The following is a 115343-nucleotide window of genomic DNA, read 5'->3' on the forward strand; positions in this document are numbered from 1 at the left end:
CATACCCCACTCCGATGCCGCCCTGCGACGGGGCGAATGGCCAAGGGTTTCGCGCCCCTCCCTGGCGGGTAAGCGGCTGGGCGTGTTGGGCCTTGGCGCGGTGGGCATGGCGATCGCCAAACGGGCCGCCCTGGGCTTTGACATGAGTATCAGCTATCACAATCGCCGGGTGCGCAACGACGTGCCCTACACCTTCTGCGCCACTCCCACGGAACTGGCGCGGGTCTCGGACTTCCTGATCGTCGCCACGCCAGGCGGCCTGGATACCCGGCAATTGATCAACAAGCAGACCCTCGATGCGCTCGGCCCAAAAGGGTTTCTGGTGAACGTCGCCAGGGCCAGCGTGGTTGCCACCGCCGATCTGATCAGCGCCCTGGAGCACCGGCGAATCGCCGGAGCGGCCCTGGATGTGTTCGATCACGAGCCCGAGGTGCCACAGGCGCTGAAGAACCTGCCCAACGTCGTCCTCACCCCCCACGTGGCCGGCCTGTCGCCGGAAGCGACCCGCGCAATGGTAGAGCTGGTGGGCCAGAACCTGACCGCGTTCTTTTCCGGCAAACCGGTGTTGACACCAGTACCGTGGCCCGACGAGGAGCGTTAGAGAACGCCCAATAACGTCCACAAGCGTCGGGATTCGGCATCGGCACTGATCAGTTCACCCAACAGCTCGCTCAACGGCTTGTTGCCCCACTCCACGCCGCGTCGGATCAGGTAGGGCACCGGGCTGTGGGGTTCGGTACGAGCCAGGTAACCGGCGATGACCAGTAACTGTCGATAGGCCTCTTCACGATTGGCCGGTTCCTGGAAGACCTGGGCAGGTGCCGCCTGCGGCTGGGACGTCGACGTCGTGGACACCGGGGACGTTTGCACCGGCGCGACGGTGGGTTGCTGTGGGTGCATCGCGATGAACTCCTCTACCAGTGTCAGCAAGGCCTGCATCACGTCCTGCAGGGATTTGTAGCCCGGGGCCAGGTTGCCCAGGTAAGCGTCGCTCCAGGCTTCGAGCCGTTGCAGGTGTTGCAGGCTCAACATCAGGCTGCCTTGGCGATGCAACCAGAACGACAAGGGTGTGTTGCGAATCAGTTCGCCGAGTTTCTTTTGATCGTTGCGCGCCGCTTCGGCCGAGGCCTTGGCGTTCTTGCTGTCGTTGACCAACACTTGCTGGCGCTGCAAGCGTTGCCAGTCGTCCAGGCAGAAAGCGGCGAAGGCCTGTTCCCGGCCGTCGAACAACGGCACCCGCGTGAGCAGCACTTCGCTGTAGCGACGGGCCAGCCACTCCAGCGGGATCACCCGCCATGACTGGTCGCCTTCCTCGGCCTGGGGGTGCAACTGCTCCGGATAGCGCTCACACAGCCCCGCCACCAGCGCCAGGCTACCCGGCAACCCCTCCAGCCCGGCCATATGCAGCCAGGCCTCCCCCAGCCAGGCGCTGATCATCAGGTCCTTGCTGCGCTCCAGCAGCAACGTGGTCGCGAGCCGTTCCAGGTCCGGCCACAGGGCGCGCTTGATCGAAGACTGCCACACACCGGTGGGCAGGCTGGTATCGTCCTCCCGGCGCAATTCGCGCAACTGGTCATATTCCGGTTCGTAGCGCAGGTCCGGGCCGCAGGGCGATTCGCCGCTGATCGGCTCGAGCAACTGGCTGACCAGCTCAGGCAAAGGCGATATCGGCAAGCTCACAGGCCCTCCTCACGAGTGGCAATGGCGGGGCTTGATGCGCTCGCCATGAAAGGTGAACGGGGCGCCCGCGTCGGCAGCGGCGGGATCGACAACGGCAGCTTGGAGCCCTGGCTCATCAACGACAGGCGCACGAACATCAGTGTCTGCTCCGCCGTGCGGGCCTGGGTCTGGGCAATGACCGGCAGTTGCAGGGCCAGGGGGAAATCGGTGTAGTCGACATTCGGCTGGCGCTGACTCGCCACCTGCGAGCGCATCAGGCGCAGCAATGACCAAGGCCCCTGGTACTCCCAGCCGGCCTCCAGGTCGCGCACCACCAGATTCGGTTGCAGCGGGTCGTTGGCCGGACGCTGATAACCGTTGCGGGCCCAGCGCAAGGTCAGGCGCACGGGCTGGCCGACCATCCAGCGCAGGTTCTGCTGGCCGCCGCCGGGGTAGCTGATCTGTTGGTTGCCGGCGTCCAGGCTCCAGGCGATCACCTGGTCGGCGCCACGCTCTTCATCGCGATCGGTGCGCCAGCGCACGTCCATTTCCACCCCCAGGATGCCACTCTTGTCCCGTACGAACAGCGGCCCGAGCCAAGTACCGGCCTGTTTCAAACGGTTGAGGAAATCCTCGGCCGCCAGCCGCTCTGGCGTCTGGCTCAACGTCAGCCCGGCCTGGGCCAGGGGCAGGCGTGTGTCGATCAGTTCCAGCAAATGCTGGACCCGCGCCGGGTCGGCATCGCTGGCCCGCACATCCTGAGAAAACGGGAAGCGCCCGGCAAGGTACTGATTGAAATAGTTGGCGACGTCATTCCAGGCGGTCGCGGCCTGGTTCTGTTGCAGGTACAGGCACCGTTGCAGGGCGCCCTGCTGCAACGCGACCGTGCGCAGGGCCAGGTCACCGCGACCACCAGGCAGGCTGGAGGTCTGCAAGATCTGCGCGCAGGAGGTGGTGTCCATGGCGATAAAGTCCCGGCTGACCAATTGTTCCAGTTGGGCCGCCGAGCTGGCCGGGTTCTGATTCTTGTACTTGAGCAGCTCATCGTTGAGGGCCATGAAACGTGCCACCTGGTCGTGCTCCAGGGCCGACAGGTTGTCCTGCTGGACGATCAACCATTCCAGCGCGGGCATTCGCTGCTCGGCGATCTGCAACATCGCGCCGAATTGCTGGGCCAGGTTCAGCTTCAGGTCTTGTGGATCGCTGGCACCGTAGAGTTGCAAGCCGAAGTTTTTCGAACCGTCCCAACGCTGGACATCGGCCCGCTGGCTGAACAGCGGCTGGGCATCGATTTCGTCCAGGCCACTCTTGAGCTGCGCCAATGCCCGGCGATTGAGCAGACGTTGGAAACGCATCGCCAGGTCGCCACGGTGCACGTCCATGAAGGCTTTTTGCAGCGCAACGGCCTGGGTCGTTTGCACATTGAAGCCCATGCCGGGCAGCGCCTCGTCGCTTTCATCCAGGCTCAACCACATGGCCCGGGCCGCGGCGCCTTCAGCGGCCTGCATCAGCGCGTCACGGTAATCCGGCGGAATGCGCGGCATTTCTTCATTGGCATAGCTCTTGTAGCTGGCGAAGTAGTTCAGCGCGACGCTGAAATCATCGCTGCCATCGCCCTGGCCCATCGAATCGGGGTTGTTGCCCGACGGATCCTTCTGCATGGCCAGCGCCACGAAATCACGCTTGAACAGCGCCTGCACCGCACCATCCAGCGCCGTGACATGGTCTTGCAGGACCAACAGGCCACTGCCCTGTTGCACCAGCAGATTGTCCCGGGAGCCGGTCTGGACGATCCACTGGTCACGAAAGCTCTGCTGCAACTTCGCCGCCTGGCTCTCCAGGTCCTGCTCGATATCCGGCCCCAGCAAAGTGCTGTGGCTGACCTTGTCCAGCATCTGGCTGTAACCGGGCACCAGGTCCTGGCCCTTGCCCCGCCCCCAGGCCGAGTTGGTCAGGCTGACCAGCGTCTGCAAATCGTCGATCAGCGCCATCAGGTCTTCGAGTTCGCTCAACGAATTGCCACTGCCGGCCTCCAGCCGTTGCAGGTGCAGCTTGAGGTACCCGGCCTGGCGCACGAAGTTGTCCGCCAGGAAGTAATGGTCCAGCCAACGCTGCATCAGGCCGGTGAAGTTATCGGAGATCACCGGGCGCGCGGCGTTCAGGTCCAGCCCTTTCAAATCGCTGTTCTGGGCATCGAACAGCACCCGGTTATAGAACCGTGGCCGGCTCAAGGTGCCGGTATTGAGCCCCAGGGACAAGGCGGTGTTGCTCAGTTGCACCAGTTCGTCCAGCGGTGCCTTGGGATCGTTCACCACCTGGCTGAACATCTGGTTGTGCTGTTCAAGGCGTACCGCCAGGTCCACCAGCGCCTTGGCCTTCACGTAGCTCTGCCATTGCGCCGGGTCTTCGTTCTCCACATTGCCCCGCCGCTCGGTGTTGCGGATGGATTTGAGCTGCTCCAGGTCTGAATTGAGCAGGTCCCGCAGAGGCAATATCCAATGGCGCCGAGCAGTCAGGCGCAACCCATTCTCCAGCTGCGTGTCCACGCAAGAGAACCACGAAGTGGGAAAGACCACCGAGACAAAGCGCCAGCGCGGGGCCTTTTCCAACATGTTCCAGTAGTTCTGCACGTTGTGCCGGGTCGGTTCCAACTGCGGTTCGTCAGGGTCGACCACAAGGTGGTTCTTATGGGTGCTGAGGATCAAGCGCGACAGCCCTTCGGCTTCTTCCACCGAATCGTGCCAGACCCAGACCATGCCACCCAACCAGACCAGCCCCACCACCAACGCCACCGCTCCGACCAGCCGATGCCCGCGCTGGCGCAGGCGCAACAGCCGCGGCACAGGTTGGGCCAAGCCACGCTCAGCCACCAGCCGTCGTGACCACAACTGCCGGGCGAACACGCTTTGCCGCTGGACACTGTCGGCGGCGGTCAAACCATCACCGCTGACAGCCGGCGCCTGGCTGGCAGTGAAATACACCCCGCGACAACGCGGCGCTTCGCCCTGGGCATTGCCCTGGAACACCGGCTCCAGCAGGATCTGCAAGGCCCGTCGCAAGCCTTCGAAGCGCTCCGGCAACCCATAAAGATCGCTGCCCAATTGCCCCGACAGCGCACCGATCTCGATGATCGACTGCGACAGCGCCGCGTTGACCTGATCCAAGGCCTGGTCACTCCACTGCGACTGCCAGGCCGCATCCGGCAAATAGGGCGAGGACCAGCCCAGCATCGATTCACGCGCCTCGGCGGGCAGCGCGCTGACCAGTTCCTGGACCCCGGGCAGCTCTTCCATCCCGGTGATCACCACGTACACCGGCAGGCTGAGGCCGAACCGTTGCAACAAGTCGATAAAGCACCGCCGGACCTTGAGGCTCAGCTCGGTGGTGTGTTCGATGTCGTCGAGGGTGCTGAACGGCACCGTCCAGATCACCGCATCCAATGGTCGCTTGCTGCGCAAGCGCAACATCAGCCCCAACAGGCGCCACCAATTACCCCGTTGCCGGTTCATGCCTTCATCGGGCAGGAACAACGCCTGGGGCACCACCAGCACCGAGCCCTCGGCATCGGAAAACCAGCGCCCGAACCAAGCCGCCTTGTCGGTCGGTTGCAAGCGCCACTGGGCACACAGTTGGGCGCCGTCGCTTTCGTTGCCGAGCATCATCAGCCAAGGCATCTGATAGCGGTCCCGGGTGCCCTGCTCCTGTTCCATGCGGCGAACCGCCCCATAGAAACTGCGGATCGCCGCCCCGCCCTGGGTCCGCAGCCACCAGATCAGGGCCGCGATCAACAGCACCACGGCGATGGCGAGCACCACCAGGGCAACGATGCTCAGGGTGCTCATGAGTCCTGCTCCTGAACCACCGATTCATTCAGTTGCAGCACCGGCTCGAGCTCCAAACGAATGTCACGCCAGAACACCTGCCCCAAGCCGGTCAGCAACAACACCATCGCCAGGATCGCCAGCCCCAGGCGAAAGCCGTCCGGCAGCGATTGCTGCACCGGCATGCGCACTGGCGGCGTCGCCGAAGACAGCGCCAGGCGCTGGCTGACATCGACATAATCGGGTTCGTGCTGCCAGGCAAACGTGAACAACGCCAGGCGCCATTTCTCATGCTGGACCTGGCCCGGCTCACCACGCAATCGCCCCTGGAACCCGAGGATCAGGCATTGCAGGTAGACATTCGCCAGGTCCCGCGTGCCGGGCATCTGCTCGTCCAGCAGTTTCTTGATCGCCGCCGGCAAGCGCTCGCCAGCCTGGCGACTGGCATACATGCGTGATTCGAGGGGGTGCTGCTGCCAGGCCAGTTGTCCGGGCCAAGGGCTGAACAGCAAGGTTTCGTCCACCAGCGCCACGAAGGCATAGACCAGCGACTTGACCTGCTCGGTGGCGGCATCGCCGACGGTGGCGAAGGCCACCCGCCACAGACGCTGGGCGCTGCGCCCGGAAAACTCCACCACCCGATTGACCAATACCGCAGGGTCGCTGTCCTTGGGCAAGTCTTGCCATTCCTGGGACCACTTCAGCCAGGCCTGGCGAAAAGCGCTGCTCAGCGGCGCCTCATGCAGACTCCGAACCGCCCCGCCACTTCCATCAGGCATACGACTCCCCTTTTGCGATCAGGCACTTTCACTGGCTTGCGCCACGAACAACACCACTTGCCACGGGCTGCTGGCCTGGGCCGATGCCGGCGCCACGATGTGCAGCGGCAATTGCGCGTCGAACCATTGCCCGCTGGCGGCCACCACAAACAAACGGGTGTCGTCGCCCACGCTGTAGGCCACCTGTTCGTTGCGGCTCATGGCCTGGTGGGGCAGACCGCTCATGCGTTGTCGGCTGAGCAGCGGGATGTGCCGCGCCGACGCAATGATCGCCCCGCGCAACCACTCGCCCGCCGCCTGCTCGCTGGCGCCGTTGGGCATGCGCAGGCCGATCACCAGGCGTTGGTCCGGTTGGTCGTCAGGCAACTGGATCGAAAAGACCTGCTCGTTGCGCTCGAAAGCCAGGCTGCGATAGCCGGCACGAATCAGCTCCAGGGTGGTTTCCAGCCAGTCGAGCAACGGCTCGTAGCCGCGCTGCAATTCGAGGAAATCCAGCGGTGCGAAGGCCGGGACGCCCGCCAGCGGATCGAGGGCCGACCAGCTCCCGGCCAGCCCCAGCAGCAAACCGTAGAGCGCCTGGGGCGTTGCCACCCGGGTGTTCAGCGCGCCTTCGACTTCCGGCAAGCGCGCCCACAAGGCGGTCAATTGCCGGCGGATCTCCATGGCATCGTCCTGGTTGCCGGCTGCCTGGGCCTGGCGTAAGCGACCAGCGAGAAACATGCACTTTTCCCGGGCCCGGGCGCACACACCGGCAACCCGTCGACCGAGGGCCGACTCCGGCAACAGGATCGGCGTCGGTGGGGTGTAGGGCACGCGCCAGAAGCCACCGCCCTCCTTGCGGATGCGCAACAGCGGCAGGCAGATCGAATCAGCCTTGCTCAGTTGCGTGCACAGCCTCGGGTTGGGTCGCCAGACGGTGATCGACTCGGGAAATGCACCGCTGGTGAGGTCTGGCAACGCCTCGCCGACCACCGATTGCAGGCGCCCCTTGAGCGGCACCAATTGCCCGGCGCGCCACAGCGGGCTGACGGCCAGGTACACAGTCACGGTGGCATCGTCGGTCTTGTCGATCGCCTCACCGATGTCCAGCTCCAAGGTCGGCCCGACGCCGGCCTGCAGGTTGACCGGCAAACCGTCCGGCAAGGTGCCCTGCAATTGCAGCAGCCGCACCTGGCCGGCGCTGAGGGCCGAAGGATCGACTTCCAACTGGCTGACACCCCAGAACCAAGGGTTGCAGGCCCCGGCAAAATACGCAGCCAGGGCCTCGGCACGCAGCCCTTGCAATTGAAAATGCTGGGGCAGCAATTGCATGCCCTCATGCCAGCACACCGCGTCAGGTAACAGACTCATACGACTCCCTTCGACATCCCAATGTCGCCGCGCATGGCGGCCCGCGGTCACTCAAGGCTGGCTGTCATCGAGCCCCATCATTCACGAGGGTCATCTCGCGACTGTCGAACTTCAGCCAGGCCTGGCGCTGATCGTCCAACCGAAGCCGGTGGGCTCCGGGAGTGTTATAGCTGGCGAAGACCAAAAGTCCAGCGGCGCGCCGGCCCTCCAACGGGAACGGTTGGCGGTCGATAAATTGCCCCGGAACCAGCTCCAGCCCCCACACCGACATGAGTTGACGATAGTCGCGCTGGAACTGTTCGCGCTCGGCGAACCATTGGCTGGCGGTGATGCCCGACAGCTGCTTGAGCAGGTCCGGGTCGTTCACCGCGATGAAGTCCACGGCGATCGGCGTGTCGTCATTGGCCCGGGGCGCGACGTCCAGGGTCAGGCTGTCCAGGTCGACGCTGGGGGCAAAAAGCGAGCAACCGGTGAGCGCCAGGCTCAAAAAAAATCCGAAAAAAAACCCACGCAAAATGAATCTTCCTTTTCTCTGCGGTCAAAAATTGTTTTTGCTTGCTTTTTTATAGACCTGTTCTAGCGTCTTGGGTAGTTCGACCCACACGGTCGAATGCGCCAGGTTCGTCAAGGGAATGACAGGTTTTCTGCCGTCCATTTGCAACCTGTGGATCAGCAAGGGATTGCGATGAGCGGGACTCCCGATGCATTGCGCCCGCACATGCATCGGAGTCGGCCGCCATGGCAGAAAGTACCCAGCACAAGCTCGACAGAGTCCGCCCTCCCCGCGTCCAGATCACCTATGACGTGGAAATCGGCAACGCCATCGAGAAAAAAGAATTGCCACTGGTTGTCGGCATTCTGGCCGACCTCTCGGGCAAACCACTGGACCCGCTGCCCAAGCTCAACGAGCGGCGTTTTACCGAAATCGATCGGGATAATTTCAACGAGGTGCTCGCCTCCATCTCCCCCCGCGCCACGCTCCAGGTGAACAACACCCTCAGCGGCGACGACAGCAAGCTCAACATCGAACTCAACTTCCGTCACATCGACGACTTCGATCCGGTCAAGGTCGTGGAGCAGGTCACGCCGCTGCGCCGGTTGTTCGAAGCACGCCAACGCCTGCGGGACCTGTTGACCAAACTCGATGGCAACGACGACCTGGACAAGCTGCTGCGCGACGTGATCGCCAACACCGAAGGCCTGCAGGAAATCAAGTCGGCGCGCCCCCAGGACGCACCGCCAGAGCTGCCCGCCGTGGCCGCCAACGATGACCCTGCCCCGGCCGAACCACAGGCCTGATCGCGCGCATCATTAAGGGAGATAACACCATGCCTGCTTCATCCAGCGCTCAAACCAGCGAGAGCACGACCCAGACCCTGTCCCTGCTGGACAAGATCATCGCCGAAGGCCGCATGGCCCACGACGACAGCCAGCAAGACTACGCCCGCGACATGCTGGCCGAATTCGCCACCCAGGTCCTCGACGAAGGCATGGCCATCGACAAGGACACCGTGGCGATGATCAACGACCGCATCAGCCAGATCGACCAGTTGATCAGCGCCCAGCTCAACGAAGTGCTGCACCACCCTGACCTGCAGAAACTCGAAGCCTCCTGGCGCGGCCTGCACCTGCTGGTGCAGAACACCGAGACCAGCACCCGGCTCAAATTGCGCCTGCTCAACGTCACCCAGAAAGAACTGCAGAACGATCTGGAAAAAGCCGTCGAATTCGACCAGAGCGCGCTGTTCAAGAAAATCTACGAGGAAGAATACGGCACCTTCGGCGGGCACCCGTTCAGCCTGCTGGTGGGTGACTACACCTTTGGCCGGCATCCGCAGGACATCGGCCTGCTGGAAAAACTCTCGAACGTCGCCGCCGCCGCGCACGCTCCGTTCATTGCCGCCGCCAGCCCGCGGTTGTTCGACATGACCAGCTTCACCGAACTGGCGATCCCCAGGGACCTGTCGAAGATTTTCGAGAGCCAGGAACTGATCAAGTGGCGCGCCTTCCGTGAAAGCGAAGACTCGCGCTACGTGTCCCTGGTGCTGCCGCACTTCCTGCTGCGCCTGCCATACGGCCCGGACACGCTGCCGGTGGAAGGCATCAACTACGTCGAAGACGTCAACGGCACCGACCACAGCAAATACCTGTGGGGCAACGCCGCCTGGACCCTGGCGCAACGCATCACCGAAGCCTTCGCCAAATATGGCTGGTGCGCAGCCATTCGCGGAGCCGAGGGCGGTGGCGCGGTCGAAGGCCTGCCGGCCCATACGTTCCGCACCAGTTCCGGGGATCTGTCGCTCAAATGCCCGACCGAAGTGGCGATCACCGACCGTCGTGAAAAGGAACTCAACGACCTGGGCTTCATCTCCCTGTGCCACAAGAAAAACAGCGACGTGGCGGTGTTCTTCGGCGGCCAGACCACCAACAAGGCCAAGCTCTACAACACCAACGAGGCCAACGCCAACGCGCGGATCTCGGCGATGTTGCCGTACGTGCTCGCGGCCTCGCGCTTCGCCCATTACCTGAAGGTGATCATGCGCGACAAGGTCGGCAGTTTCATGACCCGCGACAACGTGCAGACCTACCTCAACAACTGGATCGCCGACTACGTGCTGATCAACGACAACGCGCCGCAAGAAATCAAGGCGCAGTACCCGTTGCGCGAAGCGCGAGTGGACGTGACGGAAGTGGCCGGCAAGCCAGGCGCCTACAAGGCCACGGTGTTCCTGCGCCCGCACTTCCAACTGGAGGAGCTGACCGCCTCGATCCGCCTGGTGGCGACCCTGCCGCCGCCGGTAGCTGCCTGACCACCCTTGGCAAGGGAGCAAGCTCTCACTGGGCTGCGTGTAGGAGCTGCCGAAGGCTGCGATCTTTTGATCTTGATCTTTCGCTCTCGACTCAATGGGTAGGGGAAAGATCGCAGCCTCGTTGCACTCGACAGCTCCTACACAGCTCCTACAGCGCAGTCCGCCGGGAGCAAGTTTCATCGCCACAGGTTAATTCATCGGTATCGGGCACTACCTCATTCGTCTTCTTCAGGAGTTCCACACAATGGATGCAATCATTCTCGACCTCGGCGGCGACATCAAGGGCGACAGCCTGCTGGAGGGTTTCACGGACAAGATCGAGGTCATGTCCTACAGCCACAACGTGGCGATGCAGGTCACCAACGACGTCAGCAACTCGGAGCGAACCTCTGGCCGGCCCCACATCGGCGAATTCACCCTGACTAAATTCATCGACAGCTCCACCCCCTCGCTCAACGAATATTGCTGCGCCGGCAAACCGATCCCGCAAGCCGTCATCACCATCGGCCGCAACGCCGCCGAGGGCAGCGGCAAACTCATGCCGTTCATCATCTACACCCTGACCAACGTCGTGCTGTCCAACGTCAGTGTCAGCGGCGGCACCGGCGGCAAACCGGTAGAAACCCTGTCGCTGAACTTCACCAAGATCAAATGGGAGCTCACCGCGCAGAAAGACGACGGCACCAAGGAAGGCACGGCGGGCACGACCTGGGACCTGGCCGCCAACAAAATGACCAAGTAAGGAAACCGCACCCATGGCTGGCTTCGGGCTGCGCCCGCCCCTGTTCGAACGCCTGGCCAGCCCGGCGAACGATACCGGGCGGGCGTTCGACCGGCAGGCGTTGCAAGACTCGGTGCATGCCGAACTGTCGCGCCTGTTCAATACCCGACGCGGCCCACGGGCGCTGACCGAACCGCCGAGCATCCTGGACTACGGCATCGCCGACTGGACCGCGCTGCAACAGCAGCGCAGCGATGACCGCCGCCAACTGACCCGGGAAATCCGCCAGGCCATCACCTGCTTCGAACCTCGCCTGCGCCTGGGCGAGGTCGAGGTCTGCCCGGTGCCGGGCCATCCGCAGCAACTGTGCATACGGCTGCTGGGCGAGCTGCGCGGCGACCTGCATGCCTGGCCCGTGGCCTTTGTCATCGAGCACGCCGGCGACGGCCTTGAGGTACGACATGAGCGACTCGATTGACCCGCAATTGTTGGACTATTACCAACGCGAACTGACCTGGTTGCGGCATGCCGGGAGCCTGTTCGCCGAGCGCTACCCCAAGGTCGCCCGGCGCCTGGAGTTGTCCCCCGGCGAATGCCCCGATCCGCATGTCGAGCGCCTGCTGGAAGGTTTCGCACTGTTGGCTGCACGCTTGCAACGCCGACTGGACGACGACTACGCCGAATTCAGCGACGCCCTGCTCGAACAGCTTTACCCGTTGGCCATGCGGCCCTTGCCGTCGTGCGCCATCGTGCAGTTCGAACCCGACCCCAGCAAAGGCAACTTGAACGAGGGCTACCCGCTGCCCCGCGATACACCGTTGTTCGTCACCACGGACAAAGGCCAGAGCATTCATTTTCGGACCACCGCCGCCGTGCATTTGTGGCCGGTGGAAATCAGCGAGGCATTGCTGCTGGGCAGCGACGAAACCCAGGCGTTGACCGGAGTGGTCCGGGCCCGCTCGGCCTTGCGCCTGGAGCTGCGATGCCTGGGCGAAAGCCAGTGGTCGACGCTGGGAATCGACTCGCTGCGGGTACACCTGGCAGCGTCACCGATCATCAACGCCGGGCTGTACGATTTGCTGGGCGCGCACGCCATCGAGGTCCTGGCCGGCGCGCCGGGCAGCGCGCCGGAGTCGCTGACAGGCTTGCCACAGATCGTCGGCTTCGCCAGTGACCAGGTCTTGCTGCCGGATGAAGACGGCGTGCACCCCGGCATGCGTCTGCTGGCCGAGTACTTTGCCTTCCCGGATAAATTCGGCTTCTTCGACCTGCCACTGGCCGGTGCCACCAGCGACGGCCCGTCGTTGTACCTGTACATCGTTTTCGACCGCCCTCCCACCAGCCGCCTGCCGCTCCAGGCCAGCGACATCGCCCTGGGCTGCACGCCGGTGATCAACCTGTTTCCCAGGACTTCCGAGCCGCTGCGCCCGGATGGCACCCGCAGCGAGTACCGGTTGGTGGCCGACAGTCATCGGGAAAACAGCGTCGAGATCCACAGCATCCGTGGCATGCGCGCCATGTCCAGCCAGGGCGTGCGCAAAGTGCCGGCCTATTACGGCAGCCAGCATGGCAGCGACCAAACCTGTTATTGGCATGCACGACGGGTCAGTGGCATGAGCCCGAACCGATTGGGCACCGACTTGATGGTCAGCCTGGTGGACACCCAGTTCGACCCGCTGGCCGAAACCCGCGACTACAGCCTCACCGCCGAACTGCTGTGCACCAATCGCCACCTGGCCCAGAGCCTGCCGGCTGGCACCCCGCTGGGTTTCGAGCGCCCGGGGCCGGTGGCCTGGGCGCGCCTGCGCAACCCACCCAGCCCGCAAAGCCTGCCGCGCCTGGATGGCGAATCGCGCTGGCGGCTGGTGTCGCAATTGACCCTCAACCATTTGTCGCTGGTCGAAGGTCCCCAGGCATTGGACGCACTGCGCGAGATTCTCCAATTGCACAACCTGCGGGACGAGGCCAGCGCCCATCGCCAGATCGAAGGGGTATCGGGGCTGAGTTGCGACCGGGTCATCGCCCATGTCGGCGAAGACGCCTGGCGCGGCTGGCGCAACGGCCTGGAGGTGCGCCTGCAACTGGATCCGCAACACTTCGTCGGTAGCAGCGCCGTGCTGTTCTCCGGGGTGCTGGCGCAATTCTTTTCCCTTTATGCCACCGCCAATCGTTTCGTGCGCACCGTGCTGGTCCAGTCCGACAAGGAGGTGAAGACATGGCTACCCCAAGCCGGCAAACCCCTGGTGCTCTGAACCTGAGCCAGCGCCTGCGGCGCGACCCGCAACGCTTCGAATGGCTCCAGGCCTTGCTGTTGCTCGAACGTGAACATCCCCAGGCCGAGCCCCTGGGCAGCGGCACCGCGCCGCACGCCGAAGCCTTGCGTCTGCGCGGGCCCTTGACGCCGCTGTTCGCCGCCAGTGAAGTCGAGAGCCTGGGCCAGGAACCCGGCCTGCCGCCCACCCTGACCACGCCGATCTTCGGCCTCGGCGGCCCCGACGGCCCGTTGCCCTACGCCTACCAGGAATGGCTGCAACAACGGGCACGGGCGAAGGACCATGCCCCGGCGGAATTCCTCGACCTGTTCCAGCATCGCCTGCTCAGCCTGCTTTACAAGGTGATGCGCAAACATCGCATCGCCTTGGGTTTCACTGCCCCGGGATCGTCCGCCGTACACGCCCAACTGCGGGCGTTGACCGGCCTGCTGCCCAAGGCCTTGCAGGAGCGCCAGGCCGCCCCCGACTCGGCGGTACTGGCCTGCACCGCGCTGTACGCCGATGGCCGGCGTTCCCTGGACGGGTTCGCGGCGATTGTCCGTGAACAGTTCGGGCTGCCCGTGGAGCTGTCGGCCTACGAAGGTGGCTGGCGTGAAATCCCGCCGGCCAGCCGCAGCCGCTTGCAACCGGGCGGGCGCAACCTGTGCCTGGGCCGCAACGCGGTGGCCGGCACCCACGTCTGGGACGAACATGCCGGTGTGCGCCTGACCCTCGGCCCGCTGACCACGGGCCAGGCCAGCGGACTGCTGCCCAACGGCGAAGCCCATCCGCTGCTCGCCAGTCTCTACGCCCTGTACTTCGGCCCCGACCTGGATTGCACCCTGGTGTTGCTGATCCGCGGCGCCGGCCCGCTGCAACTGGACCGCCAGGCAGCGCCACGGCTGAACTGGAACGGTGGCCTGCAACGCCAGCCAACCCTCGCCGTGCAACGGATCGAAACCCGCCTTCGTCAGCCGGAGATAGCCTGAAATGGAACTGGCCAGCCTGATCGGACGCCTCAACCCGGACAACCGCCGCGCCCTGGAGCGGGCCGCGCAACGTTGCATGCAGCGCAGCCATCATTACGTGGAAATCGAACACCTGCTGTTAGAGTTGCTCGACATCGAAGGCGGCGACTTTGCCTGCCTGCTGCCACGATTCGGTCTGGAGCGTGACGCGGTGGCGGCGCAAACCAACAAGGCCCTGGACCTGTTCAAATCCGGCAGCACCCGCACGCCCGCCCTGTCGGCGCAAACCATCGGCCTGTTGGAAGACGCCGTGGTCCAGGCCAGCGTGCTGGGCCTGGACAGCATCCGCTCCGGGCTGTTGCTGCTGGCACTGCTGGACCGTGATGAGCGCCGCAGCCTGCTGCTCAACAGCGCCTCGTCGTTGCTGCGCATTCCCCGCGACGCCCTGCGCACCCACCTATTGGAATGGACCGAAAGCTCCCGTGAGCATGTCGCTGGCGTGCGCCCGGCCAAACCCGGCGAGCCTCCCCAGAAACAGGACCCGGTGCTGGACCAGTACACCCAGGACCTGACCGCCGACGCCCGGGCCGGGCGCATCGACCCCATCGTCGGCCGCGACGGCGAGATCCGCCAGTGCATCGACATCCTGCTCCGGCGCCGGCAGAACAACCCGATCCTGGTGGGCGCACCAGGCGTCGGCAAGACTGCGGTGGTGGAAGGCCTGGCCCTGCGTATCGCCGCCGGGGATGTGCCGCCGTCGCTGCAGGAAGTCACCCTGCGTGTCCTCGACCTGGGCCTGTTGCAGGCCGGTGCCGGTGTCAAAGGTGAATTCGAACAGCGCCTCAAAGGCGTGATCGACGCGGTACGCAGTGCCGAAAAGCCGATCATCCTGTTCATCGACGAAGCCCATACGCTGATCGGCGCCGGCGGTGCGGAAGGCGGCAGCGACGCGGCCAACCTGCTCAAGCCCGCCTTGGCCCGGGGCGAACTGCGCACCCTGGCCGCCACCACCTGGCTGGAATACAAAAAATATTTCGAGAAAGACCCGGCCCTGGCCCGCCGCTTCCAACTGGTGCAGGTCGAAGAACCGGACGAACTTACCGCCGTGGAAATGCTCCGCGGCGTGGCGAGCAAACTGGAACAGCACCACGGCGTGCAGGTGCTGGACGCGGCCATCCACGAGGCGGTGAAGCTGTCCCACCGCTACATCTCCGGACGACAGTTGCCGGACAAAGCCATCAGCGTGCTCGACACCGCCTGCGCCCGGGTCGCCCTCGGCCAGCACGACGTGCCGCCACCGCTGGAAAGCCTGCGCCATCGGCAGAACAGCCTCAAGGACGAGGTCGAACGCCTGCGCCGGGAACAAGCGACCGGGCTCGATCACCGTGAACGCATCACCCTGCTCGAAGGCGAATCGACCAGCAACGTGCAAGCCATCCGCGAACTGGAAACCCGCTGGGGCGAAGAGCGCGAAGCCGTGCGCGAACTGCTCGACACCCGGCGCGAACTGCTTGCCCTGAGCGAACGCGCCGACAGTGAAAAAGCCGACACCGAGATCGATAACCGCATCGACCACCTGGCCGCCGAACTGCTGCGCCTGGAGGCGGGCCTGGATGCCATTCGCCAGGACGATCCGCTGGTGCCCGAACAGGTGGACAGCAAGACCGTCGCCGCCGTGATTGCTGGCTGGACCGGCATCCCGGTGGGCAAGATGCTCGCCGACGAAGCACACGCCGTGCGCACCCTCGGCCAGCGCATGGGCCAGCGGGTCATGGGCCAGAGCACCGCGTTGAACACCATCGCCCAACGCCTGCAAGCCTACCGCGCCGGCCTCACCGACCCACAGAAACCGGTCGGTGTGTTCCTGCTGGTGGGCCCGACCGGCGTGGGCAAGACCGAAACCGCCTATGCCCTGGCCGACGCCTTGTACGGCGGTGAACGCAACCTGATCAGCATCAACCTTTCGGAGTACCAGGAAGCCCACACCGTCAGCCAACTCAAAGGCGCCCCGCCCGGCTACGTTGGCTACGGCAGCGGCGGTGTGCTCACCGAAGCGGTACGGCGCAAACCCTATTCGGTGGTGCTGCTGGATGAAATCGAAAAGGCCCACCCGGATGTGCTCGAAGCCTTCTACAACGTCTTCGACAAAGGCCTGATGGAAGACGGCACCGGCCTGGTGGTGGACTTCAAGAACACCGTGATGCTCGCCACCAGCAACGTCGGCGCCGAACTGCTTTTGGACACGCCAGTGGCACAACTGGGCAGCGATGCCTTCAACGAAGCCTTGCACAAAGTGCTGCTGCAAGCGTTCCGCCCAGCGTTTTTGGCGCGCATGACGGTGGTGGCGTACCGGCCGCTGGATGAAGCGACGCTGGAAGGGATCGTGCTGGCGAAGCTGGAAAAATTGCGCGGACGCTACAAGGCCGCGACCGGCAAGCAGTTCGAGTTCGATGCCGGGATCGTCAAGGCCGTGTTGGCCAAGTGCAGCGCGGCGGGCGCGAGGGATGTCGAGAATGTGTTGATGACGCAGGTGACGGGGAAATTGGCGGAGTGGGTGTTGGAATGACTTGCCCTGGGCTTCAGGTGGTGAAGTGCCGTTTTTCACCTTGTATTTATTCATGACCAATGGAAGGACGTTGCCATGCTGAAGGCAAGACTTGAACTGGAAAAACGCCATCTTCGCCCCACCTTTGCCAATACCCACGCGGGCATCGTCAACTTTGACCTGAGCCTTGATGTCGATCGAGACTTGCTGGCGCTGGTCGACGGCAACGCCCATCGTGCCTACTACCTGCCGTGGGATATGGATTCGGGACTCTATGTAGACCTGCCCACGACCCCGACGGGCAACGACCCTCTGCTGTTCCTCACCGCCAACCTGACGGGCTGCTGTGTAGGAATCCAGAACTTCGGCGGGTTCATCAGGGTTCGACACTACAACCTGTTCACCACGGGCAATCAGAATCCGGTCTTCTCCCAGGATGACCTTTTCCGCTACGGCACCAACGTTTCCTGGCTGCTGCCGTCGGATAAATACAATGTTCCCGCCATCCAAAGGGCAGTCCCGTATACCCATGGAGGGCCTTGGGCCGAAGCCGTCCTGTGGGGCGAGTATGTCGCCACCTACTGGCCATTCACGTCGAAGTGGCACTTCTACTACCAGAATGGAAACGCCAACAAAGTTATCCATGAATTGAACTATCAGTAGCAGGCCATTCAATGCCCCGCTCCACCGACAGCAACACCACCCTCTCCCTCACCGCCACCTCGGTGTCGGCGCTGTATCCTGAATCGCTGTCCGGAGAAGAAAGCCTCAATGCACTGGGCTCGCACATTCTCAACGCAATCAACGACGGCGCCTCGTTGACACTCACCAGCGCCGTCGCCAGCCATGTCACCACGACGCTGCACAAGGACGCCTTGTTGCGCCCGCTGGATGGGCTGGTGGCCGAAATCCGCCAGCTTCCCGCCGACGCCACCGCCGAGCGCTATCAGCTTTTGCTCCGGCCGTGGCTCTGGTGGCTGAGCCTGGCCAGCAACAACCGCGTGTTCCAGAACCTCGCCACGTCGGACATCGTCACCACGATTTTCAAGGCCCATGGTTTCACCGACTTCCAACTCAAGCTCACCGGTAGCTACACCCCGCGCGAGTACTGCGTGCAGTACGGCGAAACCGACCTGGCCTTCATCTCGCGCCTGCTGGAAGAAGACGGGATTTTCTGGTTCTTCAGCCATGAAGACGGCAAGCACACGCTGGTACTGGCCGACAGCAACGACGCCTTCGCGCCGATTCCCAACGGGCCAACGGTAAACTATCTCGGGCAAAAAATGGGCGAGCGAGAGCTGCACGGCATCCGTTCAGGGCAGGTGTGCCTGCAAGCGGTGGCCGGGGTTTACCAGGCCACCGACTATGAATTCACCACGCCAACGACATCGCTCTACAGCCAGGCCGAAGCCGTGGCCGGGCCGAGCTTGGTGTACGAACACCCGGGCGGCTATACCGCCAAGGCCCAGGGCGATGCGCTGACCAAACAGCGGGTGGACGGCTTGCGCAGCCAGGAGAAACGCTTCGTCGGTGAAAGCGACTGCCGCTGGCTGGTGCCAGGGTATTGGTTCACCCTCGCCGGCCATGACGACACGACACTGAATATCGATTGGGTCGTGACGTCGGTCAGCCATGAAGCCAGCCACGACAGCTATCGCAACCGCTTCGAAGCGATCCCCAAGGCCACGGTCTATCGACCGCCCCGCCTCACCCCAAAACCGCGCATGCACACCCAGACGGCAGTGGTGGTGGGCAAGGCCGGCGAAGAAATCTGGACCGATGAATATGGCCGGATCAAATTGCAGTTCCCCTGGGACCGCACCGGCAAGAACGACGAGACCTCATCCTGCTGGGTCCGCGTGGTCTTGCCGTGGAGCGGCAAGGGCTTTGGCATGCAGTTCGTGCCGCGCATCGGCCAGGAAGTCATCGTGACCTTCATCGACGGCGACCCGGATCGGCCCTTGGTCACCGGTTGCGTCTACAACGGCGACAATGCCCTGCCCTACGCGCTGCCGGCGAACCAGACCCAGTCCGGGATCAAGACCAATTCGTCCAAGGGCGGCGGTGGTTTCAACGAGTTGCGTTTCGAAGACAAGAAGGACGCCGAAGAAGTGTTTCTCCAGGCCCAGAAAGACTTCAACATCAACGTGCTCAACGACACCACCGCCACCGTCGGTCACGACGAGACCCTCACGGTGCAGAACGCCCGCACCCGCACGGTAAAGGATGGCGACGAGACCGTTACCCTGGAGAAAGGCAAGCGCAGCGTGACCATCCAGACTGGCAGCGACAGCCTCGATGTGAAGGACACCCGCACCGTCACCGTGGGTTCGGACCAGAGCCACAGCACCGGCGGCAACTACGATCATAAGGTCACCGGCAATTACAGCCTGACGGTGGACGGCAACCTGACCATCAAAGTCAGCGGCACCCTGACCCTGCAAAGCGGCGGCAGCTTCGCGATCAAGAGCGGCGCCGACCTGGCCGCCCAGGCCAGCACGTCCATCAGCCAGAAAGCCGGCACGGCCCTGAGCAACCAGGCCGGTACCTCGCTGGAAAACAAGGCCGGCACCACCCTGACCAACGACGCCGGCATCAGCCTGGTGAACAAGGCGGCGGCCGAACAGACCGTGGACGGCGGCGGCATGCTGACCATCAAGGGCGGCCTGGTGAAGGTCAACTGACAGGAGCCACCGATGGCCTCGAAAAAACTCGACCTGGAGCGTGGTGACAGCCAACTGAGCGGGCAACTGGTCGATGGCCAGCTCGACGGCCCGCTGCAAATCGAAGAAGCCCAACGCCCGCAAGCAAAGCTCAACTACAGCCAAGGTGAACTGCAAGGCACCAGCACCCTGTATCACCCCAATGGCAAGGTCTCGGCGGTATTGCCGTTCGTGAAAGGCAAGTTGCAGGGTGTGGCGAGCTTCTATGCGGCCGAAGGCGGGTTGCAACGCCAGGCCACGTACCGCCGCGGGTTGCTGCACGGCGAGGCGAACAACTACTTCCCCGACGGGCAACTGGCCGAAGCCGAGGTCTATCGCGACGGCGTGCGCGACGGCCGCTATCGCCGCCTGCACCCCAACGGCAACCCGGCGGTCGAAGCCCGCTACCTCAACGGCCAACTGCTGGAACCAGCCCAGGCCTACGCCGAAGACGGCCGGCCACTGGACGCCGAAGGCAAACCGATCTCCCGGGTGCGCTGGTGGTTCAGGCGCTGGAATGATCCAGCGCAGGCATAACGATTGTCTTGCCTCTCCCCCTGTGGGAGATTCTATGGTGCGGGGCTACCCCTTAAATGCCTTTCGGTAAGTATTCGCTCTGGTTCTTCAGCAGGGCGAATACCACTCGAGCAAGCTTGCGGGCCAGTGCCACTAATGCTTCGGTTGTGCTGAGTCCCCGGGCCCTCAGTGCCTCATAAAAACCCTTCCATGCCGCTGTGCGCCTCGCCGACATTGCGGCGTTGTGCATCAGTCGACGTGCCTCTGGGTCACCTCGCTTAGACAGGCAGCGGCGGCCCTTCTTTTTCCCTGAATCCGATATACGCAGGTCTAGGCCCAGAAAAGCGATGAAGGCATCGGCGTTTCTGAAATCCCCACGCTGAAACGACGTGAGCAAACGAGCACCGTTCAACAGGCCAATGCCTTCGACTTTCATGCAACGCTTGAGTTGAGCACCCAAGCCCGCTGCTTCCAACTGCGTCTGGATTGTTTTTTCAAGCAAGACCTCCAGTCGTTGCATGGCCTTTATCTGGTTCTCAAAGGCACTTTTGAGCAACGGTTCGTTTGACCAGCTTTGCTTGAGGCTGACACGCGCCTGAACCAAGGCTGCCCGGCGCCGGAAAAGGCTTATAAGCCGGCAATACAGGGGCGATGGCGGGGTCCACGGGTGCAACTGGTGGCCTTCGTTGTTCAAGTAGCGAGCCAACAACCGAGCATCCAGCGCATCGGTTTTAGCGCGAACTTTCACACCTTTGCGGTAATGGCTGAGCTCGTAGCCGCCAATCATGTAGATCACACAACCTTGCGCATAAGCCAGGTCGGCGAATTCCTGGTGATAGATATTGGTGGCTTCGATGGCGACATCCACTGGCGCGGGCAGCTCCTTGAGCCACTTCTTGATCGCAGCTTTGGTGTTGGGGATCGCTTCCAGTCGATCTGTTTCTGCGTGATAAATCACCAACTCATCTTTGGCGACATCAACACCCACGATCGGCTTTGCGACAGAAACCGGCATTGCCATTGAAAATCCTCCGGGCTAAGGTTTGAACACTTGAAGGGTTCACCCAGAGGCGCAGGCTTGTTCCTATCGTCGGTCTAGGCCAGATGCATTCTTTATCGGCGCTTGGGTGAAAGGAGGAGGGGTGAAATCTCCCACGGTCTGTACTGCGCGAACAGTCAGAATCGAGCTTTGTCCCTCTTCCTCCCTTCAAGTCCTACCATACAAGCGAGCTTGCTCGCGATGACGCCAACACATCCAACATCACCACCCACTGACCCACCGCTATCGCGAGCAAGCTCGCTCCCACAGTGGGCGGTGCAATGCCTGCAAGATTGCCGATCAGGGGATGAGCATCTGCACCTGCCCTGGCACGACGATCTTGATCACCCCGGCCCAGGTACACATCAAGGTGCTGTTGGCATCGATGGCCGGCATGTTGCCCAGCAACAGGGTCGGGGCGCCGCCGGGGATCCATGGGGCCGCGGTGGCCGGGATGCAGGGCATGGGGGTCAGCACGCCGAGTGCCGCCGCGGTGGCGGCGGCCACGGTCGGGTTCGCCAGGCTCATGCACATGCCAAACGTGGTGATGTTCACCAGCGGGATGTGATCCATGATATTCGCCGCCGGCATCCCGCCGGTCAGCAGGCGATTGACCGGCAGCACATTGAGCACCGCCGGGGCTGCGCCGAAGCTGCATTGCAAGGTCGCGGTGCCACAGACTTGCGGGCATCCCATCGCGGTTGCTCCTTTGAAAGCGACAGACTCCAAAACCTTAGCTCGCCCCTACCCGACGCGCACGCCGCCATGCATCAAGCCCGCTGATTATCCTGCAACACGCTAACCTATAAGACCCTGGCGTGCTTGTGACGCCTCCCGCGCGCCATTAGATTAGCCAATGATCGATGGCCTCCAAAATAAGCAGAAGGGATAAGCATGGCGTTTACTGATCAGTCCACCCGCGTGCGCGACGGTGAAGAACTCGATGCCAACCTGATCGACCCGTACCTCAAGGCCCACATTCCCGGCCTGACCGGCGTGCCGCAGATCAGCCAGTTTCCCGGTGGCGCGTCGAACCTGACCTACCTGCTGGAATACCCCGAGCAGGAGTTCGTCCTGCGCCGTCCACCGTTCGGCCACAAGGCCAAGTCCGCCCACGACATGGGCCGTGAGTTCCGCATCCTCAATCAATTGCGCGAAGGTTTCCCGTACTGCCCCAAAGCCTACGTGCACTGCACCGACGAGTCGGTGATGGGCGCCGAGTTCTATGTGATGGAACGGGTCAAGGGCATCATCCTGCGCTCCGACCTGCCGCCGGAACTGGGTTTCGACGCCGCCCGCACCGAAGCGCTGTGCAAGAGCTTCATCGACCGACTCGTCGAGCTGCACCGTGTCGACTACAACGCTTGCGGCCTGGCCGACCTGGGCAAGCCCGAAGGCTACGTGGCCCGGCAGATCCGCGGCTGGAGCGACCGCTACGAAAAAGCCCTGACGCCCGATGCGCCGAAGTGGGAAGCGGTCAAGGCCTGGCTCAACGACAAGATGCCGGCCGACCACCCCACTTCGAGCATCGTCCACAACGACTACCGCTTCGACAACGTGATCCTCGACCCAGAGAACCCGATGCAGATCATCGGCGTACTGGACTGGGAACTCACCACGATCGGCGATCCGTTGATGGATCTGGGCAACAGCCTCGCCTACTGGATCGAAGCCGCAGACCCGGCCCCCGTCCAACTGATGCGCCGCCAGCCAAGCCATGCCCCCGGCATGCTGACCCGCCGTGAGTTCGTCGATTACTACGCCGAGCGCGCCGGGATCCGCATCGACAACTTCGACTTCTATTACACCTACGGGCTGTTCCGCCTGGCCGGCATCGTCCAGCAGATCTACTACCGCTTCTTCCACGGCCAGACCCAGGACAAACGCTTCGCGCAGTTCGTTCAGATGAACACACTGCTGGAGCAGATGAGCCTGCAGGTCATCAGCAAATCCGCGCTCTGAGCGCACCTATAACAAGGAAACAGCATGTCCAAGACCCAGTTGTTCGACCTCGACGGTAAAATCGCCTTCGTTTCCGGCGCCAGCCGCGGCATCGGCGAGGCCATCGCCAAACTGCTGGCCCAGCAAGGCGCCCATGTGATCGTTTCCAGCCGCAAGCTCGACGGTTGCCAGCACGTGGCCGACGCCATCATCGCCGCTGGCGGCAAGGCCACCGCCATCGCCTGCCACATCGGTGAAATGGAGCAGATCAGCCAGGTATTCGCCGGTATCCGCGAACAGTTCGGGCGCCTGGACATCCTGGTCAACAACGCCGCCACCAACCCGCAATTCTGCAATGTCCTGGACACCGACCTGGGTGCGTTCCAGAAAACCGTGGATGTGAACATCCGCGGCTACTTCTTCATGTCGGTGGAAGCCGGCAAGCTGATGCGCGAGAACGGCGGCGGCAGCATCATCAACGTGGCGTCGATCAACGGCATCTCGCCGGGGATCTTCCAGGGCATCTACTCGGTGACCAAGGCTGCGGTGATCAACATGACCAAAGTCTTCGCCAAGGAATGCGCGCAATTCGGCATCCGCTGCAACGCCCTGCTGCCAGGCCTGACCGACACCAAGTTCGCCTCGGCACTGGTCAAGAACGACGCCATCCTGAAGACCGCCCTGGCGCAGATCCCGCTCAAGCGCGTGGCCGACCCGAGCGAAATGGCCGGCGCGGTGTTGTACCTGGCCAGCGATGCGTCGAGCTACACCACGGGTGTGGCGTTGAATGTGGATGGTGGGTTCCTGTCCTGACAGTGAGCCCTGTGAGAGACTCTGTGGGAGCGAGCTTGCTCGCGATAGCGCTGCATCAGTCGCACTGGTACTGGCTGACCCACCGCTATCGCGAGCAAGCTCGCTCCCACAGGGGATCTTCAGTGCTCGCGCAATGAATATTTATTCCAATATTTGCAATTAGAGAATATTTATTCCATAAATAGCCCTCCTGAAAATAACAATTCAAAGGGCTCTTTCTCATGCATGAACTCGGCATCGGTCTGATTGGCACCGGCTTCATGGGCCGTGCCCATGCCTTGGCGTTCCACAATGCCAAGGCGGTGTTCGACCTCCCCCTGAACCTGAAACTGGCGGCCCTGGCCGACGCCGATCCGCAGCGTGCCCGGCAATGCGCCCACAGCTGGGGGTTCGAGACGGCACACAGTGACTGGCAACAACTGATCGACGACCCGAAGGTCAACCTGATCGCCATCACCACACCCAACCACCTGCACTTCCCCATGGCCATGGCGGCGTTGGCGGCGGGCAAGCCGGTCTATTGTGAAAAGCCCCTGGCGGTGTCCCTGGAACAGGCCGAGCAGATGCGCCAGGCGGCCAAGGCGGCCGGGGTGGTGACGCGGGTCGGCTACAACTATCAACACAACCCGATCATTCAACGGGCGCGGGACATGATCCAGCGCGGCGAACTGGGACAGATCATCAGTTTCCAGGGCGAATTCAGCGAAGACTTCATGGCCGACCCCGCCTCACCGTGGTCATGGCGCTGCGAAGCGGCCCACGCCGGCGGCGCACTGGCGGACCTGGGCAGCCACTTGCTGGCCATGGCCCGGCACTTGTTGGGCGATGTCGAAGCGGTGAGCGCCGACAGCCAGACCGTGCACAACCAACGCCCTGCCAGCGTAGGCAATGCCGAACAACGCGCCATTGCGGTCGATGACCAGGTCCACGCGCTGCTGCGTTTCGCCAACGGCGCCCGAGGCACGGTGAGCAGCAGTTGGCTCAAGCACGGCTACAAGAACCACCTGAGCTTCGAGATCAGCGGCACCCTCGGCACCCTGGCGTTCGATCAGGAACGGCTCAATGAACTGCGCCTGTGTCGCGTCGGCCAGGCGGGTTTCCAACGCCTGCTGGCCGGTCCGGATTTGCCCGGTTATGCCGCGTTCAGCCCGGCCGCCGGTCACCAGTTGGGGTACAACGAATTGAAGACCCTGGAAGTGCACGAACTGGTGATGACGCTTGCCGGCGAAGGCGGCAGCGGGACCGACTTCGAAGAGGCCTGGGAAGTGGAGCGGCTGGCGGCGGCGATTCGTGTGGCGGCGCGGGAGGAGCGTTGGGTGAAGGTCAGCGAGCTATAAGCGCTCATTTATGCCCATTTTGTGAATCCCTGTAGAAAGGGGATTTATCCCCATCTGTGGGAGCAAGGCTTGCCCGCGATGAAGATGACGCGGTCTCCCTGGGAACCGAGGCGCCTGCATCGCGAGCAAGCTTTGCTCCCACGCAGCGGGGATAAATCCCCTCGCCACAGGGGGTTCAATTTCAATCTTGGGTTTGCAGTTCAACCAACCGCCCCGCCAACGCCTTGGCCTGGCTCGCCACATCAGTCACCGCCGTGCTTTCCCACCACATCCCCCGCAACGGCGGGCCCATGGCGAACAGCCGGCTGGCGGGCTCGCCTCGGGCGTCCAGCACCGCGCCATCGACACGCGCGGCGATGCCCAGGGCCAGCGGCCCGGGCTGGATCAGCCTCCGGGCCAACAGCTGTTGCGGCAACGGTCGCGCAACCCGGCGCCAGTCATATTCGATACCGCTGGAGTTGATCAGCGCCGCGCCCTGCACCACCGTCAGCCCGGTCTCGCCCCGGCGGCGGATGCTAATACCCAGCGTGCCCTCGGCAGAGGACGCCAGCCCCTTGAACGACGCCGCCTGGATCCGCAACCGCCCTTCCCCATGCAAACGCGCCACCAGCTCCGCGCTCAGCGGTGGCGAACGATGGTGATGGCTCTCCCACCATGGCCGTACATGGCGGACGAACTGCCGGCGTTGCACATCGCTGGCCTGGTTCCACAAGCGCCCGATGTGCGCGCGCACCGTGTCCAACGGAGCCTGCCAATCGACACCCTGGGCCTGGGCCTGACGGCATTGCTCGCGCAGGGCTCGCATCAACTGGCGTGGCGACCGCAGGCTGTGATCGTCGGCGAGGAAATCCACCCAGGCGGGTGGCTGGCGGCGCACATGGGGCAACAAACCATGGCGGGAAAACACTTCGATCGGCCCACGGTGCCCGGCCTGCTCCAGGGACACGACGGCATCGACCATGGTCAGTCCCGAGCCGATGATCAGCACCGTGGACTGCGGATCAAGCTGGCGCATCGCAGCCACATCCCAGGGGTCCAGGGCCGCGGCATTCAAGCCGCTGGATTCGGTTTGCGGGGTTCGCGCCGCCGGGAACATGCCGGTGGCCAGTACCGCGAAACGGCCGCGCAAGACCTGGCCGTCATCCAGCTTCAGCATTACGGCATCGTCGGCAACCCGCAGGTCGACGGCCTCCCCGCGCACGTGCTCGGCGGTCGAACCGTTTTGCGCGCCTATCTCGCGAGCCTCGGCCAGCCGTTGTTGCACATAGAGGCCAAACATTCCCCGGGGCGGGAACAACTCGCTGATCGGCACGTGCTGCTGATCCGACTCGGGCCAGCCGCCAGCTTCGATGAACGCGGTGAGCCATTGGGTCAGGTCATCAGCGTTGTCCGGGTCGACGCTCATGCGCGCCGCGTTGCCGTTCAACGTGTGGCCCAGCTCCACGGCACTGTAGGCCTCGCCCCGGCCCAGTTCACTGCGCGGCTCGACAATCAACACCTCGCGCCGGCCCGGCAGGCGCAGCAACTGCGCGGCCAGCATGGCACCGCTCAGGCCGCCACCGATGATCAGGATATCGGCCTCCCGGGTGATGCCCTGCTCATGTCGCTCCAGCGCTGTTTCCATACCGCTCTCCAGGAATCAAATCACCACGTTGCGTACGAATCTCGCCGCCACCGGGCCATCGTTGCGATAGGCATGGGGCTGGTTGCTGGCGAACATGAAAAACTCACCGGCGCCAATCCGGCGCTCCTCGCTGCCCAATAGCAGGGTCAGGCAGCCTTCGAAGACATAGAGCTGCTCGCTCCACCCCTCGGCATCGGGCTCTGAAGGGTAATACTCGCCGGGCTCCAGGCGCCACTCCCAGAGTTCCACCTCGCGGCTGGCGGTGGCCTTGGCGAGCAACACGGCTTTGCTGCCAGCGATGGTGCCGGCCCAGGCCAGTTCGTTGATGCGGCTCGAATCGCGGGCGTCGGGGGCCTGGATCAAGTCGCTGAAGGCCACGTCGAGGGCTTCGGCGACCCGGTCCAGGGTGGTCAGGCTGACATTCTTTTCGCCCGCCTCGATGGCCACCAGCATCCGCCGGCTGACCCCCGACAACTCGGCCAACGCCGTCTGGCTGAGCTCGGCGGCATGCCGCAGACGACGGACATTCTGGCTGACGTGTTGCAGGACGGAGGCCCGCTGGCCGGATTCTTTGTGCACTATATTGCTCACATGGCAGGGTTGCGCATTATACTGCCCAACTTCGGGCGCATTGTGCGTCCGCCTCAAGTGGCGCGCAAGGTCATGGCATCGGTGAACTCCCCGCAAGCTTCCTCCCGTTTCTCAAGGTTCAGCAAGGCCGAATGCGTGCTGGTGCTGATTACCATGATCTGGGGTGGAACTTTCCTGCTGGTGCAACACGCCATGACGGTCAGTGGGCCGATGTTTTTCGTCGGTCTGCGCTTTGCCGCCGCGGCCGGGTTTGTCGCGCTGTTCTCCTGGCGGCATCTGCGGGACCTGACCCTCTTCGAACTCAAGGCCGGGTGCTTCATCGGTGTGGCGATCATGCTCGGCTACGGCCTGCAGACCGTCGGCCTGCAAACCATCCCCAGTAGCCAGTCGGCGTTCATTACCGCGCTTTACGTGCCATTCGTGCCCTTGCTGCAATGGTTGGTGCTGGGCCGTCGGCCTGGTTTGATGCCCAGCCTCGGCATCATGCTGGCGTTCACCGGGCTGATGCTGGTGTCGGGCCCGGCCGGGGCCTCGCTGAACTTCAGCCCCGGTGAAATCGCCACGTTGATCAGCGCCATCGCAATCGCCGCCGAGATCATCCTGATCAGCGCCTATGCCGGCCAGGTCGATGTGCGCCGGGTGACCGTGGTGCAACTGGCCAGCACCGCGGTGCTGGCCTTCCTGATGGTGGTGCCGACCCAGGAAAAGATCCCGGATTTTTCCATGTTGCTGCTGGTCAGCGCCGTGGGCCTGGGCGCCGCCAGCGCAGCGATCCAGGTGGCGATGAACTGGGCACAGAAAAGCGTCTCGCCGACCCGCGCCACGCTGATCTATGCCGGTGAGCCGGTGTGGGCCGGCATCGCCGGACGCCTGGCGGGCGAACGGCTGCCGGCGATTGCCTTGTTCGGCGCGGCGCTGATCGTGGCAGCGGTGATTGTCAGTGAGCTGAAGACTCGGAGCAAAGGGGTTGTCGAGGTGGATGAGGGGCTTGAGCGCGAGCAGTGAGGCCGGTGATTGAACCTGTGTAGGAGCTGTCGAGTGCAACGAGGCTGCGATCTTTCCCCAGACACTTGAGTCTCAAGCGAAAAATCAAAGATCAACAGATCGCAGCCTTCGGCAGCTCCTACACAAGCCCAGCGGGAGCAAGCTCCCTCGCCACGGGTGATGTGTAGGGCGCAAAGTCAGAAAACTCCCCCTACCTTGTAGGATTCTGCGACACCCTCGCGGTTGGTGATCGGGAATACGCCACGTATGATCCCTCACAACCTCCCGCCGAATAGAAGCCTATGTCACTGATAGTTCTATTGCTTTTGCCCTTCATCGGCAGCTGTGTCGCGGCGCTGCTGCCGCATAACGCCCGTAACGCCGAATCACTGCTGGCCGGCCTCGTCGCCCTGGTCGGCACGGTTCAGGTGGCCTTGCTGTATCCGCAGATCGCCGACGGCGGTGTGATCCGTGAGCACTACACCTGGTTGCCCAGCCTGGGCCTGGATTTCGTGCTGCGCCTGGACGGCTTTGCCTGGCTGTTTTCGTTGCTGGTGCTGGGCATCGGCACGCTGGTGTCGCTGTACGCCCGCTACTACATGTCGCCGGACGATCCGGTGCCGCGTTTCTTCGCATTTTTCCTGGCGTTCATGGGCGCCATGCTCGGGCTGGTGATCTCCGGCAACCTGATCCAGATGGTGTTTTTCTGGGAACTGACCAGCCTGTTCTCGTTCCTGCTGATCGGTTACTGGCACCACCGCGCCGACGCTCGACGCGGTGCCTACATGGCGTTGATGGTGACTGGGGCCGGCGGGCTTTGCCTGTTGGCCGGGGTAATGCTGCTCGGCCATGTGGTGGGCAGCTATGAGCTGGACAAGGTCCTGGCCGCCGGTGACCTGATCCGTGCCCATGCCCTCTACCCCATTCTGTTGTCGCTGATCCTGATCGGCGCCTTGAGCAAAAGCGCCCAGTTTCCATTCCACTTCTGGCTGCCCCATGCCATGGCCGCCCCCACGCCGGTGTCGGCGTATCTGCACTCGGCCACCATGGTCAAGGCCGGGGTGTTCCTGCTGGCGCGGTTATGGCCGTCGCTGTCGGGCAGCGAAGAGTGGTTCTACATCGTCGGCGGCGCGGGGGCTTGTACGTTGCTGCTGGGCGCCTACTGCGCGATGTTCCAGAACGACCTCAAGGGCCTGCTGGCCTACTCCACCATCAGCCACCTCGGGCTGATCACCCTGCTGCTGGGCCTGAACAGTCCACTGGCGGCCGTGGCGGCGGTATTTCATATCCTCAACCACGCCACCTTCAAGGCGTCGCTGTTCATGGCCGCCGGGATCATCGACCACGAAAGCGGCACCCGCGACATTCGCAAGCTCAGCGGCCTGGTGCGGCTGATTCCGTTCACCGCGACCCTGGCCATGGTCGCCAGCGCGGCGATGGCTGGGGTGCCGTTGCTCAATGGTTTCCTGTCCAAGGAAATGTTCTTCGCCGAGACCGTGTTTATTTCCGCCACGGCCTGGGTCGAACTGGCGCTGCCGATCATCGCCACCATCGCCGGGACCTTCAGCGTCGCCTACTCCTTGAGGTTCACCGTGGATGTGTTCTTCGGCCCCAGCGCCACCGACCTGCCCCATACCCCTCACGAACCACCGCGCTGGATGCGCGCACCGGTGGAACTGCTGGTGTTCACCTGCCTGGTGGTGGGGATTTTCCCCGCCCAAGTGGTCGGCTCGTTGCTGGCTGCCGCCGCGTTGCCGGTGGTGGGCGGGACGCTGCCGCAGTACAGCCTGGCGATCTGGCACGGCCTGAACGCACCGATGATCATGAGCCTGGTGGCCATGTCCGGCGGCATCGTCCTGTACCTGCTGCTGCGCAATCAGCTCCGGCAAGGGCACATCAAGCACCCGCCGTTCATTGGCCGGCTCAGTGGCAAGCGCTTGTTCGAGCGCTGCCTGGTGCTGATGATGCGCCAGGGTCGGCGGTTGGAGCGCAAGATCAGTACCCGGCGCCTGCAAGCCCAACTTTTTTTCCTGGTGCTGGCGGCGGTATTGGCCGGGCTGATCCCGATGCTGCACAGCACGCTGGTCTGGGGCGACCGGCCGAAGATCCCCGGTTCCATCGTCTTCGTCACCCTGTGGCTGCTGGCGATCGCCTGTGCCCTGGGCGCGGCCTGGCAGGCCAAGTACCACCGGCTCGCGGCCCTGACCATGGTCAGCGTCTGCGGCCTGATGACCTGCGTGACCTTCGTCTGGTTCTCCGCTCCCGACCTGGCCTTGACGCAACTGGTGGTGGAAGTGGTTACCACCGTGCTGATCCTGCTGGGCCTGCGCTGGCTGCCACGGCGGATCGAGGACGTCTCGCCGCTGCCCAACAGCGAGCGGCGCGCGCGCATCCGACGCCTGCGGGACTTGCTGCTGTCCGGCGCCGTCGGCGGCGGCATGGCGCTGTTGTCCTATGCGATGCTCACGCGCCAGACGCCCAACGACATTTCTTCGTTCTACTTGAGCCGTGCCCTGCCCGAAGGCGGCGGCAGCAATGTGGTGAACGTGATGCTGGTGGACTTCCGCGGCTTCGACACTCTCGGGGAAATCACCGTGCTGGTGGCGGTGGCCCTGGCGGTGTTCGCCCTCCTGCGGCGTTTCCGCCCACCGAAGGAAAGCATGCAGTTGCCAGCACAACAGCGCCTGCTGGCGCCGGACGTGGTCACCGACCTGGTCAACCCGCGCCATGCCAGCGATACCGCATTGGGCTTCATGATGGTGCCGTCGGTGCTGGTGCGCCTGCTGCTGCCGATCGCCCTGGTGGTGTCGTTCTACCTGTTCATGCGCGGCCACAATCAACCCGGTGGCGGCTTCGTGGCCGGTTTGGTGATGTCGGTGGCGTTCATCCTGCAATACATGGTGGCCGGCACCCAGTGGGTCGAGGCGCAAATGAGCCTGCGACCGCTGCGCTGGATGGGCACCGGGCTGTTGTTCGCCACCGCCACCGGCCTGGGGGCGATGGCCGTGGGTTATCCGTTCCTGACCACCCACACCTGGCATTTCGAATTACCGCTGCTGGGTGATCTCCATGTGGCCAGCGCGCTGTTTTTCGACATCGGCGTGTACGCCGTGGTGGTCGGTTCCACCCTGCTGATCCTCACCGCCCTGGCTCACCAGTCGGTGCGGGCCCATAAGCCGGGCCTGCAAGCCAAACCCGTCGCCCCCGTCAAAGGAGCCACCGCCTGATGGAAGAAGTCATCGCAATCGCAATCGGCGTACTCGCCGCCTCCGGTGTCTGGCTGGTGTTGCGGCCACGGACCTTCCAGGTGGTCATGGGCCTGTGCCTGCTGTCCTACGGCGTCAACCTGTTCATCTTCAGCATGGGCAGCCTGTTCATCGGCAAGGAGCCGATCATCAAGGATGGCGTGCCCCAGGACCTGCTGCACTACACCGACCCGCTGCCCCAGGCGCTGGTGCTGACGGCCATCGTGATCAGCTTCGCCATGACCGCGCTGTTCCTGGTGGTGCTGCTGGCGTCCCGGGGCCTGACCGGCACCGACCATGTGGACGGTCGGGAGCCCAAGGAATGATGTTGACGCCTCATCTGATCGCCGCGCCCATCCTGCTGCCGCTGCTGACCGCCGCGTTGATGCTGATGCTGGGCGAGAAACACCGCCCGCTCAAGGCACGGATCAATCTGCTTTCCAGCCTGCTGGGCCTGGGCATCGCCGTGCTGTTGCTGTACTGGACCCAGGACCAGGCCCTGCCCGCGTCCATTGGCGTGTACCTGCCGGGCAACTGGCAGGCGCCGTTCGGCATTGTGCTGGTGGTCGATCGCCTGTCGGCGCTGATGCTGGTACTGACCGGCATCATCGGCGTCAGCGCCCTGCTCTTCGCCATGGCCCGCTGGGACCGCGCTGGGGCGAGTTTCCATGCGCTGTTCCAGATCCAGTTGATGGGCCTTTACGGCGCCTTCCTGACGGCGGACCTGTTCAACCTGTTCGTGTTCTTCGAGGTGTTGCTGGCGGCCTCCTACGGCTTGATGCTGCACGGTTCGGGCCGGGCGCGGGTGTCGTCGGGCCTGCATTACATCTCTATCAATCTGCTGGCCTCGTCGTTGTTCCTGATCGGCGCAGCGCTGATCTATGGCGTCACCGGCACGTTGAACATGGCCGACCTGGCCCTGAAAATCCCGCTGGTGCCAGAGGCCGACCGCGGCTTGCTGCACGCCGGGGCAGGCATCCTTGCGGTGGCGTTCCTGGCCAAGGCCGGCATGTGGCCGCTGAACTTCTGGCTGGTGCCGGCCTACAGTGCCGCCAGCGCACCGGTGGCGGCGCTGTTTGCGATCATGACCAAGGTTGGCGTCTACACGATCCTGCGCCTGTGGACGTTGCTGTTCTCCGGCCAGGCCGGCGCCTCGGCGTATTTCGGCGCCGACTGGCTGGTCTATGGCGGCATGGCGACCATCGTCTGCGCCGCCATTGCCATTCTCGCGGCCCAACGCCTGGAGCGCATGGCGAGCCTGAGCATCCTGGTTTCGGCCGGGATCCTGTTGTCGGCCATCGGCTTCGCCCAACCCAACCTGGTGGGCGCGGCGCTGTTTTACCTGGTGAGTTCGACACTGGCGCTCTGCGCGCTGTTCTTGCTGGCCGAGCTGATCGAGCGTTCGCGCTCGGCCAATGAACTGGCCCTGGACGACGACTTCGACACCTTGCCGCGACCGCTGGAATCCTTGCAACCGCCCAAGGGAATCAACCTCGACGACGAGCAGAAAGCCGTGGTCGGGCAGGTGATTCCCTGGACCATGGCCTTCCTTGGCTTGAGCTTTATCTTCTGTGCGCTGTTGATTATCGGCATGCCGCCGCTGTCGGGGTTCATCGGCAAGCTGAGCCTGCTCAGCGCCCTGCTCAATCCCCAGGGGCTCGGCGCCAGTGCCGGGGCACCGCTGTCGAACCAGGCGTGGGGCTTGTTGGCGTTGCTGATCCTCTCGGGGCTGGCCTCGCTGATTGCCTTTTCACGCCTGGGCATCCAACGTTTCTGGACGCCCCAGGAACGCCCATCGCCGCTGCTGCGACCGTTCGAATGCCTGCCGATCATAGTGCTGCTGGGCCTGGGCATCGCCCTGACTTTCAAGGCCGAGCCGTTGCTGCGCTACACCCAATCCGCTGCCGATGCGCTGAACAACCCGGAACATTATGTGATGTCGGTGCTCGCCACCCGCGCCGTGCCCACCCCAGAGACCCGCGCCGCGTTGCAGGAGGTGCAGCCATGAAACGCCTGTTTCCCGCCCCGTGGTTGTCCCTGGCGTTGTGGTTGCTGTGGCTGGTGCTGAACGTGTCCGTCAGCGCCGGCCATCTGCTGCTCGGCGCCGCACTAGGTTTCCTGGCCCCGTTGATGATGCGCCCATTGCGCCCACGGCCCATCCGTATCCGCCGGCCGTGGGTGGTGTTGCGCTTGTTCCTGCTGGTGGGTCGTGATGTGCTGGTGTCCAACGTGGCGGTGGCCTGGGGTGTGCTGAACGCCGGGCGCCGTCCGCCCCGCTCGCGGTTCATCAAGGTGCCGCTGGACCTGCACGACGCCAACGGCCTGGCCGCGCTGTCGATGATCACCACGGTGATTCCGGGGACGGTCTGGTCGGAACTGGCCCTGGACCGCAGCATCCTGTTGATGCATGTGTTCGACCTGGAGGACGAGGCGTCATTCATCGCGCATTTCAAGGCCACCTACGAGCGCCCGTTGATGGAGATTTTCCAATGAGCCCCTTGCTGTCCAATGCGATCCTGTCGAGCCTGTTCCTGTTCACCCTGGCGATGGTGTTGACCCTGTGGCGGCTGTTCAAGGGCCCGTCGGCGCAGGACCGGGTATTGGCCCTGGACTATCTGTACATCGTGGCAATGCTGATGATGCTGGTGCTGGGCATTCGTTATGCCAGTGATACCTATTTCGAGGCGGCCCTGCTGATCGCCCTGTTCGGCTTTGTCGGCTCGTTTGCCCTGGCCAAGTTCCTGTTGCGTGGCGAGGTGATCGAATGACCGGCGAACTGTCGATGTGGGTCGAAATCCCGGTGGCGATCCTGCTGGTGCTCAGCAGCCTCTTTGCCCTGGCCGGAGCGATCGGCCTGGTGCGGCTGAAGGATTATTTCCAGCGCATGCACCCTCCGGCCCTGGCATCCACACTGGGCGCCTGGTGCGTGGCACTGGCTTCGATCGTGTATTTTTCGGCGCTCAAATCCGGGCCGGTGTTGCACGCCTGGCTGATCCCGATCCTGTTGTCCATCACCGTCCCGGTGACCACCCTGCTGCTGGCCCGGGCGGCGTTGTTCCGCAAGCGCATGGCTGGGGATGATGTGCCGGCGGAAGTGAGCAGTCGCCGAAACGACTGACCGATATCTCGAGCCGGTACAGCTTTTGTGGCGAGGGAGCTTGCTCCCGCTGGGCTTGTGTAGGAGCTGCCGAAGGCTGCGATCTTTTGATCTTTTGATCTTTTGATCTTTCGATCTTTCGCTTGAGACTCAAGTGTCTGGGGGAAAGATCGCAGCCTCGTTGCACTCGACAGCTCCTACACAGCTCCTACACAACTCTTACACCTCAGCGGGAGCAAGTTCCCTCGCCACAACGGCGTTCGCCGTTAGAGGCTCAGGCCCACGCCACCGCCAGCAACCCGGCCCCAAGCACCACGCACAACGGCGAATAGACCCAGGTGTCGAGCCTGGCGAATGTCGAGTCCTTGACCTCCTTGAAGAAACCCACCAGCTCCGACTCGCCAATGGCCCGGGCGAACATCAGCAAGGCAATCGCACTGATCAGCCACTGCAACGCCCGATGAGTGACCGGCTGCGCCAGCAGGCCGACCCGCAGGCACACCAGCAGCGCCACCATCAGCAGCGCCAGGGCCACCAGCAAGGTCAGCCAGCCCGAGGGATCGAACGCCGGTCGCAGCGCCTCCCCCTGCTTCACCGGCACCTGGGGCACCACTGCCTTGGTCGCCCACCGCCCACCCAGGGCCCAATACATATGAATCAAGCTGATGGTCGCAAACACTGCGACCAGCGACCGAGCCAATAAAAGCGTCATTCGCCAGCCTCCTGAAAAAGGTTGAACAATCATCCTAGCTCGAATTTGGCATTTCGCTGGACGGGCGTAGGTTGCCAGGTTCCAGTGAATGATTCATTGCCCAGGATCAAGAGTTCAACCTGCTGGCACGTTGGCGCCCTACAGGCCAGCTGACACCTTGTCCGCCACCTCCTTGGGCAGCCAGGCCTGCCAGACCTGTGGATGCGCCTTGAGGAACGCCTCGGCGGCCTCACGGGGCGGCGTGCGCTTCTCGCTCATGTCGGCCAGGGCCTTGTTCAACGGCTCGATGGGCAAATCGACCTTGCTGAAGAACTCGGCAATCTCCGGGTATTGCTTCTGGAACGGCGCAGAGACGCCAATCGACAGTTTCGAGGCCAGTGAGCGGGTCGGCTTCGGGTTGGGGTTATCGGCGTCGGTCAGGGTTTTCCAGGCCTCGGCATCGAACGGCGGCTCCTGCAACTGCACCAGCTTGAAGCGCCCGAGCAGCGGCGTGGGCGACCAGTAATAAAACAGGATCGGCTTGCCCCGGCGGATCGTCGAACTGATTTCCGCATCCAGCGCCGCCCCCGAACCGCTGCGAAAATTCACGTAGCTGTCAGACAGGCCATACGCCTTGAGCTTCTGTTTGTTGACTACCTCGGAAGTCCAGCCAATGGGGCTGTTGAGGAAGCGGCCCTTGTCAGGGCTCTCCGGATCCTTGAACACATGCTTGTAGCGCGCCAGGTCCTCGACACTGCGCAGGTCCGGCGCCAGGGGCTTGATGCCCTTGGCCGGGTCGCCCTTGATGACGTACTCGGGCACCCACCAACCTTCCGTCGCGCCTTTGACCGTATCACCCAAGGCGACCACCTTGCCTTCGGCCTCGGCCTTGACCCACACCGGGCTGCGGCCGGCCCATTCCTCGCCGATCACCTGGATGTCGTTATTGGCCAGGGCGGTTTCCAGGGTAATGGTGGTGCCCGGCAATGTGTCGGTCTGCAGCCCATAGCCTTTTTCGACGATGATCCGCAGGATATCGGTGATCAGGCTGCCGCTTTCCCAGTTCAAGTCGGCAAAGTGGATCGGCGCCGTGGCAGCCGAGGCCGGAAGGGGTGAAACCAACACCGCGAAGGTGGCCCAGGCAGCCAGCCACTGTCGAACTCGTTTCATGCTTTGCACCTCATGCCAGATACAGCAATAGCTGAACGGCCCTGCGTAACCGAACGCAAGCCCTGAATAGTTCAGTCAATTGACTGTAGCCGAGGTTCCAGCGAGATCTTGCGAAACGGTCAGCGGTTTGGGCGCACAGCCCCCCGCAAGCCCGATGCCTACGCGTTTTTCAGCGGTCTGAAGCGATCACTCACTGGCCTTGAAGGTCACCAGTTCGCCCTTGCGCCACTTGGCGGCCTTGGCGGTGACCGCTTTCAAGGTCTTGGTCAAGCCTTCTTGCAGTTGTTCGTTGGCCGCAAACACGGTCACCACGCTGTGGCCTTCCTTGAACAGGATTGCCTGACCACCGGGGGTCGTGACGAAGGCGTAATCGCCAAGCCCATAGACCGTCAGCTTGATTTCGCGAAAGCGGATTTCAAACTTGCCACCTTCGCGGCTGGGCAGCACCGCTGCGCGAAAATGATCACCGACCTTGAGTTCGAGCCTGGGCTTGTCATCGACCACCAGGGCCGACTCAGTGTCGATTTCGGCGACATAAATACCTTCGGCGGTCTGCTCGGTGATGTAGACGAAACGTGACTGGAAGAGTTTGACCAGTTTTGCCCGCAGGTCACCAAGTACGAATAACGCATGCATGTCGAGATTACTTACTGCCAAGGAAACATCCCCATCTTTGAAAAAGGCCCGCCCTCCGGAAAGGACGGACCACGAGAACCCGTGCCGACTGTAGTGTCGTAATGGACCTGTAACTGAAATTCGAAGTGAACGGCGCGCCCTGTCCCGGGCCGAAAGCAGACTAAAGGTTGCCGCTCTCGCCGTCTTTCCCGGGGGGTCGCCAGAGGCTGAAGGAAAAAGCCACTCTGAGCATCGGAAAAGATGGGACTACTAACTTTAGGGAAATTTCTCACTTAAAAAAGCATTTTTCTGACATCGAGCCCAAAAAAAATTGCTTTAGATAGGCGCAGCCGTCCACACGACACTGCCGATTCTAGAGCAGCCGAAGGCGTGGAGACTACTCGAAATACCCGGCAATTCGTCGGTAAACCATAGAAAAGGAATTCACATGGCCACTTTCACAACCCTGCTCCACCCCTTCCCACCTAGCATCGTTGATACAGCCGACACCTTTGACGGCGTCGATTGCCTGCCTATTTCGTTGATACAACCGCGTTATCGGGTCGTTTTGGCCGGCAAGTGTTTTTTTCACATTGAGGAAACATCGACCGGACGTGTAAGAGGATTCCGAACCGATCATAACGAAGCCTGCTACCTGGCCAGGCGTCTCGAACGCAGCGCCTGAACTCATCTATGCCCGTCCATGACTTAACTCAGCCGTCGACGGGCAACTGCTGCCATACTGCCCGCCCAGCGCAGCCGTCGCCCATCGACGGATCGCGCACCCATAGTATGACTTCGAGGAGAAGGCGCGACGTGACGGAATTTGATATCGGCGAATTTTTTATCCGGGGCGAAGCCAGAGAAGTCGAAGGCGAGTTCCAGGCCGTCATCGTTATGCGCGCCAAGCCACCCTTGACCACCGTCAGTTGCCACCAGGTGGAGAAGGATCGCTGGTTCAAGACTGCGGAGATCGCGGCCGAGGCTGCCAGGGAAGCGGCCAAGGCGTTGAAGGTCGCCGTGGATGAAGGGGCCTTGAAAGCCTGAGCCCGATCGAACTCCTGATGACCGCTTGCCTCAGATAAAGGGAAGCACCGAGGCGCCACGACGGCGCCCCGCCCAAAGGAGACTCCCATGGAACAACCTTCCCACGAACTCAAGACCCTGTTCGACCAACTGGGCCTGCCCTCCGACGGCAAGGCCATTGACGACTTCATCATCGCCCACCCGCTGGCTCCGGAAATCAAGCTGGTGGAGGCCGACTTCTGGTCGACCCAGCAAAAAGACCTGCTCCGGGAATGGCTGCTCGCCGACGGCGAAGAGGCGGTGCTGGTGGATCAGCTGAACGTGCGTCTGCACGATGGCAAGTAGCGGCAAGTCCCATTGGCGAGTGCACCACCGCTTTTGTGGCTATTGGGATTTACCTGTGGGAGCAAAGCTTGCTCGCGATGAAGACGACGCGGTTTTCCAGGGAACCGAGGCGCCTGCATCGCGAGCAAGCTTTGCTCCCACAGCCTAGCGCGGCTTCTCGGGTTTGTAGCCCAGGCGCAAGCCACCCCAGTGACGCCCCTTGAGCATGATCGGTACGGAAAGATCGTGCATCAACTCACCCGTGTCGCGGGTGTAGGTCTGGAGCAGCACGGGCTGCTGGTGGCTGCCGCAGCGGATCCCGGTGCGGTCGGAGAATTTGCGCTTGGTGCGGTTATTCAGCGTGTCTACCTGGGGATCGCCGGTCAGCGGCTGGCTGAAGACCTTGTTATGGGTCGGCACGTAGCCCTGCTGGGTGCAGGCAATCGCAAACACCAGGCCCTCATGCCGGGCAAGCAAGGGCTCTTGGATCGTCGGCAGTACCTGGTCGGTGTAGCGGTCGAAACGGGTCTGGAATTTGGCTGGCTGGGTATTGGGGATCGGCTGGTAGTTACGGTCGAACAGGTCCTCCAGGCTGACACGGCCCTGGTCGATATCGGCTTCGAACTGTGCAGCGATCTGGCTCGCCCCCTCCCGCGCCAGGTCGTAGACCCGTTGGTGATAATCGTCGAGGCCCACCTCGGCCAGGCGCTCGCTGATGGTTTCGGCCTGGCCTTCCATTTGCACCGCCGCCTCGGCCAGGCGCTGGGTCTGCTGGTCGCTGATGGACAGGTCGCCGCGCATCTGCTCGATGGCGTGGAACAGGCTGTCGAGTTGTTCGCGGTTGGTGTCGGTGCCTTCGGCGATGGCGCTGACCTGGGTTTCGACGCCGGCGGCGAGCCGAGCGATGTTTTCCAGATGCTGGCCGGTGTGCTCGACCTGCTGCACGCCGATGTCCAGGTCAGCGGCCAGTTGACGGATCTGCTCCACCACCTGGGCGGTGCGCTGCTGGATGTCGGCCACCATCACCCCGACCTCGCCGGTCGCCGCAGCCGTGCGCCCGGCCAGGCCTCGGACTTCATCGGCCACCACCGCGAACCCACGGCCATGCTCACCGGCCCGCGCCGCCTCGATGGCCGCGTTCAGGGCCAGCAGGTTGGTCTGGCTGGCGATCGACTGGATCACCAGGCTGACCCGCTGGATTTCATCGCTGCGCACACTCAAGGCCTCGATCAACTCACGGCTGTCGTTTGCGCGCTGGCTGAGCTGGTGCATGCGGCTGATGGACTCCACCAGCTCGCTGCGCCCGGCCAGGCTGCTGCGATGGGCTTCGCTGGCGGCGCTCAGGGCTTGCTGGCTGAGTTGCGAAGTGGCTTGCTCGGTGGCGATCATCGATTCGGCATTGCTGACGATCTGCGCCGCCGCGTCGAGTTGGGACTGGACCTTGCCGGCCAGTTGCTTGACCGAATAGGCGACACCGGCCGCTGACAGCGCGTTATGGCTGGTGGTGTAGGACAGGTCGCGGGTCAGCTCGGCCAGTGTGTCGGTCGCGGGTGCGGGCGCCGCCGTCACGCGCGAACGCAGGCGCGGCAACCAGACGATGAGCATGACCAGCGGCAGGCCCAGGTACAGCGACCAGCCGCCCAAGGCCATGCCGCACAACAGCAAGGCCAGGGCGAGGCTCTGCAAAGTCGGCGTCAGCCAGCGCGCCGTGCTTTTTGTCTCAGGTACCGAGGCCGGCACTGCACCTGTCAGCGTTCCGTCTGTCGCCATGTTCGTCACCCACACTCTCGTTGTTATGACCGCATTAAACGCCACTACAGAGCCATTATCCATGGTCCATTAGTCGTGTTCTTGCAGCAGATCAACGGGAGTAGACGAACGAGCACGGGCGAAAGCAAAAGATCGCGGCCTTCGTCAAAAGGTCGCGATCTTTTTTGGAAAACGCGAATCAGGCCTGACGCTGGTGCTTGTCGATCTGTTCGTGACGTTCCTGGGCTTCGATGCAGTACTTGGTGGTCGGGCTGATCAGCAGGCGCTTGAGGCCAATAGCCTCGCCGCTGTCGTCGCACCAGCCGAAGCTGTCGTCGTTGATACGGTCCAGGGCCTGCTCCAACTGAGGCAGCATGCGCTGGTCGCGATCGATGGCGTTGACCAGCCAGGTACGCTCTTCTTCTACGGAAGCAGCGTCCGCCGGGTCAGCCGGGGTGTCCAGGCTCTCAATGGCGATTCGGTTCTGTTCGATGCGCTCGTGGGTTTCGACCTTCATGTTCTGCAACAGCTTGGTGAAGAAAGCCAGCTGCTCGGCATTCATGTAGTCATCCGCCGGCATGGCCAGCAACTTTTCCTTTGTCATTGATATCTCTATAAAAAAACGTGCATTAAGGCGAATTATGGAGCGTCCCGCAGCGCAGCTGCCACGCTCATCAGGAAGGCGCCGTCTATTCCAAGCGCCACCCGGCACTCAATTTAAGAGGGGCGGCAGTCTAAGGCCGAGTCGAGGCCTCAGCAACTGAAAACATAGGGAAAATGTCCGACACCCCCTTCAAATGTTCTCTGACAGGCTTTTGGCAGTCATCGGAGTGCGTTTATAACAAGAAATTCGGTGCAATAGCTGTATTAAGAAGACAAATGGCAACGCCACGCGGGTCAGGCGTGGCGCTTTGTCGCAACTTCCCGGGTATCAGCGCTTGAGTTTGCGCTTGTTGCGGTACTGGTCGATGACCACCGCCACCACGATGATCAGCCCCTTGATGATGTCCTGGATGTAGGCATCGACACCGACGAAGGTGAAACCGCTGGCCATCACCCCAAGGATCAGCGCCCCGATCACGGTGCCGGTGATGCGCCCCACCCCGCCCGCCAGGCTGGTGCCGCCGATCACGGCCGCGGCAATCGCGTCCAGTTCATAGGACATGCCCATGCCCGCCTGCCCGGTCGCCGCCCGCGCCGAGGCCACCACGCCGGCCAACCCGGCCAGCAACCCGGCAATGCTGTAGACGATCACCAGGTGGCGCTTGACGTTGATGCCCGAGGTACGCGCCGCCTGCATGTTGCCGCCGATGGCATAGGTGTACTTGCCATACTTGGTGTAGCGCAGGGCGATGTGGAAGATCACTGCTACCACCAGGAAGATGATCACCGGCATCGCGCCATGCCCAATGGCGGTATAGGAATCGGACAGCATGCTCACCGGTTGGCCTTCGGTGTAGTAGCGCGCCAGGCCACGGGCCGAGACCATCATGCCGAGGGTCGCAATGAACGGCGGAATACCGGTAACGGCGATGATGCTGCCGTTGATCGCCCCGGCCAGCAGCCCTACCCCGAGCCCCGCCACCACTGGTATCCACACCGGCAAGTCCGTCAAGGAGGGAAACACCGCCCGGGCGAAGTCAGAAGTCTGGGCCAGGCTGGCGGCGATCATGGCCGACAGCGCCAGCACCGAGCCGGACGACAGGTCGATACCGGTGGTGATGATCACCTGGGTCACGCCGATGGCCAGCAGGCCGATGATCGACACTTGCAGGATCATCAACACCAGGCGCTGGGAGTTCATCAGGAAACTCTGGTCGCGCATGATCCAGCCGAACATTTCGAACACCAGGCCGATGCCGATCAGCACCAGGAAGATACTCAGCTCCGTCGGCAGTCGCCGGCGCGCCCTGGCCGGTGCGGCCGCGGGTTTGTTTTCCAGTATCGCGTTCATAACCATTCACCTTTTTTATCTGTGGCGAGGGAGCAAGCTCGCGCGGGGTTGTGTAGCAGCCCCAAAACAGGGACGCTTCGCGCCCAAGCGCGAGCTTGCTCCCTCGCCACGGGATTATTGCTCGACGTTATTGATCCGAACGACTGGCATCAGGACAGGCCTGAAGCCAATTGCATGACTCGTTCCTGGGTCGCTTCGCTGCGGTCGAGGGTGCCCATCAGGTCGCCTTCGTGCATCACCATGACCCGGTCGCTCATGCCCAGTACTTCCGGCAGCTCCGAGGAAATCATGATCACCGCCATGCCTTCGCTGGCGAGGTAGGAAATCAGTCGGTAGATCTCGGCCTTGGCACCGACATCGATGCCACGGGTCGGCTCGTCGAGGATCAGGATGCGCGGGTTGGTCATCAGCCAGCGGGCCAGCAGCGCTTTCTGCTGGTTGCCGCCAGACAACGTGTCGATGCACTGCTCCAGCGACGGGGTCTTGACCCGCAGCTTCTTGCACATGTCCTCACACAAGGCGCGCAGGGCTTTCTGCTGGATGAAGCCGTTGCCCACATAATGAGGCAGCACGGCCATCTCCATGTTTTCCAGCACCGACAGGCACGGGAACAGGCCACTGAGCTTGCGGTCCTCGGTCAACAGCGCGAAGCCTTTCTCGATGGCCATGTGCGGGTCGCTGATGCGCACCGGTTGGCCGTCCAGCAGGATTTCGCCGCCGGTACTCGGGGTCACGCCGAAAATCGCCTCGGCCACGTTGGTCCGGCCCGAGCCCATCAACCCGGCGATGCCCAGGATCTCCCCGGCATGCAGGTCGAAGGACACGCCTTTGAAGATGCCGTCCAGGCTCAGGTCGCGCACCGACAGCACCAAATCGCCGATGGGTTGCTCGCGCACCGGGAACAACTGGCTCAGTTCGCGCCCGACCATCATCGAAATCAGGCTGTCGCCGTCCATGCTGTCGGCCCGTTGCAGGCCGATGTAGGCACCGTCGCGAAACACCGCCACTTCATCGGCGATGGCAAACACCTCGTTCATTTTGTGGGTGATGTAGATGATGCCCTTACCTTGGGACTTGAGGTCGGCAATGATCGAGAACAGGTGGGCGACTTCGGTCTCGGTAATGGCCGAGGTCGGCTCGTCCATGATCAGGATGTCGGAGTCGTAGGACACGGCCTTGGCAATCTCTACCATCTGCCGCTCGGCGATGCTCAGGTTGCCGACCTGCTCCTCGGGGTCGAGCTTGATGCGCAGGCGCTCCAGCAGGCGCGCGGTGCAGCGATGCATCTCGCCATGGTCGACCATGTGCAGGCCATTGAGCTGCTCGCGACCGATCCAGATGTTTTCGGCGATGCTCATGTGGGGCATCAGGTTCAGTTCCTGATGGATCATCGCGATGCCGGCCTGCAAGGCCGCCAGCGGCGTGTCGAACGTCACCGGCTTGCCGCGCAGGCGCAGTTCGCCAGCGTCCGGCTGGTAGATACCGGCGATGATTTTCATCAAGGTGGATTTGCCCGCGCCATTCTCGCCCATCAGGGCCAGCACGGAACCGGGGCGTACCCGCAGTTGTACATCGGACAGGGCCACCACGCCGGGAAAGCCTTTGCTGACATTGACGACTTCCAGCAGATACGGTTCATCAGGTAATACGTCCGGCCGGAAAGTCATCGCCGGGGCGCTCGAAGCAGTCGCTGAAGCGAACATGATCAGGTACTCCCTCGGCAAGGTCGGCGTTGCAACCTTGCCTGTTTATTGTTGTGGTGGGACCGGTGCGTCAAACGTCACTTGAACTGATCGACGTTTTCCGGCGTGATCAGGCGATACGGCACCCAGACGGACTGTTCGACTGGTTGTTTCTTGACCATTTTCACCGCCGTATCGATCGAGCCGTCGGCCTGGCCCTTGGCGTCCTGGAACACCGAGACGGCCATCTCGCCCTTCTTGATCGCGTTCAAGCCGTCCGGCGTGCCATCGACCCCGGCAATCAATACGCTGCCCTTCTTGGTGCCCGCTTGCTTGAGGGCCATGGCGGCGCCGATGGCCATCTCGTCGTTGTTGGACACCACGGCCTGGAACTCGCGGCCCTGGGTCAGCCAGTCGTTGACCAGGGTCATGCCCTTGTCCCGGGACCAGGTACCGGTCTGTTCCTGCTCGATCTTGATGTTGGGGTATTTGGCCAGCACCTCTTTGACGCCCTTGGTGCGGTTGGCGGTGGAGTTGTTGGCCAGGTCGCCCAGCAGGATCACGATGTCGCCCTTGCCGCCCATCTTGTCGGCCAGGTATTGCATCTGCATGCGGCCGGCTTCCAGGTCATCGGAGGCCACGGTAACCACGCCTTCTGGCAACTTCGGATCGTCCGGGCGGCGGTTGACGTACACCAGTGGGATACCGGCGGCCACGGCGGCCTTGGTGATGCGCTGGGTCGCGGCGGTGTCCACCGGGTTGACGATGAGCGCATCGACCTTCTGGCTGATGAAGCTTTCCACCTGGCTCAGTTGCTTGACCACGTCACTGCGCGCGTCTTCGAACTGCAGGGTGACGCCGTCCGGCAGGGACTTGGCTTTCTTGTCCATGGATTCGCGCAGGTACGTCAACCAGGTGTCATCGAACTGGGACATGCTGACGCCGATCTTCAGGTCCGCCAGGGCAGCGCCGCTGGTGAGCATCAACGACAGGGCCAGCGAGGCGATACGGGTCTTGGTCTTCATGAACGGTCTTTCTCCACTTTTTTGTTGGTTTTATGGATAAGGCGTGACGGATCAGGAACGGGGCAAGCGCACGATGGGCGCGCCGGGCATGCAACACACCATGGCGCCGTTACGCTGGATACACAGGGATTCGAACAGGGGAAGGACTGCGGACAGGCGCAGCAGATGTAACAAGTGAAACGCAGAGCGGCTGAAGGTTTTCATCGACGGTACCTAGCTGTGTTTCTTGTTTTTGTTTCGTCTGGCATCCGTTCAAGGCTGGCTTGGCGGGAGACAGACAGGATTGTCGGTAACCTGGAATTGACTTTATTGGAAAATATTTTCCATATCAACTCATTTTAGAATTTTATTCGTCTTTTATTCCATGACCGACAGGCGTGGACAACCGCACCACTTCGCCCTGCTCGGCACTCTGCCTGGCAGCATCAAGGATGCGCGTGGTCGCCAGTGCATCACGGGCTTCCACCGGCAGCGGGCCAGCGCCCTGCAACGCGGTTTGCAGGTGTTGGTAGAACGCCAGCCAGCAGCCACGCTCCGAGGTCACCCGCTCGCGCTCGGTGCCGTGTTCGAACCAGCCCCAGCGCCGATGCTCTTCAGCGCCCCAGCGTTCGCCCTCGGTCGCCGGGCTCAACCCGGCCAGCGCCTGGGCCTCTTGTCCGTCCAAGCCTTCTACGGTGTAGCAGCCCTGGGTGCCGTTGACCCGAAAGCGCGGGCGCGCTGCGTTCTGCACACAGTTGCCGCTCAAGTGGGAAATCACGCCGCTGGCATGGGTCAAGGACATGAAGAAGCCGTTGTCGAACACCTGGTCGGGCTGGCGGTAGTCCAGCTCGGCGTAGACTCGCGCCACCGGCCCGAACAGTTGCAGCGCCTGGTCCACCAGGTGGCTGCCCAAATCGCGCAGGAACCCGCCACCGCTGCCTTTGCCGACCGAGGTCGGCGAATAGCGCTCGACGCTGGACTCAAAACGAATGACCTGCCCCAGGGCGCCGGAGGCCAGCAGTTTGCGCAGAGTCAGGAAATCCGAATCCCAGCGGCGGTTCTGGTACACGCTCAGTGGCACGTTGCGGCGTTCGGCGGCCAGCACCAGCGCCTCGGCCTGTGCGGCGTCAGGGGCGAACGGTTTGTCGCTGACCACCGCCACGCCGAGCTCGATGGCCCGCAGCACAATGGCCGGGCGACCGTCCAGCGGTGTGGACACCACCACCGCATCAACGCCCGCTGCGACCAGTTGTTCGAGGGAGTCAAAGGCCTGGGCATCCGGGTGATCGCTGGCCAGTTGTTGGCGGCGCTCGGCGGACCGGGTCACCACGCCGACGAACGTAGCCCCGGGCAGGCTGCTGATCAGCGGCGCGTGAAAGAACCGGCCGCCTTTGCCGTAGCCTACTAGTCCGATTCGCATGAAAACTCCTTAGATCACGGTTTGAATGCAGTCCCTGTGGGAGCGAGCTTGCTCGCGATGGCATCGGGTCAGCCAGCATTGTGTTGACTGCCCCACCGCTATCGCGAGCAAGCTCGGCTCCCACAATTTGACCGAGTACCTTCAGGGGAAACGCAGTCGACTGTGAGAGCGAGCTTGCTCGCGATGGCATCGGATCAGCCAGCATTGTGTTGACTGCCCCACCGCTATCGCGAGCAAGCTCGGCTCCCACATTTCTGGACGGTGTTAGCCGTAGAAACGCGGGCGCTCGGGCAGGTCGACCTTGACGATCTGCCCACTCTGCTGCGCTGCCACACAGGCATCCGCCGCCACCGCTGCGGCAAAACCATCCCAGGCCGACGGCCCGCCCACCTGCCCGGCGCGTACGCCGTCGATGAAGGCCTGCAGTTCAACGTCATAAGCTGCAATGAAACGGTCCTTCCAGTCCATCAGGATCGCATTCGACAGTTTGGCGCCGCTGCGCAGTTGCACCTGGGACGGTTCCGGGAGCTTGGCGATGCCGGTCTCCCCCACCACTTCGCACTGGATGTCGTAGCCGTACTGGCAGTTGACGAACACTTCGACGTCGATGCGCGTGCCCCGGGCGGTTTCCAGCAGGACGATCTGCGGGTCGCGCAAATGGGCCAGGGCCTTGCTGGTCTTGCGCGGGAACACCACCTGCACCGACACGTAGTCATCGGCCAGCAGCCAGCGCAACACATCCAGCTCATGGATCAAGGTGTCGGTGATCGCCATGTCGGTCTTGTAGTTTTCGCCCACGCTCGGGTTGCGGTGGGCACAGTGCAGCATCAGCGGTTCGCCAATCTGGCCGCTGTCGATCACCGCTTTCAGTGCCCGATAACCTTCATCGTACGGACGCATGAAACCGACCTGCACCAGGCGCTTGCCGTGGGCGATTTCAGCCTCGACGATCTTGCGGCAGCCTTCGGCCGTGACGGCCAGGGGCTTTTCACAGAACACCGGTTTGCCCGCCGCAATCGCCGCCAGCACGAACTCTTCGTGGCTCGGGCCCCAGGAGGTGACGAGGATCGCCTCCACGTCCGGCGCCTTGATCAATGCATGACCGTCGGGGTAGACCTCGGCGGTCAGCTTGAGATCGGCAACGACCTTGGCCGCTTGTTGCAAGTTGATGTCGGTCACCGCCACCACCTGGCTGTTGAGCAAGGTCTGGCTGCAACGACGGATATGGTCCTGGCCGATGGCCCCGGTGCCGATGACGCCCAGCTTCAAAGACATGTAGAGAACTCCTTTCGTAGTGTTGGGGCAATCAGTATTGACGGGCCTTGGCCAGTCGTTCATTGAGGGTCTTGGCGACCGCATCGGTGCGGGTGCTGGTGGAGACTTGCGCCACGCCAACCCGCCACCACGACAGGTATTTGTGGATCATGGTCTTGGGCAAGACCTTGATGTCGATCAGCGTCGAGACGCTCTGGCGCCGCGCATCAGCCAGGGCCGCGTGCAGTTCGTCGAGGGTCTTGACCTTGTAGGTCTTGCAACCGTAGGCCGCGGCGCTCATGGCGAAGTCCACCGGCACAAAACCGCCGTCGAGCTTGCCGGTGTCCGGGTTGCGGAAGCGGAACTCGGTGCCGAAGCTGTCCATGCCGTGTTCCATTTGCAGGTTGTTGATGCAACCGAAAGTCATGTTGTCCAGCAGCACCACATTGATCTTGCGGCGCTCCTGGATCGAGGTCGCCAATTCCGAGTGCAGCATCATGTAGGAGCCGTCACCCACCAGGGCGTAGACCTCTTTGTCGGGCTCGGCGAGTTTCACCCCCAACGCCGCATTCACCTCATAACCCATGCACGAATAACCGTACTCGACGTGATAGGTGTTCACGCCCTTGCTGCGCCAACTGCGCTGCAAGTCGCCGGGCAGGCTACCGGCGGCGGCGACGATGATGGCGTCATCCGCCAGGGTCTGGTTGAGGGTGCCGAGCACGCGGCTCTGGGTCAGGCAGGAACCGGTGAGCTCGATGAATTCGCGAAACACCGCCGGGTCCATGTGGTCGTTGATTTCCGGGACAAAATCCTCGGTCTGGAAATCCGCCTGATAGATCCGATCCACTTCCGCGTCGAGCTGGGCCTTGGCGTCGACGATCTGCCCGCCCCATTCGGCGCGATAGTCGCCCATCGCGGCAGACAGTGCCTCCAGGCCCGAACGGGCATCGGCCAGCAGTTGCACGCCATCGAGCTTCAACGCATCGCACGGGCTGATGTTGAGATTGAGGAACTGCACATCCGGGTGCTGGAACAGCCATTTCGATGCCGTGGTGAAATCGCTGTAGCGGGTGCCGATGCCGATGATCAGGTCGGCTTTCTTGGCCAGCAGGTTTGCCGCCAGGCAACCGGTTTCACCGACACCGCCGACGTTCAGCGGGTGACTGGACACCACCGCGCTCTTGCCCGCCTGGGTCTCGGCGAACGGAATGTCGAAGCGCTCGGCAAAGGCCTGCAACGCAGCGTTGGCACCGGCGTAGCGCACGCCGCCGCCACAGATGATCAACGGCTGGCGCTTGCCCTTGAGCAGCGCCAGGGCATCGCCGAGCATCGCCTCGGTGGCCGGGCGACGGTCAATGCGATGGACACGTTTTTGCAGGAAGTAATCCGGGTAATCGTAGGCTTCGGCCTGGACGTCCTGGGGCAAGGCCAGGGTCACCGCGCCGGTTTCGGCCGGGTCGGTCAGCACCCGCATCGCATGGATTGCGGCGGTCATCAGTTGCTCGGGGCGGTTGATGCGATCCCAGTATTTGCTCACGGCCTTGAAGGCATCGTTGGTGCTGATGCTCAGGTCATGGAACTGCTCGATCTGCTGCAGCACCGGGTCCGGCTGGCGACTGGCGTAGACATCACCGGGCAACAGCAGCAACGGAATGCGATTGGCCGTCGCGGTGGCCGCGGCGGTCAACATGTTCGCCGCACCGGGGCCGACCGACGAGCTGCAGGCGTAGATCTTGCGCCGCAGATGCTGCTTGGCAAACCCGATGGCGGCATGGGCCATGCCCTGCTCGTTGCGGCCCTGATGGACCACCAGGTCGCCGCTATCCTGCTCCAGCGCCTGGCCCAGGCCCAGCACGTTGCCGTGGCCAAAAATGGTAAACACCCCGGCGACGAACTTGCTCTGGACGCCATCGACTTCGATGTACTGGTTATCGAGGAATTTCACCAGGGCCTGGGCCATGGTCAGTCGTGTTGTGGTCATGCTTGCACCTTTTCAAACGCAACTCGGTCAAGTGTGGGAGCGAGCTTGCTCGCGATAACGGTGTGTCAGGCAGCTCAGATGTTGAGTGTGCCGCCGTCATCGCGAGCAAGCTCGCTCCCACAGGGGGTCTCCAGCGTTCAGGGAGTCGGCTCAGGCCTGTGAGCTCTGCAAGTGGTTCATGCTCGCCCCCAACGCCTGGCGGATGTCGGCCAGGTCATGGACGCTCTCGGCGAACGGTTCGAAGGACAGATAGCCCTCGTAGCCGCCGGCCCGCAGCGCCTCGATCTGCACGGCATTGCCGAGGATGTCAGCCGCGCCCACCAGCACCCGGTGGCCGTCACGGATTGTCGCCAGCGGCGCCTGGGCATCCTCGACGCCGGAGATGTGCACCAGCCCGGTCAGCTCGGGGAAGAACTCCTGTTCACCGGCCAAATGATGGTGAAAGGTGTCGTGCACCAGGCGGAACACATCCAGCCCACCAATGCTCTTGATCGCTTCCACCGCCGTGCGCTTGCGACGCAACGAGCACTCTTCGAAACCCAGGGGCTCGATGAACCCGTAGATGCCAAAGGCGCGCAGGATCGGCGCCAGTTCACTGAGGGCCGTACGCAGCCCCGCCGCGCGTTCAGCCTCGCTGCGCGTGTCGGCGCGATCATTGAGCGGGCACATCACCAGGCCCTCGGCGCCGCATTCGCGGGCGTAGTCGGCCAACCGCACGGCCTGGGCGCGGCGCTCTTCGTTCCACACGTCAAAGGGGTACAGGGCGTTGATCGACAGCACCTTGATGCCGCGCGCCTCGCACAACTCGCGCACCCGGGCCGGCGGCATGCCGTCTTCGATCTCGACGCCCTTCAGATCGTTGCGGATCTCGATGGCGTCGGTTTTCAACGCCAGGGCCAGGTCGATGAAAGCGGGCAGTGACAGGCGTGGCGCAACCATTCGGTTCAAGGCAAAACGCAGGGGCTTGTTCATTGTTGTTCTCCCTCCGGCAGTCATTCAAAAAAGAGTTATTGAGCAGTCGGCATGCTGAATTCAGGACCCTTGGCGATGCTGTCGGGCCAGCGCTGCATCACGCTTTTGTAGCGGCTGTAGAAGCGCAGGCCTTCTTCACCGTAGGCATGGTGATCGCCGAACAACGAACGCTTCCAGCCGCCAAAGGAATGCCAGGCCATGGGCACCGGAATCGGCACGTTGATGCCGACCATGCCGACCTTGATACTGCGGGCGAATGCCCGGGCAATGCCGCCGTCACGGGTGAAGCACGACACGCCGTTGCCGAACTCATGGGCGTTGATCAGCGCCACCGCCGTGGCGAAATCCGGTACGCGAACGATCCCCAGCACCGGGCCGAAGATTTCCTGCTGGTAGATGCTCATCTCGGCGGTGACCTGGTCAAACAGCGTCGCGCCGACAAAGAAGCCCTGCTCGGCCCCGGGCACCTTGAAACCACGGCCATCGACGATTAGGCGCGCGCCCTCGGCCACGCCGGCGTCGATGAAACCTTCGACCTTGGCCTTGTGCTCGGCGGTGACCAGCGGCCCCATGTCGGTGCCGGGCTGCTGGCCGTTACCGATCTTCAGTTGGTCGATGCGCGGCAACAGCTTGGCAATCAATTCATCGCCCACATCACCCACCGCCACGGCAATGGAAATCGCCATGCAGCGCTCGCCGGCCGAGCCGTAGGCGGCGCCGATCAAGGCATCCGCCGCCTGGTCGAGGTCGGCGTCAGGCATGACGATCATGTGGTTCTTGGCCCCACCCAGGGCCTGCACACGTTTGCCGCGTGCCGTGCCCTGCTGGTGGATGTACTCGGCAATCGGCGTGGAGCCGACAAAGGAAATCGCTTCGATGTCCGGGTGCTGCAACAGCGCATCCACCGCCACCTTGTCGCCCTGGACCACGTTGAACACACCGTCCGGCAAGCCGGCTTCGGTCAGCAACCGGGCCATCAGCAGGCTGGCGGACGGATCGCGCTCCGAAGGCTTGAGGATGAAGCAGTTACCGGCGACCAGCGCCAAGGGAATCATCCACAACGGCACCATCACCGGGAAGTTGAACGGCGTGACCCCGGCGCAAACGCCCAGCGGTTGGCGCAGGTTCCAGTTGTCGATGCCGCCGCCGATGTTGTCGCTGAAATCGGTCTTGAGCAGGTTTGGCGCACCGCAGGCATACTCGACGATCTCGATGCCGCGAGTGACTTCGCCGTGGGCATCGGACAGTACCTTGCCGTGTTCGCGGCTGATGATTTGCGCCAGTTCGTCGTGGTGCCGGTCCAGCAGTTCCTTGAACTTGAACATCACCCGCGAACGACGCAATGACGACTGCTCGGACCAGGCCGGGAACGCCGCCAGCGCCGAGGCCACGGCCGCGTCGACGGTGCCCGGCTCGGCCAGGGCCACCCGGGCCTGCACCGCACCGGTGGCCGGGTTGAAGACATTGCTGAACCGCGTGCTATCGCGGTCCTGCACGTGGCCGTTGAGGTAATGGCCTACTACCGGGGCGTCACTCATTGTTCTTGTTCTCCGTGGGAATGTTGGAAATCAGAGGTCCAGCAGCCAGCTGTGCTGCGGATCGTTATGGAACTGCCAGACCCGCTTCGGGCCGGCCATGACGTTCAGGTAATACGACTCGTACCCGTAGGGCACGCTGACCGGGTGGTAACCCTTGGGCACCACCACCAGGTCGCTGTTCTCCACGGCCATGGCCTGGTCAATGCTGCGGTCGTCGGTGTAGACCCGCTGGAACACGAAGCCTTGGGACGGGTTGACCTGGTGGTAATAGGTTTCTTCCAGGAAGCTCTGGTGCGGCAGGTCGTCGGTGTCGTGCTTGTGCGGCGGGTAGCTCGAGGAGTGCCCCGACGGCGTGCGCACTTCCACCACCAGCAGCGAATGGGCCGGTTCGCTGTCGGGCAGGATGTCGCAGACATAACGGGTGTTGGCGCCCTTGCCGCGCACACTGCGCTTCATGCTGTCCGGACGGATCAACCGTGGGCCATAACCGTTCTGCGCAGACCCCGGCGCGGCGCACACGGCAATCTGTACATCGCTCAACGCGGTGACCTGGGCCTGACTGCCCGGCGGCAGGTAAGCGGCATAAGGCGACTTGTCCTCGAACACCGACTGGCGATCACCGAGGTTGTCCCAATCGAAGGCCCCCTGCCCCGGCGCTTCGCCCTTGAGGCTGATGCGGCCGCTGAGCAGCACCAGGCACAATTCCTTGTCACCGGCGGCCACCGGCAGGGTTTCGCCCAGGCTCAGGCGGTAGGCGGCGAACCCGACGTATTCCAGCTCACCTGCCGGCAACTGGACCATGGTTCGACCGCTGGAATGGCTCTTGATCAACAGGCTCATGACGGACTCCTTTCTTGCAGCAAGGCACGAAGCGTGTCGTAGCCCTTCTTGGCGTAGGCATAACTCGGTGCTACGGCAGGGTCCTGCTCGGCTTCCACCACCAGCCAGCCTTGGTAATCGGCGGCCAGCAGGACGTCGAGCAACGCGGCGAAGTCGATGTCGCCGTCACCCGGCACGGTGAAGGTGCCGTTGATGATGCAGTCGGGGAAGCTCCAGAGATTATTGCGCGCCAGTTGCACCACCGGTTTGCGCACGTCCTTGAAGTGCACATGGCAGACCCGCTCGATGTGTTTGCGCAGCACCTGCAGCGGTTCGCCACCGCCCATGTAGCAGTGGCCCGAGTCGAACAGCAGGCCCACTTCGCTGCCGGTCAGGGCCATCAACTTGTCGATGTCCGACGGTGACTCGACGTAGGCGCCCATGTGGTGGTGATAGGCCAGGCGCACGCCCCGGGACAAGGTGAAGCGCGCCAGTTCGGTGAGTTTGTCGGCGTAGGCTTGCCAGGCTTCATCCGTATGGAAACGCGGGCGCTCGATCAGTGAAATGCGTTGGCCTTGAATGGAGTCGGCGACTTCACCATAGACCAGCACCTTGGCGCCGTTCTGTGCCAGCAGCTCGACGTGGCTGGCGATGGCGTCGATCTCCTCGGCCGCCGAACGCCGGGCCAGGCGGCTGGAATACCAGCCGGAGACCAGCGCCAGGTCATAAGGACGCAGCACATCGCCGACGCCCTTGGCGTCCTTGGGGAATTTGCCGTTGAGTTCAAAACCTTCATAGCCGATTTCCTTGCCCTCGCTCAGCGCCGTGCTCAACGGCGTCTCGCCGCCCAACGACGGCAAGTCATCGTTGCTCCAGGAAATCGGGTTGATGCCAATTCGAATAGCGGGCATGGCTGCACCTTTTATTGTTTTTCACAAATCAGTAAGAACGACGCTGAACACTTGTGGGAGCGAGCTTGCTCGCGATAACGGTGTACCAGTCAATATTGATGCTGGCTGACCGGACGCCATCGCGAGCAAGCTCGCTCCCACATTAAAACCCACCCCCCCTATCAAGCACGGGCACTGCGCCACGCCTCGATCAACTCCACAAACCTGCCCTGCACCTGCCGGATCAGCGTTTCATCATCGATTTCCCCGGCCAGCCAGGCCCGGCTCGGTTCCTGGAAGATCGTGCGGCCCACGGCGAAACCGCGGCAGGTGGTGCTCTGGCTGGCCTGGCGGAAGCCTTCGGCCAGGGTGGCGGCCGGGGCGTTGAGGCCCAGCAGGACCACGCCACGGCAATACGGGTCGCGTTGCTGGATCAGCTCATCAAGCTGCTTCCATTCATCCGCGCTCTGGGCTTCGATCTTCCACCACGCCGGAAAAATACCCAGGTTGTAGAGGCGCTTGAGGGCGCGATAGAGCACGTCCGGGTGGGGTGACGGATGATCCTTGGGCGGAATGACTTCCAGCAGCAATTCATGGCCGCTGACCTGGGAAGCCTTGTACAGCCCCATCAATTGCGCTTCCTGCTCCAGGCGCAGCAGCGGTTCGTCATCAGGGTGAAATTGCACCAGGCACTTGATGATCTGTTCCTGCGGCCAGGCGATCAGGTTGCTGCCAATGGAGCGTCCATGCTCGAACGCCAGCGGCCGCGAATTCTGTACTTCCACCGGCCGCGCTACCCACCAGCCGCGACCGGTGGCAGCGTTCAGCGAGTCCTGGCCGAAGCGTTGGTCGGCCAGCAGACCGACGTCGGCCTCGACGCCTTGGCGCCGCAGATCGGCTTCGACCCGCTCCACCGCCTGGATGAACAGTTGCTTGAGGTCACCAATGCAGCTCAGGTCGCGGCCGCCCTTCTGGGCCAGCTCCACCAGTTGCCAGCGATGGTCGAACGCAAAGATGAACAGTTGCTTCCAGGTCTTGCGCGGCACGCTGACCTGGTGCAGCCGTTGCAGCACGGCATCCTGGTCCGGCCGGGTAATCGGCACCGGGCTCTTGAATAAATAGTCGAGCTCGGCCCGGGTCGGCATCGCCGGGGCACAGGCATGGCGCGACACCACCAGGCCGCCGCAGGCATTGGCCAACTGACAGCAACGCTCATCGCTGGCGTCCTCCAGCCAACCGGCAAGGAACCCCGACATGAATGCATCACCGGCGCCCAGTACATTCAAGACTTCGACCCGGACACCAGGGTAAAGGGCGCCGTCTTCAAGGCGGGCAGGAATGGCGCCATGAATCACCGTGCAACCTTGCGGGCCAAGCTTGACCACCAAGGTCGCCGCCGTCAGCGAGCGCACGGTGCGCAGCGCGGTCAGCAGGTCTTCGCTGCCGCCAGCGATGAGGAATTCTTCTTCGGTGCCAACGATGAGATCGAAACGCGGCAGGATGCCTTGCACATGCTGGCTGACCTTCTGGTCGGCCACAAAACGGGTTTCCCCATCGGCCTTGCCCGCCAGGCCCCAGAGCACCGGCCGATAATCGATGTCCAACACGCATTTGACGTTGTGCTTCTCAGCGTAATCCAGCGCCTGGGTACTGGCCTTGTAGACGCCATCGGTAGAGAAATGCGTGCCGGTGATCAGCAGCGCCTTGCTGGAGGCAATGAAGGCTTCGTCGATGTCTTCGGCGCGCAACGCCATGTCGGCGCAATTTTCCCGGTAGAACACCAGGGGAAAGGTTTCCCGGTCCTTGATCCCCAGCAGGACCATGGCCGTCAGGCGTTCGGGATCGACCTTGATGCCACTGACGTCGCAGCCCTCACGTGCCAGGGACTCCACCAGGAAGCGGCCCATGTGGTCGTCCCCTACCCGGCTCAGCATCGCCGACCGGAGCCCCAGGCGTGCCGTGCCGAAAGCGATGTTGGCCGACGAACCGCCCAGGTACTTGGCGAAGCTTGCGACATCTTCCAGGCGCGCGCCGACTTGCTGCGCGTAAAGGTCGACGCCCAGGCGTCCCAGGCAGATCACATCCAATTGACGCCCACTGGCAAAACGAGTCTGGCCCATGCTGGCTCCTGTTATTTTTATCAGCCTGCGCTTGTCGCCAAAACCGACGCCAGCGCTGTTGGTGAATGCAGACTAAAACGAGCAGAGCGCAATAATCAATAATTATTCTATAAATTTTTTACGTGGAATATTTTTTCCAATACGCTATGACCAACGCGAACCAGGCGCAGTGCATCGTTTCAGCAGATGCCGCAACATTTGTACGCCCATGATTTTCCCTGCGCCTACGCTGTAGACTGCGACCAGCCAACCTATTGTCGAGGGCCGGCCTTTTTTCGGGCCGCCCTATAAGAACAAGCCAGAAGGATTTTCTATGACCCGCCCCGATGATCTGCCGGCGCCGTCCGAGAGCGCGTCCGAACCCGCCCTCTCGAGCCCACCGATCAATGCCGAGCGCCTGCTGCAACTGATCACCGATGAATACGAAAGCCTGCCGCGCCAGCTCAAACGCATTGCCAGCTACATGAGCCAGCAGAGCGACCGGATCATGGTCGACCGCATCAGCGACATCGCCCGGGAATGCGAAGTGCACCCCTCGGCCATCGTCAGGTTTTCCCAGCGTTTCGGTTTCAGCGGGTTCAGCGAAATGCAGGCGTTGTTCCGCGAGGCCTACACCCACAAGACCACCCCGGTGCAGAACTACCAGCAGCGCATCCGCAGCATGATCGCCAACAAGTCGCAGAAAGCCAGCGGCGGCGACCTGGCCCGTGAATGCGTCAACGCGACCCTGTCGGGCATCGAGCGCCTGGGGTTGGAGCTGGACGACCAAGCGTTCGAAAAGGCCGTGGACCTGGTGGTCAACGCCGACAACATCTACGTGGTAGGTGTGCGCCGCTCGTTCGCGGTGGCCGATTACCTGGTCTACAACCTGCAACACACCAATAAACGCATTCACCTGGTGTCCGGCCTGGGCGGCAGTTACCGCGAGCAGATGCGCAGCGTGCGCGCCAACGACCTGGTCATCGCCATCAGCTTCACGCCCTATGGCAAGGAAACCCAGCACTGCCTGCGCATTGCCCAGCACCATCAGGCCAAGACCCTGATCATCACCGACAGCAACCTGTCGCCCCTGGCCAAACGGGCCAACGCGGTGTTGCTGGTCAACGAAGGCAGTTCGTTCGCCTTCCGTTCGCTGAGTGCCACGCTGTGCCTGTGCCAGGCGTTGTTCATCGCCGTGGCTTACCGACTGGAACTCAAGGTCGATGAAATCCATGAACAGGTCGGGTTCGAGGATTAACGCCGCGCCCACCGATAAAACGCTGAAGGAGAAGCCATGAAATTGATCGGCATGCTGGACTCGCCCTATGTGCGACGCGTCGCCATTTCCGCCAAGTGCCTGGGGGTTACCCTGGAGCACGAGTCCGTTTCGGTGTTCAGGCATTTCGAACAGTTCCAGCGCATCAACCCGGTGGTCAAGGCCCCGACCCTGGTGCTGGACGATGGCACGGTGCTGATGGACTCCACGTTGATCATCGATTACCTGGAGGCCTTGGCCGCGCCGGGGAAAAGCTTGATGCCGGCCGACCTTGGGCAGCGGGTGCGCTCACTGCGCCTGATTGGATTGGCCTTGGCGGCCTGTGAGAAGTCGGTGCAGATCTACTACGAACGCAACCTGCGGCCAACGGAGATCCAGCACGCGCCTTGGGTTGAACGCGTGGAAGGCCAACTGGCGGCGGCTTATGGAATGCTGGAGCAGGAACTGGAGAAGCAGCCGCTGGGCACTGATGGCAAACTCGACCAGGCCGGCATCACCGTGGCAGTGGCCTGGAGCTTCACCAACCTGGTGGTGCCGGACCAGGTGCAAGGCAAGGCTTTTCCGTTGATCAGCGCGTTCACCGCCTATGCCGAAGGGTTGGAGGCGTTTGTCAGTACGCCGATGGAATAACTGGATGTGAACAAAAAAGCCTGGGGGTAACCAGAGTACCTGTGGGAGCAAAGCTTGCTCGCGATAGCGCTGGATCATCCAGCAACAATGTTGACTGGTAGACCGCTATCGCGAGCAAGCTTTGCTCCCACAGGCTCGCACACAGTTTGTTTTCGGGTGACTGCGAGATTTTTGTTCCTCACCGAGTTTCTTCAGGCCAGTTCCATTTCCTGGGGCTTTACTGTCGGCGCCACCTCGAAGCGATCTTCCAGGAACGGGGTGATGTCCAGCGGCAATGGCTCGTTGTTCACCAGCTTGTCCAGCAGCACCCCGGTGATGGCCGAGGTCAGGATGCCGGTGCGGAAATGCCCGCAGGCATTGAGATAGCCTTCCACCCCGCGCATCGGCCCCAGGATCGGTAATTCATCAGGAGACCCCGGGCGCAGGCCGGCCCAGGTTCGTTTCAGGTTGATGTCGACCAACTGCGGGATACACCGCACCGCGCCTTGCACCAACCCTTCGATCTCGGGATAGGTCGTGGTCACGTCGAAGCCTTTGTCTTCGGTGGTGCTGCCAATGAGGATCTCACCGTTGTCTTTCTGCGCCACGTAGCAGTCGCTGGTGGTCAGGCAGCCGTTGAGGATTTTCGGCATGCGCTCGGTCAGCAGGATCTGCCCCTTGACCGGCTTGACCGGAATCCGCACGCCAGTGGCCTGCTCACTCAGGTCCGCCGCCCAGGCACCGGCCGCGTTGATCAGGGTCCGGCAGTTGAACGTCCCCGCCTCGGCGGTTTTCACCCCTGTCACCCGCGTGCCGCTGCGCAGCACCTCGGTCACGCTGGTGTTGAAGAACAGGTCGACGCCGTTCTGCCGGGCGCCTTCGGTGTAGGCATCGGCCAGGCGGAACGGACTGACCTGGTGATCGCAGAGAAACTCCAGCGCACCCAAGGCTTCATGGCTGACACTCGGCTCCGCCTCACGCAGGGCAGCCTGGTCCAGCCAGCGCACCTGGTCCGCCAGGTGAGGAATGCAAGCGACGATGTGCTCGGCGTACAAACGGTCTTCGTCGTCGTAGATCACGAACTTGAGCCCGGTTTCCTCGAACTTGAAATCCATGCCATGGTTGTCGATCAACTCGCGGTGCAACTGCGGATACATCGCGTTGGACTGCAAGGCGAAATCAAAGAACGACTGGGGCAGGATGTGCGGCGTGCTGGCGTCCACCGCCACCGCGGCGCCCTGGGTCTGGCGCTTGCGGTTGGCCGACATCATGCGGAAGAAAATCACCCCGCAGCCCAGGCCCACCGACTCGCCAATGGCCCACAGGCCACCTGCCGACGCACGGGTCGCGTTGCCGGGGCGCTTGGCGTCGATCAGGGCGACTTTCAGGTGTTTGCGCTTGGACAGTTGATAGGCGCACGAGGCGCCGATCACACCGCCACCGGCAATGACCACGTCATAATTCTTAATCATGGGAAACGGCCTCCATGCCGACGTTCTGGAACGCTGAAAAGGGAATCGGATCGATGGGAAAACGCGGTCGCAGCCAGCCCACGTCGGCACGCCCGGTGGCCTCGCGCAAGCGGTCGCTGCAATAGCCGACGCACATCCGCCCCTGGCAATCGCCCATGCTCACGCGGGTGCGCATCTTCAGGCTGGCCATGTCTTGCACGCCTTGCTCCAGCGCCCGGTCGATGTCGGCGCGGGTGGCGTGCTCGCAGCGGCAGATCACCGTATCGGCGGCCGGCAATGCGGTTTGCCCGGCGCCACGCTGGGTGTAGCGATCCACAGCGGCGCGAAAGCGAATGATCCGCTCCAGTTGCGCCTGGTAGCGTTCGCGGTGCGCCAGGGCCGTGGACGGATCCAGCACATTGCGTTGCATCAGGATCGACAGGGCCGCGATGCGTCCACTCAGCATGGCCGCTTCACCGCCGCGAATCCCGCCCATGTCGCCGGCCAGGTGAATGTGCGCTTCGCTGCTTTGTTGCCAGGCATCGGACACGGCCCGCAAATAGCCGTCGTCACTGAAACCGTGCTCCAGGCCCATCTGCTGGCTCAATTGAGTCCGCGGGATAAACCCGTAGCCGACCGCCAGCGTCTGGGCCGGCACCTGTTCCGCGCGTTTGAGGTCGGGTTCCCAGGTCGTGGAATAAGGCGCCACGGTAACGACGCTCAACTCACCCTCGCCGTCAGCCTGCACCACGCCCCAGCCATAGCGCACGGGAATGCGTTTGAGCTTGAGGTAGGCTAGCATGCTCAGGCCGTCGAGGAACAGTTGCGGCTTGTTCAGCAACGCCAGGCTTTCCTTGGCGATCCGGCCGAACGCACAAGCCTCATACACACCCGCCACCGCCACGCCCGACGCGTGCAGTTGGCAAGCCACCAGTGGCAACAACGGACCGGTGCCCGCGATCACCACCGGGCTCGGCGGCTTGACCACACCGCTCTTGATCTGCAATTGCAGGCCGCCGAGCATCATCACGCCCGGCAGGGTCCAGCCAGGAAACGGCACGCTGCGTTCGTGACAACCGGCCGCCAGGACCAGATGGGAATAGGCGACCTCGCCCAGGCGCTCGTCGGCATCCAGCAGCATCAGCGCCCGAAAGCCTTCGGCACCGATGACCCGGCTGCTCAATCGCACGTCGATCAGGCCAGCGTGTTGCTGGAATTCACCGTGGAGTTTCTCCAGGGCTTCGCTGTAGCGCGGGCCCAGGTAATCCAGGCGCACGCCATCGCGCAACGGTCCGCGATACACCACGCCACCCAGGCGCGGCGCTTCTTCGAGCAAGGTGCAGCGCACGCCGTGGGAGGCCAGTTCAATGGCCGCGGCCATGCCCGCCGGCCCACCGCCGACAATCACCGGATCGAGGCTCATGGCGCCTCCGTTTCGGTGATGCGGTTGACCCGGGTTTCGATCTGCATGCCGGGGCGCACCAGGGTCTGGCAGGCGCGGCGCTTGTGGCGACCGTCGATCCTGACCAGGCAGCATTGGCACACGCCCATGCCGCAGTACGCGCCGCTGATCTGGTCGTGATCGTTGCGGGCCACCTGACGTTGCCCAAGGGACTGGATGACGGTGAGGACGGTTTCACCGTGGGCAGCGCTGACAGCCTGCCCGTCCAGGCGCACCGTCATGTCGGCCTCTGCCAGCGGCTGGATATCGAATTTTCGGCGTCGAAGGTCTGAAGGTTGCATCATACTGCTCTTCCTTGAAGATTCTGTGGGGGCTCGGCTCCTTGCGGCACACCATCACCGGTTCGCATCAGTACCCGGCAGCGGCAGTGCGCCAAAGCAGGGCAACGGACGCCACATGATAGTGCGCAGGGAATTTATGTTAGGGATTATTTGTGACCAAGTGTTGATCCAGGCCAGCGAATCGGCTCGTCGGCTCATGAACTTTTTTTCAGAAAGCCGACAGGTATTCTTTGGCAGAATGCTGCGCTATAGCACCAATTTCCCAACACGGTACCGCCCATGAACCGCATCTTGACCATCGAAGACGACGCCGTGACCGCCCGTGAAATCGTCGCCGAGCTGACCCGCAACGGCCTGGACGTCGATTGGGTCGACAACGGCCGCGAAGGCCTGGAGCGGGCGGTAAGCGGCGACTACGACCTGATCACCCTCGACCGCATGCTGCCCGAGCTCGACGGCCTGGTGATCGTCACCACGCTGCGCACCATGGGCGTGGCCACGCCGATCCTGATGATCAGTGCCCTCTCCGACGTGGACGAACGGGTCCGTGGCCTGCGGGCCGGTGGCGACGATTACCTGACCAAACCGTTCGCCACTGACGAAATGGCCGCCCGGGTCGAAGTGCTGCTGCGGCGCAACAATGGCGCCCGCGAGCCGGAAACTGTGCTGCGGGTAGCCGACCTGGAGCTGAACCTGATCAGCCGCGAAGCCAGCCGCAACGGGCAACTGCTCAGCCTGCTGCCCACTGAATACAAACTGCTCGAATTCCTGATGCGCAACAGCGGGCAGATCCTCTCGCGCATGATGATTTTCGAGGAAGTCTGGGGCTATCACTTCGACCCAGGCACCAATCTGATCGATGTCCACATCGGCCGCCTGCGCAAGAAAATCGACCCGCCGGGCCTGGAACCGCTGATTCGCACGGTACGGGGCTCCGGCTATGTCATTGCTGAACCCTGCTAAAGGCTGGCGCTCCTCCAGCAGCCGTCTGCTGGCGCTGTACAGTTCGCTGTTCGTGATCTGGAGCGCGATCCTGATGGGGGTCATGTATTACGAAGTGTTTGGCTACCTCGACAGCCTGGCCAAGCACTCCCTGATGCAGCGCCAGCACCTGTTCGCCCGCATCCATGGCGATCAACTGGAAGATGCGCTCATGGCCAGCCTGACGCTGGACGAGCGCGGCGTTGACGCCTACGGGTTGTTCGATCCGCAACTGCGCCACTTGAGCGGACCGATCGTGCGGATCCCGGCGGACCTGCCGTTGGATGGCAAGATCCACATGCTCGGCGGTTGCGTCGATTCCGACGACCCCAGCGTGCCTTCCGACAGTTGTGACGCGGTGGCGAGCCGGACCCAGGACGGCCGCTGGCTGGTCCTGGCGCGGGACAATGGCTCGTTGTTCGCCGTGACCCGCATCATCTTGCACGCACTGTTCTGGGGTGTATCGCTGACGATCCTGCCGGGTATCGCCGGCTGGCATCTGCTGCGCCGGCGACCGTTGCAGCGGATTCGCAAACTGCAGGCCAGTGCCGAAGCCATCGTTGCCGGCGACCTGACCCATCGGCTGCCGCTGTCGAGCCGGCGCGACGAACTGGACATGCTGGCGGCGATCGTCAATGCCATGCTCGAGCGCATCGAACGCCTGATGAATGAGGTCAAGGGCGTGTGCGATAACATCGCCCATGACCTGCGCACCCCCTTGACGCGTCTGCGCGCCCAACTTTATCGCATCCAGCAGCAAGCGCCGGACGGCTCGCCCGAGGCCTTGCAAATGGATCAGGTGATCGCCGAGACCGACACCCTGATGGCGCGGTTTCGGGGGTTGTTGCGGATCTCCGAGCTGGAAGACCAGCAGCGGCGCTCGGGTTTCGTGCGCCTTGACCCGTTGCAGTTATTGCAGGAGCTGCATGATTTTTACCTGCCGCTGGCCGAGGAAGGCGAGCTGACCTTCATCCTCGAGGTGCCTGATGCGCTGCCCCTGCTCAACGGCGACCGGGCATTATTGTTCGAGGCCGTGTCGAACCTGCTGAGCAACTCCATCAAGTTCACCCCACCGGGAGGCACAGTGATCCTGCGTGGGGTCGATCAGGGCGACAGCACCCGCATCGAAGTGCTCGATTCGGGCCCGGGTATCCCCGAGGCGGAGCGCAAGGCCGTGTTCCGCCGCTTCTACCGTGCCGAGGGCAGCAGCCAGCACGGCGGATTCGGCCTGGGCCTGTCGATCGTCGCGGCGATCGTCAATCTGCATGGGTTCACGCTGGAGGTGGGCAGCAGCGAACACGGCGGCGCGCGCCTGGTGCTCGATTGCCGGGGAACGTTGTTGTAGCCATAGGACTTGCTCCCAAAAGGCCCTGTAGAAGCCATGTAGGAGCTGTGTAGGAGCTGTGTAGGAGCTGTCGAGTGCAACGAGGCTGCGATCTTGCCCCAGACAATTGAGTCGAGAGCGAAAGATCAAGATCAAGATCAAGATCAAGATCAAAAGATCGCAGGCTTCGCCAGCTCCTACAGTGGGTGAGGTGCCTGGTCTTTATTTATGCCGGGTCACTGCGATGCAGCGGGATGTTTTCCAGCTCATAGCGCAGTTCGTCGATCAGCTTTGCGATGCTCTCTTCCGAGCGGACGCTGTCGACACTCATGCCGCTCACCACCAGGTCCACCTCACCGCTTTCACGGTGATACAAACGCACGGTGAGGGTGCCGTCGCCATTGAGGCTGCATTCGCAGGCCAGCGGCGTAAAGCTTTCTTCGAGACGGGCGCGCAAAGGGGCCAGATGGGTCATGCGATGCACCTCAGCCCCGGGGGCGCAAATGAACGGTGGACAGCGCCGACCTCCTGGTCCACCTAGGCATCCTGTCGCGCTCATACTGGTTTCGTTCGCTGCACATTGTGGCGTATTCCTTGACTGTTTCGTGGGGACGCGACATCACAGACGATGTCGCACACTGACAGCCTAAGGAACCGAACCCCCATGCAAAACCCGAATTTGCACCAGCATGCCCGGTGCATTTGCACTGGCTATCATGGTGCCTTCATTCGCCATTCGTTCGCGAACAAACCCCGCTCCCGCGCCCAGACAATCGCCTCGCTGCGGCTATGGACATCCAGTTTCGAATACAGCGTCGCCACGTGATTGCGCACGGTGTTGGGCGCCAGCTTCAGGCGCGCGGCGATTTCCTTGTCTGCCAGGCCTTCGCAAATCAGCCCCAGCACGTCACGCTCCCGGGCCGTCAGCTCAGTGAATGACACACTGGGCACCTGGGCGTTGATGCTCTTCACGTTAGCCAATTTTTCAATCAGGGTCCGACTGAACCAGGACGCGTCCTTCATCACCTCTTCGATAGCCGCCACCAGCTCCAGCTCCGAGCGTTTGCGCTCGGTGATGTTCATCAGCACCAGCAGATAGCAAGGCTTGTCCTGAATAAGCACCGTATCGGCGGCGACCTCACAGTCGATGAGTTCGCCGCCCTTCTTGTGTACCTTGACGTCGATACTCGAGACAGCGGCGGCCTTTTCCAGCCGCGCAAACAGCGCGGCGCTGGCGTCCTTGTCGAGGAAGCCGATCTCCTCCACGGTTTTGCCCAACAGCTCTTCGCTGGCGTAACCGGTGGTATGGAGAAACGCCTCGTTGATTTCCAACAACTGCTGTTCGGCGCTGCACACCAGGGTGGGTACGGGCGACAGGCGGAACGACTTGGCAAAGCGCTCCTCGCTCTGGCGCAGCGCCGTTTCTGCCTTGCGTCGCGGCTCCATGTCCATGAAGGAAAACAGCATGCAGTCTTCGTCGTGCAGGTCCAGCGGCTGGCCGGCGACGATCACCTGCTTGATGGTGCCGTCGGGCAATTTCAACTCGGCCTGCATTTGCGGAATGGTCGCGCCCTGCCCCAGGCGTTCGATGGCCAGGTCGCGCCTTTCGGCGGCTTCAAGCACGTCAAGCTCATACACCGAACGCCCGATCACCTGCTCGCGACTGTAGCCGGTCATCTCCAGGAACCCCGGATTGACCTTGATGTAACGCAGGTCACTGAGGCGACAGATCACCGCCGGTGCCGGGTTGGCCCCGAAGGTTTTCTCGAAACGCTGCTCGGCGCTGGCCCATTCGGTGGCATCGCTGAGGATCAGCACGAGCAGTTCCGGTTCGCCGTTGCGGTCGGCCAGCACCATGCTGCGGATCCGATGCACCCAGGTCCGATCCGGGTCGGCCTGGGGCGTGACTTCCACCAGCACATCACTGAACTCATCGCCACGGGCAACCCGGGCGATGGGGTAGTTGTCGTCGCTCAGCGGGTGGTTGTTGCGATAACGCAGATTGAAACGCCGGGCGTATTGCCTCGCCGTGGTGCCCAGCTCACTGAGGTCCTTGACCCCATGCATCGCCAAGGCCGCCGCGTTGGCCCAGGCAATGGTCTGGTCGACCTCGATCAACATCACCCCGTCGGACAGTCCGGCAATGATCTGCAGCAATTGACGACGGTTGGTATCGGTGGTCGGGACTTGCTGATTCATTGGGTCTCCATGTGGTCGGAAGCACATGGAGATTACGACCACCCGCAGAGACGACACGTTCCCCATGTGTAGGAGCTGTCGAGTGCAACGAGGCTACGATCTTTCCATAAACAATTGAGTCGAGAGCGAAAGATCAAGATCAAAAGATCGCAGGCTTCGCCAGCTCCTACAGAAACCTGCGCACGCTGAAATATTGCGCAATTGCTTTTTCAATCGCCCTTCGTCGCAACGACTAATTTTCGATGATCTACATATTTTTTTTGGAGACCAACGCAGCACATGGATGTCGTTTGCGTATAGGTCGAGTAAGTGAGCCCGACCGAATCTATCTATTGACCGCCGTTGTGTACCAGCGCCAGCCTATTTTTAGCGATTGGCGACTGGGCCGGCTGCTCGTCGATCAGTTGCGAAGCGCCGAAGAAGTCTCAATGGCGACCTCCCTCGCCTGGGTAGTGATGCCGGATCACGTACATTGGCTGGCACAATTGCATAGTGGCAATCTGGCCGAGCTGATGAGCCGCATCAAATCCCGCAGCAGCCGAGACGTCAATCTTGCCCGTTGCCAGCAAGGCCGATTATGGCAGCGAGGCTATTATGATCGGGCGCTACGCAAGGATGAGGATCTGAAAGACGCCGCGCGGTACATCATCACCAATCCCCTGCGCGCCGGATTAGTGAGGCGTGTTGGTGACTACCCTCTGTGGGATGCCATTTGGGTTTGAAAAGCAAAAAGATCGCAGGCCTTGCACGTTCCCTGTAGGAGCTGTCGAGTGCAACGAGGCTGCGATCTTGTCCCATACAATTGAGTCGAGAGCGAAAGATCAAGATCAAAAGATCGCAGGCTTCGCCAGCTCCTACATAGGCGTTCCCCTGTGGGAGCTACGATCTTCTAGCCTTCAAGCCTTCAAGCCGCCATGCGCCCCTCGGCAATCGCCTGTGAGGCGGCCAGCATCGCTCGCAGCAGCACCGCGCAACCGGCGGCGAGGTCGTCCGGGGCGGCGTTTTCGATTTCGTTGTGGCTGATGCCGCCTTCGCAGGGTACGAAAATCATCCCGGCCGGGCCCAGTTCGGCGAGGAAGATCGCGTCATGGCCGGCACCGCTGACGATGTCCAGATTGGACAGGCCCAGCCCCTGGGCAGCGCCGCGTACGGCGTCGACGCAGCCCTTGTCGAAATACAGCGGCGGGAAGTCGGCCGTGGGTTTCAAATCGAAGGTCAGGCCGTGCTGCCGGCAGGTCTCTTCGATCACCTGCTTGACCTCGGCGATCATCGAATCCAGCCGCGCCGGTTCCAGGTGACGAAAGTCCAGGGTCATGCGCACTTCGCCGGGGATGACATTGCGCGATCCCGGATAAGCTTGCAGGCAACCGACCGTGCCGCAGGCATGGGGTTGATGACCGAGGGCGGCACGGTTGACGGCGCCGACGATGATCGAGGCGCCCACCAGGGCGTCCTTGCGCAGGTGCATCGGGGTCGGGCCGGCGTGGGCTTCGACGCCGCGCAAGGTCAGGTCGAACCACTTCTGCCCCAGCGCGCCCATCACCACGCCGATGGTCTTGCCTTCGTCTTCGAGGATCGGCCCCTGTTCAATGTGCGCCTCGAAATACGCCCCCACCGGGTGCCCGCTGACCTGGCGCGGGCCGGCATAGCCGATGGCATTGAGCGCCTGGCCCACGGTGATGCCTTCGGCGTCGACCTTGGCGAGGGTTTCTTCAAGGGTGAATTTTTCCGCGAACACGCCGGAGCCCATCATGCACGGGGCGAAACGCGAGCCCTCTTCGTTGGTCCACACCACCACTTCCAACGGTGCTTCGGTTTCGATGTTCAGGTCATTGAGGGTGCGCAGCACCTCCAGCCCGGAGAGCACGCCAAAGCAACCGTCGAACTTGCCACCGGTGGGCTGGGTGTCGATGTGGCTGCCGGTCATCACTGGCGGCAGGTTCGGATTGCGCCCCGGGCGACGGGCGAAGATATTGCCCACCGCATCGATGCTGACGGTGCAGCCCGCCGCCTGGGTCCATTGCACGAACAGGTCGCGGGCCTGGCGGTCAAGGTCGGTCAGGGCCAGCCGGCACACCCCGCCCTTGACCGTGGCACCGAGTTGGGCCAGGTCCATGAGCGATTGCCACAGGCGATCGCGGTTGATGTGCTGATGGGTGGATTGCAGGACGTCGATGGCTGCGTTCATGGGGATCTCCATTTTTTCAGGCATTGTTTGGGTGTGTTCGAGGCCGCTATCGCGAGCAAGCTCGCTCCCACAGGGGATCTGCAGTGCACACAGGTTTTGCACCCACCCCAATCCAGTGTGGGAGCGAGCTTGCTCGCGATCTGGCCCTCCTTCACACCGCTGTTTTGGCAACGGACGGGCTCGCTCGCATACTGCACAACCCGTAATAAATCACCCCGCCCAGCGCCGAGCCGGTGAACCAGCCGTAGCTGTAGAACCAACTGAACGCGTCGCTGCCCAGGGACAGCAGCGTCAGCACCACCGGCACACCAAAGGCGATGAAGCCGTTCCAGTTCCACGCTGGGTAAACGTCGTCGCGGTACAACCCGGCCAGGTCCAGTTGCTGTTTCTTGATCAGGAAATAGTCCACCACCATGATCCCGGCAATCGGCCCCAACAGGCTCGAATAACCCAGCAGCCAATTGGAATAGACCGACTCCAGGCTGACCTCGGAGACGATCAGGCCGAGCTTCTTCAGCAGTTCGTGGGCCATCAGCGCCAGCCCCACCAACCCGGTGAGCATCACCGCCTTGGTGCGGCCGATCAGTTTCGGCGCCAGGTTCTGGAAGTCGTTGGTGGGCGAGACGATGTTGGCGGCGGTGTTGGTCGAGAGCGTGGCGACAATGATCAGCACCATCGCCAGGGCCACCCACACTGGGCTCTGGATGTGCCCGATCAAGGTCACCGGGTCGGAGACGGTCACCCCCACCAGTTTTTCCGAGGCAGCGGTCATGACCACGCCGAGGGAGGCGAACAGGAACATGGTCAATGGCAGGCCGATGATTTGCCCCACGATCTGGTCTTTCTGACTCCTGGCGTAACGGCTGAAGTCAGGAATGTTCAACGACAGCGTGGCCCAGAAACCGACCATGGCCGTCAGACCGGCAAGGAAGTAGCTGGTCACCCCGGCGCCTTCGGGACGCTTGGCCGGGACCGCCATCAGCTCAGTCAACGAGACATTGGGCAACGCCCATAGCAACAGCCCCGCCCCCACCAGCACCAGCAGTGGCGCAGACAAGGTTTCCAGCCACTTGATCGACTCGGCACCGCGCAGCACCACCCACAGGTTGATGACCCAGAACACCATGAAGCCGATCACTTCGCCGGTGCCACCCAGGCTCTTCCAGCCTTCGAACACCGAGCCGAGAAACAGGTGGATCGCCAGCCCGCCGAACATGGTCTGGATCCCGAACCAGCCACAGGCCACCAGGGCGCGAATCAGGCACGGCACGTTGGAACCAATCACGCCGAAGGATGAGCGCAACAGCACCGGAAACGGAATGCCGTACTTGGTCCCGGCAAAGGCATTCAGGGTCAGGGGGATCAGCACGATGATGTTGGCAAACAGAATCGCCAGCAGCGCCTCGCCCACCGTCAAGCCGAAATATGCGGTGAGCACGCCGCCGAGGGTGTAGGTCGGCACACAGATCGCCATGCCGACCCACAATGCGGTGATGTGCCATTTGTTCCAGGTTCGCTCATGCACCTTGGTCGGCGCGATGTCGTGGTTATAACGGGGGCTGTCGAGGACGTCGCTGCCGGCTTCAAGCTCGAACAACCCGTCGCGTTCAGTCACTGTTGATCTGGTCATGTCCGCTCCACTGTTTTCATTATTTTTGCTCATCGACTGGCGATGGCCGGAGTACTTGCACGCGTGCTACCGACCATTGCGCCAGATCACGACGGCACTCAATAACCGTGCCGAATAACGCGCCGAGCTGACCAGATGATCGATATAACCTTCTCAAACATTTGATATTTAAAGATTTAAAGCCAATTAACCGCCCTGCTTCACTTCGTGCTCATCAACTTGAGGCTAGATGAGCTGTACGTCCTGTCGAGTTCGAGATTCAAAGTGGTGCACCCCAAATCAAGGCGAGGTGTCTGGACCGCACTTCAAGCGCTTTCAAGCCGCTGATTTACCATGACAAATCTCGCTCAAATAATGATCCTGTCAAGTGCGTCAAAATGGTGAGCACGCTCACCATTTTGGTGATTTCTAAAATTAATCCTTTAATTTCAATTAGTTAATAATCGTATAAGCTAATAAAAAATAATCTTGCTCATTTCAACAACTCCAGCTAGCGTCTAATCCTGACAGTCGTGACAAGAATGAAAATCTGCACGACGTCGTCACTTAATAACCGTGATCGATAAAACATAAAGAACCAGCAACAGTCGGTCATGCCTGCGAGGAACTCGGAATGTCTCTGTTGATCCGTGGTGCCACCGTTATTACCCATGATGAAAGTTATCGCGCCGATGTGTTGTGTGCCGACGGTGTGATCAAGGCCATTGGTGAAAACCTGGATGTTCCGGCCGGCGTCGAAGTGCTCGATGGCAGCGGCCAATACCTGATGCCCGGCGGCATCGACCCCCATACGCACATGCAGTTGCCGTTCATGGGCACGGTCGCCAGTGAAGACTTCTTCAGCGGCACGGCGGCAGGCCTCGCCGGCGGCACCACCTCGATCATCGACTTCGTGATTCCCAACCCCCAGCAGTCGCTGATGGAAGCCTTTCATCAATGGCGTGGCTGGGCCGAGAAAAGCGCCAGCGACTACGGTTTTCACGTGGCAATCACCTGGTGGAGCGAGCAGGTCCGCGAGGAAATGGCCGAGCTGGTCAACCATCATGGCGTGAACAGCTTCAAGCATTTCATGGCCTACAAGAACGCAATCATGGCCGCCGACGACACCTTGGTGGCGAGCTTCGAGCGTTGTCTGGAACTGGGCGCGGTGCCCACCGTGCACGCCGAGAACGGCGAACTGGTCTACCACCTGCAACGCAAGTTGCTGGCCCAGGGCATCACAGGGCCCGAAGCCCATCCGTTGTCGCGTCCTTCGCAAGTGGAAGGCGAAGCCGCGAGCCGCGCCATCCGCATCGCCGAAACCTTGGGTACGCCGCTGTACCTGGTGCACGTGTCCACCAAGGAAGCACTGGACGAAATCACCTACGCCCGCAGCAAGGGCCAACCGGTCTACGGTGAAGTACTGGCCGGCCACTTGCTGCTGGACGACAGCGTCTATCGCGACCCGGACTGGCAGACCGCCGCCGGCTACGTGATGAGCCCGCCCTTCCGCCCGCGCGGGCACCAAGAGGCGCTCTGGCACGGCTTGCAGTCCGGCAACCTGCACACCACCGCCACCGACCACTGCTGCTTCTGCGCCGAACAGAAAGCCGCCGGCCGTGACGACTTCAGCAAGATCCCCAACGGCACCGCCGGTATCGAAGATCGCATGGCCGTGCTCTGGGACGAAGGGGTCAACAGCGGCAAATTGTCGATGCAGGACTTCGTCGCCCTCACCTCCACCAACACCGCGAAGATCTTCAACCTCTACCCACGCAAGGGAGCGATCCGCGTCGGCGCCGATGCCGACCTGGTGCTTTGGGACCCGCAAGGCAGTCGCACGATTTCCGCCAAGACCCACCATCAGCAAGTGGACTTCAACATCTTCGAAGGCAAAACCGTGCGCGGCGTGCCCAGCCATACCATCAGCCAGGGCCGGCTGGTCTGGGCCGATGGCGACTTGCGCGCCGAACGCAGCGCGGGGCGCTATATCGAACGGCCGGCGTATCCGGCGGTGTTCGATTTGCTGAGCAAGCGGGCTGAACTACAGCGTCCGACTGCTGTGAAGCGCTGAACCCAGGCCTTCGGCCTATCGCGAGCAAGCTCGCTCCCACAGGGATCTGCGGTGCACATAGATTCAGCACCCAGTGTGGGAGCGAGCTTGCTCGCGATGAGGCCAGCCCAGACACCGAAAAAACCACTGCCCACCAGAGGCAGCACCTCAAACACCGTGAGGCCCACTCCATGATCCAGCCCTTGAGTCACCTCCCCCATTCCCAGGAAGACCCGGCCACCCTCGCCGCCCGCTTCAGCGACCTGGCGCCGCCACTCAACGCGCGCCAGGCCCACCTGGAAGCGTCCCGGTGCCTGTACTGCTACGACGCGCCGTGTGTGAACGCCTGTCCAAGCGAAATCGACATTCCTTCGTTCATCCGCAACATCCATCAGGACAACGTCCAAGGCGCGGCGCAGAAGATTCTTTCGGCCAACATCCTCGGCGGCAGTTGCGCTCGGGTCTGCCCCACCGAGGTCCTGTGCCAGCAAGCCTGCGTGCGCAACAACGCCCATGAATGCGCGCCCGTGTTGATCGGCTCGTTGCAGCGCTACGCCGTGGACAACGCCCACTTCAGCGAACACCCGTTCCAGCGTGCCGCCGCCACCGGCAAGCGCATCGCCGTCGTCGGGGCCGGGCCGGCGGGCTTGTCGTGTGCACACCGCAGTGCGATGCACGGCCATGACGTGGTGATTTTCGAAGCCCGCGACAAAGCCGGCGGTCTCAACGAATACGGAATCGCCAAGTACAAACTGGTGGACGACTACGCCCAACGTGAACTGGACTTCCTGCTGGGCATCGGCGGCATCGAAATCCGCCATGGCCAGAAACTCGGCGACAACCTGAGCCTGAGCGACCTGCACCAGCAGTTCGACGCAGTGTTTCTCGGCCTCGGTTTGGCCGCCAGCAAACAACTGGGCCTGAGTGACGAACAAGCGCCAGGGCTACTGGCCGCCACCGAATACATCCGCGAACTGCGCCAGGCCGACGACTTGAGCCAGTTGCCCCTGGCCGACCGCTGCATCGTGCTCGGTGCCGGCAACACCGCCATCGACATGGCCGTGCAAATGGCTCGCCTCGGCGCCCGGGACGTCAACCTGGTCTACCGGCGCGGCCTTGAAGACATGGGCGCGACCTTGCACGAGCAAGACATCGCCAAGGCCAATCAGGTACGCCTGCTGACCTGGGCCCAACCGCAACAGGTGTTGCTCGACGACACGGGAAATGTGCGCGGCATGCGCTTCTCTCGCACGCATCTGGAGAACGGCCGGCTGGTCATCGGCACCGACACCTTCGACCTGCCCGCCGACGCCATTTTCAAAGCCATCGGCCAAGCCTTCGACGACAACGCGCTGGTGGACCCACTGGCCCGGGAGCTCAAGCGCCAGGACGGGCGGATCTTGGTGGACGAACACCTGCGCACCAGCATTCCCGGTGTCTACGCCGGCGGCGACTGCACCAGCCTGGACCAGGACCTCACCGTGCAGGCCGTGCAGCACGGCAAGCTCGCCGCCGAGGCGATCAACGCTCAACTGATGCTCAACGTGGAGGCTGCGTAAATGGCCGATCTATCGATTGTCTTCGCCGGCATCAAAGCGCCCAATCCGTTCTGGCTGGCTTCCGCGCCACCCACCGACAAGGCCTACAACGTCGTGCGTGCCTTCGAGGCCGGTTGGGGTGGCGTGGTCTGGAAAACCCTCGGTGAGGACCCAGCCGCGGTGAACGTGTCCTCGCGTTATTCGGCCCACTACGGTGCCAATCGCGAGATATTGGGCATCAACAACATCGAGCTGATCACCGACCGCTCGCTGGAGATCAACCTGCGGGAAATCACCCAGGTGAAAAAGGACTGGCCGGACCGGGCGCTGATCGTGTCGCTGATGGTGCCCTGCGTTGAAGAGTCCTGGAAGAACATCCTGCCGCTGGTGGAAGCCACCGGCGCCGACGGCATCGAGCTGAACTTTGGTTGCCCCCACGGCATGCCGGAACGGGGCATGGGCGCGGCGGTCGGCCAGGTGCCGGAGTACGTCGAGCAGGTGACCCGCTGGTGCAAGACCTATTGCTCGCTGCCGGTAATCGTCAAACTCACGCCGAACATCACCGACATCCGCGTCGCCGCCCGCGCGGCCCATCGCGGCGGTGCGGATGCGGTGTCGTTGATCAACACCATCAACTCCATCACCAGCGTCGACCTGGACCGCATGGTCGCCCTGCCCAGCGTCGGCAGCCAGAGCACCCACGGCGGTTACTGCGGCTCGGCGGTCAAGCCGATCGCGCTGAACATGGTCGCCGAAATCGCCCGCGACCCGCAGACCCAAGGCCTGCCGATCTGCGGCATCGGCGGCATCGGCAGTTGGCGCGACGCCGCGGAATTCATCGCCCTGGGCAGCGGCGCGGTGCAGGTCTGCACGGCGGCGATGCTGCATGGTTTTCGCATCGTCGAAGAGATGAAGGACGGCCTGTCGCGCTGGATGGACAGTCAGGGCCACGCCAACCTCCAGGCGTTCTCCGGTCGCGCGGTGGGCAACACCACTGACTGGAAGTACCTGGACATCAACTACCAGGTCATCGCCAAGATCGATCAGCAGGCCTGCATCGGCTGCGGCCGCTGCCACATCGCCTGCGAAGACACCTCACACCAGGCCATCGCCAGCCTCAAGCAGGCTGACGGCACGCACAAATATGAAGTGATCGATGAAGAGTGCGTGGGCTGCAACCTGTGCCAGATCACCTGCCCGGTGCAGGACTGCATCGAGATGGTGACGGTGGACACCGGCAAGCCGTTTCTGGATTGGAATCATGATCCGCGTAATCCCTATCATGTCACTGTCTGAGGGTTAGGGTGCCTGAACTGGCGCCATCGCGAGCAAGCTCGCTCCCACAGTGGATTTGTGTTCACCACCGATCCCCTGTGGGAGCGAGCTTGCTCGCGATGAGGCCATCAGCCCCAACACCAATCTCAAGGCTCCCCCTGGACTAACAGTTCTGCTAGTAGACACCCCCAAAAAAATCCCCGACCCTTAAACAGCCGAACCCACCCACTAGAGCCCAGCCCATGTCGACGTCAACGATGAAGATACTGTGCCGCTACCAATACGACCCCCTGGACCGCCTGACAGGCTTGAAGCCTGCGGAGCATCTGGACACACAGCGCTTCTACCAGAACGACGAGTTGGTCAACGAGATCGAAGGCCAGGTGGAACTCACCATCCTTCGCCATGAAGCCCAGCCCCTGGCGCAACGCTTGCACATCGCCAATGTCACCGAGACGACGCTGTTGGCAACGGACCAGCAGCGGTCGGTTTTGCAGACGCTGGCCGGTGTCGACGCTCAGCCCATGGCTTATACCGCCTATGGTCATCGGCCTGCGCAAAGTGGTTTGAGCAGTTTGCTTGGGTTCAATGGTGAGCGTCCTGATTCGATTACCGGGCATTATTTATTGGGACAGGGTAATCGAGCGTTTAATCCGGTGTTGATGCGGTTTAATAGTCCGGATGAGTTGAGCCCTTTTGGGGATGGGGGGATTAATGCGTATGCATATTGTGGGGGGGATCCGGTTAATCGGTATGATCCGAGCGGGAATAGTTTTATCTATATAATCAAACCATGGAACTTCGTAAAAAATCTAAATGGGTTAAATCTTTCATCAAGAACAATTGCACGAACTGATAGACCAATTGGGTTAAATTTTTCATCGACTGCCTTAGGTAAAAAACGCAGCGTGGCGGCAGGATTACCGCCAGAGCCAGAGATATGGAACAACGCGCCTCATACCTACAAAAAAAAAGCAACCTTAAAGCTACTCCGAGATCGCACCTACGAAAGAAACCTAAGGCAAGATGCGAGAAAATGGGATAGCTATGTGAAAAAAAACCCTCAAACCTCCATAGAAGCCGATATTGAAAGGCTAGATATATACAATAAAGCTTTACGCAACTTAGAAAACGCTAAAAATTTTTCGGTGGCCGACAAATCGGCGTTGAATGCCAGGGTCTACAAAACAAGAATGATAGCCAAGCGCAGTGCTTGGAAAAACCTAAAAAGGTTGAAGACGGAGACTCAACGAGTTCGTAAATAACCGACCTAGTAAATCCACTTACGCTGCGGAGCATCAGCCTGATAGCGGGCTACGGCTCCAACCCAATCCCCCGCAAAATCACACTGGTCACCGTCTGCACCGCCCGCTCGAACTGCATGTCCGACAACGGCTGGTGGTCGTTGAGGATATTGATCTGGTGGTCGAAGTCGGCGTAATGCTGGGTCGAAGCCCAGATCATGTAGAGCAGGCTTGAAGGCTCCACCGGCAGGATGCGTTTGTCCTCAACCCACTGGCGGATTTTCGCTTCCTTCATCTTGGCCCAGTCATAGAGGCTGGCGTCCAGCGCCTGGCCCAGCGTCGGGGCGCCGTGGATGATTTCGTTGGCCCAGACCTTCGAGCCGTAGGGCCGGCTGCGGGAGTGGTTCATCTTGGCGCGAATGTAGCTGCTGAGCACCACCCGCGGGTCGTCGAACATTTCGAAGCACAAGGCGTCCTGCTTCCAGACCTCCAGCAGGTCGAACAGCACGGCGCTGTACAGCTCGCTCTTGGTGCTGAAGTAGTAATGCAGGTTGGAACGAGGCAATTGCACTTCGGCGGCGATGTCGGCCATGGCGGTGCTGCCGAAGCCTTTCTCGGCAAAGACCTTCTCGGCGGCCAACAGGATTTTCTCGACGTTACTGCGACGAATCTCGATCTTGTGATTGCCCATGAGGGCTCCCTGGCAACAGCGTTGAGCAAGACTAGCATTCACCCAACTTTGAAAACACTGGGGATCCCTGTGGGAAGGCTTTTGTGGCGAGGGAGCTTGCTCCCGCTCGGTTCTGTAGGAGCTGTCGAGTGCAACGAGGCTGCGATCTTGTCCCAGACAATTGAGTCGCAAGCGAAAGATCAAGATCAAAAGATCGCAGGCTTCGCCAGCTCCTACAGAACCGAGCGGGAGCAAGCTCCCTCGCCACAAAAGCGGGTTTTGCGCTATGTCGGCTGGCGCGCTTCGACGTTGTCCAGCGCACGATTTGCCAGCATTGCGCTCAGTTCGATCAGTTGCTGGATGCCCAGGGCAATGTGGCGCCTGGGACCTTCCAGGTCGAAGGCCAAGTCACTGACCATGGCGTTGGCCTAGGCCAGGTTTTCGCTGAGGTTGGCGAGCAGGGTTTCGGTGTCGACGCCTTTGACGACGGTGAACAGTTGGCCGGGATCGGCCTCGAGTTTGCTGGGTTTGGGCTTGAGGTAGGAATCGAGGATGCGGTCGGCGGCTTTGTCGAACGCTTTTGAGCTGGATGGATCTGTATCCGGTGGGTTGGGTGTTGGTTTGAACATAGATGAAGCTCCGATGCTGTAGATGGGAGCCAACACCCTCTCGCTACCAAACGAATTAGGGTGGCGGCCATACGAAGGTTGGTAGACCGGGCATCGGAGCCGGCGCCTCCGAAGAGGCCCTGCGCATGGCCACCAAAAAGCAAAGTGCATGATTGCACTTGCAAGCGATGACGCTATGCACCGACACCAGGGCTACCAAACCCGATCGCTGATTCAATCAGCGACCCGGAAACGATAAAGCCCTGGCCCCAAGGCGCACAAGCCGGCGGATTCTGGCGCAGTTGTAGGCAACGGCGCAAGACAACGTAGCCCGATCCCGAACGATCCTACATCTGGATAAACACAGGCCTGTTTGGACTGGAAATAGGGTTAACAACACACCCCTGTGGCGAGGGAGCTTGCTCCCGCTGGGTGGCGAAGCCGCCCCAAGATTTTGTGCTGAAATACAGAACCTGGGCCTGCTTCGCAGTCCAGCGGGAGCAAGCTCCCTCGCCACAAGAGTCCGCTTAAGCCTTCTGATCGGGGACATTCGACTAATGTCTTAGACCAGTCATCGCACAACCAAGCACCCTCCCCGCTATTCTCAAGCCCCGAATGTGCCCGGCGCCACGGCCTGCGATCTTGACCTGGATGGGTGACGACCATTGAAATGCCTCATTTTGAAGCACTCCCGAGTTGGATAATTCCGATAATGGCCAGTTGACAACGAGGAGCCGCTTCCAAATAATCCCCTCATGTTGTACGACGACGTATGACAAATAAAAACAACAAAAAAAGTAGGGAGCGTCATAGTGAGCACACGTGTCCGTTTTTCGCCCGACAACCGTCCAAACCGCCGTACCCTTCTCAACACCAGCCCCGCCCTGATTCTGCTCGGTTGCAGCAGCCTTGCGGCGTTTCTGCCCATGACCGCCAGCGCCGAAGGCTTCGTCGATGACGCCAAGGCCACGCTGACCCTGCGCAACGCCTATTTCAACCGTAACTTCACCAACCCGAACGCCGCCCAAGGTAAGGCCGAGGAATGGACCCAGAACTTCATCCTCGACGCCAAGTCCGGTTTCACTCAGGGTGTGGTCGGTTTCGGCGTGGACGTGCTGGGCCTGTACTCGGTCAAGCTCGACGGTGGCCGCGGCACGGCCGGTACGCAACTGCTGCCGGTGCACGATGACGGTCGTCCGGCCGATGACTTCGGTCGCCTGGGCGTCGCCCTCAAGGCCAAGGTGTCGAAGACCGAACTGAAAGTCGGTGAGTGGATGCCGGTGCTGCCGATCCTGCGTTCCGACGACGGCCGCTCCCTGCCGCAGACCTTCCGCGGTGGCCAGGTCACTTCCACTGAAATCAACGGCCTGAGCCTCTACGGCGGCCAGTTCCGTGGCAACAGCCCGCGCAATGACGCGAGCATGGAAGACATGTCGATGAACGGCCGCGGCGCGTTCACCTCCGACCGTTTCAACTTTGGCGGCGGTGAATACGCCTTCAACGAAAAACGCACCCAGGTCGGCGTGTGGTACGCGGAACTGTCCGACATCTACCAGCAGCAATATTTCAACCTGACCCACAGCCAGCCCATCGGCGACTGGACCCTGGGCGCCAACCTCGGCTACTTCACCGGCAAGGAAAACGGCAGTGCGTTGGCCGGCGACCTGGACAACAAGACCGCCTTCGCCATGCTCTCGGCCAAATACGGTGGCAACACCTTCTACGTCGGCCTGCAGAAAGTCGGTGGCGACGATGCCTGGATGCGCGTCAACGGCACCAGCGGCGGCACCCTGGCCAACGACAGTTACAACTCCAGCTATGACAACGCCAAGGAAAAATCCTGGCAGTTGCGCCACGACTTCAACTTCGCCGCCGTCGGCGTGCCGGGCCTGACCCTGATGAACCGCTACATCAGCGGTGACAACGTGCACACCGCCACTGTTGACGACGGCAAGGAGTGGGGCCGCGAAACCGAGCTGGCCTACACCGTGCAAAGCGGCGCGCTGAAGAGCCTCAACGTGAAATGGCGTAACGCATCGATTCGTCGGGACTACAGCACCAACGAATTCGACGAGAACCGCATTTTCATCAGCTACCCGCTTTCGCTTCTGTAACACCAGGCTCCATTGCCATGAGCGCATCCCATGGCAACCTGCGGCAGGGACGCCGGTTTAGAGCGGTTCGTCGATCAAACGTTGACAAGGTAACGGAAGGATAAGGATATTCTTCTCGGTCGTACGACAACTTATAACAACTGTACCTCTCATAGTTTGCTCAGGTAACGCCATGACCACGACACAGATTCGCCACCCCCTCAATCGCCTCCTATTGACCGGTGCCGCCGGCGGCCTTGGCAAAGTCTTGCGCGAGCGCCTCAAGCCTTTCGCCCGCCACATTCGCCTGTCGGACATCGCCAACATGGCCCCGGCCATCGACGAAAGCGAAGAAGTGGTGCCGTGCGACCTGTCGGACAAGCAGGCCGTGCATCAACTGGTCGAAGGCGTCGACGCCATCCTGCACTTCGGCGGTGTCTCGGTGGAGCGTCCATTCGAAGAAATCCTCGGCGCCAACATCAGCGGCGTCTTCCACATCTATGAAGCCGCCCGCAAACACGGCGTCAAGCGGGTGATCTTCGCCAGCTCCAACCACGTCATCGGTTTCTACAAGCAGGACGAGGCCCTCGACGCCCTCTCCCCTCGCCGCCCGGATGGCTACTACGGCCTGTCCAAGTCCTACGGCGAAGACGTCGCCAGTTTCTACTTCGATCGCTACGGCATCGAGACCGTGAGCATCCGCATCGGCTCGTCGTTCCCCGAACCGCAGAACCGCCGGATGATGAGCACCTGGCTGAGCTTCGACGACCTCACCCAACTGATCGAATGCTCGCTCTACACGCCAAAGGTCGGTCACACCGTGGTCTACGGCGTGTCCGCCAACCGCGACGTCTGGTGGGACAACAGCCAGGCCGCACACCTTGGCTATCAGCCCAAGGACACCTCGGAAATCTTCCGCGCCAAGGTCGAAGCGCAGCCGATGCCGGCCGCCGATGACCCGGCCATGATTTACCAGGGTGGCGCCTTTGTGGCGGCTGGCCCATTCGACGACTGATTCGCTGTTTTTCATGGGATACGCACGGACAAAGGAATCACCATGCAAGCCGAATTGATTGTCGACGCACGTAACGCCGTCGGGGAAAGCCCGGTATGGGTTCCCGAGGAAAACGCCCTGTATTGGGTGAACATTCCCAACGGTGGCCTGCAACGCTGGAATGCCAGCAGCGGCAAAATCCAGGGCTGGGAAGCCCCTGAAATGCTCGCCTGCATTGCCCGTCACCAGGACGGTGGCTGGGTCGCGGGCATGGAAAGCGGTTTCTTTCGCCTGCACCCCAATGATGACGGCAGCCTGGACAGCGAACTGTGCGCAAGTGTCGAACATAGCCGCACCGACATGCGCCTCAACGATGGCCGTTGTGACCGCCAGGGTCGCTTCTGGGCCGGCAGCATGGTGCTGAACATGGGTGCCAACGCAGACGTAGGCCGGATGTATCGCTACGAGGCAGGCCAGCGCAGCCCGGTCGAGGCGCAATTGAGCGGTTTCATCGTGCCCAACGGCCTGGGCTTCAGCCCGGACGGACGCACGATGTACCTCTCCGATTCACACCCGCTGGTGCAGCAGATCTGGGCTTTCGACTACGACACCGACAGCGGCACACCGTCCAACCGACGGCTGTTCGTCGACATGATGCCGTTGGCCGGTCGCCCGGATGGCGCCGCGGTGGATGCCGACGGTTGCTATTGGATTTGCGCCAACGATGCCGGGCTGATTCACCGTTTCACCCCGGACGGACGCCTCGACCGTTCACTGCAAGTGCCCGTGAAGAAACCGACCATGTGCGCCTTTGGCGGCAGTCGCCTGGACACCCTCTTCGTCACCTCGATCCGCCCCGGTGACAACAACGACCCGCAGTCCCTGGCCGGTGGCGTGTTCGCCCTCAACCCCGGCGTCAAGGGCCTGGCTGAACCTGCTTTCGGAGGACGGGAGCACTCCGCGAACTGATCTGTTTCACCGCTTCACTGGATGAGCCATAAAAAAAACAACAAGACTGGAGATTGACCATGAATTTCAAACGTACGCTTCTGATCGCAGCCCTCCCCCTGGCCTTCCTGGCCCAGGCGGCGCAAGCCCTCGACATCAAGATCGCCGACATCCACCCCAAGGGCTACCCAACCGTGGTCGCCGAGGAATCCATGGGTAAGACCCTGGAAAAAGAGAGCAACGGCGAACTGAAGTTCAAGTATTTCCCGGGCGGCGTACTGGGCTCCGAAAAAGAAGTGATCGAGCAGATGCAAGCCGGCGCGATCCAGATGTCCCGGGTCAGCCTGGGTATCGTCGGTCCTGTCGTACCGGATGTGAACGTCTTCAACATGCCGTTCATCTTCCGCGACCAGGCTCACATGCGCGCGGTCATCGACGGTGACGTCGGCGATGCGATCCTCGACCGGATCACCAACTCGGAATTCGGCCTGGTCGCCCTGGCCTGGATGGACGGCGGTACGCGCAACCTCTACACCAAGAAACCAGTGCGCAAGCTCGAAGATCTGAAGGGCATGAAAATCCGCGTCCAAGGCAACCCGATGTTCATCGAGATGATGAATGCCATGGGCGCCAACGGCATCGCCATGGACACCGGCGAAATCTTCAGTGCCTTGCAGACCGGCGTGATCGACGGCGCGGAAAACAACCCACCGACCCTGCTCGAACACAACCACTACCAGAACGCCAAGTACTACAGCCTGACCGGTCACCTGATCCTGCCAGAGCCGATCGTGATGTCGAAAATCACTTGGGAAAAACTGACCCCGGCGCAACAGGACATGGTCAAGAAAGCCGCCAAGGCTGCCCAGGCCGAAGAGCGCGAGCTGTGGGACAAGAAGTCCACCGCCAGTGAAGAAAAACTCAAGGCCGCGGGTGTGGAATTCATCACTGTCGACAAGAAACCCTTCTACGACGCCACCGCCCCCGTGCGGGCCAAGTACGGCGCGCCCTATGCCGACCTGATCAAGCGTATCGAAGCCGTTCAATAAGACCTCTCGTTCTGTACTCATGAAAAGGCCCGGCGCGCCTGCTGCCCAAGGCACGCCCGGTTACGGTGGAACCCGATGAAGAATTTGCTGCTGCGTATCAACGATAAAATCTACATGACGTGCATCTGGGTGGCCGGCCTATCTGTCCTGGCAGTTGCCCTGATGATTCCCTGGGGTGTATTTGCCCGCTACGTGCTGGGCTCAGGCTCCAGCTGGCCCGAGCCCACCGCCATCCTGCTGATGATCGTGTTCACCTTCATCGGTGCCGCCGCCAGCTACCGCTCCGGCTCGCACATGGCCGTGGACATGGTCACCAGCCGCATGCCCCGGCACTGGCAAACCTTGGCTTCGGTCGTCACCCAGCTCTTGATGGCGGCGGTGTGCATCTTCATGACCATCTGGGGCACCAAGCTGTGCATGACCACCTGGAATCAATTCATGAGCGCCATCCCCACCCTGCGCGTTGGCATCACCTACATGCCGATTCCGATTGGAGGCTTCCTGACATTGATTTTTGTCCTGGAAAAACTCTTGCTGGGTGATCAAAGCCAGCGCCGGGTCGTGCAGTTCGACCTGATTGAAGAAAACGAAGGTGCCGCTTAATGGACGCGCTGATTCTGCTGGGCAGTTTTTTGTTGTTGATCCTGATCGGCATGCCGGTCGCCTACGCGCTGGGCGCTGCCGCCCTGATCGGGGCGTGGTGGATCGATATTCCGTTCCAGGCCATGATGATCCAGGTCACGGGCGGGGTGAACAAGTTCTCGTTGCTGGCCATTCCGTTCTTCGTCCTGGCCGGTGCGATCATGGCCGAAGGCGGCATGTCCCGCCGACTGGTGGCCTTCGCCAGCGTGCTGGTGGGGTTCGTGCGCGGTGGCCTGTCCTTGGTCAACCTGGTGGCTTCGAGTTTCTTTGGCGCGATCTCCGGCTCCTCGGTGGCCGATACGGCCTCGGTCGGCTCGGTGCTGATCCCGGAAATGACGCGCCAAGGCTATCCGCGTGATTACGCCACGGCCGTCACCGTCAGTGGTTCGGTGCAAGCGCTGCTGACCCCGCCAAGCCACAACGCGGTGCTGTATTCGCTCGCCGCTGGCGGCACCGTCTCCATCGGTTCGCTGTTCATGGCCGGCATCGTCCCCGGCATCATGATGAACCTCTGCCTGATGGCGCTGTGCCTGGTCTTCGCGAAAAAACGCAATTACCCCAAGGGCGAAGTGATTCCGCTCAAGCAAGCGCTGAAGATCTGCCGGGAAGCCATGTGGGGCATGATGACCTTGTTCATCATCCTTGGCGGCATTCTCTCGGGTGTTTTCACCGCCACCGAATCGGCCGCCATTGCCGTGGTGTGGGCGTTCTTCGTGACCATGTGCATCTATCGGGACTACAAGTGGAGTGAGTTGCCGAAACTGATGCACCGTACGGTACGCACCATTTCCATCGTGATGATCCTGATCGGCTTCGCCGCCAGCTTCGGCTACATCATGACGCTGATGGAGATTCCGGCGAAGATCACCACCGCGTTCCTGACACTGTCGGACAACCGCTACGTGATCCTGATGTGCATCAACGTGATGTTGCTGCTGTTGGGCACCGTGATGGACATGGCGCCGCTGATCCTGATCCTGACGCCGATCCTGATGCCGGTGATCGTCGGCATCGGCGTGGACCCGGTGCAGTTCGGCATGATCATGCTGGTGAACCTGGGTATCGGGTTGATCACGCCACCGGTGGGCGCGGTGTTGTTCGTCGGTTCCGCCATCGGCAAGGTCAGCATCGAAAGCACCGTCAAGGCGCTGCTGCCGTTCTACGCCATGCTGTTCGTGGTGCTGCTGCTCGTGACTTATGTTCCCGCCATTTCGCTGTGGTTGCCGCACTTGGTGTTGTAACCCCAAAAGCGCGCAAGCCTCCTTGTGGCGAGGGAGCTTGCTCCCGCTGGACTGCGGTAGGAGCTGTCGAGTGCAACGAGGCTGCGATCTTTCCCCAGCCACTTGAATCTCAAGTGAAAGATCAAAAGATCGCAGCCTCGCTTCGCTCGACAGCTCCTACAGTACAGCCGAGCGGGAGCAAGCTCCCTCGCCACAAAAGCTTTTCCCCACTCGATAGACGCGACCACCATGACGCAGCCTCTTCTCCATCTCGAAGACGAACTCACCCGCCTCACCCTCGCCCCGCACCTGGGCGCCAGCCTCGTCGATTGGACCCTGCGCGGCAGCGGTGCGCCCTTGTTGCGCCCGCCTGCTGCGCAAACCGTGGAAAACGGCCTGCCGGGCAAACTCGGCTGCTTCCCGTTGATCCCGTGGTCGAACCGGATCGCCCAGGGCGGTTTCGACTGCCCCGGCGGCTGGCTGGCCCTGGAGGCCAACAGCCCCAACGATCCGTTCCCGATCCATGGCAGCGCCTGGCAACAACCGTGGCAAGTGGTCGAGCAGAGTACCCAGGAAGCCTTGTTGCAACTCGACAGCCAACACCCGTTCGCCTATTGCGCCAGCCTGCGGATCCGCTTGAGCGGCGGTCAGTTGCAAATCGCCATGCACGTCACTCACATAGCCGAACAAGCCGCCTGGCACGGGCTGGGCTTGCACCCGTATTTTCCGCGCACCGCCAGTACTCGCCTGCAAACCCGCGCCAGCGAAGCCTGGCTGTGCGATGCCTCGAAACTGCCAACGGAACTGAGGGACATCCCCGCAGAGTGGGATTTCCAGCACGCCCGGTTACTGCCAGACACGCTAGTCGACAACGGCTTCGGTGGTTGGGACGGGCACTGTCTGATCCAGCAACCGGACCTGGGTTATGAGCTGGAATGCCGAGCCAGCGGCAGCGAGTACTTTCTGCTGTACTGCCCCGTGGGCCTGGATTTCTTCTGCATCGAACCGGTCAGCCATCCGGTCAACGCCCATCACCTGCCGGGGAGGCCAGGGTTGCGCCTGCTGGAGCAAGGGCAGTCGGTGGCGCTGGGGTTTTCGATGCAGTGTCGGTTGCTCTAAGGCCCACTTCCCTGTGGGAGCAAGGCTTGCCCGCGATGAAGTGGACGCGGTCTCCTGGGAAACCGAGGCGCCTGCATCGCGAGCAAGCTTTGCTCCCACAGAGTTTTTGGATTGCCAATAAATCCGCGGCCAAACACAGGTCCACTGTGGGAGCAAAGCTTGCTCGCGATAACGGTGGGTCTGCTGGCATCAATGTTGAAGTGCCGACGCCTTCGCGAGCAGGGGGTCAGGTGCCCAGGGTCAACCCATTGGCCGGCAACGGCAGTGCGGTCTTGTAGCGCACTTGCTTGAGGGCAAAGCTGGAGCGGATGTTCGCGACGCCCGGGACCTTGGTCAAGAAGTCCATCATGAACCGCTCCAGCGACTGGATGGTCGGCACCAGCACGCGGATCAGGTAATCCGGATCGCCGGCCATCAGGTAGCACTCCATCACCTCCGGTCGGTCGGAGATTGCCTCCTCGAAGTGCTGCAACGCCTCTTCCACCTGTTTCTCCAAACTCACATGGATGAAAACGTTGACGTGCAACCCCAGCAGGTCGGCATCCAGCAGCGTGACCTGCTCGCGGATCACCCCCAGCTCCTCCATGGCCCGGACACGGTTGAAGCACGGGGTCGGCGACAGGTTGACCGAACGGGCGAGATCGGCGTTGGTGATGCGGGCGTTTTCCTGAAGGCTGTTCAGAATGCCGATGTCGGTGCGATCCAATTTACGCATGAGACAAATAATCCTGTTTTTTATCGTTGTGCAGATTTTTTATCTGCAAATGATCTGAACAGCAAGCCAACAGAGAAAAATATTCTTCTTCGTCGAGCCTATGATTGTTGTAGGACAATTTCCCACCTACCCAGGGAAATTCGTCAGCTAGCGCGCCCACTACAAGAAATTCACAAGATCGAGCGTAGAAAGCCATGAACCCAGCGTATGAACCGCTACGCCTGCACGTTCCCGAACCCTCGGGCCGTCCCGGCTGCAAGACCGACTTTTCCTACCTGCATCTGTCCGATGCCGGCACGGTGCGCAAACCACCCATCGACGTCGAACCCGCCGACACCGCCGACCTGGCTCGCAGCCTGATCCGCGTACTCGATGACCAGGGCAATGCCTTGGGCGACTGGGCCGCGGACATTCCCGTCGAGATCCTGCGCAAGGGCATGCGTGCCATGCTCAAGACGCGCATCTACGACAACCGCATGGTGGTCGCCCAGCGGCAGAAAAAGATGTCGTTCTACATGCAAAGCCTTGGCGAAGAAGCCATCGGCAGCGCCCAGGCCCTGGCGTTGAACATCGACGACATGTGCTTCCCCACTTACCGCCAGCAAAGCATCCTGATGGCCCGCGAAGTGCCGCTGGTGGACCTGATCTGCCAACTGCTGTCCAACGAGCGCGATCCGCTCAAGGGCCGACAGTTGCCGATCATGTACTCGGTCAAGGACGCGGGTTTCTTCACCATTTCCGGCAACCTCGCCACGCAGTTCGTCCAGGGCGTGGGCTGGGGCATGGCCTCGGCGATCAAGGGCGATACCAAGATCGCCTCGGCCTGGATCGGTGACGGCGCCACCGCCGAATCGGACTTCCACACCGCCCTCACCTTCGCCCACGTCTACCGGGCACCGGTGATCCTCAACGTGGTCAACAACCAGTGGGCGATCTCCACCTTCCAGGCCATTGCCGGCGGTGAAGCCACGACCTTCGCCGGACGCGGCGTCGGTTGCGGCATCGCCTCCCTGCGCGTCGACGGCAACGATTTCATGGCGGTCTACGCCGCCTCGCGCTGGGCCGCCGAACGCGCCCGCCGCAACCTCGGCCCGGCGCTGATCGAATGGGTCACCTACCGCGCCGGCCCGCACTCCACTTCGGACGACCCTTCGAAGTACCGCCCCGCCGACGACTGGAGCCACTTCCCGCTGGGCGATCCGATTGCGCGCCTCAAGCAGCACATGGTGAAGATCGGCCAGTGGTCCGAAGAGGAACATGCGGCAGTCACCGCCGAACTCGAAGCCGAAGTGATCGCCGCGCAGAAGGAGGCCGAGCAGTACGGCACCCTCGCCGGCGGGCAGATTCCAAGCGCCGCGACCATGTTCGAAGACGTCTACAAAGAGATGCCGGAGCACTTGAAGCGCCAGCGTCAGCAGTTGGGGATCTGACATGAACGATCACAACAACAATATTGCGTTGGACACCGCCATGACCACTACCACCATGACCATGATCCAAGCCCTGCGCTCGGCCATGGACGTGATGCTCGAACGCGACGACAACGTCGTGGTGTTCGGCCAGGACGTGGGTTACTTCGGCGGCGTGTTCCGCTGCACCGAAGGCCTGCAGAACAAGTACGGCACCTCGCGAGTGTTCGATGCACCGATTTCCGAAAGCGGCATCGTCGGCGTGGCGGTGGGCATGGGCGCCTACGGCCTGCGCCCGGTGGCCGAGATTCAGTTCGCCGATTACGTCTACCCTGCGTCGGACCAGATCATCTCCGAAGCAGCACGCCTGCGCTATCGCTCGGCCGGCGAGTTCACCGCGCCGATGACCCTGCGCATGCCCTGCGGCGGCGGCATCTATGGCGGCCAGACCCACAGCCAGAGCATCGAGGCGATGTTCACCCAGGTCTGCGGCCTGCGCACCGTCATGCCGTCCAACCCCTACGACGCCAAGGGCCTGCTGATCGCCTCCATCGAAAACGATGACCCGGTGATCTTCCTCGAGCCCAAGCGCCTGTATAACGGCCCGTTCGACGGCCACCACGACCGCCCGGTAACACCGTGGTCGAAACACCCCTCGGCGCAAGTGCCGGACGGCTACTACACGGTGCCGCTGGACGTCGCCGCCATTACCCGTCCGGGCAAGGACGTGACTGTTCTCACCTACGGCACCACGGTCTACGTCTCCCAAGTGGCTGCCGAAGAGAGCGGTATCGACGCCGAAGTCATCGACCTGCGCAGCCTGTGGCCGCTGGACCTTGAGACCATCGTCAAATCCGTGAAGAAAACCGGCCGCTGTGTGGTGGTTCACGAAGCCACCCGCACCTGCGGTTTCGGCGCCGAACTGGTGGCGTTGGTGCAAGAACACTGCTTCCACCACCTGGAAGCGCCCATCGAGCGTGTCACCGGTTGGGACACCCCCTACCCGCACGCGCAGGAGTGGGCGTATTTCCCAGGGCCGTCCCGTGTGGGCGCGGCGTTGAAACGGGTCATGGAGGTCTGAATGGGCACGCACGTTATCAAGATGCCGGACATCGGCGAAGGCATCGCGGAAGTTGAACTGTCGGTGTGGCACGTCAAGGTTGGCGACATGGTGGTCGAAGACCAGGTGCTGGCCGATGTCATGACCGACAAGGCCATGGTGGATATCCCCTCTCCGGTGCATGGCCGGGTCATCGCCCTGGGTGGCGAGCCCGGCGAAGTCATGGCGGTGGGCAGCGAACTGATCCGCATTGAAGTCGAAGGTGCGGGTAACCTGAAAGAATCGGCCCAACAAGCGCCAGCGCCGGCTGCGCAAGCACCGAAGCCGGCACTCGTGGCGACACCTGAACCGGTGCTGGAAAAAACCGCCGCGCCCCGCTGCGCCCCGCAAGCGCCTGTGGCCCGCGACCCCGACGAGCGTCCACTGGCGTCGCCGGCCGTGCGCAAACACGCGCTGGACCTGGGCATTCAATTGCGCCTGGTCCAAGGCAGCGGCCCCGCCGGGCGGGTCCTGCACGAAGACCTCGATGCTTATCTGGCCCAGGGTCCGTCGACCCAGGCCAAGGGCGGTTCGGGTTATGCCGAGCGCCACGACGAGCAGCAGATCCCGGTGATCGGCATGCGTCGCAAGATCGCCCAGCGCATGCAGGAAGCGACCCAGCGCGCCGCCCATTTCAGCTACGTCGAAGAAATCGACGTCACCGCCCTGGAAGAGCTGCGGGTTCACTTGAATGAAAAACACGGCGCCAGTCGCGGCAAGCTGACCTTGCTGCCGTTCCTGGTCCGCGCGTTGGTCGTGGCCCTGCGCGATTTCCCGCAGATGAACGCCCGCTACGACGACGAAGCCCAGGTCATTCACCGCTCAGGTGCGGTGCATGTGGGCGTCGCCACCCAGAGCGATGTTGGCCTGATGGTGCCGGTGGTGCGTCACGCCGAAGCCCGTAGCCTGTGGGACAGCGCGACGGAAATCTCCCGCTTGGCCACGGCGGCCCGCACGGGCAAGGCCAGTCGCGATGAGCTGTCCGGTTCGACCATCACCCTGACCAGCCTCGGTGCGCTCGGCGGCATCGTCAGCACGCCGGTGCTGAACCTGCCGGAAGTGGCGATTGTCGGCGTGAACAAAATCGTCGAGCGGCCCGTGGTGATCAAGGGCCAGATCGTGATCCGCAAAATGATGAACCTCTCCAGCTCCTTCGATCACCGGGTGGTCGACGGCATGGACGCGGCGCAATTCATCCAGGCCCTGCGTGGCCTGCTCGAACAACCCGCCACCTTGTTTGTGGACTAATCATCAATGGAGCAGGCGATGCAAACTTTGAACACGACGCTGCTGATTATCGGCGGCGGCCCCGGCGGTTATGTGGCGGCGATCCGCGCCGGGCAACTGGGCATCTCGACCATCCTGGTGGAAGGCCAGGCGTTGGGCGGGACCTGCCTGAATATCGGTTGTATCCCGTCCAAGGCGTTGATCCATGTGGCCGAGCAGTTCCACCAGACCCGGCACCACAGCCAGGCTTCGGCCTTGGGCATCACGGTGGCGGCGCCGAGCCTGGACATCGGCAAGAGCGTGGAATGGAAGGACGGCATCGTCGATCGCCTGACCACCGGCGTTGCGGCACTGTTGAAAAAGCACAAGGTCCAGGTCATTCACGGCTGGGCCAAGGTGATCGATGGCAAGACGGTCGAGGTCGGTGACACCCGCATCCAGTGCGAACACCTGCTGCTCGCCACTGGTTCGAAAAGCGTCGACCTGCCGATGCTACCGATTGGCGGGCCAATCATTTCTTCCACCGAAGCCCTCGCCCCCACCTCGGTGCCCAAGCACCTGGTGGTGGTCGGCGGTGGCTACATCGGCCTGGAACTGGGCATTGCCTACCGCAAGCTCGGCGCCGAGGTCAGCGTGGTCGAGGCCCAGGAACGGATCCTGCCAGCCTATGACGGCGAGCTGACCCAGCCTGTGCACGAGGCGCTCAAGCAGTTGGGCGTGAAGCTTTACCTCAAGCACAGCGTCGAAGGTTTCGATGCCCAGGCCAGCACCTTGCAAGTGCGTGATCCCAATGGCGAGACGCTGAACCTGGACACCGACCGGGTGCTGGTGGCCGTTGGGCGCAAACCCAACACCCAGGGCTGGAACCTCGAAGCGCTGGGCTTGGCGATGAACGGTTCGGCGCTGAAAATCGACAGCCGTTGCCAGACCAGCATGCGCAACGTCTGGGCCATCGGCGACCTGAGCGGTGAACCGATGCTCGCCCACCGGGCCATGGCCCAGGGTGAAATGGTCGCCGAGCTGATCGCCGGCCAGCATCGCGAGTTCAACCCAACGGCCATCGCCGCGGTGTGCTTCACCGACCCGGAACTGGTGGTGGTCGGCAAGACGCCGGACGAAGCCAAGGCGGCCGGGCTCGATTGCATGGTGTCGAGCTTCCCGTTCGCCGCCAACGGTCGGGCCATGACCCTGGAATCGAAAAGCGGTTTCGTCCGGGTCGTGGCGCGCCGGGACAATCACCTGATCGTTGGCTGGCAAGCGGTTGGCGTGGGCGTGTCGGAACTGTCCACCGCGTTCGGCCAATCCCTGGAAATGGGCGCGCGCCTGGAGGACATCGCTGGCACCATCCACGCCCACCCGACGCTGGGCGAGGCCGTGCAGGAAGCGGCGTTGCGGGCGTTGGGGCATGCGTTGCATCTGTAACGCATCAGGATCGTTCCCACGCTCCGCGTGGAAATGCAGCCAGGGACGCTCCGCGTCCCAAAGCCGAACGCGGAGCGTCCGTTGAAGTATTCCCACGCGGAGCGTGGGAACAATCATCGAGTGAGGCTGCGAAACAGCCCCGGAATGAAGTATTGTTGTTCCCATCCAAAAAACGTCAGAAGCCTTGAACCGTTTCGACGGTTGTCAAGAAATAGAGGGTGTCATGGGTAACGAGAGCATCAATTGGGACAAACTGGGCTTTGACTACATCAAGACCGACAAGCGCTACCTGTCGCACTGGCGCGATGGTGCCTGGGACGCGGGCACCCTGACCGAAGACAACGTGCTGCATATCAGCGAGGGCTCCACCGCCCTGCACTACGGTCAGCAGTGCTTCGAAGGCCTGAAGGCCTATCGCTGCAAGGACGGCTCCATCAACCTGTTCCGCCCGGACCAGAACGCCGCCCGCATGCAGCGCAGCTGCGCCCGCCTGCTGATGCCGCACGTCGACACCGAGCAGTTCGTCGAGGCCTGCAAGCAAGTGGTCCGCGCCAATGAGCGCTTCATCCCGCCTTACGGCACCGGCGGCGCGCTGTACCTGCGCCCGTTCGTGATCGGCGTGGGTGACAACATCGGCGTGCGCACCGCACCCGAGTTCATCTTCTCGATTTTCTGCATCCCGGTCGGCGCCTACTTCAAGGGCGGCCTGACCCCGCACAACTTCCTGATCTCCAGCTTCGACCGCGCCGCCCCACAAGGCACCGGCGCGGCCAAGGTCGGTGGCAACTACGCCGCCAGCCTGATGCCCGGTTCCCAGGCCAAAAAAGCCAGTTTCGCCGACTGCATCTACCTGGATCCGATGACCCACTCGAAAATCGAGGAAGTCGGCTCGGCCAACTTCTTCGGCATCACCCACGACAACAAATTCGTCACCCCGAAATCCCCTTCGGTCCTGCCGGGCATTACTCGCCTGTCGCTGATCGAACTGGCCAAATCGCGCCTGGGCCTGGAAGTGATCGAAGGCGACGTGTTCATCGACAAACTGTCGGACTTCAAGGAAGCCGGCGCCTGCGGTACCGCTGCGGTGATCACCCCGATTGGCGGCATCAGCTACAAGGACAAGCTGCACGTGTTCCACAGCGAAACCGAAGTCGGCCCGATCACCCAGAAGCTCTACAAAGAGCTGACCGGCGTGCAGACCGGTGACGTGGAAGCGCCAGCGGGTTGGATCGTCAAGGTTTGATCCAAACCCCTGTGTAGGAGCTGTCGAGTGCAACGAGGCTGCGATCTTTCCCCAGACACTTGAGTCTCAAGCGAAAGATCAAAAGATCGCAGGCTTCGCCAGCTCCTACAGACCCCAGCGGGAGCAAGCTCCCTCGTCACATGGATCTGTCCCCACTACCCCCGACGCAAAACCGGCCATCGCCCCCAACGCTGGCGAAACCATCCGTAACCGCTGACCAGCAAGATCCCGCCCAGCACCAGAACCGCGCCAACGATGAAGTTCGGCTCCAGCGGCTCATCCAGCAACCAGACGCCAAAACCGATGCCAAACAGCGGCGTCATGAACGACAACACCCCCAGTTGCGAAGCGAGGTAGTGGCGCAGCAGGGAGAACCAGATCAGGAAGCTGGCGAAGGACACCAGCAACACCTGGAACGCCAGGCTGGCAATGAGTTGTGGCGTGGGGTTGATCGTCGTTTGCCCCAGAGCTACCGCCATTCCGATCAGCAGCACCCCGGCGCCAACCAATTGGTAAAGCAGCGTCTGGCTGGCCGGCAGATTCGTCAACCGCGAACAGCGTACCGTCACCGTGGTTGCGCCCCACAGCGCACCCGCCAGCAAGCCCATGCCGTCACCGAGCAACGAACTGCCGTTCGCCGCGCCCGAGCCCCCGCTGAAAGCCACCACGATCCCGCCAAAGGCAACGGCGATGCCCAGCCATTGCGCCGGCTTGAGGCGTTCGCTCGGCAGTTTCCAGTGCAAGCCGAGGGCGGCGAACATTGGTGCGGTATAGAGGAAAATCACCATGTGCGATGCCGTCGTATGCCGCAGGCCTTCGCCCACCATCACGAACTCCAAGGCAAACAACAACCCCACCAGCATGCCCGGGCGCCAACTGCCATCGGCCAGGGACAGGCGTTCACCGCGCACCAGCACCAACAACCACACCAGTACCGCAGCGATGGCCGAGCGCACGCCCAGTTGCAGCATCGGCGCCATATCGGCGGCGCCGGCCTTGATCGCGACTTGCTGGAAACCCCAAATGGCACAGAGGCCGGTCATCAGGGCGCAGACCTGGCCATCCAGGGCACGGCGGGTGGTCATGGGAACGGTCCTTGGGCAGAAAGAGATGAAAGGATTGTCTGCCTGACACCTTTGCTGGATATAGTGATTATCCGACAAGCCATCCCGGTAATCCGCCATTGCGGTCGATATGCAGCCTCCAGCCCAACATCTGAAGATTCCTCCGTTCGAAGCGGCCCTGCCCTCGCCGATTTTCTTTCGCAGCGCCTGCATGCCGGCCCATGCCACTTACCCCCGGCACCGGCATGCCTGGGGTGAGTTCGTCTACTCCTACAGTGGGGTGATGGAAATCGAGATTGCCCAACACCATTACCTGGCGCCACCGCAGTACGGCATCTGGCTGCCGCCGGACATGGAACACGTTGGCTTCAATCGGCATGAGGCCTGCCATTGTTCGTTGTACCTGGCCGCCGAACTGTGCGACGCGTTGCCGGCCGTACCCTGCGCGCTGACCTTGAGCCCGCTGATCCGCGCCCTGCTGGAAGAGTTGCGCAGCGATCCACCGAGCCAACCGCAGACGCCCGAGCAGCAACGTTTGCTGCAGGTGTTGGTGGACAAGCTGGCGCAGGCACCCCATGTCGGCAGCTACCTGCCCTCCTCGGATGATCCACTGCTGGGCCCCGTGCTGCGAGCCTTGGAGGCGAACCCCAGCGACCCGCGTTCCTTGCCACAACTGGCCCGCGCTGCCAACACCACCGAGCGCACGCTGATGCGCCGGGCCCAGCGGGACCTGGGCATGTCATTGGTGGAATGGCGCCAGCGCCTGAAAGTCATCGAGGCCCTGGCCCTGCTCGAACGTGGCCAGAGCGTGGAAACCATCGGCCTGGACCTGGGCTACAGCAGCGCCTCGGCGTTCATCAGCATGTTCCGCAAAATGATGGGCACCACGCCGGATGAGTATCGGCGCCGGCATATGGCTGGATGATGAGGCGATGCTGGAATCGTCATCGCGAGCAGGCTCGCTCCCACAGGTGATCGTGGTATTCATCAATCTCGTGTTCAACGCAGGGCCCATTGTGGGAGCGAGCCTGCTCGCGAAGGCGGTGGGTCAGCTTGCAGGGATGTTGGATGTGAAGGCCCCTTCGCGAGCAAGCTCGCTCCCACAGGGTCTGTCGGTGGACATCAATCATGTGTTCACCGCAAATCCACTGTGGGAGCGAGCTTGCTCGCGATGACGGCGGTGGGTTTGACATCGATTTCGGCACTCACGCCAAACCGCCCCGCCATCTCCCGGCGACCACTGGCCGTCACCCCCAGCGCCCGGCTGTCCAGGTCCTGGATCACCCATTTGCGCTTGATCGCCACTTGCAGCAACGCCGCGCCCAAGGCACCGCCCAGGTGCGGGCGGCGCATGCTCCAGTCCAGGCAGGGACAGGCGAATCGGCGGCGTTGCGTGGCAAGGTGCTGGACATCGACGCCCAAGCCCTCGAACACCGCCTCGCCGGACTCACTCAGCCGATAGCCATCGCCTTGCACCTCTATCAGCCATCCAGCCTCGATCACCCGGTCATGCAGGCGCACCGCCAGAGTGCCGGCCATGTGGTCGTAACAGGTGCGAGCAAATTGCAGGCGATCCGGTGTGCGCGGGGTGAAGGTTGGTGCGGCGCTCTGGCCGATCACCATCAACGCCTCCAGTGCCTGGGCGACGCGCGGGTCGGCCAGGCTGTAATAACGATGACGGCCCTGGACATGCAAGCGCACCAAGGCCATTTGCTTGAGTTTCGCCAGATGGGCGCTGGCAGTCGAGGCGCTGACCTCGGCGATGCTCGCCAATTCGGTGCTGGTGCGGGCATGGCCGTCCATCAACGCGCACAGCATCCGGGTGCGCGCCGGTTCGGCAATGGCCGCCGCCACTTGGGACACGCCCAGGTCATGGTGCTCTGCGTTCATATTTCGCTCCCCGACGAATCAAGCCATGCATCGACTGGAGATAGTAGCAACACTTTCTCCATCACGAACAAGGCCGCGCTTCATGGACCCGATCACCGCCGCGACACATTCCGACCCTTACCCTTTTTACGCCGCCCTGCGCGCTGCCGGCGGACTGGCCTTCGATCCCGAACTGAACCTGTGGATCGCCAGCAGCGCCGAGGCCGTGTGCGCGGTGCTGCACCATCCCGATTGCCATGTGCGCCCGGCTCACGAGCCCGTACCAAAGGTCATCGCCGAAGGGCCGGCCGGACGGGTGTTCGGCCACCTGATGCGCATGAACGAAGGGGAACGGCAGCGTTGCCCGAGGGCCGCGATTGCGCCGCGGTTGCAGGACATCGATCCCCGGCAGGTCGAGGCACTGGTCAGGGCCCGCCTTCTCCAAGAGGGCGCCGAAGGCCTGCACCAGGCCCAATTCATCGGGCCAGCCAGCGTGGTCGCGGCATTGCTGGGTTTCAGCCCGACGGACTGTCACCGGGTCAGCGAATTGACCGCAGACTTCGTCGCCGGCCTGTCGCCCCTGAGCCAAACACCGCAACTGGACGCGGCGCACCAGGCCAGCGAGCAACTGACCGGTTTATTCCAGGAGCGGATAGAGGCGCAGGACAACCCTTTGCTGCTGGGCATTGGCCCAGGCTTCGAAGACGCTGATCCGGACAGTAAAATCGCCAACCTGATCGGGCTGCTCTCGCAAACCTATGAAGCCACCGCCGGCCTGATTGGCAACGCGTTGCTGGCGCTGATCGGCGATCCAGCGTTGCACCGGACGCTGCGAGAGGCCCCCACACAGGTCGGCTCATTGCTGGCCGAAGTCCAACGTTTCGACCCGCCGGTACAAAACACTCGCCGCTTCATCGCCGCGCCCTGCGAAATCCTCGGCACTGCGCTGAACCCCGGGGAGGTGGTCCTGGTGCTGTTGGCCTCAGCCAACCGCGACCCGCAACTCAACCCCCGACCAGACACCCTGCTGCTCGACCGCCCGAACCGCCGCAGTTTCAGCTTCGGCAGCGGGCGCCATGAATGCCCAGGCCAAACCCTGGCCATGGACATCGCCCGCGCCACGCTGACGGCGATTCTGGAGCGCGAACCGCCACTGGATCAGTTGACCTGGTGCTATCGCCCCTCCGTCAACGGCCGCATCCCGCTGTTCAGCGAGCGGTCACGTACCGACAGGCCATGACCCGCCCAGCCATCAATCGTCCCGCGTCAGGACTTCCAGCAACTCGATTTCAAAGATCAGGTTGGCGTTGGGCTTGATGTGGGCGCCCATGGACCGCTCACCGTAGGCCAGGTGGGCCGGCACCCACAACTTGCGCTTGCCACCGACTTGCATGCCCATCAGGCCCAGATCCCAGCCCTTGATGACGCGACCTGTGCCGATCACGCATTGGAAGGGTTTGCCGCGACTGTAGGACGAATCGAATTCGGTGCCGTCTTCGAGGGTGCCGCGGTATTGGGTGGTGATCAGCGCACCTTTGACTACGCTTTTGCCGTCGCCCTGTTCCAGGTCGATGATTTGCAGCTCTTCATTCATGGCGGTATCCCTCGTGTGATCCAGGCGCGGGGTTTTCGCAGAAATCCGGGCGCATGGCAAACGTTGTATGCCATGCGGCAGGGAACCGCGACGGCCTCTTCGGTTCACATGGGTATCGTCCCTGCATTTCAGATAAGGATTTTCTGATGTTCGACTCTCGTCCGCTCTACAGTTTCATTCCGCCATACATCCTCAATCGCATCATCGCCCACGGCTCCGAACAGCAACGCTCCAGCGCCCTCGGCACCTTGACCCACGTGCGCAGCCTGCGGCACAACCCCGGCCCGCCCGGCAACCTTCCCGCCGCCGCGAACCGGCCCAATCCCGGCACGGCCGGACAGCCGCAACGCAGCGTGCATGACGCCCAGAACAGCATGGAACTGCCCGGCCAGCCGGTTCGCCTGGAAGGCCAGCGGGCCAGTGGTGACCCAGCCGTGGACGAAGCCTACGACGCCCTCGGCGCCACCTATGATTTTTTCTGGAAGGTCCTGGGGCGCGACTCCATCGACAACAAAGGCTTCGCCCTGGTGGGCAGCGTGCATTATGGCCAGGGCTATGAAAACGCCTTCTGGAACGGCGCGCAAATGGTGTTCGGCGACGGCGATGGCGAAATCTTCCAGCGCTTCACCCGCTCCCTGGACGTGGTGGCCCACGAGCTGGCCCATGGCGTCACCGAAAGCGAGGCCGGCTTGATCTACGCCAACCAATCCGGTGCGCTGAACGAGTCCATCTCCGATGTGTTCGGTGTGCTGGTCAAGCAGTTCGTACTTGAACAGACCGCCGACCAGGCCGACTGGCTGATCGGCGCCGACCTGCTCACCGACAAGATCAACGGCGACGGCCTGCGCAGCATGTCCAACCCCGGCACCGCCTACGATGACCCGTTGCTGGGCAAGGACCCGCAACCTTCGCACATGCGCGAATTCGTCATTACCCGTGAAGACAACGGCGGCGTGCACATCAACTCCGGCATTCCCAACCGGGCCTTTTATCTGGTGGCGACCACGCTGGGCGGATTTGCCTGGGAAAAGGCCGGCCGGATCTGGTATGAAACCTTGTGCGACCGAAGATTGGCCAATGACGCGTCCTTCAGCGCCTTCGCCCGCCTGACCGTCGAGCATGCCCGCCAGCGCTTTGGCACGCGGGAAGTGCAAGCGGTGCAGAACGGCTGGGCCCAGGTCGGCGTCGACCTGACACAGGAGAGCTGATGAAAACCCTTCCAGACCTCGACGACAAGGCGGTGATACGGCTGTCGCGCCAGGGTGGCGTGGCCGCCATCCATGCGCTGACCCGACCACGGGAAATCGAATTCGCCCAGTGCGACCTCGACCAGCGCACGCGCATCTGTTCGGTCCTGGAGGGTTGCCTGCCACTGACGTCCTCCACGCCCGGGCGCGGCGACCAGCGATTTTTCCAGATCGAGGTGCGCTACCGCACCGACGACCAGGACGATGAGATGGTGCTACAGGTGCCCGAGGACCGGGCACCCGGCGAGCTGGTTCACCTGTGGGACAAAGGCGAAGTGCTCTAACGTGTGGCCGGCACGATCTTGACGATGGCGCCGGACACGGTTTCGACCAGCAGGTACTTGTCGTCGATCTGCACCCATTGCTGCTCGTTTGTCGGTTGCTCGAGTTTCTTCTGTTTCCAGTCTTTCATGGCCCGGTCCGCGCGCTGGTAGTCCGCCGGTACCCGGTCGTTCGCCACCAGCCTGCGGCCATTGCTTGGCGAATGCTCCAGGGCCTCCCCGGTTTTCTCGACCGCTTGCGCAACAGGCCCAAGGGCTCCAAGGCCGGCGATCAGGAACAGGCTGGCGATCAGGGATGGTTTGCGCATAGAAAAAACTCCAGTTATTCGAGGGACTGAATCTGGGACTTCGCGGGCGGCGAATCATTCCTTAATTTCTGGAAACTGTACCCCCTGCTTGCTCCCGCTGAACCCTGTAGGAGCTGGCGAAGCCTGCGATCTTTTGATCTTTTGATCTTTTGATCTTTCGCTTGAGACTCAAGTGCCTGGGGAAAGATCGCAGCCTCGTTGCACTCGACAGCTCCTACAGAGCCGAGCGGGAGCAAGCTCCCTCGCCACAGGTTGTGCATGGCATAGTGACAACCTCTGGACCACGGATCTCGCCATGACCACCTCTACCCCGTCATCCCCTGCCCTCAAGGAAATCTTCAACAGCGCCCGCCTGGAGCACATCGCCAGTGAAGTGCGCGCGGTGTACCCGGCATTCGACGCCAAGGCCTTCTTGCACATGGCCAACGACGGGCTGGCCGAGTTGTCGGTGATGCAGCGCATGGCCCGGGTCAGTGAGTGCCTGCATGCGGTGCTGCCCCTCGGTTATGAAGCTTCACTGGAGGTGCTGCGCGCCCTGGCCCCGCGCCTGAACAGCATGTTCGTCAGCATGTTCCTGCCACACTACGTGGCGTCCTATGGCCGGCATCGCTTCGACGTGTCGTTGGACGCGCTCAAGTATTTCACCCGGTTCGGCTCGTCGGAGTTCGCCGTGCGGCACTTCCTGCGCGATGACCTGGAACGCACCCTCAAGGTCATGCACGACTGGGCGCTGGACGCCAACGAGCACGTACGCCGCCTGGCCAGCGAAGGCAGCCGGCCACGCTTGCCGTGGTCGTTTCACCTGGAGCCGATCCAGGCCAATCCTGACCTCGCCGCCGCGATCCTCGACACGCTCAAGGCCGACGACAGCCTTTATGTGCGCAAATCGGTGGCCAACCACCTCAACGACGTCACCAAGCAGCATCCCGACTGGGTGCTGGACCAGATCGAAGGCTGGCCGCTGCAAGACCGCCACACGGCGTGGATCGCCCGGCATGCGCTGCGCAGCCTGATCAAACAAGGCAACCCCAGGGCGCTGGGCGTCATCGGGGTCGGCGGCAAGGCACAGGTCCAGGTACTGGATTTGCAGGTGACGCCGGCGGTGATTCGCCTGGGGGAACAGGTCACGCTGTCCTTCACGGTGCAATCAACCCTGGAACAGAGCCAACGCCTGGTGATCGACTATGCCATCGACTACGTGAAAGCCTCGGGCGGCACCTCGGCCAAAGTCTTCAAGCTCAAGACCTTCGACCTGCCTGCCCAGGGTTGCGTCAACCTCAGCCGCTCCCAGCACATTCGCGAGTTGACCACCCGCAAACATTACGCGGGCCGGCATGCCGTGCACCTGCTGGTCAACGGCGAGCGGCTGGGCAGCACGGCGTTCGATATCGTGCCTTGAAGTGGCTCAGCCCGCCGCTATCCGTTGCGCCTGGCGAATGTCGTGGATGAACCGCTCAGCCGGCAATGGATGCCCCAGCAGATAGCCCTGCAGCGAATCGCAGCCCAACTGGGTCAGGAAGTCTTGTTGCATATCAGTCTCCACGCCTTCGGCGACGATCCGCAGGCCCAGGGCCTGGCCGAGGGCGACGATGGCAGAGACGATCGCCGCGTCATCGCTGTCGTGCTCCAGGTCACGCACGAAGCCGCGATCGATCTTCAACTCATTGGCCGGCAGCCGCTTGAGGTACATCAGGCTCGAATAGCCGGTGCCAAAGTCGTCGATGGACAGGTCCACGCCCATGTCCGAGAGCTGTTGCAGCACCGTCATGCTCGCGTCCGCATCGCTCATGGCGGTGGTCTCGGTGATTTCCAGGGTCAGGCTGTTGGCCGGCAGCTGATGCGTTTCCAAGGCCTTGGCCACGCTCTGCACCAAACCGGTATGGCAGAACTGCAACGCCGACAGGTTCACCGCAATGCGCCAATCGGTATAACCGAGCACGTACCATTCGCGCATCTGCCGACAGGCTTCGTTCAACACCCATTCGCCGATGGGGATGATCAACCCGGTCTTTTCCGCCAGGTCGATGAAGGTGTCGGGCATCAACAGGCCCAGGGTCGGATGGTTCCAGCGCAACAAGGCCTCGGCGCCGACCGGCCGGCCGTTGGCGGCATCGAACTTGGGCTGGTAGTACAGGCTGAATTGCCGCTGTTCGACGGCGATGCGCAAGTCTTGCAGCAACTGCAATTGCTTGCGGGCGTTGCTGTTCATCGACACGTCGAAAAAGCTGTAGCCGTTCTTGCCGGCGCCCTTGGCGTGGTACATCGCCGCATCGGCGTTCATCAACAGTTCGTCGGCGCTCTGGCCGTTGCCAGGGTAAACCGCGATGCCGACGCTGGCAGAGATCTGCAAGTCATGCTCAGCCACCCGGAACGTACGTGCGATCAAGCCGACCTGACGTGCCGCCAGTTGCAAGGCATCGTCCGGTTCAGTCAGTTGCACCAACAGCACGAACTCATCACCGCCGATCCGCGCCAGGGTGTCCTGGCTGCGCAGGTCTTCACGCAGGCGCAGGGCCACGTCCCGCAGCAACAAATCGCCCATGTGGTGACCAAAGGCGTCGTTGACCGGCTTGAAACCATCCAGGTCGATGAACATCAGGGCGAAGCAGCCGCCCTGCCCTTGCACCCGGTGAATGGCCTGGTCGATACGATCAGCCAGCAATACGCGGTTGGGCAGTCCGGTGAGGGGGTCGTGCAGGGCCAACTGGGTCAGTTCCCGGTTGGCCAGGGTCAGCGATTGGGCCAACTCCGCAGTACGGGCTTCCAGGCGCGCATCGAGAATCGACGTCAGCAAGGCGATGGCCAGCACCGCCAGGGTGGTGATCAACACCAGATTGTCCAGGCCCTTGCCGCTCAAGCCGTCCAGGGAGCCACAAAAGCTGCCGTCGCTGAACCGCGCCCCGGCCATGCCGGTGTAGTGCATGCCGACGATGGCGATACCCATGATCACCGCAGCGCCTGCACGAGCCAGACGCACGTGGGGAGTGTTCTGGCGCAGGCGAAAGGCAATCCACAACGCCGCCGCTGAAGCGCCGACCGCAATCACCAACGAAGCCCCGAACAGTGTCGGCTCATAGTCGATGCCTGGCTGCATTCGCAGTGCGGCCATGCCCGTGTAATGCATGGTGCTGATCCCGGCGCCCATGATCAGCGCGCCGAACGCCAGTTGCCACGCTGGCAATCGTGGCTGGCTGACCAGCCACAGGGCAAAACCGCTGGAAAGAATCGCGACCAGCAGCGACAGCGCGGTGATGGATACGTCGTAGCCAAGCTCCACCGGCAAGCTGAACGCGAGCATGCCGATGAAGTGCATGGACCAGATGCCCACCCCCATCGCCAGCGCCCCCCCGGTCATCCACAAATGCGCGGCGCGCCCCTGGGCGGTCGCGATCCGCCCGGCCAGGTCCAGGGCGGTATAGGAAGCCAGCACAGCAACAAACAAGGAAATCGAAACAAGGGCGGGGGAATAACTGCCGATGAGCATGGTTTTTTCTCGTAACTGGAGACCGGACTGCTTCCATGCCCGGTTGAAGGCCGGCGATTGTACTTAATCGTGACAGGGACGCACGAAGCAAATGTCAAAAAGCCATCAAAGCTGGAATGTTTTCGACGAAAGACATTATCCCCAGCAGGGAGAATATTTTTTGTAAACCATCAATCCTGTGTTCACTGTAGTTCCATTGTGGGAGCGAGCTTGCTCGCGATAGCGGTGTGTCAGCTTGCATCAATGTTGAATGTGCCGCAGCCATCGCGAGCTGGCTCGCTCCCACAATGGACTTGCGGTGAATGCAAAACCCATGACCCCTGAGCCCCCTGTGGGAGCGAGCTTGCTCGCGATGGCGGTGCGTCAGTCTACGCACCTGGCCCAAGCGGTTCAGCTACTATCGAAGAATCACTTCAAGGAGGATTCATTCATGGGCGTTCCCGCCAACCGGGCTTTGACCACCGCGCTGGTAGTAATCGATGTACAGAACGACTTCATCCCCGGCGGCCAACTGGCCGTGCCAGGCGGCGATGAGATCGTGCCGCTGATCAACCAACTCGGCCATTCATTCAGGCACGTCGTCCTTGCCCAGGACTGGCACCCGGCCGGGCACGCCTCGTTTGCGTCCAGCCATCCGGGCAAGCAACCGTTCGACATCGTCCAATTGCCCTACGGCGAGCAGAAACTCTGGCCCGACCACTGCATACAGGGCAGCAACGGCGCCGCGCTGCACCCGGCACTCGACCTCGCCCATGCCAAGCTGATCATCCGCAAGGGCTGCAACCCGGACATCGACAGCTATTCAGCCTTCATGGAAGCGGATCACCTGACCCCTACCGGCTTGACCGGCTATCTCAAGGAACGCGGCATCGACACCGTGTACCTGGTGGGGCTGGCCCTGGATTTCTGCGTGATGTTCTCGGCGCTGGATGCCCGGTTGGCGGGGTTCAATGCGGTGGTGATACTGGATGCCTGCCGGGGCATCGATATCGATGGCTCGATGGAGGCGGCAATCCGATGGATGCAGGAAGCGGGCGTGCAATTGATCGAGTCCAGCGCGATAGATGGTCGCCCCTTCGCTTGATCGCTCATACTAGCCGCCTCCCCTCTGGACAGTGAGTCTCCATGCCCTTCCTCGCCCGCACCCACCCGCGTCTGTCCAGCGCCACGGTCCTTGGCCTGGCGGTGGGTATCCTGGCTCCCGTGGACTCGATCATCAGCAAGATCCTGATCGGCTGGAATGTCGGCGTCTGGACCTACCTGGTGCTGATGTCCTGGCTGACCGTGCGGGCCAAGGCGCCCGACGTCCGGCGCATCGCCGAAATCGAAGATGAAAATGCCGGGCTGGTCCTGCTGGTGGTCTGCATCGCGGCATTGGCCAGCCTGGCAACCATCACCTTCGAACTGGCCGGCAGCCGCGACCTGGACGCCGCCGGCAAGCTGCTGCATTACGGTTTCACGGCAATGACCGTGATCGGTTCCTGGTTGCTGATCGGGGTGATCTTCAGCGTGCACTACGCGCGGTTGTATTACACCTGGGAAGGCAAGGAGCCGGCGTTGCGGTTTGCCGAAGGGCTGACCACACCCAACTATTGGGACTTCCTGTATTTCTCCTTCACCATCGGCGTGGCGGTGCAAACCGCGGACGTGGGCGTCGCCACGCGGCAATTGCGCAAGATCGTCCTGGCGCAATCGTTGATCGGGTTTGTGTTCAACACGGCGATCCTGGGGTTTTCGATCAATATTGCGGCGGGGTTGTTTGGGTGAAAAGCATTGGGGCCGCTTCGCGGCCCAGCGGGAGCAAGCTCCCTCGCCACAGGGTCAGCGTCAAGCAATAGAGAGTGACAACCTCAGGATGGTGTTGGCAGCCACAGCCTGAAGCGCGCCCCACCCAGTGGCGAGGCCTCGACGGTCAGTGTGCCGCCCTGGGCTTCCAGGGCCCGGCGGCTGATGGCCAGGCCGAGGCCGAACCCGCCGGTGGCGCGGTCGCGGCTGCGATCCAAACGGTAGAACGGCTCGAACACGCGCTCGCGCTCGCTGTCGGGAATGCCGATGCCATCGTCGTCGACCCAGATCTCACAGCCTTGATCACTGACCAGCACGCCCACCTGGATGCGTTTTTCGCAATAACGCATGGCATTGCGCAGCAGGTTCTGCAAGGCCCGTGCGGTCAGGCGTGGGTCCAGTACGAAACGCTCCAGCGCCCCATGCAGCAGCACGTCGATCACCACGTCCGGCGCCGCCAGGTCCTCGTCGACGCTACCCAGGATGCTGTCGATGAACTCGTCCAATGCCACTTCGACCCGTTCGGGCAGGCGTTGCGGGTTCTGCAAACGGCTATAGGACAGCAGTTCCAGCACCAACTCATCCAGCTCACGAATGTGCGCCACCAACCCTTGCAAGCGCTCGCGACTGGCCGCCGGCAGCTCATCGGAAAGCGCCAGGGCCAAGCCGAAGTCGAGCCGCGTCAGGGGCGTGCGCAGTTCGTGGGACACGGCGTTGAGCAGGTCGCGCTGTTGGTTGAGCAAGTTCTCGATGTCCCCCGCCATCGTGTCGAACACGTGGGCCAGGCTGCCGATGTTCGAACTGGAGGCAATGTGCGTACGCTCACCCAGATGACCTTTGCCGAAACGTTCGGCGGTACGCCTGAGGCGTTCCAGGTCGCGCCAGTGCGGCCGCAACCAGAGCAACAGGCAGGCCAGCATCGTCGCGCCGATCAACACGTTGATGCTCCAGTACAACCAACTGACGTCGGCCGGGTCCGGCGGCACGACCATCTTCACCGCTGTGCGCCCGTCCAGCGGCGCCGCCGCCAAGGTGCGCCAGGCCCAGTCACCGATACGCACCACGTTCTCGCCGCGTTTGAGACGCGCCTGCTCATCGGCGCTGAAGCCGCCGTCATCGACCGCCGCCAGCTCGATGCGCAGCGGCTCGAACTCCCTGTCCATCTGCGCCGCCAGCGCCGGCCACTGCTCGCTGGGCACGGCGCGGAACTGCTTGACCATCAAGGTTTGCAAGCCACGGGAATAATCGAGGTTGTAGGTCATGAAACGGTCTTGGAACAGGCGGATAACCAGTTCCGGCATCAGGTAGATCGCCGCGCTGTAGGAAACGATGGTGACCAGGTAAAGGCGAATCAGCAGCTTCCACATCGGCTCAGCATTCCCACTCGGAACGACTGAACAGATAACCCTTGCCCCACACGGTCTTGATCTTGCGGGCTTCGTCGGCGTTGTCGTCGAACTTGCGTCGCAACTTGGAAATAGCCACGTCCACCGAACGGTCGGTGCCGTTGAATTCGATGCCGCGCAGGCGCTGCAGGATCTGGTCGCGGCTCAGCACTTCACCGGAATGCCGGGCCAGCACCACCAGCAGGTTGTATTCGCCGCTGGACAGCTCCACCGCTTGTCCGCGCCAGGTTACGGTGCGCTCGGACAGGTCGATGCAGAGGTTGCCCATGACAATACGGTCGTTGACCGTCTGCGGCTCGGTAAGGCTGCTGCGGCGCAACAAGGTACGCACCCGCGCCAGCAACACCCGGGGCTCGCAAGGCTTGGTGACGTAGTCATCGGCGCCCATCTCCAGGCCCAGGACCTGGTCGTGGCTGTCGTCCCGGGCAGTGAGCATCAGGATCGGCAAGGTCGCCGAGTCGGCCCGCAGCAAGCGGCAGACCTGCAAGCCGTCCAGCCCCGGCAGCATCAGGTCGAGGATCACCAGGTCCGGCGGATCGACCCGCGCACGCTCACGCACATGATCGCCACGGCTGAGCACGCTGACCTGATAGCCGTTGCGTTCCAGGTAACTGGCGATCAGTTCGGAGAGTGCGCAGTCGTCTTCGACCAGGAGGATGTTGGGCATGGGTGTTTCCAGAAAGTGCTGTGGCGCCTGGCAGGGCCTTATCGCGAGCAAGCTCGCTCCCACAGAGGTCTTTGGTACTACACAAAACCACTGTGGGAGCGAGCTTGCTCGCGATGGCGATACCACGGGCGCAGAAAATCTCAAGCTGCCAAGGATATACGCCCTCGCTCATCCACGAGCAAAACCCTTACACAATTTCACACAGCCACTACAAAACGTTACCGCTGGGCCCGCAGCAAATCCGCCGCACACGAGGCGATCCGCTGGCACGCATCCGTCAGCTTCACCTGATCGACCACCAGCCCGAGGCGGATATGCCCTGCCGCACTGGGCCCGAACGCCTCGCCGGCCAGCACCGAGACGCCGTAGTCGTCCAGCAGCCGCTCGGCAAATGCCTGGGCGTCGAGGCCGGTCCGGCGCACGTCGACCATCACGAACATGCCGCCATCGGGCCGCACCGACTTGAGGCCCGGGCTGTCGTCGAGCATGGCGCACACCAGGTCCCGGCGCTGGCGGTACTCCTCGTGCATCTGCGCCACTTCCGGCAACGCCCGCGTCAGGGCAACCTGGGCTGCGCGTTGCACGAAGTCCGGCAGGCCGAACACCATACACAGCGACAGGTTCGCCAAGTGTTCGGCCAGGGGTTCAGGGCCGATGGCCCAGCCGACGCGCCAACCGGTCATGGCGTGGGATTTGGACAAACTGTTGATAGTGACGGTGCGCTCGGCCATGCCCGGCAGCCCGGCCGGGCTGATGTGTTCGCCGTCGTAGAGCAAGTCGCTGTAGACCTCGTCACTGATCAGCCACAGGTCATGTTCGATGCACAACCGGGCCAATGCCTGCCAGGTGGACATTGGCAGGCTGGCGCCGGACGGGTTGTTCGGGCTGTTGATCAGCATCGCCCGGGTACGTGGGGTCACAAGACGGGCAACGTCCGCCGGTTCGACCCGAAAACCGTTCTCCGGGCGGACCGCCACCGGCACCACTTTCGCTCCGCAGGCGCCGAACACCGCTTCATAGGTGACATACATCGGCTCGGCGACGATGACTTCGTCGCCAGGGTTGAGCAGGCATTGCGCGACCGCGTAGAGGGCACTTTGCGCGCCGGGCAGCACCGTGACGTGCCCGGCGCCCACCGGTTGGCCGCTACGTTGTTGGTGTCGGCGAGCAATGCTGGCCCGCAGGGAGTGCAGGCCTCGGCTGTCCGAATAATGGGTCTCACCGGCCCGCAGGCTGGCGACGGCGGCCTCGACAATGGCGCACGGGGTGTCGAAGTCCGGATCACCTACTGACAGCAACAACACATCCATGCCCTGTTCGCGCATGGCCAGCGCCCGGTCATGAATCTGCCAGGCGGCGGCACCATCGCCGGTGATGCGTTGGGTCAAAGCTGAGAAGCGCATGTATCTCTCCTGATTGCGCGATATCCAGCCTCAACCCTATCTCAAATCACAAACCGCGCCACCATCGCATTCAACCCCACCGCCAGGCGCGACAGTTCGTGGGTCGCGTCGCTGGTCTGTTTGGCGCCGCTGGCCGACTGGGTGGCCAGGTCGCGAATGTTCACCAGGTTGCGGTCCACCTCACGGGAAACCTGGGCCTGCTCTTCCGAGGCGCTGGCGATGACCAGGTTGCGTTCGTTGATCTGGTGGATCGAATGAGTGATCTGCTCCAGGGCCACGCCGGCGGCGCGGGCCATTTCCAGCGTGCTTTGGGTACGCTGGTTGCTTTGCTGCATCGACTGCACGGCCTGGCCGGTGCCGTTCTGGATGCCGGCGACCATTTTTTCGATTTCCTGGGTCGATTGCGCAGTGCGATGGGCCAGGGCCCGGACTTCGTCGGCCACCACCGCGAAACCGCGTCCGGCCTCCCCGGCGCGAGCGGCTTCGATGGCGGCGTTGAGGGCCAGCAGGTTGGTCTGTTCGGCGATGGCGCGGATCACGTCCAACACCTTGCCGATGTCGCGGCCCTGGACCGCCAGGCCTTCGACCATCGAAGCGGTGGCCTGCACATCGTGGGTCATGGTCTGGATCGCATCGACAGTTTCCACCACACGTGTGCGGCCTTCCTGGGCGGCCTGGGTCGACTGGTTCGACGCCTCGGAGGTGGACACCGCGTTACGGGCCACCTCTTCGACCGCGGCGGTCATTTCGTTGACGGCCGTGGCCGCCTGTTCGATTTCGTTGTGCTGCTGTTGCAGGCCGCGGGAGGATTCCTGGGTCACGGCGCTCAGCTCTTCCGCCGCAGCGCCCAGTTGAGTGGCCGAACCGGCAATCTGCTCGATGGTCTGGCGCAGGCTGCCTTGCATGGCGGCCAAGGCCTGGAGCAAGCGCCCAGGCTCATCCTTGCCATCGTCCTCGATGACCTGGACCAGATTGCCACTGGCAATGGTCCGCGCAGCCTCCAGTGCCCGGTTGAGCGGCGCGACGATGCTGCGGGTCAGCAGCAAGGCCAGCACCACGGTGGCCAGGGCGGCGGCGATCGAGACAATAATGATGCCGGTGATGGCGCTGCTGTAGTTTTCACCTGCCTTGGCCGACGCTTCGCTGGCACCGGCCACGTTGATCGCGATGAGCTTGTTGAGTTGCTCGCCCATCAGGTCGGTGCCTTCCTTGATCCGCGTATTGATGTGGGTGCGCAGTTCATCGGCCTTGTTCTGTCGCGACAGGTCGAGCATCTGCTTCTGGTCTTGCAGGTATTTCTCGAGGGTCGCGGAGAAGGTTTTGTACAACTCAACTTCTTCGGGGGTGGCCGGCAGCGCGGCGTAGCCGCTGTTGGCCTTGTTCAGTTTCTCCGTCAGTACGCCGATGCGGCTCTCCGCCTCGGTCAAGCTGGCAGGGTCCCGGTTGACCAGGATGCGGAACGAGAGAATGCGCATGCGCAGCACGTTTTCCAGCACATTGGCCAGATAGCCGACGCTGGGCACCTGGTTCTGCTCCATGCTCAGCGAGGCCTGGCGAATGACGGACATGCGGTTGGCGGCGAAAACACCGAGGATAACGACGAGCAACGCGATGACGGCGAAGCCGAGAAAGGCTCGTGGCGCGATATTCAGGCTGCGTAGGGACATGGAAAGACCTCGAAATGTTGGGTCGAGCGTCCATGCTGGCAAGCGCACCGATTGGAGTTATGGGTGGTATACGCTTAACCCGTTATCGGCTGGGCTTTAGGGTTTGCGCAGGGCGAGTGTAAAAAAATATTTCTAAACGCTTTTTTGTGGCGAGGGAGCTTGCTCCCTCGCCACAGGTTCACCATGCTCCTGGTCCAATGTCCAAGCATGCTTGTGTCCGTTGGGTTTACCGCGCCGCCACCCGCCAAAGCCGTGCAATGTCCCGGGCGCGCTCGCTCAGCAGGCGCGGGGCGTCGGTGCAGGCTTGCTGCAAGGTCATCGGCCCGCTGGCCAGGGCGAAGGCAGCGTCGATGCCGTGTTCATACAGCGCCGGGTAACCCTCCCCTAGCGTGCCGGCAATGACCACCACCGGTACACCGTGCTGGCGGGCAATGCGGGCCACGCCGAAGGGGGTCTTGCCGCGCAGGGTCTGGGCGTCGAAACGGCCTTCGCCGGTAATCACCAGGTCGGCGCCGTTGACCGCCTCGGCCAGCCCGGTCAACTGGGCGACGACGTCCACGCCGGTACGAAACTGCGCGCCCAGGAACGCCTTGGCCGCAAACCCCAGGCCACCGGCGGCGCCGCTGCCCGGCTCGTCGCGCACATCCTTGTTCAACGCCCGTGCGCAGTGTTCGGCGAAATGCCCCAGGGCCCGGTCCAGCGCCTGCACTTGAGACGCCGAAGCGCCCTTCTGCGGACCGAAGATCACGGAAGCGCCATGGGGCCCGCACAGCGGGTTATCGACATCGGCGGCGATCTCGAAGCTGACCCGGGCCAGGCGTGGGTCGAGGTCGCTCAGGTCGATGTGCGACAAGTTCGCCAAGGCCAGGCCACCGGGAGGAAGGGGTTGGCCCTGGACATCCAGCAACACCACGCCCAGGGCCTGCATCGCACCGGCCCCGGCGTCGTTGGTGGCACTGCCGCCGATCGCCAGGATCACCCGGCCGGCGCCCTCATCGAGGGCAGCGCGAATCAGCTCGCCAGTGCCGTAGGTGCTGCTGGAACAGGCGTCGCGTTGCTCCGGCGGCACCAGTTGCAAGCCACTGGCCTCGGCCATTTCGATGATCGCGGTGCGGCTCTCGGCCAACCAGCCCCAGCGCGCCTCGACAGCGACACCCAACGGACCGCGGACCCGGGTGTGGCGCCACTCACCGTGACAGGCCGCCAACACCGACTCCACCGTCCCCTCCCCGCCGTCCGCCATCGGGCATTTGATCAACTGCGCATCCGGCCAGACCTCGGCCAGCCCCAGGGCGATGGCATCGGCGACGCCCTGGGCGCTGAGGCTGTCCTTGAACGAGTCGGGGGCGATGACTATTTTCATATTATTCTCCGGTTCCGATGCACAGCATGCTGCCAGTTGACCGCAGCCGTGACGCCGGTCCGCTGCACAAAAGGCACCGGGCATTATTGTTCAAATTCACAAATATTGGTTTGGCCGAGAGATTCGGGTTGAGGCTGCCGGCCTCATCGCGAGCAAGCTCGCTCCCACACTGGGTCTCCAGTGAATATAAAACCTGTGCCCGGACAAAATCCCCTGTGGGAGCGAGCTTGCTCGCGATGACAGTGGCACATCCAATACATATGCAAGCTGACACACCGCTATCGCGAGCAAGCTCGCTCCCACAGGGGTAGTTGTGAACCCAAAGGGGGTTATGTGGGTGTATCTGCGGTCTGCGGTAGCAGCTGCACCCCCAGGTACAACGCCAGCATCCCATCCAGGCGCAACGGGTCCACGCCGCTGAGTTCGGCGATGCGTTCCATGCGGTAGCGCAGGCTGTTGCGGTGGATACCCAGGGCGTCGGCGCAGGCCTGGCTCTGGCCGTCGTGTTCGCACCAACTGCGCAAGGTGGCGAGCAACTGGCCGTTGCTGTCCTTGGCGATGACCTTGCGCAACGGGGTCAGCAATTCGTCCAAGGCATCGTCGCTGCGATGGCGCCAGAGCAGCACCGGCAGGCGATAACGGCTGAGGGCCAGCAGGCGCGATTGTGGCAACACATCACGCCCATAGGCCAGCAGATCAGCCACCCGCCGATAGCAACGCCGCAAGCCCGCCAACCCTTCAGCCTGCCCACCCACCGCGATCCGCAGGATGTTCCAGCCCAGCCCATCGAGCTTGCCCAGCAGCCGCTCGTTCTCCACCGAGGCGGTGACCGGCCGGCACCAGAGCAAGGATGATTTGGACGAGGTCAGGCACCAACTGTCCGGGTAGCGCGACATCAACCACGCGCTCAACGTCTCGACGGTCTGCCCGGGCCCATGTTCCAGGCCCAGTTCGAACAGATACGGCACCCGCGACAATTGCGGTTTGAGGCCCATCTGCCGGGCTTCGTCCAACAGCCGTGGCGAATCCCCGGCATCGCCCAGCAGCAACGCCAGCAAGTCATCACAGCGCTGGCGACGCCATTGCTGCTCGGCCTGCTGGTTACGCTGGCCCACCAGCATCTCGGCGGTCATGCGCACCAGCTCGGCGTAGGTGCGCAGTTGCGCAGGCTCACCCGTGATGCCCAGGACGCCGATCAGCCGTTGATCGAGCATCAGCGGCAGGTTGATCCCCGGCTGCACGCCCTTGAGGTGCATCGCGGTGTGCTCGTCGATTTCCACCACCCGACCGTTCGCCAAAACCAGTTGCGCGCCCTCGTGACGGGTGTTGACCCGCTCGCGCTCACCGCTGCCGAGGATCAAGCCCTGGTTGTCCATGACATTGACGTTGTACGGCAGGATCGCCATCGCCCGGTCGACGATGTCCTGCGCCAGGTCGTGATCGAGTTCGAACATGGGCGGTGTTCCTTGCAAGCGGCGTGAATTGTTGTTTCAGGCATGGGTTTGGTCAGGCGCACAGGGTCTGCATTCAAACCCTGTGCTCTGGCACAAAGACACGGGCCCCTGGGCTGGCCGAGACTCAAGGGGCGGTCAACGTTACCCCTTGGCTCGCAAAAATCATAATAATGAGAGACCCGCCATGTCCCAGAGCGCAATAGCCCTCCTGGCTACCCCCGACGAAAAAAATACCGTCTACAAGCGCATCACCCTGCGCTTGATCCCGTTCATTTTCATCTGCTACCTGTTCAACTACCTCGACCGGGTCAACGTTGGCTTTGCCAAGTTGCAGATGCTCGACGCCCTGAAATTCAGCGAAACCGTGTACGGCCTCGGTGCCGGGATCTTCTTCATCGGCTACGTGCTGTGCGGCGTGCCGAGCAACCTGGCCCTGACCAAATTCGGCCCACGGCGCTGGATCGCGCTGATGATGATCACCTGGGGCACCCTTTCGACGTGCCTGCTGTTCGTCACCACCCCCACCGAGTTCTATACCTTGCGGCTGTTCACTGGCGCCGCCGAGGCCGGGTTCTTCCCTGGCGTAGTGCTGTATCTCTCGCAATGGTTTCCGACGTTCCGACGTGGCCGAATCATGGCGTTGTTCATGTCGGCCATCCCGGTGTCCGGCCTGCTGGGTAGTCCGTTTTCCGGGTGGATCCTCAACCACTTCGCGGCCGGCCAGGGCAGCCTGGCGGGTTGGCAGTGGATGTTCCTGCTGCAAGGCATTCCGACGGTGATCCTCGGGGCGCTGGCGTTCTTCCTGCTCAGCGACACGTTCGCCAATGCCAAATGGTTGACCGACCAGGAGCGCGCCGTGCTCACCGCCGACCACGCCGAAGACCTGGCCAACAAGCCAAAGACCGCCACCGACTCGCTGTTGGCAGTGTTCAAGAACCCGGCGATCTGGGCCTTCGGCCTGGTGTACTTCTGCATCCAGAGCGGCGTGTACGCGATCAACTTCTGGCTGCCGTCGATCATCAAGAGCCTGGGTTTTGGCGATAACCTGGTGATCGGTTGGCTGAGTGCAATCCCTTACCTGCTGGCGGCGGTGTTCATGTTGCTGGTGGGCCGCTCGGCGGACCTGCACAAGGAGCGCCGCTGGCATCTCGTGGTGCCGATGCTGATGGGCGCCGTCGGGCTGCTGATCGCCGTCAACTTCGCCACCACCCCGGCCATCGCCATCATCGGCCTGTCCATCGCCACCATGGGCGCCCTCACCGGCCTGCCGATGTTCTGGCCGGTGCCCACGGCAATGCTCAGCGCTGGCGCGGCGGCCGGTGGATTGGCGTTGATCAACTCCATGGGGCAGATGGCTGGGTTCCTGAGCCCGTACCTGGTGGGTTGGGTCAAGGACGCCACCGGCTCGACCGACGCGGCGCTGTACCTGCTGGCGGGCGTGATTGTCTGCGGCAGCCTGCTGGCGTTGCGCATGACCCGCACCCTACGGGCCTGACATCCTTTTTTCCCTGTGGGAGCGAGCTTGCTCGCGATAGCGTCAAATCAGCCAACATTGATATTGACTGACCCACCGCTATCGCGAGCAAGCTCGCTCCCACAGTGGATTTTGGTGGGGTTGAGAAAACGGTTGGATCCACGCGACTGTTCTGGTATTTGATTGAGCCTTTCCCCATGGATAAAAGGATCTTGTCATGAGCTACCGCACGCTAGGCCATTCCGGGTTGCAAGTCTCGACGCTGACCCTGGGCACGATGATGTTCGGCGAACAGACCAGCACCGAGGATTCGCTGCGGATCATCGACAAGGCCTGGGACCAGGGCATTAATTTCATCGACACCGCGGACGTCTACACCAACGGCCGTTCCGAAGAGATCGTCGGCGAGGCGATCGCCCGTCACCGCCAGGAATGGGTGCTGGCCACCAAGGTCGGCTTCGGCCCGCCGGACGGCATGCCCAACCGCAGCGGCCTGAGCCGCAAGCACATCTTCAATGGCATCGAGGCGAGCCTGACGCGCCTGGGCACCGATTACCTGGACATCTATTACCTGCACCGCGAAGACCACAACACGCCGCTGCACGTTACTGTGTCGGCCATCGGCGACTTGATTCGCCAAGGCAAGATCCGCTACTGGGGCCTGTCGAACTACCGCGGCTGGCGCATCGCCGAAGTGATCCGGATCGCCGACAGCCTGGGCATCGACCGACCGGTGATCAGCCAACCGCTGTACAACATCGTCAACCGCCAGGCGGAAACCGAGCAGATCACCGCGGCGCAGAACTACGGCCTCGGCGTGGTGCCGTTCAGCCCCCTGGCCCGAGGCGTGCTCAGCGGCAAGTACGCGCCAGACGTGGCGCCGGACGCCAACAGCCGTGCCGGCCGCCAGGACAAACGCATCCTGGAAACCGAGTGGCGGGTCGAGTCCCTGCGCATTGCCCAACAGATCCTGCAATACACCCAGGGCCGCGGCGTGGGCATCGTCGAGTTCGCCATCGCCTGGGTGCTGAACAACAGCGCCGTGACCTCGGCCATCGTCGGGCCGCGCACCGAGGAGCAGTGGGATTCGTACACCAAGGCGCAATCGGTGAAGATCAGCGCGGAAGATGAAGCCTTCATCGATTCGCTGGTGACGCCGGGGCATGCTTCGACACCGGGGTTCAACGATGTCAGCCATTTCGTGCCGGGGCGGGTACCTGTGGGAGCAAGGCTTGCCCGCGATGAACGATAACGCGGTTCACTGTTAAACCGTGGCGTGGCTATCGCGGGCAAGCCTTGCTCCCACAAACTTGCTCCCCTAGATAAACTTGCCAGCCAACAGTTTGGGTTGATTGATCGCCCTCAAGAGAATCACCGTGTCCAAAGGCATCGTTCTATCGGTCTCGGCCTCCGCGCTGTTCGCCGTCATGTACTACTACACCTCGTTGCTCTCACCGCTGACCGGCGTGGAGATCTTCGGCTGGCGCATGCTGCTGACGATGCCGTGCATGACCGCCTTCCTGCTGGTGACGCGGGACTGGCACCTGGTCACGGCGCTGATCCAACGCCTGATCGCCACGCCACGGCTGTTGATCGCGGCGATCGCCTCCTCGGCATTGATGGGCGCGCAACTGTGGCTGTTCATGTGGGCACCGCTCAATGGCTACAGCCTGGACGTGTCGCTGGGGTACTTCCTGTTGCCACTGTCGATGGTCCTGACCGGACGCATCGTCTATGGCGAACGCCTTTCCTACCTGCAGAAAGTCGCCGTGTTCTTCGCCACCCTTGGCGTGTTCAACGAGTTGTACCAAGTAGGTGGTTTTTCCTGGGCAACCTTGCTGGTGGTGATTGGCTACCCGATCTATTTCATCCTGCGCAAACGCATCAAGACCGACAACCTGGGCGGCCTCTGGCTGGACATGACCCTGATGCTGCCCCTGGCGCTGTGGTTCGTGCAAAGCGGCGAACAGGGTTTCGACGTTTTCGATCAATACCCGTGGCTGTCGCTGCTGATCCCGGTACTCGGGGTCATCAGCGCCAGCGCGCTGGTGTCCTACATCGTCGCCAGTCGATTGCTGCCGTTCAGCCTGTTCGGGCTGTTGAGTTATGTCGAGCCGGTGTTGCTGCTGGGCGTTGCGCTGCTGTTGGGCGAAAGCATCAAGGCCGGTGAATGGCTGACCTACATCCCCATCTGGATGGCGGTGGCGGTGCTGGTGTTCGAAGGGTTCAAGCACTTGGTGCGTCAACAGCGCCGGACTTGAGGTCACCGCCAGCCCCTGTGGGTCTATCGGCAATAAAAAGCCCGCCCGGCATCACTGCCAGGCGGGCTTTTTCATGGCTCAGG

At 62.4% G+C, this 115343-nt stretch carries 100 protein-coding genes and 2 pseudogenes (1 of these 102 cut by a window edge); 55 read left to right on the forward strand and 47 right to left on the reverse strand.

The annotated features are described in order from the left end of the window. Positions 1-601 carry the 3' portion of a 2-hydroxyacid dehydrogenase gene (locus LOY50_RS16470; protein WP_253475673.1) on the forward strand. The gene continues 353 nt to the left of window position 1, outside the view, so the window shows 601 of its 954 coding nt (coding positions 354-954); its start codon lies beyond the left edge, outside the window; the stop codon is at positions 599-601. Here LOY50_RS16470 and tssA read toward each other — a convergent pair. The 5 genes from tssA to LOY50_RS16495 all read right to left on the reverse strand — a co-directional run bounded on the left by tssA (position 598) and on the right by LOY50_RS16495 (position 8123). Beyond that, the gene (tssA, locus tag LOY50_RS16475; protein WP_258688438.1) at positions 598-1680 is read right to left on the reverse strand and encodes a type VI secretion system protein TssA; all 1083 of its coding nucleotides are present in this window, start codon (positions 1678-1680) and stop codon (positions 598-600) included. The two genes, LOY50_RS16470 and tssA, sit on opposite strands and share 4 nt — an antisense overlap. Beyond that, positions 1677-5501, reverse strand: a complete 3825-nt coding sequence (locus tag LOY50_RS16480; RefSeq protein WP_258688440.1) for a type VI secretion protein IcmF/TssM N-terminal domain-containing protein — start codon at positions 5499-5501, stop codon at positions 1677-1679. Before LOY50_RS16480 ends, tssA begins: the two co-directional genes overlap by 4 nt. Then, on the reverse strand, positions 5498-6259 hold the full coding sequence (locus LOY50_RS16485) for a DotU family type IV/VI secretion system protein (protein ID WP_212800111.1): 762 nt from the start codon (positions 6257-6259) through the stop codon (positions 5498-5500). The genes LOY50_RS16480 and LOY50_RS16485 overlap by 4 nt, the downstream gene beginning before the upstream one ends. Positions 6260-6277: 18 nt before the next feature. Next, positions 6278-7609 (reverse strand): type VI secretion system baseplate subunit TssK, encoded by a 1332-nt coding sequence (tssK, locus tag LOY50_RS16490; protein WP_258688447.1) that lies wholly within the window; start codon positions 7607-7609, stop codon positions 6278-6280. 64 nt (positions 7610-7673) lie between these two features. After that, entirely contained in the window at positions 7674-8123 is a 450-nt protein-coding gene (locus LOY50_RS16495) for a hypothetical protein (RefSeq protein ID WP_018605733.1), read from the reverse strand. Between the two features lie 224 nt (positions 8124-8347). On the opposite strand from LOY50_RS16495, the gene tssB reads away from it, so the two are divergent. From tssB to LOY50_RS16545, 10 genes are all read left to right on the forward strand, one after another. Next, positions 8348-8908, forward strand: coding sequence for a type VI secretion system contractile sheath small subunit (tssB, locus tag LOY50_RS16500; RefSeq protein ID WP_053145383.1), 561 nt, complete (start codon positions 8348-8350; stop codon positions 8906-8908). 29 nt (positions 8909-8937) lie between these two features. Beyond that, positions 8938-10419, forward strand: a complete 1482-nt coding sequence (gene tssC / locus LOY50_RS16505; protein WP_014337906.1) for a type VI secretion system contractile sheath large subunit — start codon at positions 8938-8940, stop codon at positions 10417-10419. 244 nt (positions 10420-10663) lie between these two features. Next, positions 10664-11161, forward strand: a complete 498-nt coding sequence (locus tag LOY50_RS16510; RefSeq protein ID WP_109756006.1) for an Hcp family type VI secretion system effector — start codon at positions 10664-10666, stop codon at positions 11159-11161. A gap of 13 nt (positions 11162-11174) precedes the next feature. After that, positions 11175-11618, forward strand: a complete 444-nt coding sequence (gene tssE, locus LOY50_RS16515) for a type VI secretion system baseplate subunit TssE (RefSeq protein ID WP_214512690.1) — start codon at positions 11175-11177, stop codon at positions 11616-11618. Continuing rightward, a complete protein-coding gene (gene tssF, locus LOY50_RS16520; RefSeq protein ID WP_253475686.1) occupies positions 11602-13392 on the forward strand; it encodes a type VI secretion system baseplate subunit TssF in 1791 nt (596 codons plus the stop codon). Before tssE ends, tssF begins: the two co-directional genes overlap by 17 nt. Beyond that, positions 13356-14381 carry a type VI secretion system baseplate subunit TssG gene (tssG, locus tag LOY50_RS16525; protein WP_253475690.1) on the forward strand — a complete coding sequence of 342 codons (1026 nt, stop codon included), beginning with the start codon at positions 13356-13358 and terminating at the stop codon, positions 14379-14381. Before tssF ends, tssG begins: the two co-directional genes overlap by 37 nt. A 1-nt stretch (position 14382) precedes the next feature. Further along, positions 14383-16926 (forward strand): type VI secretion system ATPase TssH, encoded by a 2544-nt coding sequence (gene tssH, locus LOY50_RS16530; RefSeq protein ID WP_258688465.1) that lies wholly within the window; start codon positions 14383-14385, stop codon positions 16924-16926. Between the two features lie 75 nt (positions 16927-17001). Further along, complete coding sequence (locus tag LOY50_RS16535; protein WP_253475697.1) at positions 17002-17568, forward strand: hypothetical protein; 567 nt, start codon at positions 17002-17004, stop codon at positions 17566-17568. Positions 17569-17579: 11 nt separating this feature from the next. Further along, a complete protein-coding gene (tssI, locus tag LOY50_RS16540) occupies positions 17580-19589 on the forward strand; it encodes a type VI secretion system tip protein VgrG (protein ID WP_258688469.1) in 2010 nt (669 codons plus the stop codon). A 12-nt stretch (positions 19590-19601) separates the two neighbouring features. Continuing rightward, positions 19602-20144: a toxin-antitoxin system YwqK family antitoxin gene (locus LOY50_RS16545; protein WP_024617951.1), complete on the forward strand. Its 543-nt coding sequence runs from the start codon at positions 19602-19604 to the stop codon at positions 20142-20144. Positions 20145-20196: 52 nt separating this feature from the next. Here LOY50_RS16545 and LOY50_RS16550 read toward each other — a convergent pair whose 3' ends face one another. Then, positions 20197-21144, reverse strand: a complete 948-nt coding sequence (locus LOY50_RS16550; protein ID WP_258688304.1) for an IS110 family transposase — start codon at positions 21142-21144, stop codon at positions 20197-20199. A gap of 318 nt (positions 21145-21462) precedes the next feature. Beyond that, positions 21463-21858: a DUF4280 domain-containing protein gene (locus LOY50_RS16555; RefSeq protein ID WP_003202818.1), complete on the reverse strand. Its 396-nt coding sequence runs from the start codon at positions 21856-21858 to the stop codon at positions 21463-21465. 198 nt (positions 21859-22056) lie between these two features. Between LOY50_RS16555 and LOY50_RS16560 the strand changes: the two genes are divergently transcribed. From LOY50_RS16560 to LOY50_RS16570, 3 genes are all read left to right on the forward strand, one after another. Then, entirely contained in the window at positions 22057-23124 is a 1068-nt protein-coding gene (locus LOY50_RS16560) for a phosphotransferase family protein (RefSeq protein ID WP_258688472.1), read from the forward strand. Between the two features lie 24 nt (positions 23125-23148). Then, positions 23149-23916, forward strand: coding sequence for an SDR family oxidoreductase (locus LOY50_RS16565; RefSeq protein WP_003180553.1), 768 nt, complete (start codon positions 23149-23151; stop codon positions 23914-23916). A gap of 221 nt (positions 23917-24137) precedes the next feature. Then, complete coding sequence (locus LOY50_RS16570; protein ID WP_258688473.1) at positions 24138-25253, forward strand: Gfo/Idh/MocA family protein; 1116 nt, start codon at positions 24138-24140, stop codon at positions 25251-25253. 181 nt (positions 25254-25434) lie between these two features. Here LOY50_RS16570 and LOY50_RS16575 read toward each other — a convergent pair whose 3' ends face one another. Next, complete coding sequence (locus tag LOY50_RS16575; protein ID WP_258688474.1) at positions 25435-26877, reverse strand: FAD/NAD(P)-binding protein; 1443 nt, start codon at positions 26875-26877, stop codon at positions 25435-25437. A gap of 15 nt (positions 26878-26892) precedes the next feature. Next, positions 26893-27456 (reverse strand): helix-turn-helix domain-containing protein, encoded by a 564-nt coding sequence (locus LOY50_RS16580; protein ID WP_253475714.1) that lies wholly within the window; start codon positions 27454-27456, stop codon positions 26893-26895. 12 nt (positions 27457-27468) lie between these two features. Here LOY50_RS16580 and LOY50_RS16585 point away from each other — a divergent pair, with 12 nt between their 5' ends. The 7 genes from LOY50_RS16585 (at position 27469) to LOY50_RS16615 (ending at position 34815) form a co-directional block, all read left to right on the forward strand. Continuing rightward, positions 27469-28473 (forward strand): DMT family transporter, encoded by a 1005-nt coding sequence (locus LOY50_RS16585; RefSeq protein ID WP_253478580.1) that lies wholly within the window; start codon positions 27469-27471, stop codon positions 28471-28473. Positions 28474-28754: 281 nt separating this feature from the next. Further along, a complete protein-coding gene (locus LOY50_RS16590; protein ID WP_258688475.1) occupies positions 28755-31679 on the forward strand; it encodes a monovalent cation/H+ antiporter subunit A in 2925 nt (974 codons plus the stop codon). Next, positions 31679-32023 (forward strand): Na+/H+ antiporter subunit C, encoded by a 345-nt coding sequence (locus LOY50_RS16595; RefSeq protein WP_003202835.1) that lies wholly within the window; start codon positions 31679-31681, stop codon positions 32021-32023. Before LOY50_RS16590 ends, LOY50_RS16595 begins: the two co-directional genes overlap by 1 nt. Next, a complete protein-coding gene (locus LOY50_RS16600; protein WP_258688476.1) occupies positions 32020-33705 on the forward strand; it encodes a monovalent cation/H+ antiporter subunit D in 1686 nt (561 codons plus the stop codon). The genes LOY50_RS16595 and LOY50_RS16600 overlap by 4 nt, the downstream gene beginning before the upstream one ends. Continuing rightward, the gene (locus LOY50_RS16605; protein ID WP_063320694.1) at positions 33702-34190 is read left to right on the forward strand and encodes a Na+/H+ antiporter subunit E; all 489 of its coding nucleotides are present in this window, start codon (positions 33702-33704) and stop codon (positions 34188-34190) included. Before LOY50_RS16600 ends, LOY50_RS16605 begins: the two co-directional genes overlap by 4 nt. After that, positions 34187-34465 (forward strand): K+/H+ antiporter subunit F, encoded by a 279-nt coding sequence (locus tag LOY50_RS16610; RefSeq protein WP_253475726.1) that lies wholly within the window; start codon positions 34187-34189, stop codon positions 34463-34465. The genes LOY50_RS16605 and LOY50_RS16610 overlap by 4 nt, the downstream gene beginning before the upstream one ends. Then, positions 34462-34815, forward strand: a complete 354-nt coding sequence (locus LOY50_RS16615) for a Na+/H+ antiporter subunit G (protein WP_214512672.1) — start codon at positions 34462-34464, stop codon at positions 34813-34815. The genes LOY50_RS16610 and LOY50_RS16615 overlap by 4 nt, the downstream gene beginning before the upstream one ends. 253 nt (positions 34816-35068) lie before the next feature. On the opposite strand, the gene LOY50_RS16620 is transcribed toward LOY50_RS16615, so the two are convergent. From LOY50_RS16620 to LOY50_RS16630, 3 genes are all read right to left on the reverse strand, one after another. Then, positions 35069-35506, reverse strand: coding sequence for a DUF3995 domain-containing protein (locus tag LOY50_RS16620; RefSeq protein ID WP_253475729.1), 438 nt, complete (start codon positions 35504-35506; stop codon positions 35069-35071). A 138-nt stretch (positions 35507-35644) separates the two neighbouring features. Next, positions 35645-36655, reverse strand: coding sequence for an ABC transporter substrate-binding protein (locus tag LOY50_RS16625; protein ID WP_258688485.1), 1011 nt, complete (start codon positions 36653-36655; stop codon positions 35645-35647). A gap of 186 nt (positions 36656-36841) precedes the next feature. After that, positions 36842-37291, reverse strand: coding sequence for a hypothetical protein (locus LOY50_RS16630; protein WP_003202850.1), 450 nt, complete (start codon positions 37289-37291; stop codon positions 36842-36844). Positions 37292-37718: 427 nt separating this feature from the next. On the opposite strand from LOY50_RS16630, the gene LOY50_RS16635 reads away from it, so the two are divergent. The 3 genes from LOY50_RS16635 to LOY50_RS16645 all read left to right on the forward strand — a co-directional run bounded on the left by LOY50_RS16635 (position 37719) and on the right by LOY50_RS16645 (position 38641). Beyond that, complete coding sequence (locus LOY50_RS16635) at positions 37719-37955, forward strand: hypothetical protein (protein WP_253475734.1); 237 nt, start codon at positions 37719-37721, stop codon at positions 37953-37955. 131 nt (positions 37956-38086) lie between these two features. Continuing rightward, positions 38087-38317, forward strand: coding sequence for a hypothetical protein (locus LOY50_RS16640; protein WP_024619514.1), 231 nt, complete (start codon positions 38087-38089; stop codon positions 38315-38317). Positions 38318-38404: 87 nt separating this feature from the next. Next, positions 38405-38641, forward strand: a complete 237-nt coding sequence (locus tag LOY50_RS16645; protein WP_258688488.1) for a DUF2789 domain-containing protein — start codon at positions 38405-38407, stop codon at positions 38639-38641. A 144-nt stretch (positions 38642-38785) separates the two neighbouring features. Here LOY50_RS16645 and LOY50_RS16650 read toward each other — a convergent pair whose 3' ends face one another. The 13 genes from LOY50_RS16650 to iolC form a co-directional block, all read right to left on the reverse strand. Beyond that, positions 38786-40453: a methyl-accepting chemotaxis protein gene (locus LOY50_RS16650; protein WP_408980813.1), complete on the reverse strand. Its 1668-nt coding sequence runs from the start codon at positions 40451-40453 to the stop codon at positions 38786-38788. Between the two features lie 115 nt (positions 40454-40568). Then, a complete protein-coding gene (locus tag LOY50_RS16655) occupies positions 40569-40973 on the reverse strand; it encodes a TraR/DksA C4-type zinc finger protein (RefSeq protein WP_003180518.1) in 405 nt (134 codons plus the stop codon). Positions 40974-41300: 327 nt separating this feature from the next. Continuing rightward, positions 41301-42323 (reverse strand): ABC transporter permease, encoded by a 1023-nt coding sequence (locus LOY50_RS16660; protein ID WP_003202861.1) that lies wholly within the window; start codon positions 42321-42323, stop codon positions 41301-41303. Between the two features lie 149 nt (positions 42324-42472). Continuing rightward, a complete protein-coding gene (locus LOY50_RS16665) occupies positions 42473-44026 on the reverse strand; it encodes a sugar ABC transporter ATP-binding protein (protein WP_253475738.1) in 1554 nt (517 codons plus the stop codon). Between the two features lie 77 nt (positions 44027-44103). Further along, on the reverse strand, positions 44104-45030 hold the full coding sequence (locus LOY50_RS16670) for a sugar ABC transporter substrate-binding protein (protein ID WP_214512667.1): 927 nt from the start codon (positions 45028-45030) through the stop codon (positions 44104-44106). A 346-nt stretch (positions 45031-45376) separates the two neighbouring features. After that, positions 45377-46429 carry a Gfo/Idh/MocA family oxidoreductase gene (locus LOY50_RS16675; RefSeq protein WP_258688491.1) on the reverse strand — a complete coding sequence of 351 codons (1053 nt, stop codon included), beginning with the start codon at positions 46427-46429 and terminating at the stop codon, positions 45377-45379. Positions 46430-46693: 264 nt separating this feature from the next. Beyond that, the gene (locus tag LOY50_RS16680; protein WP_214512665.1) at positions 46694-47704 is read right to left on the reverse strand and encodes a Gfo/Idh/MocA family protein; all 1011 of its coding nucleotides are present in this window, start codon (positions 47702-47704) and stop codon (positions 46694-46696) included. 31 nt (positions 47705-47735) lie between these two features. Then, on the reverse strand, positions 47736-49667 hold the full coding sequence (gene iolD / locus LOY50_RS16685; RefSeq protein ID WP_258688493.1) for a 3D-(3,5/4)-trihydroxycyclohexane-1,2-dione acylhydrolase (decyclizing): 1932 nt from the start codon (positions 49665-49667) through the stop codon (positions 47736-47738). A 150-nt stretch (positions 49668-49817) separates the two neighbouring features. Further along, the gene (locus tag LOY50_RS16690) at positions 49818-50639 is read right to left on the reverse strand and encodes a TIM barrel protein (RefSeq protein ID WP_258688494.1); all 822 of its coding nucleotides are present in this window, start codon (positions 50637-50639) and stop codon (positions 49818-49820) included. Between the two features lie 35 nt (positions 50640-50674). Next, positions 50675-52177, reverse strand: a complete 1503-nt coding sequence (locus LOY50_RS16695; RefSeq protein WP_258688495.1) for a CoA-acylating methylmalonate-semialdehyde dehydrogenase — start codon at positions 52175-52177, stop codon at positions 50675-50677. Between the two features lie 30 nt (positions 52178-52207). Then, a complete protein-coding gene (gene iolB, locus LOY50_RS16700; RefSeq protein ID WP_253475751.1) occupies positions 52208-53017 on the reverse strand; it encodes a 5-deoxy-glucuronate isomerase in 810 nt (269 codons plus the stop codon). Next, complete coding sequence (gene iolE / locus LOY50_RS16705; protein ID WP_024618169.1) at positions 53014-53907, reverse strand: myo-inosose-2 dehydratase; 894 nt, start codon at positions 53905-53907, stop codon at positions 53014-53016. Before iolE ends, iolB begins: the two co-directional genes overlap by 4 nt. Positions 53908-54068: 161 nt before the next feature. Next, a complete protein-coding gene (iolC, locus tag LOY50_RS16710; protein WP_258688499.1) occupies positions 54069-56006 on the reverse strand; it encodes a bifunctional 5-dehydro-2-deoxygluconokinase/5-dehydro-2-deoxyphosphogluconate aldolase in 1938 nt (645 codons plus the stop codon). 313 nt (positions 56007-56319) lie between these two features. On the opposite strand from iolC, the gene LOY50_RS16715 reads away from it, so the two are divergent. Beyond that, on the forward strand, positions 56320-57243 hold the full coding sequence (locus tag LOY50_RS16715) for a MurR/RpiR family transcriptional regulator (protein ID WP_014337867.1): 924 nt from the start codon (positions 56320-56322) through the stop codon (positions 57241-57243). A 36-nt stretch (positions 57244-57279) separates the two neighbouring features. Then, complete coding sequence (locus LOY50_RS16720; RefSeq protein WP_258688500.1) at positions 57280-57891, forward strand: glutathione S-transferase; 612 nt, start codon at positions 57280-57282, stop codon at positions 57889-57891. Positions 57892-58082: 191 nt separating this feature from the next. On the opposite strand, the gene hcnC is transcribed toward LOY50_RS16720, so the two are convergent. The 3 genes from hcnC to hcnA are packed head-to-tail and all read right to left on the reverse strand — an operon-like array spanning position 58083 to position 61067. Next, complete coding sequence (hcnC, locus tag LOY50_RS16725) at positions 58083-59342, reverse strand: cyanide-forming glycine dehydrogenase subunit HcnC (RefSeq protein WP_258688505.1); 1260 nt, start codon at positions 59340-59342, stop codon at positions 58083-58085. After that, positions 59335-60744: a cyanide-forming glycine dehydrogenase subunit HcnB gene (gene hcnB, locus LOY50_RS16730; protein WP_253475763.1), complete on the reverse strand. Its 1410-nt coding sequence runs from the start codon at positions 60742-60744 to the stop codon at positions 59335-59337. Before hcnB ends, hcnC begins: the two co-directional genes overlap by 8 nt. Continuing rightward, complete coding sequence (gene hcnA, locus LOY50_RS16735) at positions 60741-61067, reverse strand: cyanide-forming glycine dehydrogenase subunit HcnA (protein WP_258688513.1); 327 nt, start codon at positions 61065-61067, stop codon at positions 60741-60743. Before hcnA ends, hcnB begins: the two co-directional genes overlap by 4 nt. A 276-nt stretch (positions 61068-61343) precedes the next feature. Between hcnA and LOY50_RS16740 the strand changes: the two genes are divergently transcribed. Together LOY50_RS16740 and LOY50_RS16745 are read left to right on the forward strand one after the other, a co-directional pair. Then, a complete protein-coding gene (locus LOY50_RS16740) occupies positions 61344-62027 on the forward strand; it encodes a response regulator transcription factor (RefSeq protein WP_003202897.1) in 684 nt (227 codons plus the stop codon). Beyond that, the gene (locus LOY50_RS16745) at positions 62005-63390 is read left to right on the forward strand and encodes a HAMP domain-containing sensor histidine kinase (RefSeq protein WP_214512658.1); all 1386 of its coding nucleotides are present in this window, start codon (positions 62005-62007) and stop codon (positions 63388-63390) included. Before LOY50_RS16740 ends, LOY50_RS16745 begins: the two co-directional genes overlap by 23 nt. 205 nt (positions 63391-63595) lie before the next feature. On the opposite strand, the gene LOY50_RS16750 is transcribed toward LOY50_RS16745, so the two are convergent. Continuing rightward, positions 63596-63844 (reverse strand): DUF1652 domain-containing protein, encoded by a 249-nt coding sequence (locus LOY50_RS16750; protein ID WP_253475772.1) that lies wholly within the window; start codon positions 63842-63844, stop codon positions 63596-63598. A 239-nt stretch (positions 63845-64083) separates the two neighbouring features. Further along, positions 64084-65568 (reverse strand): helix-turn-helix transcriptional regulator, encoded by a 1485-nt coding sequence (locus tag LOY50_RS16755; RefSeq protein WP_214512656.1) that lies wholly within the window; start codon positions 65566-65568, stop codon positions 64084-64086. A 242-nt stretch (positions 65569-65810) separates the two neighbouring features. Between LOY50_RS16755 and LOY50_RS16760 the strand changes: the two genes are divergently transcribed. Further along, complete coding sequence (locus LOY50_RS16760) at positions 65811-66290, forward strand: REP-associated tyrosine transposase (protein ID WP_258688516.1); 480 nt, start codon at positions 65811-65813, stop codon at positions 66288-66290. A gap of 182 nt (positions 66291-66472) precedes the next feature. Here the strand turns inward: LOY50_RS16760 and LOY50_RS16765 are convergent, their stop codons facing one another. After that, entirely contained in the window at positions 66473-67756 is a 1284-nt protein-coding gene (locus LOY50_RS16765; RefSeq protein ID WP_258688517.1) for a Zn-dependent hydrolase, read from the reverse strand. Between the two features lie 151 nt (positions 67757-67907). Further along, entirely contained in the window at positions 67908-69386 is a 1479-nt protein-coding gene (locus LOY50_RS16770; protein ID WP_258688518.1) for an NCS1 family nucleobase:cation symporter-1, read from the reverse strand. 613 nt (positions 69387-69999) lie between these two features. Here LOY50_RS16770 and hydA point away from each other — a divergent pair. From hydA to LOY50_RS16790, 4 genes are all read left to right on the forward strand, one after another. Continuing rightward, positions 70000-71439, forward strand: coding sequence for a dihydropyrimidinase (gene hydA, locus LOY50_RS16775; RefSeq protein ID WP_258688523.1), 1440 nt, complete (start codon positions 70000-70002; stop codon positions 71437-71439). 170 nt (positions 71440-71609) lie between these two features. Next, positions 71610-72977, forward strand: a complete 1368-nt coding sequence (locus tag LOY50_RS16780) for an NAD(P)-dependent oxidoreductase (RefSeq protein WP_258688525.1) — start codon at positions 71610-71612, stop codon at positions 72975-72977. After that, on the forward strand, positions 72978-74252 hold the full coding sequence (gene preA / locus LOY50_RS16785; RefSeq protein ID WP_258688529.1) for an NAD-dependent dihydropyrimidine dehydrogenase subunit PreA: 1275 nt from the start codon (positions 72978-72980) through the stop codon (positions 74250-74252). A gap of 221 nt (positions 74253-74473) precedes the next feature. Continuing rightward, positions 74474-75496, forward strand: coding sequence for an RHS repeat-associated core domain-containing protein (locus LOY50_RS16790; protein ID WP_253475827.1), 1023 nt, complete (start codon positions 74474-74476; stop codon positions 75494-75496). Between the two features lie 49 nt (positions 75497-75545). Here the strand turns inward: LOY50_RS16790 and LOY50_RS16795 are convergent, their stop codons facing one another. Both LOY50_RS16795 and LOY50_RS16800 read right to left on the reverse strand, forming a co-directional pair. After that, complete coding sequence (locus LOY50_RS16795) at positions 75546-76166, reverse strand: TetR/AcrR family transcriptional regulator (RefSeq protein WP_003202912.1); 621 nt, start codon at positions 76164-76166, stop codon at positions 75546-75548. 263 nt (positions 76167-76429) lie between these two features. Further along, positions 76430-76774, reverse strand: a pseudogene (locus LOY50_RS16800) (DUF6124 family protein). A 905-nt stretch (positions 76775-77679) separates the two neighbouring features. Here LOY50_RS16800 and LOY50_RS16805 point away from each other — a divergent pair. From LOY50_RS16805 to LOY50_RS16835, 7 genes are all read left to right on the forward strand, one after another. After that, positions 77680-78867 (forward strand): OprD family porin, encoded by a 1188-nt coding sequence (locus tag LOY50_RS16805; protein ID WP_408980868.1) that lies wholly within the window; start codon positions 77680-77682, stop codon positions 78865-78867. Between the two features lie 172 nt (positions 78868-79039). Further along, positions 79040-79861, forward strand: a complete 822-nt coding sequence (locus LOY50_RS16810; protein ID WP_253475833.1) for an NAD(P)-dependent oxidoreductase — start codon at positions 79040-79042, stop codon at positions 79859-79861. Positions 79862-79903: 42 nt separating this feature from the next. Further along, positions 79904-80809, forward strand: coding sequence for an SMP-30/gluconolactonase/LRE family protein (locus LOY50_RS16815; protein WP_258688530.1), 906 nt, complete (start codon positions 79904-79906; stop codon positions 80807-80809). A gap of 59 nt (positions 80810-80868) precedes the next feature. After that, positions 80869-81837 (forward strand): TRAP transporter substrate-binding protein, encoded by a 969-nt coding sequence (locus tag LOY50_RS16820; protein ID WP_214512647.1) that lies wholly within the window; start codon positions 80869-80871, stop codon positions 81835-81837. A 75-nt stretch (positions 81838-81912) separates the two neighbouring features. Beyond that, on the forward strand, positions 81913-82440 hold the full coding sequence (locus LOY50_RS16825) for a TRAP transporter small permease (RefSeq protein WP_258688532.1): 528 nt from the start codon (positions 81913-81915) through the stop codon (positions 82438-82440). Beyond that, positions 82440-83720 (forward strand): TRAP transporter large permease, encoded by a 1281-nt coding sequence (locus tag LOY50_RS16830; protein WP_253475839.1) that lies wholly within the window; start codon positions 82440-82442, stop codon positions 83718-83720. Before LOY50_RS16825 ends, LOY50_RS16830 begins: the two co-directional genes overlap by 1 nt. Before the next feature lie 228 nt (positions 83721-83948). Then, a complete protein-coding gene (locus tag LOY50_RS16835; protein ID WP_258688533.1) occupies positions 83949-84818 on the forward strand; it encodes an aldose 1-epimerase in 870 nt (289 codons plus the stop codon). Between the two features lie 226 nt (positions 84819-85044). On the opposite strand, the gene bkdR is transcribed toward LOY50_RS16835, so the two are convergent. After that, positions 85045-85533: a Bkd operon transcriptional regulator BkdR gene (gene bkdR, locus LOY50_RS16840; RefSeq protein ID WP_003202929.1), complete on the reverse strand. Its 489-nt coding sequence runs from the start codon at positions 85531-85533 to the stop codon at positions 85045-85047. A 194-nt stretch (positions 85534-85727) separates the two neighbouring features. On the opposite strand from bkdR, the gene LOY50_RS16845 reads away from it, so the two are divergent. The 5 genes from LOY50_RS16845 (at position 85728) to LOY50_RS16865 (ending at position 91933) form a co-directional block, all read left to right on the forward strand. Further along, positions 85728-86963 carry a 3-methyl-2-oxobutanoate dehydrogenase (2-methylpropanoyl-transferring) subunit alpha gene (locus LOY50_RS16845; RefSeq protein WP_212800058.1) on the forward strand — a complete coding sequence of 412 codons (1236 nt, stop codon included), beginning with the start codon at positions 85728-85730 and terminating at the stop codon, positions 86961-86963. Between the two features lies 1 nt (position 86964). After that, positions 86965-88023, forward strand: coding sequence for an alpha-ketoacid dehydrogenase subunit beta (locus LOY50_RS16850; protein WP_024619271.1), 1059 nt, complete (start codon positions 86965-86967; stop codon positions 88021-88023). Then, the gene (locus tag LOY50_RS16855; protein WP_258688534.1) at positions 88024-89289 is read left to right on the forward strand and encodes a dihydrolipoamide acetyltransferase family protein; all 1266 of its coding nucleotides are present in this window, start codon (positions 88024-88026) and stop codon (positions 89287-89289) included. It begins immediately after the preceding gene. An 18-nt stretch (positions 89290-89307) separates the two neighbouring features. Then, on the forward strand, positions 89308-90690 hold the full coding sequence (lpdA, locus tag LOY50_RS16860) for a dihydrolipoyl dehydrogenase (protein WP_253475845.1): 1383 nt from the start codon (positions 89308-89310) through the stop codon (positions 90688-90690). A 223-nt stretch (positions 90691-90913) separates the two neighbouring features. Further along, complete coding sequence (locus LOY50_RS16865; protein ID WP_014337840.1) at positions 90914-91933, forward strand: branched-chain amino acid aminotransferase; 1020 nt, start codon at positions 90914-90916, stop codon at positions 91931-91933. Positions 91934-92088: 155 nt separating this feature from the next. Here LOY50_RS16865 and LOY50_RS16870 read toward each other — a convergent pair whose 3' ends face one another. After that, positions 92089-93018: a DMT family transporter gene (locus LOY50_RS16870; protein WP_258688545.1), complete on the reverse strand. Its 930-nt coding sequence runs from the start codon at positions 93016-93018 to the stop codon at positions 92089-92091. A gap of 109 nt (positions 93019-93127) precedes the next feature. Between LOY50_RS16870 and LOY50_RS16875 the strand changes: the two genes are divergently transcribed. Beyond that, the gene (locus tag LOY50_RS16875) at positions 93128-93922 is read left to right on the forward strand and encodes a helix-turn-helix domain-containing protein (RefSeq protein ID WP_014337838.1); all 795 of its coding nucleotides are present in this window, start codon (positions 93128-93130) and stop codon (positions 93920-93922) included. 209 nt (positions 93923-94131) lie between these two features. Here LOY50_RS16875 and LOY50_RS16880 read toward each other — a convergent pair whose 3' ends face one another. After that, positions 94132-94887, reverse strand: a complete 756-nt coding sequence (locus LOY50_RS16880; protein WP_258688548.1) for a helix-turn-helix transcriptional regulator — start codon at positions 94885-94887, stop codon at positions 94132-94134. Positions 94888-94969: 82 nt separating this feature from the next. On the opposite strand from LOY50_RS16880, the gene LOY50_RS16885 reads away from it, so the two are divergent. Then, positions 94970-96106, forward strand: coding sequence for a cytochrome P450 (locus LOY50_RS16885; protein ID WP_258688555.1), 1137 nt, complete (start codon positions 94970-94972; stop codon positions 96104-96106). A gap of 12 nt (positions 96107-96118) precedes the next feature. Here LOY50_RS16885 and LOY50_RS16890 read toward each other — a convergent pair whose 3' ends face one another. Next, positions 96119-96460: an FKBP-type peptidyl-prolyl cis-trans isomerase gene (locus LOY50_RS16890; RefSeq protein WP_003202944.1), complete on the reverse strand. Its 342-nt coding sequence runs from the start codon at positions 96458-96460 to the stop codon at positions 96119-96121. Positions 96461-96606: 146 nt separating this feature from the next. On the opposite strand from LOY50_RS16890, the gene LOY50_RS16895 reads away from it, so the two are divergent. Together LOY50_RS16895 and LOY50_RS16900 are read left to right on the forward strand one after the other, a co-directional pair. After that, positions 96607-97668, forward strand: coding sequence for a M4 family metallopeptidase (locus LOY50_RS16895; protein WP_258688556.1), 1062 nt, complete (start codon positions 96607-96609; stop codon positions 97666-97668). Continuing rightward, positions 97668-97991 carry a protealysin inhibitor emfourin gene (locus LOY50_RS16900; RefSeq protein ID WP_258688557.1) on the forward strand — a complete coding sequence of 108 codons (324 nt, stop codon included), beginning with the start codon at positions 97668-97670 and terminating at the stop codon, positions 97989-97991. Before LOY50_RS16895 ends, LOY50_RS16900 begins: the two co-directional genes overlap by 1 nt. Here LOY50_RS16900 and LOY50_RS16905 read toward each other — a convergent pair. Beyond that, positions 97988-98296 carry an RcnB family protein gene (locus LOY50_RS16905; RefSeq protein ID WP_258688558.1) on the reverse strand — a complete coding sequence of 103 codons (309 nt, stop codon included), beginning with the start codon at positions 98294-98296 and terminating at the stop codon, positions 97988-97990. The genes LOY50_RS16900 and LOY50_RS16905 overlap by 4 nt on opposite strands. Before the next feature lie 295 nt (positions 98297-98591). Here LOY50_RS16905 and LOY50_RS16910 point away from each other — a divergent pair, with 295 nt between their 5' ends. Beyond that, complete coding sequence (locus LOY50_RS16910; protein ID WP_258688559.1) at positions 98592-99695, forward strand: DNA alkylation repair protein; 1104 nt, start codon at positions 98592-98594, stop codon at positions 99693-99695. A gap of 6 nt (positions 99696-99701) precedes the next feature. Here LOY50_RS16910 and LOY50_RS16915 read toward each other — a convergent pair whose 3' ends face one another. Then, positions 99702-101780, reverse strand: coding sequence for a bifunctional diguanylate cyclase/phosphodiesterase (locus LOY50_RS16915; protein WP_258688561.1), 2079 nt, complete (start codon positions 101778-101780; stop codon positions 99702-99704). A 430-nt stretch (positions 101781-102210) separates the two neighbouring features. Here LOY50_RS16915 and pncA point away from each other — a divergent pair, with 430 nt between their 5' ends. Then, complete coding sequence (gene pncA / locus LOY50_RS16920) at positions 102211-102864, forward strand: bifunctional nicotinamidase/pyrazinamidase (protein ID WP_258688565.1); 654 nt, start codon at positions 102211-102213, stop codon at positions 102862-102864. A 41-nt stretch (positions 102865-102905) separates the two neighbouring features. Then, positions 102906-103547: a DUF1345 domain-containing protein gene (locus LOY50_RS16925; protein WP_253475868.1), complete on the forward strand. Its 642-nt coding sequence runs from the start codon at positions 102906-102908 to the stop codon at positions 103545-103547. Positions 103548-103630: 83 nt separating this feature from the next. On the opposite strand, the gene LOY50_RS16930 is transcribed toward LOY50_RS16925, so the two are convergent. The 7 genes and pseudogenes from LOY50_RS16930 to LOY50_RS16955 all read right to left on the reverse strand — a co-directional run bounded on the left by LOY50_RS16930 (position 103631) and on the right by LOY50_RS16955 (position 111525). Beyond that, positions 103631-104932, reverse strand: coding sequence for an ATP-binding protein (locus tag LOY50_RS16930; RefSeq protein ID WP_258688567.1), 1302 nt, complete (start codon positions 104930-104932; stop codon positions 103631-103633). A gap of 4 nt (positions 104933-104936) precedes the next feature. Then, on the reverse strand, positions 104937-105638 hold the full coding sequence (locus LOY50_RS16935; protein ID WP_253475874.1) for a response regulator transcription factor: 702 nt from the start codon (positions 105636-105638) through the stop codon (positions 104937-104939). Positions 105639-105856: 218 nt separating this feature from the next. Next, the gene (locus LOY50_RS16940; protein WP_258688568.1) at positions 105857-107041 is read right to left on the reverse strand and encodes a pyridoxal phosphate-dependent aminotransferase; all 1185 of its coding nucleotides are present in this window, start codon (positions 107039-107041) and stop codon (positions 105857-105859) included. A 41-nt stretch (positions 107042-107082) separates the two neighbouring features. Then, the gene (locus LOY50_RS29155) at positions 107083-107946 is read right to left on the reverse strand and encodes a methyl-accepting chemotaxis protein (RefSeq protein WP_408980869.1); all 864 of its coding nucleotides are present in this window, start codon (positions 107944-107946) and stop codon (positions 107083-107085) included. After that, positions 107938-108708: pseudogene (locus LOY50_RS29160) on the reverse strand (MCP four helix bundle domain-containing protein); the annotation flags it as partial. The pseudogene LOY50_RS29160 and the gene LOY50_RS29155, both read right to left, overlap by 9 nt. A gap of 226 nt (positions 108709-108934) precedes the next feature. Continuing rightward, positions 108935-110071: a glycerate kinase gene (locus tag LOY50_RS16950; RefSeq protein ID WP_258688570.1), complete on the reverse strand. Its 1137-nt coding sequence runs from the start codon at positions 110069-110071 to the stop codon at positions 108935-108937. Positions 110072-110400: 329 nt separating this feature from the next. Continuing rightward, entirely contained in the window at positions 110401-111525 is a 1125-nt protein-coding gene (locus LOY50_RS16955) for a sugar diacid recognition domain-containing protein (protein ID WP_214511986.1), read from the reverse strand. 184 nt (positions 111526-111709) lie between these two features. On the opposite strand from LOY50_RS16955, the gene LOY50_RS16960 reads away from it, so the two are divergent. The 3 genes from LOY50_RS16960 (at position 111710) to rarD (ending at position 115260) form a co-directional block, all read left to right on the forward strand. After that, the gene (locus LOY50_RS16960) at positions 111710-113020 is read left to right on the forward strand and encodes an MFS transporter (protein WP_258688572.1); all 1311 of its coding nucleotides are present in this window, start codon (positions 111710-111712) and stop codon (positions 113018-113020) included. A 196-nt stretch (positions 113021-113216) separates the two neighbouring features. Beyond that, on the forward strand, positions 113217-114251 hold the full coding sequence (locus LOY50_RS16965) for an aldo/keto reductase (RefSeq protein WP_003202978.1): 1035 nt from the start codon (positions 113217-113219) through the stop codon (positions 114249-114251). A 124-nt stretch (positions 114252-114375) separates the two neighbouring features. Further along, the gene (gene rarD / locus LOY50_RS16970; RefSeq protein ID WP_024617788.1) at positions 114376-115260 is read left to right on the forward strand and encodes an EamA family transporter RarD; all 885 of its coding nucleotides are present in this window, start codon (positions 114376-114378) and stop codon (positions 115258-115260) included. Positions 115261-115343: the final 83 nt, after the last annotated feature.

This window comes from Pseudomonas sp. B21-010 (genome assembly GCF_024749325.1).
Classification (GTDB): Bacteria; Pseudomonadota; Gammaproteobacteria; order Pseudomonadales; family Pseudomonadaceae; genus Aquipseudomonas; species Aquipseudomonas kilonensis.

What these genes read in the sequence shown, in the direction of transcription:
- LOY50_RS16915 (WP_258688561.1), bottom strand. Translation starts at nt 101,780, where the DNA reads ATGCTCATCGGCAGTTATTCCCCCGCCCTTGTTTCGATTTCCTTGTTT.
- LOY50_RS16575 (WP_258688474.1), bottom strand. Translation starts at nt 26,877, where the DNA reads ATGGAAACAGCGCTGGAGCGACATGAGCAGGGCATCACCCGGGAGGCC.
- LOY50_RS16950 (WP_258688570.1), bottom strand. Translation starts at nt 110,071, where the DNA reads ATGAAAATAGTCATCGCCCCCGACTCGTTCAAGGACAGCCTCAGCGCC.
- LOY50_RS16790 (WP_253475827.1), top strand. Translation starts at nt 74,474, where the DNA reads ATGTCGACGTCAACGATGAAGATACTGTGCCGCTACCAATACGACCCC.
- LOY50_RS16905 (WP_258688558.1), bottom strand. Translation starts at nt 98,296, where the DNA reads ATGCGCAAACCATCCCTGATCGCCAGCCTGTTCCTGATCGCCGGCCTT.
- hcnC (WP_258688505.1), bottom strand. Translation starts at nt 59,342, where the DNA reads ATGATTAAGAATTATGACGTGGTCATTGCCGGTGGCGGTGTGATCGGC.
- LOY50_RS16585 (WP_253478580.1), top strand. Translation starts at nt 27,469, where the DNA reads ATGGCAGGGTTGCGCATTATACTGCCCAACTTCGGGCGCATTGTGCGT.
- pncA (WP_258688565.1), top strand. Translation starts at nt 102,211, where the DNA reads ATGGGCGTTCCCGCCAACCGGGCTTTGACCACCGCGCTGGTAGTAATC.
- LOY50_RS16820 (WP_214512647.1), top strand. Translation starts at nt 80,869, where the DNA reads ATGAATTTCAAACGTACGCTTCTGATCGCAGCCCTCCCCCTGGCCTTC.
- LOY50_RS16925 (WP_253475868.1), top strand. Translation starts at nt 102,906, where the DNA reads ATGCCCTTCCTCGCCCGCACCCACCCGCGTCTGTCCAGCGCCACGGTC.
- LOY50_RS16535 (WP_253475697.1), top strand. Translation starts at nt 17,002, where the DNA reads ATGCTGAAGGCAAGACTTGAACTGGAAAAACGCCATCTTCGCCCCACC.
- LOY50_RS16690 (WP_258688494.1), bottom strand. Translation starts at nt 50,639, where the DNA reads ATGAACAAGCCCCTGCGTTTTGCCTTGAACCGAATGGTTGCGCCACGC.
- LOY50_RS16855 (WP_258688534.1), top strand. Translation starts at nt 88,024, where the DNA reads ATGGGCACGCACGTTATCAAGATGCCGGACATCGGCGAAGGCATCGCG.
- LOY50_RS16930 (WP_258688567.1), bottom strand. Translation starts at nt 104,932, where the DNA reads ATGTGGAAGCTGCTGATTCGCCTTTACCTGGTCACCATCGTTTCCTAC.
- lpdA (WP_253475845.1), top strand. Translation starts at nt 89,308, where the DNA reads ATGCAAACTTTGAACACGACGCTGCTGATTATCGGCGGCGGCCCCGGC.
- bkdR (WP_003202929.1), bottom strand. Translation starts at nt 85,533, where the DNA reads ATGCGTAAATTGGATCGCACCGACATCGGCATTCTGAACAGCCTTCAG.
- LOY50_RS16555 (WP_003202818.1), bottom strand. Translation starts at nt 21,858, where the DNA reads ATGGGATGCCCGCAAGTCTGTGGCACCGCGACCTTGCAATGCAGCTTC.
- LOY50_RS16595 (WP_003202835.1), top strand. Translation starts at nt 31,679, where the DNA reads ATGGAAGAAGTCATCGCAATCGCAATCGGCGTACTCGCCGCCTCCGGT.
- LOY50_RS16910 (WP_258688559.1), top strand. Translation starts at nt 98,592, where the DNA reads ATGACCACCTCTACCCCGTCATCCCCTGCCCTCAAGGAAATCTTCAAC.
- iolD (WP_258688493.1), bottom strand. Translation starts at nt 49,667, where the DNA reads ATGACCACAACACGACTGACCATGGCCCAGGCCCTGGTGAAATTCCTC.
- LOY50_RS16825 (WP_258688532.1), top strand. Translation starts at nt 81,913, where the DNA reads ATGAAGAATTTGCTGCTGCGTATCAACGATAAAATCTACATGACGTGC.
- LOY50_RS16660 (WP_003202861.1), bottom strand. Translation starts at nt 42,323, where the DNA reads ATGAACGCGATACTGGAAAACAAACCCGCGGCCGCACCGGCCAGGGCG.
- LOY50_RS16670 (WP_214512667.1), bottom strand. Translation starts at nt 45,030, where the DNA reads ATGAAGACCAAGACCCGTATCGCCTCGCTGGCCCTGTCGTTGATGCTC.
- LOY50_RS16835 (WP_258688533.1), top strand. Translation starts at nt 83,949, where the DNA reads ATGACGCAGCCTCTTCTCCATCTCGAAGACGAACTCACCCGCCTCACC.
- tssF (WP_253475686.1), top strand. Translation starts at nt 11,602, where the DNA reads ATGAGCGACTCGATTGACCCGCAATTGTTGGACTATTACCAACGCGAA.
- LOY50_RS16755 (WP_214512656.1), bottom strand. Translation starts at nt 65,568, where the DNA reads ATGAATCAGCAAGTCCCGACCACCGATACCAACCGTCGTCAATTGCTG.
- iolC (WP_258688499.1), bottom strand. Translation starts at nt 56,006, where the DNA reads ATGGGCCAGACTCGTTTTGCCAGTGGGCGTCAATTGGATGTGATCTGC.
- LOY50_RS16650 (WP_408980813.1), bottom strand. Translation starts at nt 40,453, where the DNA reads ATGGATAATGGCTCTGTAGTGGCGTTTAATGCGGTCATAACAACGAGA.
- LOY50_RS16815 (WP_258688530.1), top strand. Translation starts at nt 79,904, where the DNA reads ATGCAAGCCGAATTGATTGTCGACGCACGTAACGCCGTCGGGGAAAGC.
- LOY50_RS16695 (WP_258688495.1), bottom strand. Translation starts at nt 52,177, where the DNA reads ATGAGTGACGCCCCGGTAGTAGGCCATTACCTCAACGGCCACGTGCAG.
- LOY50_RS16940 (WP_258688568.1), bottom strand. Translation starts at nt 107,041, where the DNA reads ATGCGCTTCTCAGCTTTGACCCAACGCATCACCGGCGATGGTGCCGCC.
- LOY50_RS16780 (WP_258688525.1), top strand. Translation starts at nt 71,610, where the DNA reads ATGATCCAGCCCTTGAGTCACCTCCCCCATTCCCAGGAAGACCCGGCC.
- LOY50_RS16765 (WP_258688517.1), bottom strand. Translation starts at nt 67,756, where the DNA reads ATGAACGCAGCCATCGACGTCCTGCAATCCACCCATCAGCACATCAAC.
- LOY50_RS16615 (WP_214512672.1), top strand. Translation starts at nt 34,462, where the DNA reads ATGACCGGCGAACTGTCGATGTGGGTCGAAATCCCGGTGGCGATCCTG.
- LOY50_RS16740 (WP_003202897.1), top strand. Translation starts at nt 61,344, where the DNA reads ATGAACCGCATCTTGACCATCGAAGACGACGCCGTGACCGCCCGTGAA.
- LOY50_RS16875 (WP_014337838.1), top strand. Translation starts at nt 93,128, where the DNA reads ATGCAGCCTCCAGCCCAACATCTGAAGATTCCTCCGTTCGAAGCGGCC.
- LOY50_RS16760 (WP_258688516.1), top strand. Translation starts at nt 65,811, where the DNA reads ATGATCTACATATTTTTTTTGGAGACCAACGCAGCACATGGATGTCGT.
- LOY50_RS16560 (WP_258688472.1), top strand. Translation starts at nt 22,057, where the DNA reads ATGGCGTTTACTGATCAGTCCACCCGCGTGCGCGACGGTGAAGAACTC.
- LOY50_RS16720 (WP_258688500.1), top strand. Translation starts at nt 57,280, where the DNA reads ATGAAATTGATCGGCATGCTGGACTCGCCCTATGTGCGACGCGTCGCC.
- LOY50_RS16805 (WP_408980868.1), top strand. Translation starts at nt 77,680, where the DNA reads ATGACCGCCAGCGCCGAAGGCTTCGTCGATGACGCCAAGGCCACGCTG.
- LOY50_RS16635 (WP_253475734.1), top strand. Translation starts at nt 37,719, where the DNA reads ATGGCCACTTTCACAACCCTGCTCCACCCCTTCCCACCTAGCATCGTT.
- LOY50_RS16745 (WP_214512658.1), top strand. Translation starts at nt 62,005, where the DNA reads ATGTCATTGCTGAACCCTGCTAAAGGCTGGCGCTCCTCCAGCAGCCGT.
- tssK (WP_258688447.1), bottom strand. Translation starts at nt 7,609, where the DNA reads ATGAGTCTGTTACCTGACGCGGTGTGCTGGCATGAGGGCATGCAATTG.
- LOY50_RS16890 (WP_003202944.1), bottom strand. Translation starts at nt 96,460, where the DNA reads ATGAATGAAGAGCTGCAAATCATCGACCTGGAACAGGGCGACGGCAAA.
- LOY50_RS16935 (WP_253475874.1), bottom strand. Translation starts at nt 105,638, where the DNA reads ATGCCCAACATCCTCCTGGTCGAAGACGACTGCGCACTCTCCGAACTG.
- LOY50_RS16630 (WP_003202850.1), bottom strand. Translation starts at nt 37,291, where the DNA reads ATGCATGCGTTATTCGTACTTGGTGACCTGCGGGCAAAACTGGTCAAA.
- LOY50_RS16665 (WP_253475738.1), bottom strand. Translation starts at nt 44,026, where the DNA reads ATGTTCGCTTCAGCGACTGCTTCGAGCGCCCCGGCGATGACTTTCCGG.
- LOY50_RS16600 (WP_258688476.1), top strand. Translation starts at nt 32,020, where the DNA reads ATGATGTTGACGCCTCATCTGATCGCCGCGCCCATCCTGCTGCCGCTG.
- hydA (WP_258688523.1), top strand. Translation starts at nt 70,000, where the DNA reads ATGTCTCTGTTGATCCGTGGTGCCACCGTTATTACCCATGATGAAAGT.
- LOY50_RS16620 (WP_253475729.1), bottom strand. Translation starts at nt 35,506, where the DNA reads ATGACGCTTTTATTGGCTCGGTCGCTGGTCGCAGTGTTTGCGACCATC.
- LOY50_RS16900 (WP_258688557.1), top strand. Translation starts at nt 97,668, where the DNA reads ATGAAAACCCTTCCAGACCTCGACGACAAGGCGGTGATACGGCTGTCG.
- tssH (WP_258688465.1), top strand. Translation starts at nt 14,383, where the DNA reads ATGGAACTGGCCAGCCTGATCGGACGCCTCAACCCGGACAACCGCCGC.
- LOY50_RS16865 (WP_014337840.1), top strand. Translation starts at nt 90,914, where the DNA reads ATGGGTAACGAGAGCATCAATTGGGACAAACTGGGCTTTGACTACATC.
- LOY50_RS16880 (WP_258688548.1), bottom strand. Translation starts at nt 94,887, where the DNA reads ATGAACGCAGAGCACCATGACCTGGGCGTGTCCCAAGTGGCGGCGGCC.
- tssE (WP_214512690.1), top strand. Translation starts at nt 11,175, where the DNA reads ATGGCTGGCTTCGGGCTGCGCCCGCCCCTGTTCGAACGCCTGGCCAGC.
- LOY50_RS16655 (WP_003180518.1), bottom strand. Translation starts at nt 40,973, where the DNA reads ATGACAAAGGAAAAGTTGCTGGCCATGCCGGCGGATGACTACATGAAT.
- LOY50_RS16590 (WP_258688475.1), top strand. Translation starts at nt 28,755, where the DNA reads ATGTCACTGATAGTTCTATTGCTTTTGCCCTTCATCGGCAGCTGTGTC.
- LOY50_RS16830 (WP_253475839.1), top strand. Translation starts at nt 82,440, where the DNA reads ATGGACGCGCTGATTCTGCTGGGCAGTTTTTTGTTGTTGATCCTGATC.
- LOY50_RS16960 (WP_258688572.1), top strand. Translation starts at nt 111,710, where the DNA reads ATGTCCCAGAGCGCAATAGCCCTCCTGGCTACCCCCGACGAAAAAAAT.
- LOY50_RS16870 (WP_258688545.1), bottom strand. Translation starts at nt 93,018, where the DNA reads ATGACCACCCGCCGTGCCCTGGATGGCCAGGTCTGCGCCCTGATGACC.
- LOY50_RS16570 (WP_258688473.1), top strand. Translation starts at nt 24,138, where the DNA reads ATGCATGAACTCGGCATCGGTCTGATTGGCACCGGCTTCATGGGCCGT.
- LOY50_RS16895 (WP_258688556.1), top strand. Translation starts at nt 96,607, where the DNA reads ATGTTCGACTCTCGTCCGCTCTACAGTTTCATTCCGCCATACATCCTC.
- LOY50_RS16485 (WP_212800111.1), bottom strand. Translation starts at nt 6,259, where the DNA reads ATGCCTGATGGAAGTGGCGGGGCGGTTCGGAGTCTGCATGAGGCGCCG.
- tssC (WP_014337906.1), top strand. Translation starts at nt 8,938, where the DNA reads ATGCCTGCTTCATCCAGCGCTCAAACCAGCGAGAGCACGACCCAGACC.
- LOY50_RS16625 (WP_258688485.1), bottom strand. Translation starts at nt 36,655, where the DNA reads ATGAAACGAGTTCGACAGTGGCTGGCTGCCTGGGCCACCTTCGCGGTG.
- preA (WP_258688529.1), top strand. Translation starts at nt 72,978, where the DNA reads ATGGCCGATCTATCGATTGTCTTCGCCGGCATCAAAGCGCCCAATCCG.
- LOY50_RS16480 (WP_258688440.1), bottom strand. Translation starts at nt 5,501, where the DNA reads ATGAGCACCCTGAGCATCGTTGCCCTGGTGGTGCTCGCCATCGCCGTG.
- LOY50_RS16645 (WP_258688488.1), top strand. Translation starts at nt 38,405, where the DNA reads ATGGAACAACCTTCCCACGAACTCAAGACCCTGTTCGACCAACTGGGC.
- LOY50_RS16810 (WP_253475833.1), top strand. Translation starts at nt 79,040, where the DNA reads ATGACCACGACACAGATTCGCCACCCCCTCAATCGCCTCCTATTGACC.
- LOY50_RS29155 (WP_408980869.1), bottom strand. Translation starts at nt 107,946, where the DNA reads ATGCAAGGCAGCCTGCGCCAGACCATCGAGCAGATTGCCGGTTCGGCC.
- LOY50_RS16795 (WP_003202912.1), bottom strand. Translation starts at nt 76,166, where the DNA reads ATGGGCAATCACAAGATCGAGATTCGTCGCAGTAACGTCGAGAAAATC.
- hcnA (WP_258688513.1), bottom strand. Translation starts at nt 61,067, where the DNA reads ATGATGCAACCTTCAGACCTTCGACGCCGAAAATTCGATATCCAGCCG.
- LOY50_RS16550 (WP_258688304.1), bottom strand. Translation starts at nt 21,144, where the DNA reads ATGGCAATGCCGGTTTCTGTCGCAAAGCCGATCGTGGGTGTTGATGTC.
- iolB (WP_253475751.1), bottom strand. Translation starts at nt 53,017, where the DNA reads ATGAGCCTGTTGATCAAGAGCCATTCCAGCGGTCGAACCATGGTCCAG.
- LOY50_RS16845 (WP_212800058.1), top strand. Translation starts at nt 85,728, where the DNA reads ATGAACCCAGCGTATGAACCGCTACGCCTGCACGTTCCCGAACCCTCG.
- tssG (WP_253475690.1), top strand. Translation starts at nt 13,356, where the DNA reads ATGGCTACCCCAAGCCGGCAAACCCCTGGTGCTCTGAACCTGAGCCAG.
- tssI (WP_258688469.1), top strand. Translation starts at nt 17,580, where the DNA reads ATGCCCCGCTCCACCGACAGCAACACCACCCTCTCCCTCACCGCCACC.
- LOY50_RS16605 (WP_063320694.1), top strand. Translation starts at nt 33,702, where the DNA reads ATGAAACGCCTGTTTCCCGCCCCGTGGTTGTCCCTGGCGTTGTGGTTG.
- tssB (WP_053145383.1), top strand. Translation starts at nt 8,348, where the DNA reads ATGGCAGAAAGTACCCAGCACAAGCTCGACAGAGTCCGCCCTCCCCGC.
- LOY50_RS16850 (WP_024619271.1), top strand. Translation starts at nt 86,965, where the DNA reads ATGAACGATCACAACAACAATATTGCGTTGGACACCGCCATGACCACT.
- iolE (WP_024618169.1), bottom strand. Translation starts at nt 53,907, where the DNA reads ATGCCCGCTATTCGAATTGGCATCAACCCGATTTCCTGGAGCAACGAT.
- LOY50_RS16610 (WP_253475726.1), top strand. Translation starts at nt 34,187, where the DNA reads ATGAGCCCCTTGCTGTCCAATGCGATCCTGTCGAGCCTGTTCCTGTTC.
- LOY50_RS16675 (WP_258688491.1), bottom strand. Translation starts at nt 46,429, where the DNA reads ATGCGAATCGGACTAGTAGGCTACGGCAAAGGCGGCCGGTTCTTTCAC.
- LOY50_RS16510 (WP_109756006.1), top strand. Translation starts at nt 10,664, where the DNA reads ATGGATGCAATCATTCTCGACCTCGGCGGCGACATCAAGGGCGACAGC.
- LOY50_RS16565 (WP_003180553.1), top strand. Translation starts at nt 23,149, where the DNA reads ATGTCCAAGACCCAGTTGTTCGACCTCGACGGTAAAATCGCCTTCGTT.
- hcnB (WP_253475763.1), bottom strand. Translation starts at nt 60,744, where the DNA reads ATGAGCCTCGATCCGGTGATTGTCGGCGGTGGGCCGGCGGGCATGGCC.
- LOY50_RS16715 (WP_014337867.1), top strand. Translation starts at nt 56,320, where the DNA reads ATGACCCGCCCCGATGATCTGCCGGCGCCGTCCGAGAGCGCGTCCGAA.
- LOY50_RS16885 (WP_258688555.1), top strand. Translation starts at nt 94,970, where the DNA reads ATGGACCCGATCACCGCCGCGACACATTCCGACCCTTACCCTTTTTAC.
- LOY50_RS16545 (WP_024617951.1), top strand. Translation starts at nt 19,602, where the DNA reads ATGGCCTCGAAAAAACTCGACCTGGAGCGTGGTGACAGCCAACTGAGC.
- LOY50_RS16750 (WP_253475772.1), bottom strand. Translation starts at nt 63,844, where the DNA reads ATGACCCATCTGGCCCCTTTGCGCGCCCGTCTCGAAGAAAGCTTTACG.
- LOY50_RS16680 (WP_214512665.1), bottom strand. Translation starts at nt 47,704, where the DNA reads ATGTCTTTGAAGCTGGGCGTCATCGGCACCGGGGCCATCGGCCAGGAC.
- LOY50_RS16955 (WP_214511986.1), bottom strand. Translation starts at nt 111,525, where the DNA reads ATGTTCGAACTCGATCACGACCTGGCGCAGGACATCGTCGACCGGGCG.
- LOY50_RS16965 (WP_003202978.1), top strand. Translation starts at nt 113,217, where the DNA reads ATGAGCTACCGCACGCTAGGCCATTCCGGGTTGCAAGTCTCGACGCTG.
- LOY50_RS16770 (WP_258688518.1), bottom strand. Translation starts at nt 69,386, where the DNA reads ATGACCAGATCAACAGTGACTGAACGCGACGGGTTGTTCGAGCTTGAA.